The following is a 115343-nucleotide window of genomic DNA, read 5'->3' on the forward strand; positions in this document are numbered from 1 at the left end:
CAATTCATCTTCAATAGAATTATCGAAACCGATAACATCTGTGTAATAATCGTGGTCTAAATATTGTCGATTAATTTGAAGTAAGTATTCGTCATCACAGAAAATATAGTTTAAATCTTCTATTGTCTTCCCTTCATTCTTCATACTCTCTACGATCCAATCTATCCAAGTTTGAGCATCTTTTAGCTCAAAATCTGTTTCGTAAAATAATTCTATCATTGTTCTAAAACCAGTAACCTAAACTTAAATTAAATAATCCTTTTTTTGTGTAAGGCGAATAACTCCAAATAAAATTTAAAGGTCCTAATGGACTATCGTAGCCATAAGTAACGCCATACCCAAGATATTTATAATCTGTTAAACTTAATTGCTCAAATCTATCTGAGATATTTGCTATATTCATAAATAAACTTGTGTAATGATTTTTCAAAATTCGAGCTTGAATATGAGATCCAAACATTAATTGATTATCACCAACCGCAGAACCAAAAGGAAGCCCATAAAACTTTGTATAATTGAAAAAATCTTGTTCAACATAACCTCCTAAAAAAAATTTTTGAGGCATCGTAACATTATCATTGAAAAAGGTTCCAAAGTTAGCAGTAAATCTGTAACTTAGGAAATTATTTAACGGAAAATTTGCCTCTAAACTTGATTCTAACAAATAGTTGTTTTCAAATCCAGTTACATTAGAATCAAATAAATACTTGAAACTTCCATCAAATTTTAAGCCACTTCGAGCAAAATTAGCATTGTTTCGATTATCTGCTTTGATATATCCATATGCTTTCCAATAATAACCTTCAGTTTTTGCTGGGAAATCTTCGTTATAAGCAATAAAATTATTTGTAAATACTTTTGTGTATTGATGTTCGAGCCCAATACCAATTGCATATTTTTCTTTGATTGTAGACTGAATGTATAGTTGATTAATATATTCTCTGAAATTGTAGTTTACTTTTTTATAAATATTATCTTGTCCCAAGAAGTTTCTAAGATCGATTTCTTTATCAAAATAATGAGAATAAGAATTGAAACCAATACTTGGTAAATATCCGTTATCTATGAAAAAATTAATGTTATATCTTGCATAATCTCCTACAATAATATCAGTAGAAAGAATAGAGTTTTTAACGAATAAATTTTTTGAAGTGAAGTTTAGGAGCAATCCAGTTTTAAATAGATCATCATAATGTAATCCAAAACGAATTGATTGTTGCGTTTTGTTTTCCTGAACTTTCAATGTTAAAAGGTTTTTATCATTATCTATTTCTGATATTTTATAGGTAATATTATTAAAGTTTCCTGAAGCATATAATTTAGAAATTCCTAATTTTAAATCATCATATTTTATTATTTCTGGGGTACGAATACCTAATTTTCCTTCGATATAATTCTTATTAAAATTCTTTAATCCTTCTATTTCAATTTCTTTTACCAAGACATAATCATCAAGTTTTATTTCATTTCTACTTTTGTCATAAGCATTTTGTTTTTTTGCAATTTCTTTTAATTGATCAAAAACTTTTTCAGAAGCTATAAATCCTCGTTTGTATATAGAATCAACTTCATCAAAGCTGGTAACAGCATATTCTTTTAATTCAGGTTTTATCAATAAATCAACTAATTTTTTTTGCTCATCTGTTTTTTTTACAATGCTCATTGTCATAATTTGACTCAAAATATCAATTGCAGAGTTTAGATTTTCTCGCTTTTGTAATCCATCACCTAACTCAACACCAATAATAATATCAGCTCCCATATCTTTCACTTCTTTTACTGGAAAATTGTTGACAACGCCGCCATCAACATATATTTTACCATCAATTGTGACAGGATCTAACATGGTTGGATAAGCACCTGAAGCCAAAATAACGCGAGGTAAAAATCCCGAACGAAAGACTTTTTCTTCTCCAGTTTCGAGATCGGTTCCGATACAAACAAAAGGCGTCGGAAGTTTATTAAAATCATCAATATTATGAACAGGACGCAATAAATAAGTCAATAAATCAAGTGGGCCTTGACCTTTTGAAATCGCATTAGGAATCGTTAATTTGAACTTATCAAAAGGTAATTCTAAGATATATTTTTCTTTGTATGCTTTCTCGAAAAAAGGAATTTCTGCACGATCTTTATTTTGTATAATCAATGAAGAAATATCCAATTGATGCATAATTTTCTCTAGCTCGTCAGGCGTATATCCAGCCGCATATAATCCGCCAATAATAGCGCCCATACTTGTGCCTCCAATATAATCAATTTTGATTCCTGCTTCTTCGATCTTCTTTAAAGCGCCAACGTGTGCATAACCTTTTGCACCGCCACCACTCAATACAACACCCACTTTTAGACGCATTGAATCGTTCTTCGTTTCTTGTGCAAAAGAAATGGTCGAAATAATGAAAATGAAAGCAAAAAGACTGCGCATAATTGATCTAAATTGAGGAATAAAGATAAAGATTTTAATGCTTAGTTGTTTTTTAATTTTTGACTTTTGATGGAATAATAAAGTATTAAAAGAACTATTATTGAAATTAAAAAGATGAAACTTACCATAGTTTCTGTTTCAAAAGTTGAGGAAATAAATGTAAGAACTTATATCATTCCTAAAAAGAATATTGGAATTAATGAGAAAAACAGAAAGATATACAAAAGGAATTTCATACAATTAGGCTACAAAAAAAGAGCTACTTTTCAGTAACTCTTTTTTTCAAATTCTTTATCTATCCTACACAACATGAGATATGATTATTGTTACAGCCAATAATAGCATCTGCATATTCCATATCACTTTTTAAATGCAATTTCCATCTAATGAAATTATTGTCAACACAATTAATATAGCTATTGTAACAATGACCACAAGCAGAAGCAAAAGGTGCTGCAATAAAAATTGTGAATATTAATAAGAATTTTTTCATAAATTTCTATTTATTGATTAGTTAATTCGTTATATTTTTTTAATCTTTCGTTTGTTCTTTTTTCTAAATTCAATTCTTTTGTAGCTTCGTTCACCAAAAATTCTTGCTTTTCTTTATCAGTTAAAAACTCAGGATATTTTGCGTAAAAATTTTTAGCTGCTTTTTTGTTCTCTTCATACGCCTTACCAGAAAATAAAGATTTGTTTGTTTTTTCTTGTATATCTTTATCAAAAGATTCTACACTTGAAAAATTGATATTTTCCTTTTTTTCTCCTCTTTGCATTTTATTTTTAGCTTCTTCTGTTTTTGCTACAACATATTTTGTATTAATATCAGAGTTTTGGTCAAAGCCATCGACTACAGTTTTCATTAATTCTTTGTATTCTTTAGAGCTTTTTACTTGTTCGTAATATTCTTCTTGAGAGGAAGCTTTGTCATCACTACAGTTAAATAATAAAGTAGCTGTAAATAAAATCAGTAATGTTTTCTTTAAGTTTTTCATAAGCATAATTTGAAATTTCATTAAAATAATAATAAAAAAACATCTAAAAGGTTTTAATCGATTGTAAATGAGTAAATGATAAAAAAAAGAGCTACTTTTCAGTAACTCTTTCAATATATTATTCTTTGTAATAAACGCGTTTTATACGTTGGGAAACCGAAGTCAAGACTTCATAAGGGATTGTTCCTAACCATTCGGTAACATCGGCTAAAGTTGGCGAATGCCCAAAAATAGTCACTTCGTCACCTTCTTTACATGGAATATCGGTAACATCAACCATCATCATATCCATACAAATGGTTCCGGTAATTGTAGCCAAATGTTCATTGATACCCACTTTTCCTTTTCCGTAACCAAGCGAACGACGAATTCCGTCTGCATAACCTACAGGTAAAGTTGCAATTTTGGTATGACGTTCCGCTGTAAAACGACGACCATAACTTACAGTTTCGCCTTTTTCAATCTCTGAAATTTGAGAAATTACAGTTTTGAAACGCACAACAGGTTTCAAATATTTCTCCATAAAATCGGTATATTCAGAGTAGCCATACATCCCGATTCCTAAACGAACCATGTCATATTGATGCTCTCCATACGCCACAATTCCAGGAGAATTTAACGCATGTTTGATTGGTTTTATCTTTAAAGCTGTTGTAATAGCTTCATAACTACTGTCAAAACGATTCAATTGATGTCTCGCATAATCTTCCTCTTCTGGCATATCAGCAGTTGCTAAATGTGTGAAAATAGATCGAACATAAACATGCGAATTATCTTTTAGAATTGCAATTAACTCTTCGAAGTCATCTTCGTGAAAACCAAGACGATTCATTCCTGTTTCCATTTTTAAGTGAATTGGATAAGGCGAAGAAATCTGTTTTTCTTGTAATTTCTGAATAAATAGTTTCAAGACGCGCAAACTATAGATCTCTGGCTCCAATTGATAATCGATGAGTGTTGAATAACTACTTTGTTCAGGATTCATGACGATAATAGGAATTGTAATTCCAGCTTCGCGCAATTCTTTTCCTTCATCTGCAATTGCAACTCCTAAGAAATCGACACCGTTATTTTGTAAGGTATTTGCCACTTCAAAACTTCCTGTTCCATAACTATTCGCTTTCACCATACACATCAATTTTGTAGTAGGTTTTAACAATGAACGGTATACATTTATATTCTCGATAAGGTGTTGTAAATTAATTTCGAGAACAGAATCGTTGGAACGTGTTTCTAATTCATTCGAAATTTTTTCTAATTTGAAAGGACGAGCACCTTTTAATAAAATAGCTTCGTTGTCGACATGTTGATGTTTGAATTGTTCTAAGAATTCTTCAGTCGAATTGAACGAACGAACATATGATTCAAATAAATGTTTGAACTGAGAAATTTTTTCTCCGATTAAAACGATTTCATCAAAATGATAAGGGTTGACTAAATCGGCTGCTTGTTGATATAAATCTTCGTCAGATAAGTTACTTTGTAAAATATCCGTCAACACCAACGATTTTTTGTCGCGCGGTTGTTGATTTAACACATTTAAACCAATTTTTAATGAATTTAGATCAGAATTGAAGGTATCATTAATTAAAATTGAATGATTAATCGCTTCTTTAATTTCCAAACGCATTTCGATTGGTAGAAGTTGATTAAATTCGTTTTTAAGTTGCTTGTAATCAATATTTAAACTAATTAAAGTCGTTAAGCAAATTAAACTATTTTTAATCGAAGCATCATCGATAAAAGGAATTGAATAGGTGAATTCTTCTTGATTATGTAAAATAGAAATTTGTGTATTGGTCTGATTACTTTGTATTTGCTTGATCTGTACGGAGGCAGAATTAGAGTAACCGTACGTGTATTTATCAATTTTTGCTAAATGTGGATTTTCTAGAATAGCTTGATGAACTTTTTCATTCTCGATATTGAAAACTAATTTATCAACATGAGAAAATAGTTTCAGTTTTTCCTGAATCAATTCATCTTGATTTTCGAAATTTTCTAAATGCGCTTCTCCTATTTTTGTCAACACACCAATTGTTGGTTGAATAATTTCTTCGAGATTTTGCATTTCATTTGGCATCGAAATTCCAGCTTCGAAAATACCCAAATCGTTTTTCTCTTCCATTTGCAATATAGAAAGTGCTGCTCCGAATTGAGAATTGTAACTTTTTGGACTACGAACAATCGAGAATTTTTTCCATAACAATTGATTCAACCATTCCTTTACGATTGTTTTTCCATTGGAACCGGTAATTCCTATTACAGGAAAATGAAATTGTTTACGATGAATTTTTGCCCAATTTTGTAAAGCAAGTAGAGGATTTTCGACCTCTATAAAATTTGCATTAGGAAAATTAATCAATGCTTTTTCCACGACAAAATTTCGAATTCCTCTCTGATAAGCATCTTGCAAATACAAGTGTCCATCTTTTTGGTTTCCTTGAAAAGCAAAGAAAATTCCGTGAGCTGGATTGACAATCATACGAGAATCAAAAAAAATTTGATCAATGATTTCATTCCCATTTCCAATCAAAGTACCATTAATGATACTCGAAATTTGATTTAGATTATACGTTTTCAACTTTTTGTTTGTTATATTCTTCCCAAAAAGCAGCTCGGCTTAATGGTTCGTATTCAGATGTCTCGCCTAATTCTACAAGACGATCACTATCTATTTTTCTATGTGAATAGTTTGCCAAATTTCCTGTACGAACACAAATGGCATGAACTTTTGTTATATATTCTGCAGTAGCTAATAAATTAGGCATTGGACCAAAAGGGCGACCTTTAAAATCCATATCTAGACCAGCAACAATAACCCGTTTTCCTTGATTTGCTAGCTCATTTGCAACATCTACAATTCCTTCATCAAAAAATTGTGCTTCATCAATTCCTACAACATCGCAATCATCAGCTAATAATAAAATTGCCGAAGAATATTCGACAGGTGTCGATGTAATTGAATTCTGGTTGTGCGAAACGACTTCTCGATCTGCATAACGTGTATCTATTGTAGGTTTGAAAATTTCGACACGTTGTTTGGCAAATTCCGCTCGTTTTAGGCGTCGGATTAGTTCTTCGGTTTTACCAGAAAACATTGAGCCACAGATGACTTCTATCCATCCACTTTTTTTGTTATGATTAAAGGTATTTTCGAGGAACATAGTTCAGATAATTTAGTTTAAAATGTGAAAACAAATTTACGGAATAAATTAGTTGAATGAAGTAAAAAATTAAATGAAGATAGAGATATAAGAAAAAAGGTCAAGTAACAATATTGTTACTTGACCTAAATAAGTATTAATGATTAAGAATTAGGTAAGTTATTTTTTAATAATTGTTTTTTCGTGGATTGTACCCAAATCATCAACAAATTTGAATTAATTATCTATCCTAATGAGGCTTTTATTTTTTGGACGAAGAACAAAAAATACACCTTTATAGAATTTTACAGGAAATCTTTCATAATATAGAAAAACATGCCGATGCTCAATGTTACAATAACTGCGACAAAACATGAAATGATGTTTAGTTTAATTATAGAAGATGATGGAAAAGGATTTGAAGAAAAAGAGACAAAACAAGGGATAGGAATTGTAAACATTAATGAGCGAATAGAACTTATTGGAGGGACTTTTACAATAGATTCAGTGTTAGGAAATGGAACAACAATAATTATAGAGTTAGATGGAGAAAAAGATAAGAACAGGATTGATTGACGATCATCAACTTTTTTTAGATGGTTTAAAAAGGCTAATAGAGCAAGAGAATGATTTCAAAATAGTTTATTCAACAACAAAAGCGATTAATCTACTCGATAAACTAAATGATCTTTTTATTGACATTTTGATTGTTGATATTTCTATGCCCGATGTAAATGGATTGGGATTAATACATAAAATTAAGAACCATAGGTTTATAGGGAAAATAATTGTTCTTAGTTCTTATGCGAATAATATAGATAAGTCATGTGTAGATGCTGTATTGTTGAAGGAAGTTGCTAAAAATGAGTTATTTGATACAATAAGATCCGTGCATTATGAAACATATAAAAAGAAAGATCGTTTGTTGGACTCTAGCATTATTTATTTTTTTTTTTGAGTAAAAGAGAAAAAGAAATTGTTAATCTAATTGCAGTAAGTTTTACAGTAAACGAAATAGCACATAAAACAATTTTGAGTAAACATACTATAGATACTCATAAGAAAAATATATTTTTAAAACTTGAAGTTTTAAATAATGCAGAACTCACAAAGAAAGCAATGATGTTAGAAATTATTCAATTATAATTTATACAATAAAATTTATAAGAAAATCAATTCTTTTTCGTTGTAGAGTAAAAAAATATTTAATTGTAATTAATGGGTATGAAAAAAAAATTATTAAGCATTCTGTTTATTTCTTTATTTTTAACATTATCATCTTGTGGAGATAAAAAAGGAGGAAGGAATGACTTGTCTGAAAAAGAGAAAACCGAAAATGGAGATTCAAAAGGATTAGTTATTATTTTAGAAGGAGTATTTCCTACGAATGATATGTATCAACTTTTCTATAGTAATAGCAATACATTTTCTGAAGATAAATCAGTTCGTGTTCCTATATATGGGCAAACAGTTATGCAATCAGTTGTTATTGAATTACCAGAAGGTGTAAAACCTCAAAATTTAAGACTTGATTATGGAGCAAATGTTGAACAAACAGGAATCTCCATTAAAAATGTTGAATTTTTATATAATGATAATAAGTTTAACATTAGTCATGAAGATTTTTATGGAAAATATTTTAGAGATGGACAAGGAACATCTTTCAATCCTATTAAATTAACAATAGAATTGAGACCTAATGCTGATGGTAATTTTGATCCATATGCATTGAGTACGGATGAGTTAAAGAAAAGTTTGAATAAAATTTATAACAAATCAAAAGAAGAAAAATAGAACACTTCTTCTACTTTAATTAATGAAATGCAACAAAAGAGATATGTAAAAATTTACTTTTTTCAAGAGTTTTTAGATACAATATTATTGATTTTTTTCTTTTTCATTTTTTTGAAATTGCAATATCAATATTTTTGGACAGAAGACTATCCTTTAGAAAAGATACCTACTTATTTTGAGTTATTTAAAGCTCATTATAAGGCATTATTATTGTTTGTTGTTATATGGTTTTTGATTGCCAATAATGTTTCTTTGTATAAGGTATATAGAAGATTAAAATTTGTAGACATTATAAAAAAATTAATTTATCAAATTTTATTTTTTTCTATTGTCGTATTTGCGATATCTGGCTTGAAATCATCTGATTTATTTTCACCGCAATTAGGAATTACTTATATTTTATTACTTTTTTTGGTGGGTTTACTCACTCGTCTTTCAATTTTTATTTATTATCGAAATCTACATTTAAAAGGTCAAGATTTAACAAATATTTTGATTATTGATGAGAATGATAACACGAATAAATTTATCAATTTATTAAAGGAACGAAAGGATTTAGGTATATCTCTGTTTGATAAAATTGGAAAAGAGGAGATTGATTTTACGAAAGGATTATTAAAAATACAAGGCATAGATTTCCGACAGTTTATCTCGGAAAATAAAATTAATAAGATTTTTATTTCACAAAAAGGAGAGATAAGCAAGGATTTAATTTATGAAATTGTAAGTCTATCAGAAACGAATCTTATTAATGTGTCATATATTCCTGATTCAATTTATAATGGAATTACAGAACTAAAAGTAGTATACATCGATACTTTACCCATATTTGAAGTAAAAAGATTTCCTTTAGATTTGAAATTTAATCAGTTAATTAAGAATTTGTTTGATGTTATTTTTGCTTCTTTGGTTTGTGTTTTTTTATTAAGTTGGTTGTTTCCGATTATTGCTTTGCTAATTTATATTGATTCGAAAGGCGCAATCTTATTTGTTCAAAAAAGAAATGGATTGAATGGGGTTGAATTTGATTGTTATAAATTCAGAACAATGATGGATTCTAAATATAACTCTATAAAAGCTACAGAAAGAAATGATCCTCGTGTAACTCGTATTGGAAAGTTTTTGCGTAAAACAAGTTTAGACGAATTACCTCAATTTATCAATGTATTGAAAGGAGAAATGTCTATTGTAGGTCCTCGACCACATATGATTTCTCAAGATCATTATTACAGAGATATCATTAATCGTTATAACATTCGACATTACGTAAAACCAGGCATTACAGGGTTATCTCAAGTTAAAGGCTATAGAGGTGCTATAGATTCTGATGAAGATATGGAAAAACGTATTAGAACAGATGTATATTACGTTCGGAATTGGTCTTATTTACTTGATATACAAATTGTGTATCAAACGATAATGTTAGTAGTGAGAGGTGATGAAAATGCTATATAAATAAAAGAACATCTTGTTATTGGATGTTCTTTTTATTTTGTAAAGTATTATGAAAAATACAGTACAATAGTATAAAAAATACGATTCCTCGTTGACGATGAAACAAAGATTCGGTAAACATTATAGAGGTTGTGAGAATGGTAAAAAACAAAAATATAAAATCACGATTTTTAATCGCTTTTACCCAATTAAAAATAACCATTAAGCTTAATAATATAAATCCAATTATGCCCAATTCTGAAAAAGATTGAATGTATTGGTTATGGAAGTTTAAAGTCCCATAATAATCTATTAATTTATTCATCTTTTGTTTTTCAATTATCTTATCTTGAGATGCAGAAGCTCCATAACCTGTCCAAAAAATATGATCTTCGTTTAAAAACTCTTTAAAAAGTCGGATTTGATACAATCTGAAAGCTGTTCCATTAAAATAATATTGTGGTCCAAAAGAATCTTGTTCCCAAGCATTTTCAATAGAAACATTAATAATACCATTTTCTAATTTCACATTTTCGGTCGTATTTTGGATTTCTAAATCAAAACGTTCTTTTATTTTTGAGCCTAAAGGAATCATTAAGATAAAAAACACAGCTAAAATAAGTAGGATGTTTTTCTTTTTTAAGATTGATTTATTATAGCAGAAACTGACTATTATTCCTAAAATTGTAATTATAATAACATTTTTTGACGATAATAAGATAAGAAATGCAAAAAGTAGAAATACAGCTAAAAAGTCATACCATTGCTTATTTTTTTTTATAAATAGATTAATAAACGCAAATGAAATAAACAACGAAATGTAAATAGCATTTACCTCTAATGTAACTAAATCGTGATAGAAAAAATAGTGAGATTCACCAGTTTTGATAAATCTATATAAAGCTCTTAGAAGATAAAAAATAGTTGCGATAGTCATTAAATAACTATAGTTATTAAAAATAGCTTGTCTTTTTTCAATCTTGAGTTTTGGTAAAAACGAAAATAAGATTGGTAAAGCTAAAAAGAATAATCCTTTTGAAAGATATTTACTCGTTTCCTTCGCTTCTATTGTCCAACTTAAAGATCCTACGCAAAGGAAATAATATACTACAGGTATAAGTAATGCATAAGAAAACTTGAAATGGAGCTGTTTATAATTTAGTATAACGGCCAATACCAATAATCCAAAAGCAATATTGATAAAAGCAAATGGTAGAGGAAGTGATGCTAATAATAATGTTATCGATAAACCTATTAATTTTTGATTGGACTGTATTAATTTGTTCATTTCTATTATTTAATTGTAAATGTTTTATCGCTCATTTGAGTAAAAGTTTTATCATCTTTTGTTAATCTTATACCTATTTTATAGTCACCTTTAGGTAAATCATCTATATAGAAGTTTACAATAAAACCGCTATAATTTGCATTTTTAAGATTTCTATTTAAACTTACAACATCATCTCTTTTGTATGGATTAGTATTTATTTTATAGAATGTTTTGTCTTTTAAAAGGATAATTTCTTTTTTAACATTTTCATTGTCAATAGATTCATTTGCGGACCATCCAAAGATCATGACAATATTTTTCTTTATTTCAATTTTATCTATACTTAAGAAAAAAGGGTCTGTTGATAAATTAACTTGCGTAAGCTTAGGATTTTCTATTGCATTATTCCCGATTGTAATCAATTGATCTGTCTCAACATATTTTTTTAAACCAGTAGCTGTTTTAATTAATATTCCATAATTAACAGATATTCCTTTAGACAAATTTTTTGTTAGAATAATAGATTCAAAACCAGCATTTTCTAGATTTTTATTATTATACTTTAGACCGATATCATTTCTTAAGTAATTATCAGTTTTTGAAATATAAAAGTCATTTTTATCCCTCAAAACGATATATATAGAATCTTTCATGTTGTTGTTAGATTGTTTGTCTACAACCCATCCTTTTAAATTAATGAAATTTGTATTAGGTTCTAAGTATTCAAAATAATAATCAATATCATCTTTAACAGGAACAAAAGTTTCTTTTGTTTTTATAAATGTATTAGGTTTTAATTTAGTTAATGCTTTATCAAGTCTATTTTTATCCTCAATAGATTGAGAAATATTGATATGTTTATTTGCAGGATAAATAACAAAATAATTATCTATTATTACAATTTTTACACTTTTTGAAAGTATTGGAATAATAAAGTTTTTAAGATTCTCCTCACTTGTGATATAAACTGAGTTAGGTTCTAATTTATTATTATATAAATTTGAGATTACTTTATTTTTAAATTCGGTTTCACCTTCTGTATTTGTTCTTGCAACATAGGCATTGGTTATAGTTTTGTTATTTTTAGCTGCAAGATATCCAAAGTCTTGATAATCGTAATGATTTAGAGTTTTCCATTCATAAATAGGAAAAGGAATGATATGGTCAAATTCTTTGAAAACTTGAGTCCATTTTTCTTCTGTTAATGGAGGCTGATATCCACCATTTTTTAAGTTTCTAAAAGTAAATAATGTTTTTGTATCGTATAGTTGTATACATAATAAAATAGAAAATGTAACAATCTTTACTACATTGTTGATTTTAGATTTTGCAAATATGATTAATATGCTTAGAAATACAGTATAATATAATAACCAAATAAATCTTGAAGTAGCTCTAAAAATATTTCCTAATTTTATAAAAATATCAGGAATTGGATATGTAAAAATTTCTTTATCATTATAGGTAATATTATTCGTTATTCCGAATAAAGTTAGAGGGATTAGCCATAATAGAAAAAGATAAAAACTCTTTTTATTGTTTTCATTAATTTTACTTATACTAATTCTGTATACAAGTAAGATTATAGAAAAAGGAATTAAAATTAACATGCCTAAGCCTAAGTAGGAGTATCCTTCATACTGTGCAGGATTGACTTGTTTTAGCTGAGGTAAAAATGTAGAGAAACCATCTGGATTAAAGAATGAATTAAAATTCCAACTATATAAGCCATATCCATTATTTACTTCAGAATTTGAATTTCCAATTAACCCTACAATATACCAATTAATAATTAGTAAGGTGAATGTTATTAATGTTGTTATTAAAGCCTTTTTAATTGAAATTGATTTATATACGAAGAAATTTTTGAAAGGAAGGATAATTGCAAATCCAGCAACAATGAATGTTAAATATGGATGAATTAATCCACTCAAAAGAATTAAAATACTCTGTTTAAAGGATAATGAGAAAGCTTCTTTATTAGAATGAGGCTCTTTTATATACAAATATATTGAAGCTAATATCAACCATTGAGCACATAAAGCAGGGTGTAAACCTCTATAGATAAGTACGGGATTTGTTATTACAAATAGAACTAAAATAAAATTAAGAACAATATTTATGTTTAAATACTTGAAAATCTTATAAGCAAAAACCCCATTAAGTATAAAGCAACTTAATAACCATATTCCAAAGTACTGAAAGTCATTTCCTAAAACAGGAGAAAATAATTTAAAAATTAATGCTAATAAAGGTATAGAATCTGTTAATCCTACGTTAGTTCCCATAGGATAATACCAATCGCTAATTGTACCTAAAGGAAAAGTCCAATTACTATTTCTATAAAAAGCCCAACCAAGATAGTGCTGCCCCCAATCATGTCTCGCATTCAATAACCATCCAACATTACTAGGTAATAATGTATGAAAACCATAAGTAAAAATGTAAACAATAAGGGATAATATAATGATTAATATATAAGGATAATAAGTTTTATTAGTCATAATTAATTATATTTTGTATAAAGTAGATAAAGTTCTTTGAAAATGATAAAAGCGTGATTTAGTTTTAATTTAGAGCCTTCTACATCTTTCCAATCTTCTATAGAATATTCATTTCCATAAATAAGTAAATTTTTATTTTTCAATCGAATAAATACTTCCGCATCAAACAACCATGAAGTATAGAATTTTTGCTCAAAAACTTCTTGTATCATTGTTTTAGAAAATATTTTGGCACCACATTGTGTATCATAAATTCCTAAATGATGTTTTAAATTAAGTAATGTTAAAATAATTCTACCTATAAAATGTCTATAAGTTTTTCTTAGTATTCGAGAGTTTAAAGTTTTTATTCTTGAAGCAAAAATAAACTCGTAAGAAGAATTCTTTAAAGCTTCTATCATTTCAATCATTTTATATGCTGGTGTCGAAAAATCAGCATCAAAATAGCCAATGTAATCATATATTTCTTTTTGACTTATAAATTGAATAGCTTTATAAATAGTATTGGCTTTGCCTTGATTTTGGTCAAAATCAATCACAAAACAATGATCATTTTTATTTGCTATATCATTTATTATAAAAGATGTTTTATCTAAACTTCCATCATTTGCCAAATATATCGTAATAGAAGGATGTTGAAGCAAATGCTTTATATTATCTTCATTTAATCTTTCTTCTTCATTATAGCAAGGAATTATTATAGCAATTTTAGGCATGAATCAGTTGAATTTTTCTATATTTAAATTATCAATAATTTGATGCAAAAGTGGTTATCTTCTTTTTAAGAAATAGATTTCAATAAATCATAATATTTTTCATTAATAATATTCCAGCTAAACTCATTTTCTATAGCTGTTGTGTTTTGATTAATTTTTTCTAATTCATTTTCTTTATCTAAAGTGTCATAAAGTTGTTTTACTTCATTACTAGTAGCAAAGTAAAATGCATTTTCTCTTAGAACACCTTTGTTAAATTCATTATTATTAGCACAAATTAAACAGTTAGATGCCATTGCTTCTAATAAAGAAGGGTTTGTACCACCTACAGAATGCCCATGAAAATATAAACGAGAATAATAACGAATATTGTTTAATTCCTCGAAATTATAGATACCTCCTGTAAAAATAATGTTAGAGAAAGCTTTATATTTTTCCTTTAAGAACTCTCCGTAAGGTGTTTCATGTTTTCCAATTACCAAAAAAGGTTCTTTTTTTGTAGAGGTTGTCACTCCATCCAAAATCATTTCTAAGTTATTCTCTGGTTCAAATCGAGCAATTAGTAAACTATACTTATTTTTTTCGATTTTATATTTATCTAAAATAGATTCATTTGGATTTGTAAATACATCAGCACCATAAGCAATATAAGTAGAATTTTTGTTGTATTTATTTTTCAGATAGACTTGTATGCCTAAAGAATCTGCAATCAAATGATCAGAATGTATCGCACCTAATTTTTCGGCATATTTTAAGAAGTATTGTACTTTTTTTGAGTATTTGCTACGTTTCCATTCTAGGCCATCCATGTTTGTAATGATTTTAGCTTTTTTGGGCATTAACCACCACCAAATTGTGCTACTTGTGTAACCTAATTGTAAGATAATATCAAAATTGCGTTTACGTGCGTCTAAAATACAATTTAAGTCGTAGAGAAATTGTCCAACGGTTCCCATTTTATCTTCCGGGTCTTTACAATGAACTAATTTAACTCCGTTAAAAGTTTTTTCTTTGTACGGATGTAATGAAGAATTGTAAACATAAACATCTTCTCCTTTATTGGCTAAATAAACTGCAAAAAATTCTGCAAATTGTTCAAAACCTCCATGATAATTTGGAATACCTCGAGTCCCTAGAATGGCTATTTTCATGATAAATTTAGTGCTAATTGATATGCCTTTAAGGTTGATTCAGCTGTTTTTTCCCAAACATATTTTTGTAAGATTTTATTTTTTAATTTTGGATTTATTGGATTATTATAAGCTTGATCAATAGCTTTTTTTATACTATCAACATTATCTGGTTCACAATAATAGGCCATGTTTTCAAAATACTCTTCAGTGTCCCCTTTTTTAGTAATAACAATATTACAATCCATTATTCCCGCTTCTAGCGATGATAATCCAGGAGTTTCCATCCAACTAATCAAACAATGTACTTTTGCAAGCTTGTATAATTTAGCCAAGTCTTTATGAGGAACAGCACCTAAAAAATGAACATTATTTCCAGCTTCTTTATGAACTTGTTCTACAAATTCTTTTTGATTTTTTGATTCATTTCCTACTAAAACAAGTGTATAAGAGCTGTTTTTAACGGCTCTTACCAAGTTTAGCGTTGATTTTCTTCCTTCGATTCTTGCTGCACATAAAATACAATTTTCAAATTGTAAAAATTTATCTTGATCGTCAATCTGAATATTATGATTAAATACTTTTGTATCTACAGCATTTGGAATATTAAAATAATTATAATCTTTTAACTTAAACTCTCTTGCGATACGAGCCATTTCCAAATCAGAATTTGGAAGTAATACGTCTACATTATCTACAATTTCTTTCATTAAATTGTAATGTCCTTTTCTCACCATATTCCAAACACCAGCATGTAATCTTTTTTCATGATAATGTCTTACAATGGTTTTGATATAACTAATTTGGTAAGGAGAAAGAATGTTTGCTATTTTTTGAAACATACCTCCTCTAGCTTTTCTTTCGTATTCGGTATAAAGTCCATAAATAGTGGATAATACAATTTTCTTATTTTGCCTTTGAGCATTTTTAAATTGTAAATAAATATCTTGAGGTTCCATTAAATTAAATAGATGAACAAGATCATAATTTGATAAATCTGGTTCGAAATCTAGAGATATGTCTACTGAAACACCTAAATTTTCTAAGTACTCCTTTGTTTTTTGCATTTGAACCAAATCTCCTCCAGGAGCAGAATATAAATTAGTTCTACTTTGAAATAAAACTTTCATTTAAATTAAATTTTTGTTTTTAGAAATCAATTCATAATAGGCTATTAACCCTCCTATAAATAGAGACTTATTATCTAATTTGAGATATAATCCTAAGAATACTAACGATGAAATAAATAAAAATATTCCAGAACTATTTAATAGTAATTTCATATTGTTTAAATAGTTTGATGATGATTTTCTTTTCATAGTAGCTAAATAAACAATACTTGAAATATATATTATGAGTCCTATAATACCTGTTTTTAAAAATATTGTTGTGAAGCCATTGTGTAAAATAGGAGAATGTCGTACTTGATATCCATCATTAGTCCATATTGAAACTCCATAATTTACAGTAGCTCCGAGTCCTTTTCCTAACCATAATCCCCAATTATCTTTGCCTTTAACTTGTTGGATTGTTATTTTAGTTTCATAAGATCTAAAGTTATCATGAAAACGGGGTGAATTATCATTTACTACATAAGGATCATAAATTTCTTTAGGAGCATTTTTTATCTTATATAAGAAGTTTTCAAATCCTGTTGCAGAACGAGAAGGATTCATATCATAGATAATTTTATAACTTATAGATCCAATGATAAAAATTATTGTAAGTATAATAAGTTTAAGCTTATTTAACTGAAATAAACCAAGCATTCCACAGAAAACAATAACAAATTGAATCATGTTTGTCCTAGCTAAATACAAACAAAGAGAAAAACCAATAATAGAGGTCAGTATAAATCTCTTTTTTAAGGAAAAGTTTAATTGAAATTTTTTATGAAATATTAATATTAATAATGCAAAAGTTTCAAAGTCAGAAAAAAAACCACCATGGTCTCTAATTTCAAATACATATCTTATTCTGTAAACTAAAAAAGCATTAGCTAATATGAGGAGGTGAATTACAGCGATAATTAATGCGGTATATATAACTGTATTAAAAAAATTATTTTCTTTAGACCTGAAACATTGATAACCAATCAGAAGTCCTACAATAGGTTTGATAAAATAAGAAAAATCTCTAATAATATCATATAAATTGTAATCATAATAAAATGATCTTAATAATCCTAAGAAAACTATTAGAGCAAAGAATGAGCATAGTACTATAATAGATTTCGAATAATATCTTTTTATTGTAATAGCTAAAATTATTAACCAAACAGATAAACTTATCTCATAATTATTGATATATGAAAATGCAACAGCAATTAAGAATAGTAATTGGTAAGGCCACTCTTTATTTAATGTAACTTTCATATAACTTTGTTGTATTTTTTTCTAATAATTATTAAGTATAGTATGACAACGATTATTTCTATAATTATCATTGAAATAAAAGAACCTACTAAACCGATTTGATAAACTAACAGGCTTAATAGAATAACAGATAAACTACAAGAAAAGTATATTATTCTAGTATAAAAAGAAGATAAGTTTAAAGCGAACATAAGTTGTCTTAGAGATTGAGAAATAACTAGTAAAATAGGAACTATTATTGCAAACTTTAAAATAAAAGTTAACTCTTGTTTATCTGTTGCTGTTACGTGAAAAAAATCTAAAATATAATTACTAAACACGAAAACTAATGAACAACCAATAAAAATAATAACAAGATTGGCAGAGTGATACAACTTCCATGTTTTTAAACCGTTCTTCAGATTGTTTTCAATATCATAACATACTGTTGGATAACTGAAATTGAAAAACATAAAAATAAATGTCCTGAAGATACTAAAAATCTGTTCGATTACACGATATATTCCTGCTGTCGAATTTCCCGTGAAGTATCCAACTATTAAAATAGGAAAATATTGATAAATAGATAAGCAGAATTCTGATAAGCAAATATTAAAGTCATTTTTTATAATATTGATTCCTCGATAAATATTTCTAATACTAAATTTTAGGTTGAATTTATAATTAATATACAGAAAAGAAAAAAAATAAACTAGAACACCACTTATACCAAGAAAAAAATTTGCCCATATATAATCTTCTCTGTTTTTAATAAAGAGAAAAATACACGAAATATAAATCACTTTAGAAAGTATATTTAAGATAGCAATCAATTTAAATTGTTCTAACCCTTGTAACAACCAATTTGGATTGAGTAATTGAGACAATATAATAGGAAGACTTAAAACCAATAATTTTTTTTCTTTAATTGTTGGAAATAATAGAATAATAATAAAGAATAAACATAATAATAAGATACAGATTATTGTTTTATAGGTATAAATATCACTTACTTTTTGTGAAAGAAAGGATAAATTCTTTTTATTGATTACAATTTCTTTAGTTCCATTTAAGTAAGAGCTATAGTCAACAATACAATTTAAAATAAGGCAAATAGAGAATGCAATTCCTATTTTTCCTAAACCATCTTCTTGACAAATTTTTATCAAATATGGCATAACAATAAGAGGACTCAGTAGATTGATTGATTGTCCTAATCCATAAACAAAGAAATTAGTTATTTTTGAAGGAATTTTCACCCTTAAGACTATTTAAATTTTCTTATCAACGATATTATAATAAATAATCCAATTAATAAAGCAGGAAAAATAAGATGGTATTTTCCTTTTAATCCAGAATGATCTTCTATGTTTTCAGAATAGTTTACAGGAGTTACAATGTACTTCAAATTAAATTGATGAACTTTTAACTGATGATTCTCTTTCACTAATTTCAATTTTTCATTAACCAGTTCTGTTAATTGAGAATCATTGTTTAATGAAATCGTTGTATTAGTTGAAGGAGAACCTGCCTTTTTTAGAATAGCATCAATTTGAAGGATAGTAGAATCATTAATAACTATTTTATCCTTTAAGTTTTGAAGAATTTCTACTCGGTAAACTTCATAAAAATTACTGCTATTTATATATTTAACAATTTGATCTAGTACCTTTTTATCTGTTTTTTTCTTAGATGTTATTGTGATTAAATGTTTTGAAAAATATTTACTTGTTGATAAATCTTCTGACACCTTTTTAGCATCACTATTCTCTGATAAGGTTTTGAAAATATCATAATATTTATCTTCTTCATTCAAAAATTTATATAGATCAGGAATTGGCTTAATGCTAACACTAGAAATTTCCATACTTTTATCAATACCTATTTTATTAAAAAAAGCTGTATCTTTTTGTTGAATATTTGCATTTAATTGAGCGATTTTTTCATTCAAATAATCAACTGTATCAAAATTGGGAGTTACAATGATATTACTACGGTATTGAAGATTCATTTTATTATAAAAAAAACCTCCAATAGCACCTATTACGAATAGACCTATTAATATGAGAATATTTTTTTTGATGAATTTTATACTTAATGGAATAATTTTTAATGAATTATTAAATCCCTTTTTTATAGAATTTGAAACATGTAACAAATCAATTTCATTGTTATTGTCTTGTTGATTAGAATTATTATTCATTTTATTTATAATATTTTGTAAAAGTATAATACAAAGGTTAAACGAGAAATGAGCGACTCTATTGTTTATTTCATAAAAAAACCTCTTATAAATTTATAAGAGGCTTTTTTATTTTTTCGAAAATATATTTTTATACAGTAAAAGACAAATTATCTTTCGTATTTCTTTTCGTTTTCTGTTCCAAAGCTAGCGATTTTTACTAACCACCAAGCCATTAATCCTATACCAACGATTGTAAATAACCATGCGAAAATAACTCCTATTGGAGACAATAAATTTTCGAAAGTCCATTTAAATAAATCACCAATCGCAAAAAATAAATCAGTTATAATTCCCATATCCTAGTTTATTGCTTAATTTGCATCAAAGTTAATAAAATGTTGGTTAATCTACTTGACAAAAGGATTTTTTTTATACAGATATTTATCATTACGCTGTTTACGCTACTTGGTGTAACGAATTTTAACAGTATTGATCTGAGTAATTTAGAAAAATTAGGAATAATTCTATCACTTTTAACAATTTCTTTTGTTGGATATACAGATTACAGTAATGATTTAATCAGTACTTCATCTTATCCAACTTTTGTTTATATTTTATGGATCATGCCTTTTATTGCAGGATTATCAGATTATCGAATTGCAGGAAGTTTATTGCTTGTGACTTATGTTACAGCACAATTGCTTTATTTTGAATCTGAAAAAAATGATACATATAATGCATTTGATATAGGAGTCTTTATGAGTTTTGCAATTTTGTTGAGTCCTCCGCTTATTTTCTTAGGAATAGTTGTGTTTGCCTATTTTTTAACTTTAAGAGTTGTAGAACCTAAAATTCCAATTCTTGGCTTCTTAGGATTTATTCTTCCAATTCTAATCATAGCGCAAGTAAGTTTTCTACTTGATTATTACTTTATGTTCGATTTTTATAAAGAGCAATTGATGCTAACGATAGTGAATTTCGAATGGAAACAATTGTTTTTAATTCCAATTGCAATCATACTAGTTTATTCAATCGTTAATCATTTCAAGAATATAAATAAATTGACAGCGCAAAAGAAACGGATCTTTTTGTTGATGCATTTTATGTTTATTGCAATTTTGACCACTTACATTCTTTATGGAGGAAACAATGATGCTTATCTAGCCTTTTTAGGTTTTAGCATTATGCTGATGTTAACAAGATATTTTAATGAAAGCAAACCCAAAATAGAATGGTTAAAAGAGGCATTTCTTTGGGTTTTTATGATTTGCTTACTAATTTATAATTTTTATGATAGAATCCCTCGATTCTTCTCTTTGATCACGGAGGTAAGTTTTTAATTCGAATTCTTTTCCATCAAAAACACCATATGTAAAATAGTTAATCCAATCACCAAGATTGATATGACGGGCTTTACCTATCGCAATTTCCATCGGTAAATGTCGATGTCCATACACAAGATAATCATAGTATTTTCGATGCAATTGTTTGCGACTATACATGATTAACCATTCGTTGTCAACGCCCAAGAAATTAACATCTTCGTCGCCTGAAATCATTTTATTTTTTCGGGATGCTGTAATTCCCAACCACATTGCTAAATCGGGATGAAGTAGATAAAAAAGAAATTGACAAACTTTGTTGGTAAAGACCTTTTTCATTCGTTTGTAGCCTTTATCGCCAGGTCCTTTTCCATCACCATGTACAATAAAAAAATCTTTTCCATTGATGATAAAATCTTGTTTGTCTCGAAAAACAATTGCATTGATTTGTTCTTCCAAATAATCTTTCATCCATAAATCATGATTGCCAACAAAGAAATAAATTGGAATTCCACGATCAGAAATTTCGGCTAATTTTCCTAAAACACGTACAAATCCTTTCGGAACAACGTGTTTATATTCGAACCAAAAATCGAATAAATCGCCAATCAAAAATAAAACACCACAATCGTCTTTTATTTCGTCAAGCCATTTTACAAATAATTTTTCGCGCACCAAACTATCTTTTTCATTCGGAGCACCAAAATGATGATCCGAAGAAAAATAGGCTTTTTTATCAGTTTCTAACTGAATGTTTATTGGTTGTCCTCCGCTAACCATTCTGCATAAGAATTTTCAGTTTCGTGTAATTTCAAAGCAACCAAATCGATATTTATTGGTAAAAGTGGCTTGATTTTATCCACAATCCACAAAATCATATTTTCAGCAGATGGCTGATAATCAGTAAAAACAACATTATGTCCTTCAGCTAACAATTTCTCTCCCAACGTTTTGTGAGGTGAATTTTCGTTCAATAAAATTGCGTGATCAAAAAGATTAACAATTTCTTTGTTTACAATTTTTTTCAAATCTCCAAAATCCATCACCATTCCAAGTTTCACATCGTTTGTATCTTCAGAAGGTGTTCCTTTCACAGTTACAAATAATTTGTACGAATGTCCATGTATATTTTTACACTTTCCGTCATAACCATGCAAAGCATGTGCAGTTTCGAACGTAAAAGCTTTTGTAAGTCGAATGATTTTCATTAAATTTAGTACTAAACTTTAATTTACAAAGGTAATGGAAATCAAAACAATCGTAAATTCTTTGGTTGATTTATTTTTTCCGATGCGTTGTTTGGATTGTCAAGACGTCATTCAACCTTCGCAATTTCTGTGTGTTTCGTGCTCAACAAAACTCATTTTTACGCATTTTAATTTTGATCAAAATAATCGCGCTTATGATAAATTGAGAAATTTTTGTGAGGTCGAAAATGTATTTTCTTTGTTAGAGTTTAAACATCATAACACGACGCAAGCCATTTTGCATGAAATGAAATATAGAAATCGTCCAGAAATTGGAATTGATTTAGCACAATTAATTAAGTTTGATTTAAGTGATTATGATGGGATTATTCCGATTCCTTTGCATCCAAAAAGATTGAAAACAAGAGGATTCAATCAAGTAGAAGATTTTGCTCGAATGTTGGCTGAAATTAATCAGATAAATTATTTTTCGAACGGATTAACTAGAATTAAATACAATTCTTCTCAAGTAAATGAAGATAAAAAACATCGATTAGAAAATTTGAAAGATGCGTTTGAAATCAATCCAAATCTTAAGTCTGGACATTATATTTTAATTGATGATGTGTTAACAACTGGAGCAACGATTGCATCAGCAATTAAAAAGTTTAATCTTTCAGAAAATTTTAAGATAAGTGTAATTACCATTGCTTGTGCTTAATAACAAGCTTTTTCTTAACTTGCGCTCATGAATAAGACAACACGTTTTTCGCTTTTGATGTTAACCATTTTGATGGTTATTTCTTGTGCAAGACAAGGTTCACCAACTGGAGGGCCTAAAGATGAAACTCCACCAGTTTTTCTAAAAGCTGATCCAGATACATTGACAACGAATGTAGATGTCAATTTGCAAGAAGCTATAATTAATTTTGATGAATATATTCTTTTGAAAGATTATAGTAAAAATGTAGTTGTTTCACCATCTTTTCAGATTCCACCAATTGTTACGCCTCAAGCTTTAGCGAAGAAAAATATTTCAATCAAATTTCAAGAAGCATTGTTACCCAATACAACGTATAGTTTTAATTTTGGTGAGGCTATTCAAGATTTAAATGAAGGTAACAAACTATCGAACTTTCAATATGTTTTTTCAACAGGAAGTTTTATTGATTCGTTGAAAGTTATAGGACGAGTGAATGCATCGTATGATTTTAAATTGCCAGAGAAGATATTGGTTGGGCTATATAAAATAGATAGCGCTTATAAGGATAGTATAATCTTACAAAAAAAACCATATTACATCACAAGAGCTAATGATAAAGGAGAATATCAATTAAATTATTTAGCTTCTGGTAAATATAAATTGATAGCTTTTGAAGATAAAGTAGAAAATGTAATGTATGATTATGGGAAGGAACGTTTGGCTTTTCATAACGAACCAATTGAGTTGAATGGGAATCAACAAATCAACTTGAATTTATTTAATCAAAAAACAGCTTATCGTAAACCTGAAGCAAGTTTTAAACAAGAAGGTTTAATTGTTTTTAAAACAACAGGAGCAACTGATGATGTGACGATAACGCCAGTTGGAAAAGAATTTAAAACAGCTTATATTCAGAAGTTTCCAAAACAAGATTCGATTAATTTTTGGTTCAATCCAAAAGTAGATACAATTGTAGGAAGAAGTGCAAAATTAAATTTCAAGGTTCAACATAAAGATCAAATTGATGAAGTAAGTGCATTATATTCAAAATCGAATACGGAACGAAAATTAGAATTTAAAGCATTAAATGATCAAAAATTAGCACCAAATAAAGATTTTAAAATTCAGGCAAATGCACCATTAAAATCTTTGGATGTTTCTAAAATTCATGTATTTAAGGATACAATTTCAATTCCTTTTAAAGTTTCAATTGATACAGTTAATGCACAGAATTTGAATTTTGCTTTTGAGAAAAATTTAGACGAAAAATTTGAAGTTAATATCTATCCAAATGCATTGATAGATGTGTTAGGAGAGAAGAATGATACGCTTGCTTATCCAATAAAAATGGGAACGCGTGGCGATTTTGGACATTTGAAATTAACTCTTCAGAATACTCCAAGTAAACCATTTATATTACAATTTTTAAAGACTGATAAAGACTTTACAGTAATTGAAGAATTATATAATCCAGCAAATAAAAACTATTTCGAGTTCAATTTTATTGAACCAGGAGAATATTTGTTCCGTTTATTGGTTGATGAAAACGAAAATGGTAAATGGGATACAGGAGATTATTTATCAGGTAAACAACCTGAGCCAATTTATTTGTATCCAGAGCCAATCAAAATTAGAGCGATGTGGGATGCGACCGAAACATGGGTTTTAGGTGAAGCAAATCAACCCGTTTCTTTACCAAATGATGACAAAGATTCGGACAAAAATAGAATACGTCGAGGAGAATTGAAAGAAGGCGAGGAGCACCAAAATCCGCGAACAACAAATAAAAAATCAGAGGAATAGTTCTCTGATTTTTTTATTATTAACTTTCTGGTGCCAAATATATAAAAGGTGAAAGAGGAATGTTTCTTAAAATAGAATAAACCAGAAGGAAGATTAGAAAATTTCGTGCAAAACTTGTTGGAAGATGGAGATTGCCCGACATTGTTTTGCCTAAAAAAATATTTCCGATGATAGAATAATACAATTGCGCGCAAATGTAAAGTGCGAAAGGTAAGAGTAAATTGTAACGTAAAGATTGCAAAATATGTCCATGGGCAAGTAGAGAAAAAGCACGTTGTCCACCGCAACCAGGACACCATAAGCCAGTTACTTCATGAAATATACATTTGATAGAAAAAGGATTTTGGTTATTGTAATAACTATAAAAATACACAACTACCAAAAGTGGTAAAAGCGTAGCAAATCCATAAACCAAAATCCGTTTCATCATATTATTTAATCGTCAATACTTCCACCTCCAGTATTATCTAGAATGCTTTGGTATTGATCCATATAAGCGTCTATTCCTCCAGTCACAAGAGTAACAATGTTAATAATAACTCCTAAAATTCCTAATCCTAAAGCAATATAAGCTAAAATTTTAGTGTTCTTAGCAGCTTGTTCAGCACCTGCATAGTCTCCGATAGCGTATTTTGTATTAACTTGATTAGAGAATACAATTGCAACAATACCGACAATTAATCCAATACAACAAGGAGAACAAAGGCCTAAGATAGTTCCAATAATTGCTAAAACCAGATTGTTTTCGGGTTTTGGTTTAATATCTTCAAAAGAAGATTGTTGTGATTGATTTAAATCTTGATTAGATTGGTTAGAATAATCCATAAAAATGTTTTTTTAGTTTCGAATAAAAATAGAAAAAATGTTTAAATAAATTTAATAAAACGTAATATCTATTGAAATAACATACGATACAAATCTTCAACTTTAGAGATTCGAACAATTCGAATTCCAAAATCGGTGTCTTTTATTTTATTGTATTTTGAAACAAAAATTGCATCAAAACCTAGTTTTTCGGCTTCTGTAATGCGTTGTTCAACACGATTCACAGCTCTTATTTCTCCACTTAAACCAACTTCTCCCGCAAAACAACAATTATCTGGAACGGCAGAATCTTCGCTTGATGAAAGAATTGCCGCAATAACAGCTAAATCAATTGCAGGATCATCCACTCTAATACCTCCTGTAATATTCAAGAAAACATCTTTCATATTCAATCGAAAACCAGCGCGTTTTTCTAAGACAGCCAACAACATATTCAATCGTTTTGCGTCAAAACCAGTTGCTGTTCGTTGTGGAGTTCCATAAACAGCAGTAGAAACTAAAGCTTGAATTTCAATTAACATTGGACGAACCCCTTCTAAAGTTGCTGCAATTGCATTTCCGCTTAGTAATTCATCTTTTTTGGTAATTAACACTTCGGATGGATTTGTAACTTCACGCAAACCAGCTCCTTGCATTTCATAAATTCCGATTTCTGCAGTCGATCCAAAACGGTTTTTATTTGCACGTAAAATTCGGTAGATATGGTTGCGATCGCCTTCAAATTGCAATACAACATCTACCATATGTTCCAAAATTTTTGGTCCAGCAATTACACCTTCTTTCGTAATATGACCAATCAAAATAATCGGTGTATTGGTTTCTTTTGCGTATTGAATTAGTTCGAAAGTTGTTTCTCGAATCTGAGAAATACTTCCTGGAGATGATTCTACATAAGTGGTTTGAAGTGTTTGTACAGAATCGACAACAATTAATTGAGGTTGAATTTCTTTTGCGTGAGCAAATATTTTCTGTGTATTGGTTTCTGGTAAAATAAAACATTGATCTGATTCAATTCCAATTCGTTCAGCACGAAGCTTTACTTGTGAAACAGATTCTTCTCCAGAAACATATAAAATTTTAATTGTGTCTAACTTTAAGGCAACTTGCAACATCAATGTCGATTTTCCAACACCAGGTTCTCCACCAACCAAAATCACGGATCCAGGAACAATTCCTCCTCCTAAAACTCTGTCTAATTCTTGGTTTTTTGTTGAAATTCTAATTTCTCCTAATGGGTTTATTTCTCGGATATTCAGTGCAAAAGTTTTCTCTTTTTTGTCTGACTTATCTTTCCAAGATTTTTTTTCGTCGCCTTTGTTTACAATTTCTTCAACAATGGTATTCCATTCGCCACAACTTTTGCATTGTCCCATCCATTGAGCGGTTTGCGTGCCACAGTTTTGGCAGAAATATGTAGTTTTTGTTTTAGCCATAGGTTCAAATTTAGACAAAAATAATGTTTTATCGCGACAAGATATGGAGTTGTAAGTGTGAAATTTTTTAATACAATAACTAAAAAACGTTAATGATGATTTATTTTTTTAACAAATTATCAACTTTATCTAAAGTTGAGTTAAAAATTGATTTCCAATCATTTTCTCGATTATTTTTAATCACGTTTTAAAATGCCAATGAAAAGAATTTTACTTGTTAGCTTTTTTTATATTTTTTGTATTTCTGTCTATGCACAATCGACCTTAATTTCTGGTAAAATTATTGTAGATAATGCAGAAGAAATTATTGATTTGGAAGGTGTTTTGATTGAAAATTTAACAACCAAAGCTAGAACCAAAGCGAATAATCTTGGTTTATTTTCGATAAATGTAAATTTGAATGATGAATTATATATAAAACATTTAGGTATTCAGGATAGAACATTGAAGGTTTCAGAAACAATGATCACGAAAGGTTTTGTAACGATTCATGTGAATGTTGAAGTAGTTGAACTATCAGAAATGTATATTCAGAGCTTGAATAAAGACGCGCTCAAAAATTTAGGAAAAGAAAAATCATATCAAGAAAAATTGAATGATGAAATGGGCGTTGTTTCTCCTAAATTTAAAGCTGAATTGAATCTTAAACATGAAGAAGAAAAAGTGAATAGAACGATAAAACAGGTTGGAGGAGTAAACCTAATAGGATTATTTGATTTGTTTAAAAGTCCAAAAAAGCGAATGAAAAATTCAGTTTCAATAAAAGTCGTGAAAGAAGATCAATTGTTGGTATTACATAAGTTTTTCACAACCTATTATTTTGTAAATGATTTAAAAATTCCGGAAGGAAAAATAAATGAGTTTTTAGATTATTGTTATTCGAATTTTAATTTTCCTAAATTGTTAAACGATAATAATTTTGATGAAATTCTTTTTGTAATAGAAGAACAAGCACCGATTTATCTTTCAAAAATAAAAACAAATGAATAAAATTATTTATATTCTATTTTTTAGTTTGTCAAGTGTTTTTACATTTTCTCAAACAAATTTGATAACTGGAAAAGTTGTAATTGATGATGGAGTCATTGGACAAGATGCAGTTGATCATATTTTGGTTACAAATGAAATGACAAATGCTAAAACATTTACGAATGATAGAGGAATGTTTTCTATCCGAGCATCCATTGGAGATGAATTAGTTTTTACACATGATTTTTATAAAGAAAGGATAATTAAAATAACTTCTGATATTCTTACTAAAGGATTAATTATTGTTCATCTAAATATAGAAACAATTGAGCTGGCTGAAGCAAGAATTAATACATTGAACAAAGATTGGAAGAAGAATATAAAAGTTGAAAAAAACTCTGTAACAAAGCTCTATGAAGGATTAGGATTAAATCCAAATATGCAATATCATAAAGTTAATCCAAACGCATCCTCTATGTTAAATAGTAATGGATTGTTGGACCCGACACAATGGATTTCTGTAATAACTGGTCAGAAGAAAAAAGCAAAACAGCAAGATCAATATTTTAAAAGAGTTGATAAAATAAAAGATGTTGAAAATTATTTTACTCAAAATTACTTCATCGAAAGTTTAAATATTCCTGAAAATAAGGTCACGGATTATGTAACGTATTGTTATGCTAATTTTGAGTTAGAAAAATTGGTAAAGGAAAATAGATATGATAAAATTACCGAAATCTTAGAGGAACAAGCTCCTAAATATTTGGAAATGATAAAGAAATGAAATTATTTCGTCGAATTTCGTCGAATTCGTGCGATTTTGTAAATAGCAATTAGTCCAAAACTAATCATCGATATAACTTGAGCTATATAAAGAATTAAACCAAAATAATCTCCAATTGCTCGTCCTTCGTGTTGATCTCCGCCTTTCGCTAAATAAACTGCCGAAAATGCAATCGACATGATATAAGGATAAGCCAAACCGCCTGAAACAGGCAAAATCATTCCCAAAGATCCCGCAATTAATAGAAATAAACCTTCTGGTATTCCAAAATTTTTGGTGTCTGGAAAAGCAAAAAAAACAAGATAAGTCATTAGGAAATAACAAATCCAAAGCGCGAAAGAATAAAAGATGAATAAACCTCTTTTTTCTAATTTAGAGATTGATTTTATCCCTTCCCAAAGTCCAAATAAAAAGGTTTTGATCTTTTCGAAAAACTTTAATTGACTAATTTTTTTCCAGAAAATAGCAATTAATCCAATTCCTAAAACTAGAATTCCAATTGCGATGTAATATTTTAAGAACGAAGGTTCTGATGTTGGTTGATGTGCTTTTTCTTTATTTCCTAGTTCAACAAATTTGATGAATGTTTCGTAATTGAAAATAAGTGTTAAACCGAAAAATAATCCCAAAAATAAAACGTCAATTACACGTTCTAAAACTACTGTTCCGAAAGATTTCTCAAACGGCACTTTTTCCATTTTATAGAAACTTGTAGCACGAGCCACTTCACCACTTCGAGGAATGGTTAAATTCATAAAATATGCAAATGCAATAGCCCAAAAACCAGATGAGGTTTGTGTGTCATAGCCCATCGGCTTTAGAAGTAGATTCCAACGAGCGGCACGAATCCAATAAGTGAGAATACTAATTGCCATAGATGCAAAAATCCAAAAATAATTAGTTTGTTTTAAAACTTTTGCAACTCGTTCGAAATCAATCTGCCTCATTGTTATTACGATAAAAAATACGGCCAACAATGAAGCAATGATTAAGAAGAGCGATTGTTTGATCTTACTCTTCATATATATTGAAAATTAATTTCTTAATCTAAACGATTGTTCTCGTTAGGGAAAACAATTGTTGGTTCGTAGGTTTTGGCTTCCTCAAAATCCATCATTGCATATGTAATAATGATTACGGTATCACCTACTTGTACTTTACGCGCAGCTGGTCCATTCAAACAAATTTCACCACTTCCACGTTTACCTTTAATAATATAAGTTTCAAATCGTTCTCCGTTTTCTTGAACCACGATTTGTACTTTTTGACCAACTACCATATTTGCAGCATCTATCAAATCTTCATCGATTGTAATACTTCCGATGTAGTTTAATTTTGCGTCTGTTACCTTAACTCTATGTATCTTAGAGTGAAAAACTTCTATCATCATAATTTTGCAAAGTTACACTGAACTTATAAATTTCAAAACCCGTTCCAATATTTTTCAATTGGTTTGAAGGATTTGTTATATTTTATTAAAACTGAATATTATCTATTAAACGTACATCGCCTGCATAAGCAACGACAAATCCACGAATATGTTTGGCATCAGAAAAATGTTCGATAGACAACAATGTCTCTTCATCTGTGATTTCAAAATACTCTAATTCAAAAGGTGAGTTTTTGAATTCTTTTTCGACAAAAGCCTTTACAGAAGCAACATCTTTTCCTTCGTTTTTAAGCATTACAGCTTGTGATAAAATCGAAAAAATTTGAGGTGCATCAGAAGCTTGTTGAACTGATAAACGTGCATTTCTTGAACTAAATGCTAAACCAGAATCTGCACGATGAATTGGCATTGGAATAATTTCGACATCTAAATTCTCTTGTTTTACCATTTCCTGAATGATACGAATTTGTTGAAAATCTTTTTCTCCAAAATAAGCTTTTGTTGGATGAACTGCTTTGAATAATTTGCAAACGATAGTTGCTACACCATCAAAATGACCTGGACGAGAAGATCCTTCCATTACTTTGTCTATCGTGCTAAAGTCGTAATGTTTTGCACCTTCATTTGCTTCATATAAATCCTCAACAGTAGGCATATAGACAAAATCACAGCCATTTTTCATTAACAATTCTTTATCATTTTCCTCTGTTCGAGGATATTTTGCCAAATCTTCTGGATTATTAAATTGTGTCGGATTGACAAAAATGCTGACGATTGTGTAATCGTTTTGAGCTTTAGAAGCTTTTACCAAAGACATGTGTCCTTCATGTAAAGCGCCCATTGTTGGGATAAAGCCAATGGTTTTGTTTTGGTTTTTTAACTCGACGATCGCGGGAGTTAATTTTTCCTTTTCGTTAAATATAACCATAACATTGATTTGTTAAAAAAAAACTAATATCTGGCAAAGCTACTATAAGCAAATAATATATCAACATTTTTTTGTAAATTTGTACCTTATTATTCATTAGGAAAAGAGAGTAGAAATTATGGAAGGAAAGCGCATATTGTATGTAACAACAGAAATGGTACCTTACTTTCCTGAAAATCCGATGTCTTCGCAAGCATTAGATTTGCCAAAAATCATGCAAAGTAGTGGCGCAGATGTAAGAATCTTTATGCCAAGATTTGGAGCAATTAACGAAAGAAGACACCAATTACATGAAGTAATACGACTTTCAGGTATGAACATGATTATTAATGATTTGGATCAGCCTTTAATCATTAAAGTAGCATCTGTACCAGGAGAAAGATTACAAGTGTATTTTATAGATAACGAGGAATATTTTAAACGTAAAGAAGTTTATGGAGAAGATAATGGATTATTTTCTGATAACGATGAGCGTTCTATTTTCTTCGCAAAAGGAGTTTTAGAGACAGTAAAAAAATTAAATTGGAAACCAGATGTTGTTCACGTAATGGGTTGGATGTCTAGTTTAGTACCATTGTATCTAAAAAAATATTATTCTGACGATCCTTTCTTTCAAGATGCAAAAGTTGTTGTTTCTCTATTTGACAACGGATTTGAAGGAGAATTAGATAACGAATTAGTTAAAAAATTAGCTTTTGATAAAGTAGAAGCTGATGTAAAACAATATTTAGAAAAACCTACACACTTAGGAATGATACAATCTTCTTTACAATACGCAGATGCGGTAGCTAAAGGAGAGGAAATGATTCCAGAAGATGTGAAAAACTATATCAACCAACAAAATATTCCTTTATTAGACTATTGCTCAAAAGAGCAAGCAAAAGAAGTTTATAATAACTTTTATATTGAGGAAGTAATGAACTCTAATTAAAATCTGTTTAGATTAATGAAAAATTTTTTGAATGTCCTTTCTGTATCTGTTGCAATGATGGTTGGAATGGGAACAATGGTTTCTTGTGAAGAAGAAACTTTAGGATTAGATAATAATGTGATCGGTGGTGAAGCAGAAGGTGATGTGAAATCATTAGACGTTATTGCATTTAATTCCACATTTGATACACTTCGTACAGATAGATTTGTACTTCAAAATGGAGCTTTTGGTATCTACAGTGAGCCAATTTTTGGTTCTACATTGTCTAAATTTTATACACAAATTAGACCTTCATCTATAGGTAATAAAGATTTTGGTGAAGAGACTAAAGTAGATTCTGTTAATTTATATGTTCCAATATATTACGATTCATCAGTCAAATTTACTGAAGAGAATAGGGATACAATTAATCTTTCTAAGCCTGGAGAAAAGCCTGTTGAGAAAGACAGAATAGAAATCATTACTAAGTATAAAGTAGACTCTTTATATGGAAATAAGGATATGAAGATGACATTGAAAATTAGAGATATTAATACAATTCTATATAAAGACTCTAAATATTTTTCAAAATTATATAGTTCAGAATCTGCTATTTCTACTAATTCAGAACCTATTGGCTCTGCAATAATAGGAAATACTGTAGAATCTAAAATTGTTAAAGAGTTAGGGGAAACAAGTAATATTTATGAGAGCCCTATTGGTTATAAAGTCTCTTTAGATAAAAAGTATTTTGAAGAAAAAATTATAAAGAATGCCAAAACAGGATTACTTTCTGATTATGCAACGTTTATTCGTGAGAATATAAAAGGTCTTGAGTTTTCTGTCGAAGAATCTAATGGATTTATTGTCAATTTTAATCCAAATAAAATTGACTTGAAAATGTATTATTCTTATAAAAATCCTAAAAAGAAGGAAGATACAGATAAAGATTATAAAGAACGTTTATCTGATGTCTATGGATTTGATCTTACAAATCAATGGAATTCTGGTACTGCAAATAATGCAAATGTGATTGCCTCTCAAATTATAAATAATATAACTGGTTCTACTTATTCAAGTGTCAAATCAGATTCTATCAATGGTGATGCAAGATTGTATCTAAGTGGAATGAGTGGTAATTATGCACAGTTAAAAATTAATCAATCACAATTAGATAATTTAAAATCTGAGATGACAAAAAATAATATTGTGATTCTTGGAGCTAAGTTAAAATTTTATATAGATGATTCTTATGGTTTTGTAAAACCTCCTTATCTAGTAGCTTGGAACAATTATAAAAAAGATAATAAAGTTGTTGATGAGTTATATGCAGATGTTTTAGAATTTTATAATTCATATCCAACTTCTGTACATTTTAATCCTATTGTTAAAGGAAAAACAGATTTTTATACAATTGATATTACTAAACATCTTAAAAGTATGTTAGAAAAAGGTAATGAATTTAAGGATCAAACGATGTATATTACAATGGGGAATTTCATTACATCTGTTTCTGATGCAACAACTATTAATAGTACAAATCCGTATCAAAATAATAGAGCGTATAACCCATACAGAGTTGTATTACATGGAAATAAAACAGAAGATGTAACTAAGAAATTGAAACTATTAGTATATTATTCTAAAAAATAAGAATTAAACTTAAAATACTATTATAACGTTATGTGTGGAATTGTAGGATATATTGGACATCGCGAAGCGTACCCAATTATAATTAATGGACTAAAAAGACTAGAATATCGTGGATATGATAGTGCTGGATTGGTTCTTTCTACTGGTACTGATTTTGAATTAGTAAAAACGAAAGGAAAAGTATCTGATTTAGAAGATAAATCAGCAAATTTAGATAAAACACCTCATTTAGGAATTGGACATACTCGTTGGGCTACACATGGAGTTCCGAATGATGTAAATTCACATCCTCATATGTCTAATAACGGACGTTTGGTTTTGGTTCATAATGGAATTATAGAAAATTATGAAGCAATAAAACAACTGTTAATAGAAAAAGGATATGTTTTTCATAGTGATACAGATACAGAAGTTTTAGTGAACTTTATTCAATTGTTTCAAGAAGAACAAAACTTAAATTTAACAGATGCAGTTCGTTTAGCTTTAAATGAAGTTGTAGGAGCTTATGCGATTGCAGTTTTAGATAAAGAACAATCAAATACTATTGTTGTAGGACGTTTAGGTTCTCCATTAGCAATAGGTATTGGAGAAAACGAATTTTTTGTAGCTTCTGATGCTTCTCCTTTTATCGAGTTTACTAAAGATGCTGTTTATTTAGAAGATGGTGATATGGCAACAATTACTTTGGATAAAGAAGTTGATGTACGTACAATCAAAAATAATGAGACTGTTTCTTTAGATATTCAAGAATTACAATTAAATATCGAAGCAATAGAAAAAAGTGGTTACGAGCATTTCATGTTAAAAGAAATTAACGAACAGCCTCGTTCTATTCGCGATACAATGCGTGGACGTTTATTGGTGGATGAAGGAGTAATTAAAATGGCTGGTATTTGGGACCATCATGAAAAATTCTTGAACGCTAAGCGTATCATTATTGTTGCATGCGGAACATCTTACCATGCAGGTTTAGTAGCAGAATATATGATTGAAGATTTTGCACGTATTCCTGTAGAAGTAGAATATGCTTCAGAGTTTCGTTACCGAAATCCAATCATCAATAAACATGATGTTGTAATTGCGATTTCTCAATCAGGTGAAACTGCAGATACTTTAGCAGCACTTAAATTAGCAAAAGAAGCAGGAGCATTTATTTTCGGAATTAATAATGTTGTAGGTTCTTCTATTGCACGTATAACAGATGCAGGAGCTTATACTCATGCAGGTCCAGAGATTGGAGTTGCGTCTACAAAAGCATTTACTGCTCAGTTAACAGTTTTAGCACTAATTGCCTTAAAATTAGGAAAGCATAATGGTGAATTATCAACAGAAAAATTCAACTTATTAACTCGCGAATTAGAGCGTATTCCTGAACTAGTTCAGCAAATTTTAGATAACTGTGAAGGAGTTATTGACCAAATAGCTGATAAATACAAAGACAATAGAAATGCAATTTATTTAGGACGTGGGTACAATTATCCGTCAGCTTTGGAAGGTGCATTAAAATTGAAAGAGATTTCTTATATCCATGCAGAAGGATATCCTGCAGCAGAAATGAAGCACGGACCAATTGCCTTATTAGATGAGAATATGCCAGTTATTGTAATTGCAACGAAAAAAGGATATTACGAAAAAGTAGTTTCTAATATTCAAGAAATTAAATCTCGTAGTGCAAAAGTAATTGCTATAGTGAACGAAGGTGACGAGCAAGTAACTGCTATGGCAGATGATTTTGTAGTAATTCCTGAAACTGCAGAAGAGTTCTCTCCAATCTTAACAGCTATTCCATTACAACTATTATCGTATTGGATTGCGGTTAAATTAGGTAAAAATGTAGATCAGCCTCGTAACTTGGCAAAATCAGTTACAGTTGAATAAAAAATCTTATTAAGATAAATTAGAGGGGATGATGTTCTAAAATCATCCCTTTTTCGTTTCATTAAGTTTAAATTAATTATTAATTTCACAAGAAAATATCATCATGTTTACAGGAATCGTTGAAGGAGTTGGGAAGCTTATAAAAACAGAGAAAGATCAATCTAATTTACATTTATGGATTGAAGCTGATTTTTGTGATGAACTAAAAATTGACCAAAGTGTAGCGCATAATGGAGTTTGTTTAACGGTTGTTGACTTTAAAGATGAACTTTATAAAGTTACAGCTATAGAGGAAACGCTACAAAAAACAAATTTTAACACATTAAAAGAAGGAGATTTAATCAATTTAGAACGATGTTTGCAGTTTAATGGTCGTATAGATGGACATATTGTTCAAGGACATGTTGATCAAACAGGTAAAATTGTTTCAATTGAAAACCAAAATGGAAGCTTTTTTGTTACAGTGGAATATGATGAAGCTTCATCGGGAAATGTAACAGTAGAAAAAGGTTCAATTTGCCTTAATGGAATTAGCTTAACAGTTGTTGATAGTAAAGTCGGACAGTTTTCGGTTGCAATTATTCCTTATACTTGGGAGTTTACAAATCTTAATCAAGTGAAAGTTGGTGATACAATGAATTTAGAATTTGATATCTTAGGAAAATACGTCAAAAGATTATTTCAAAAATAAAAATGATTAGAAAAAAAAATAACCTATCGCTACCTGTTCGTATTATCATTTATATGGTAACGATTTTGTTATTTACAGCAGGAGCAATTTTGCTGATTACAGCCAATCATTTTAATGAGCAAACGAAACAATATCATGAAGATATCCTCAAACGAAAAGTTAGAGCGGTAGAATCTGCAATAGATTATGAAATGGATAATTATCCTGGAATTGCAACCAAAGATAATATTCATACAATTTTAGAAGATGGTTTTCTTAGAATTGGAGATATTAATAAAACAGATATTGTAATCTACGATTTACGAGGAAATAAAATATTAACAACACAGCCAGTTTCAACAACTTATAATGTTTTACCTCAAAAAATATTAGATAAACTTAAAAATTCGAATGATTTTATCATAACGAATAAGGATACAAATAACGAAAATGATATTTATTCGTCTTATAGTAATATCAAAAATTATTACAACGAAAATATTGCAATTCTTTGTTTACCTTATCAATCTAATCAAGACTTTTTACAACAAGACATGTTTACCTTAATTGGTAGTTATGGTTTAGCGTTTGGAGTAATTCTTCTATTTGGAACATTAGCAGTATATTTTGTCACTAAACGGACATTGAATAAACTTTGGTCGTTTGCAGACCGTATTCGCGAAACAGAAGTTATCGTAAATAATATGCCAATTCGTTACGATGGAAATGACGAAATAAAGGTTTTGGTTGATTCTTATAATGATATGTTGTATCGATTAAGAGAACAATCAGATTTATTAGCTAAGCAAGAGCGTGAAGAAGCATGGCGAGATTTTGCGAGACAAGTTGCACATGAAGTGAAGAATCCATTGACACCAATGCGTTTGATGATTCAGAATTATATGCGAAAATTTGATCCAAATGATCCTGATCTCGAAGAAAAAACAATGCGAACTGGGAATATTTTGTTACAACAAATTGATACAATTTCTGCAATTGCAGAGGCTTTTTCAGATTTTGCAAAAATGCCTTCCCGTAAAGATGAAAAAATTGACATAGTTGATGTTATAAAAAATACACTTTATGTATTTCCAATGGAGTTTATTGAGTTTAATTATTCTCCAAATATCATCATGATGCGTTTTGATAAACAATATTTGAACAGAATTATTACCAATATTACAAAGAATGCATTTCAATCAATTCCACAATCTCGTACAGCTAAAGTAAAGGTTGAGGTTTCTTTAATAGAAGGTTTTTTACATATTACAATTCAAGATAACGGAGATGGGATTCCTGTGGAATCTCAAGATTCTATTTTTGTGCCAAAGTTTACAACAAAAAATAGCGGAATGGGAATCGGTTTACCAATGGTGAAAAAAATTATTGACGATTATGATGGAACAATTCGATTCGAAACAGAAGTTTCAGTTGGAACAACATTCTATATTTTGATTCCTTATAATGAGTAGAAAACCTTTTCGATTCAAACAATTCGAAATTTTTCAAGATAAAACCGCAATGAAAGTTGGCACAGATGGTGTTTTACTTGGAGCTTGGGCTGATTTAAAAAGTGGAAATACTATTTTAGATATTGGTACAGGAACTGGATTAATTTCGTTGATGTTAGCGCAGCGTTTTCCTCTTTCTATGATTGATGCAATAGAAATTGATAACGATGCTTTTTTACAAGCAACAGAAAATTTCAGTAATGCAACTTTTTCAGATCGATTAACCATTTTTAATTTATCGCTTCAAGATTATTCAATTGATAAAAAATATGATTTGATTGTCAGTAATCCTCCTTTTTTTGCGGTGAATGATACGGTCGATTTTGATGCGCGTAAACAAGCACGTCAACAAGAGACGTTGACTTTTGGAGAATTAATAAAAAAAACTTCCGAATTACTACAAAAAGACGGTTTAGCGAGTTTTATTATTCCCTATGATCAAATGGGTGATTTTTGTATAATAGCTTCACAAAATGCTTTAAAACTATCTCGAGTTGTCTATATCAAAGGAAATTCGGCAACAGTAACGAAACGTGTTTTGTTAGAATTTGGTTTTGATGAAAAAGAAGTAGAAGAAAAAGAATTAATAATTGAAGTCGATCGTCATCAATACACAGAAAATTATATTAATTTAACGAAAGATTTTTACTTAAAAATGTAAGATTTCTGAAGTTTAAAACATAAAAAAAACCGAGCAATTTGCTCGGTTTTGTATTTATTTCTGATTTTCAAAATGAACTAAAACTCAATTTTAATCTCAGTTTTAATCTTAAATTGTTGGTCCACCAGCTAATAAATCAGCAGTAGCAAACTCTTCAAATTTCTTGAAGTTCGCTTTGAATTTATCTGCTAATTCTTTCGCATTTGCTTCGTATGCTGCTGTAGAATCAAAAGAAGTTGCTGGACTTAATTTCTCTGAAGCAACACCCTCGATTGCAACAGGAACTTCAAATCCGAAATAAGGATCTTTTTTGAATTCTGCGTTGTTTAAATCTCCGTTTAAAGCTGCATTGATAACCGCACGTGTATCTTTTAAAGACATACGCTCTTTTTTACCATTCCAACCTGTGTTGATTAACCAAACATTTACACCAGTTTTCTCAACTTTATCGCTCAACATTTCAGCATATTTAGTTGGGTGTAACGGCATAAATGGCGCACCAAAACATGTAGAGAATGTAGTTTGAGGCTCTGTAACACCAGCTTCTGTACCAGCAACTTTAGATGTGTATCCTGAGATAAATAAGTAAGCTGCTTGATCTGGGTTTAATTTAGCAATTGGAGGGAAAACTCCGTACGCATCAAACGATAAGAAGAAAATATTTTTAGGATTTTTTCCTACAGATGGAACTGCAATATTTTCGATATAATCAATAGGATAAGAAACACGTGTGTTTTCTGTGATAGATGTATCTGTAAAATCAACTTCGTTAGTTCCAGGAATTAATTTACAGTTTTCTAATAACGCACCATCTTTAATCGCAGCAAAAATTTCTGGTTCACCTTCTGGAGATAAGTTAATTACTTTTGCATAACAACCACCTTCAAAATTAAAAACTGTGTTATCTTCTGTCCATCCGTGTTCGTCATCACCAATCAAACGTCTATTTTTATCTGCTGATAAAGTTGTTTTTCCTGTTCCAGATAAACCAAAGAACATTGCTGTATCTCCGTTTTCACCTGAGTTTGCAGAACAGTGCATTGGTAAAGTATTTCTAAATACTGGCATAATGAAGTTTAAAGCAGAGAAAATACCTTTTTTCATTTCTCCTGTATAACCAGTTCCTCCGTTTAAAACAATTTTACGTTTAAAGTTTAAGATAGAGAAATTGTGTTGTCTTGTTCCATCTTCTTCTGCATCAGCAACAAAAGTAGGAGCATTAATGATAGTCCATTCAGCATCTCCAAAGTTATTTAATTCGTTTTCTGTTGGACGAATAAACATGTTGTAAATAAATAAATTTGCAGCAGGAGTTTCTGTAATTGCTCTAATTTTTGTTTTGTAAGAATCATCAGCACAAGCAAAAGCATCACGTACATAAACTTCACGATTGCTTAAGTGAGCGATAACTTTATCATATAAAGCATCAAATTTATCAGAATCGAAAGGAATATTAATATTTCCATCCCACCATACATTATCTGTAGTAATATCGTCTTTTACAATAAAACGATCTTTAGGTGAACGTCCTGTAAATTCTCCTGTTAGCATATTTACTGCTCCTGAAGAAGTGATTTCTCCTTGACCTAATTCTACCATTTTAGCGGTAAGTTCTTCAGGAGATAACTGATAGTTAATTTTGGAATTTTTTATTCCATAAGATGCCAATTCTATGCTCATTTTTGTGATTTTATAGTAATTTTAAAATATTAAAGGTAAAAACTTTGCGCAAAGTTACAATAAAAAAAAGCGTGAAAAATTTGACTTATGTCATTCACTTAAACGTTTTCGTGAAATTTTATTCGTCTTATATTTGTAAGTTCTTATGCGTGCATATAAAAAAAAGCTTGTATTTAATATAAGTTTTATATTTTTGCAGTAGTTTACAACAATTAAAATTAGAAAATTATGTCTGACATTACATCAAGAGTGAAAGCAATTATCGTAGATAAATTAGGAGTTGACGAAAGCGAAGTTACGCTAGAAGCAAGTTTCACTAACGATTTAGGAGCTGATTCATTAGACACAGTAGAATTAATCATGGAATTCGAAAAAGAATTTGATATCCAAATTCCAGACGATCAAGCAGAGAAAATTTCTACTGTAGGTCAAGCTGTAACATACATCGAAGACTTAAACAAGTAATAGTTCCTATTTTATGGAATTAAAAAGAGTAGTAGTAACAGGTTTAGGCGCGCTAACACCAATCGGAAATACATACCAAGAATATTGGAATGGATTAGTGAATGGTGTAAGTGGCGCTGCGCCTATTACGCTTTTTGACGCAACTCTTTTTAAGACACAATTTGCTTGTGAGATCAAAAACTTCAATATCGAAGATCATTTTGATCGTAAAGAGGCAAGAAAAATTGACCGTTGTGCCCAATTGGGAATTATTGCAGCTAGAGAAGCAATAAAACACAGTGGAATCTTAGAAGATGCAAATGTAAACAAAGAGCGTATCGGCGTTATATGGGGATCTGGTATTGGTGGAATTAAAACTTTTGAAGAAGAAGTTTCTAATTATGCTACAGGAAATGGAACACCTCGTTTCAATCCTTTCTTTATCCCTAAGATGATTGCAGATATCACGCCTGGTCATATTTCAATGGAATTTGGTCTTATGGGACCTAATTATACAACTGTTTCGGCATGTGCCTCTTCTACAAACGCAATTATTGATGCTTACATGTTATTAAGACTTGGAAAAGCTGATGCAATTGTTGCAGGAGGGTCAGAAGCTGCGATTACAGCTGCAAGTATTGGAGGTTTCAATGCATTACATGCATTATCTACACGAAATGATGATCCACAAACTGCTTCTCGTCCATTCGACAAAGACCGCGATGGTTTCGTTATGGGAGAAGGAGCTGGAAGTATTATTTTAGAAGAATACGAACATGCAATTGCACGTGGAGCTACAATTTATGCTGAATTAGTAGGAACAGGAATGACAGCAGATGCTCACCATATTACAGCACCACATCCAGAAGGATTAGGAGCATTAAATGTGATGAGAGAAGCTTTATTAGATGCAAATATCAACGTAGAAGATGTAGATCATATCAATATGCACGGTACATCGACTGGATTAGGAGATATTGCAGAATCTAAAGCAATTCAAAAATTATTTGGAGAACATGCTTATAATATTCAAATCAATTCAACAAAATCTATGACTGGTCACTTATTAGGTGGTGCAGGGATTATTGAAGCGATTTCGGCTATTGGAGCAATCAATAACAGTATCGTTCCACCAACAATTAATCATTTTACGGATGATGAAAATCTTGATCCTAAAATTGATTATACATTTAACAAAGCAAAAGAGAAAAATGTAGATTATGCATTGAGTAATACTTTTGGTTTTGGTGGTCACAATGCTTGTGTGATATTTAAGAAGTATAAGTAATGTCTTTCTTAAAAAAATTATTTTCTTTTAAAAATCATCGTGATGATTCAAATTCATCTGATCCTTTTTTGAAATTTTTGAAATCGATCTTGGGTTATACTCCTCAGAATGTTGAGGTTTTTAAAGAAGCATTTACCCACAGATCAGCTCAGAAAAAAGACGAAAATGGAAACAGTATAAATTTTGAAAGATTAGAGTTTTTAGGAGATGCATTACTTGGTGCTTCTGCAGCAGTGCATTTATACTATAAAGCACCAGATCAACAAGAAGGTTATTTAACAAAGATGCGTTCTAAAATTGTTTCTCGTAAACAATTAAATGCAGTTTCTAAACAACTTGGCTTGTTAGACTATTTGGATCCAATGAACAATCACAATAATTTAGGTGAAGATGTAAATGGAGATATGCTAGAAGCTTTGGTTGGTGCAATTTATGTAGATGGAGGAATAGATGCTGTCCAAAAGTTTATTCAGATCAAAATTATTGACCCTTATGCGGATTTAGAACGTTTAGAACATACCATTACAAGTCATAAATCATTGATTTTGGAGTGGAGTCAAAAAACGAGAAATACAATAAGATTCAATACTTTTGAAGAACAAAATGCTGAGGATCTTCAGGTTTTTGTATCAGTTATTCGTCTCAATGATAAAGTTGTCTCGAAAGGAAGAGGAACTTCAAAAAAGAAAGCAGAAGAGAGCGCAGCAAAACGCGCTTATTATTCGCTACAAAAGAAAATAGAAAAAGTTTAGTAAAATGGCAGAATTACTCTTATATGATGATTGGATAGATTTTCATCTAATAGGTGTAAATTCAAGTTTTGATACTTCAACACAGTTTATTTTTCACCTAAACTCTACTTTTGATACGCGATTTCAGCGTATTCACGATTTAGATATTTTGTTAGAGAATCATACCTACTATTTTGAGACTTATGAATGGTTAGATGAAGCAAACAAAATAGATTATCATATCATTAAAAATACACCAAATCAATCTGATTTTAAAAAAAATGAAGTAGATTTATCAAATCTTTTCAAAGAGAGTATTATACTTGTTCCGAATTATAAGGACTGTAATTATATTGTGAAAATCTCAGGATGGGAAGATGATATTGAATATCTTCAACTTCCATTCTTCGAAAAAGATTTTATAAAAGTGATCAAAAAAATAGATGTCGATTTGATTAGTAATGCAGATCAATTGGTTTTCTAACAAAATATTGTGCATAAAATAAGGGAAAAAAATTATGATTTACGATAGAAATTATCTTAAAAAGACAAAAATTGTCGCGACTCTAGGTCCGGCAACAGAAAGTCCAGAGATTATATTAGAAATGATGAAAAAAGGAACAGATGTGTTCCGAATAAACTTTTCACATGCTGACTATGCTGATGTGAAAAGTAAAATTGAAATGATTCATCAGCTAAATAATGATAATGGATACAATACAGCAATTTTAGCAGATTTACAAGGGCCTAAGTTGCGTATTGGAAAAATGGAGCACGAAGATTTCATCATCAATTCAGGTGAAATTTTAACATTTACAAATGAAGATGTTGTAGGAACAAAAGAAAAAGTTTTTATGACATACAAAAAGTTTGCTCAGGATGTAAAAGTAGGAGAGAATATTTTAATTGATGATGGAAAATTAATTTTTAAAGTTATTGAAACAAATGGAACTGATACTGTTAAAGCAGAAACAATTCAAGGAGGTCCATTACGTTCAAAAAAAGGAGTTAATTTACCAAATACAAATATTTCTTTACCTGCCCTAACAGAGAAAGATAAAGAAGATGCTAAATTTGCGATTGAAAATCGTGTTGATTGGTTTGCGTTATCTTTTGTTCGTTCAGGACAAGATGTAAAAGATTTATCTGATTTTATAAAAGAAAATGGAACATTGAAAATTCCAATTATTTCTAAAATAGAAAAACCAGAAGCATTAGAAAATATCGATGAAATTTTAGAATATTCTGATGGATTAATGGTTGCTCGTGGAGACTTAGGTGTAGAAGTGCCTTTTGAAATAGTACCAAAAGCTCAGAAACAATTAATTGATAAAGCTAAATTAGCACGTAAACCAGTTATTGTTGCAACACAGATGATGGAAACAATGATTTCGAGTTTAACTCCGACTCGCGCAGAAGTTTCGGATGTTGCCAATGCAGTTTTTGACGGAGCTGATGCAGTAATGTTGTCAGGAGAAACATCTGTTGGTCAATATCCAATTCAAGTGATTGAAAAAATGACGAAGATTCTTCAAACTGTTGAAGATGATGAACACGTTCATGTGCCAGAACATAAACCAAAGATTAAAAACGAACGTTTTGTAACAGATATGGTTTGTTATAATGCTGCAAAGATGGCTGAGGATACTGGTGCTAAAGCAATTGCTACTTTAACATATTCAGGTTACACAGCTTTTCAAATATCATCACACCGTCCAAATTCGTTTATTTTAGTATTTAATCCTAGTGTACGAATAAATCGAATGTTGAATCTATTATGGGGAGTAAAAGCAATTAATTATGATCCACGTGATACTTCTACAGATCAGACAGTAACGGAGGTAAATATTTTAGCTAAAAATGCAGGTTATGTAGAATATGGTGATTATATAATCAACCTTAATGCAATGCCAGCATTTGAAAAAGGAATTACGAATACGTTACGTATTTCGATGATTTAAAATTCAAAAACAATATTTTCAATAAAAAAACCTCTCAATTTCTGAGAGGTTTTTTATTGAATTAAAATGGAATTTATTAATAACGATAAGCTTTTAAAGATTTATTTCTATAATAAATAAAGCCTGTACCAGTCGCAACTATAAGTAAAAGATAAGCAGATTCATTTATTGGTGTACTATTTGGATCATCAGGATCATCAACAGTTCCAATATCGTTTGATCCAGCTTGATTAGAGAAAAATGAGATTTCATTTTCATCATTTGCATAACCAAATGATGAAAATATTAGACTAAATAATATTATTAGTTTTTTCATTAGAATACAGTTTTTATTGTTAGTGTTTTAGAGTCGGTAGTTGAGACTTTGATCAATAAGATTTGATTATTCTTTTTTAATTCTGATAAAACAACTTGTTTCGAAGAAGTATTTTTTTCAAGAACTTTTCTTCCTGAAATATCATAAACTTCAATAAAATTAATTTCTTTCGGAGATTTTAATGTAATTGCTCCATTATCGATAAATAATTGAACGTTTTGTTTATTTAATTCGTTAGTTGTCAGCGTTTTGTTTGTGTAAATAATTTCAAAACGATCATTATAAATACCTGATTGAGAATCGAATGTGTAGTAATCTTTCGTTAAATCAATAATTTGATTAAGAGTTTTATCTTTTAAGAAAATAGATTGATTGTCTAGGTTCTCGGTATTATTCAGTTTTATAGTATATGTTGCATTTTCTTTTGCTTCAAAACCTAATTTAACACTGTCATCAGTTTTAAATGGAGCACGACCTTGTATAACATATTTTTCAGTAGAACCATCTATAATCGAGTATAAAGTAGATCCATTAAACATTCTATTTATTTTTCCATCAATTTGATTATCAAAACCATTCGTTGCATTAGCCATGTAACTAATTAAAATTTGGTTTTTAGCAATTGTATTTTCGAATAAATTTAATCTGATACGTTTTATAGCTTCTTCATTTTTATGAAAAATTGCTTGATCGTTCCATCCTGTAAAATTATTGTGTAAGAATAGACTATTTGCGGTATTCATTTCTACGAAAAAACCTTGACCAATTGCAATATTTCCATTAGGAATTTTCCCTCCAGCAGCAGCTTGTACACCTCCAGCTAAAGTATAAGAAGCATAATTGTTACTTGCATATCCATTTGCAGTTAAAGGAGACTCTTGCGTCCAAAAATATAATGCATTAATACTTGGGTTATTGTTTAATATATTATCAGCAATTATTGGAGCAGGATAAGGATTACCAATCAGATTGTATCCGAAGTTATTCTTTGTAACATTAACATTGAAAACACCTGAGTTTAATTCTCCAATGAATTTACCAACATATGTTTTACCTGGTTTAGTTGTAGGGAAATCAGTACCTACACGAATATGGTATCCAACACCAGGTTCGAAATTATATGTAGCAGGATTTTTTAGATCGGAATTTGGATATAATTCATCATACACAAACAAACTAGCAAACTTGTTTGTTGTTTCGTTATATTTATAAAATCTCTTTAATAATGTATTTGGAGAGAAATCTTTAAGATTTTGATTTTTGACTGGCGATGACCATAAAGCAGCATCATTAAATATCATAGGAGAACTTTCCTGGATAATTGTAAATTCTCCAATCGTTGATGTATTATTTCCCCGTTGCAATAATCCACTGTTGTTTCCTGTTACAATAAATTTATCTGCTGATAATTTATTTTCTATGATAGGAGAAATAATAGTAGAGTAGTTGTTAAGTTTTACAGAGCCGCTTTCTAAAGTGAATTTATTAGTAATAATTTTTTCAGTAGAATTTAGAATTAAGTCTCCACGAACAATAGCTTCTTTCGTTTCTGTAGGTTCTCCTGTAGACCAAGTAGTACCATTCCAAATAGTAGAAGAAGCTTCTTTTACAATGATAGTAAAATCTTCTACTTGGCCAGCTACTCGAGAGTCACAAGCTCCGTAAGTTATATGTTGATATCCATTGTATATATTAGATAAATCACCAACAACTCTCATTCTAAGTGGTGTGTTTTTTAGAGCTGTCGTAGGAATGTTAATATTTGTGGAAATGTCAATAATATTGTTTGCTAAATCATGGTTGGAAAGAGCAACTTCGTTTGCTTCGAAAATACCATTACCGTTATAATCAATATAAACAAAAACTTTTCTTATGTTAGGATTGGCTCTTGTTGTTATATTTAATTGATAGTTTTGTCCTTCTGTAACCTCTGTAATATAAGCTGTATTTATATTATTGCTTTTACTATAATCATTGTATACCTTATAGTTGATACCTTTTTTTGATAAAGTATTAAATTCTACTTTATCAAAATTTAAATGACCTATATTTCCTTGTACTTGACAAGATTCAATAGGAATATTATTAATAGTTGTAGGTTCAACTAAAGCAAGTGATGTAAGAAACGAAGATCTAAAGAAATAGATAGCATCTAACGCTCTGTCTCCTTGTCCAGGAGTAAAACGATCAAGGTTTCTGCCGTAATTCATCATGTTAACCAATGTATGGTCAAATGGAGTATTAGAACAGTCGTTAATGGTTTGGTAAATTGTGGGATATGTTTTGTATTGATTAAAAGAGTTATTTGGGTTTCCAAAAAATAAACCGCTTCTTATGTTTTGAGTATCTTCTATCTCATCATTTGTTAAGCTACCGCAATTTACTCCATTTCCATCTCCACCATTAAAAGGATGTGCGACATTAAATGCATGCATCATTTCATGTGCAAAAGTTGTATCTATATTGTTGATTGCTACATGGTAAAGCATTACAGATAAATCTAAACCTCCACCAGGGTAATATGCAAAACCTGCTGTATAAGCACCTGTTGTATTTGATGGATTTACTCCATCAATCATATTTGTAATGTAGATATTGTAATACGAATTAGAATCCCAATTATAAGTATCATTTAAATATTGGTTCGTTAGTCCTTTTCCATTAACGCCATAATTAACATAAGTAGAGTTGTTAGATAAATCATGATTAATAATACCATTTGTAGTTGTGTTGGCTGGGCTTCTTTTTGCTAGAACTAAGCGAATAGGTAATGTTGTTCCACCTTCATCTGGGCCTTTTATATCTTGTGCAGTACCGTCAAAGATAGCATTTGCTCTCGCGATCCAATTATGAATTTGAGAGTCTGTAGGAGTGTATTTACCTGTTCCATCATTTAAAACATGTATAACAATAGGAATTTCAATTATTTGATTTGCCTTAAGTTCTTTTCGTCCATTTAGTTCTGTTTTTTTGAGAACTCTAAATTCTTCTTGTTTTGTCTCATATATTTTCTTTAAATCAGGATTTTGTTTAAACATATCTTCTCTGATTTCATCTGCACTACATGTCCATATTTTTGACTGTTGCGCATTGACATAATTACTCGATATGAGTAAAAAGGAGAATAACTTAAAGTAAAGTAAATTTCTTTTCATTGGAATTAATTTTAATATTGATACAAAGGTTTTAAATTTTTAAAATAGAATTTTCATTCATATAGGGTAGTTGTTTTATTGTTTAAGGGTAGTTTTTTTTAGAAGAGGGTAGTTTTTCGAGTAGTTTTTCGATTGCCTTATCTGTTTATTTCTAAATAGACATTGATGTTTTTTTAAAATATATTTAAATATTTCCCTTTTTTATAAAGACTAATATAGTGGTTTTAAAATAGATGAAGGTAAAGAAATAAAACAAATAAATCAAAAGTAAATAAATTTAATCTAAAAAGGATTTTGTAACTTTGCTAGTTCGCAATTAGAAGAATTTATGTGTATTTATAATGTGATATTGTCTGGAGGAGTAGGAAGTAGACTTTGGCCACTTTCAAGAAAAAGTCATCCAAAACAGTATTTACCTTTATTTAATGAACAATCATTGTTTGAATTAACGATTCAACGTAATCGCCCGATTGCGGATAAATTAATGGTTATTGGAAACAAGGATAATGATCATTTAAGCCAAGAAGTTTTAGACAAGCTTGATGTTGAATGTACTAAAATCATAGAGGCAGTTCCTCGTAATACAGCTGCTGCAATAGCTTTTGCAGCGTTAGCAGTTGAAGAGGATGATATTTTAATTGTAACACCTTCTGATCATCTAATAGAAGATATGGAAGCTTATCAAGAAGCTATGAATAAAGCAATAGATTTAGCTGAAAAAGATCATATAGTTACATTTGGGGTACATGCAACTCGACCTGAAACTGGATATGGATATATTGAACATAGAGGAGATAATGTGTTATCTTTCCGTGAAAAACCAAATCATATTACAGCGCAAGATTTTATAGAGCAGGGAAATTTTTTATGGAATAGCGGAATGTTCTGTTTCAAAGCTAAAGTTTTGTTGAAAGAATTGAAAAAATTTGAGAAAGAGATTTACGAAACCTCAAAAATAGCTTGGAAAGAAAATATAAATGGAGGATTGGATGAAGAGCTTTCAATGAATATTCCATCTAATAGTATTGATTATGCAGTAATGGAACGAAGCAAAAAAATAAAAGTTGTTCCAGCAAAATTTGTATGGAATGATTTAGGATCATTCGAGTCACTTTATGACTATTTTGTGTTAAATGGACATTATGTAGATCGAAATGGAAACATGGTAATAGGAACAGAAGTTTATACATCTTTTGTAGGGGTGCAGAATACCATTTTTGTAAATACTCCAACAGCAAATTTAATTCTTCAAAAAGAATATTCACAAGAAGTTAAGAATGTTTATACACATTTAGAAAAAAGAAATTCAGAATTAATATAACATTAAAAAGCGCTCTCTAAAGCGCTTTTTTTAATGGTTAATTCCTTAAACATAATCCAATATTATTCCTTAAATTTGTGGCTCCAACAATATTATAAATGACGATAGGAATTACTTTCGGAATATTTGATTTGCTCCATGCAGGTCATGTAATGATGCTTGAAGAAGCCAAAAGACAATGCGATTATCTAATCGTAGGACTTAATACAGATCCTACATCTGTAGATCCTTCTAAAAATTGTCCTACTCAATCAATTGTAGAACGATACATTCAACTAGAAGGATGTCGATATGTTGATGAAATTATACCTTACGAAACAGAACAAGACTTGTTTGATATGTTAAGTGCTTTACCAATTAAAATAAGAATTATTGGAGAAGAATATAGAAATATAGACTTTACAGGAAAACAATATTGTTTAGATAATAATATTCAGATTTACTACAATAAACGTTCGCATCGCTTTTCAAGTTCAGGATTGAGAAAAGTTGTAGCAACTTCCGAAAAGGATAAATAATGAAAACAATACTTATAACTGGTGTAGCGGGTTTTATAGGTTATCATTTAGCTGAAAAATTAATTAACAAAAATATTCAAGTTATTGGAATTGATAATGTTAATGATTATTACGATGTTCAGTTAAAATATGATCGATTAAAAGAATTAGGAATTGATCAAGAGTTTGCTACAAATTTTAGTCAAAAAATAATTTCTTCAAAATATGAAGAAAAGATGATTTTCTATCGAATGAATTTAGAAGATCGTCAAGCGTTAGAGAATTTATTCAACAGCTATAAATTTGATGTAGTAATTAACTTGGCAGCACAAGCTGGAGTCCGATATAGTATAGAAAATCCTGATGCTTATGGTCAAAGTAACTTGATTGGATTTTTAAATATATTAGAATGTTGCCGTCATCAAAATGTTAAAAAAATGCTTTATGCAAGCAGCTCAAGCATATACGGGAATTCTTCTGATGTTCCATTTTCTACTACACAGAATGTAGATCATCCAATTAGTTTATATGCTGCTACAAAAAAAGCAAACGAGTTAATGGCTCACGCATATAGTCACTTATATAATATTCAAACAATAGGATTGCGTTTCTTTACAGTTTATGGACCATGGGGACGTCCAGATATGGCAATGTTTTTGTTTACGAATGCAATCTTAAATCATCAGCCTTTAAAAGTGTTTAATCATGGTGATTTATCAAGAGATTTTACATATATCGATGATATTATTCAAGGAATTGATAAGGTTCTTGAAAATGATGATTTAAATGAAAAATATCAACTATATAATATAGGAAATAGTAAGCCAGTTCAACTAATGGATTTTATTACAGAAATAGAAAATTCAACAGGAGAAAAAGCAATTTTAGAAATGTATCCAATGCAGGCAGGAGATGTGAATCAAACTTGGGCAGATGTAAGTGATTTAAAAGAAAAGTTTGATTATAATCCAAGCATTCCAGTTGAAGAAGGTGTTTCTAATTTTGTGAAATGGTATAAAAAATATTATCATAAATAATGAAAGTAACAGAAACAAAATTAAAAGGATGTTTTATTTTAGAACCAACAGTTTTCGAAGATTCAAGAGGTTATTTTTTTGAATCATACAATGAAAATAAGTTGGAAGAAATTCTAGGTTATAAACCTACTTTTGTTCAAGATAATCAATCTCGTTCTTCATATGGCGTAGTTCGCGGATTACACATGCAAACAGGAGAATATGCTCAGGCAAAATTAGTCCGAGTAATAGAAGGAAGTGTAATTGATGTAGCTGTTGATGTTCGTCCAAATTCTGAAACATATGGAGAATCTGTAGCGATTGAACTATCTGTAGATAATAAAAAGCAACTATTTATACCAAGAGGTTTTTTGCACGGTTTTTCGGTTATTTCAGAGAAAGCTACATTTTTTTATAAATGTGATAATAACTATAACAAAGCCTCTGAGGATGGAGTAAATCCTTTAGATGATGAATTAAATATAGATTGGCAAATAGCAATTAATCAGATGATTATATCTGAGAAAGATCAAGAAGCTCAATCGTTTTCTACATTCAAAAATAAATAATCAACTTTTAAACCATAAAAATGAAAGGAATAATATTGGCAGGGGGCTCTGGAACACGTTTACATCCATTAACATTAGCTGTTAGTAAACAATTAATGCCAGTGTATGATAAACCAATGATTTATTATCCATTGTCGACATTAATGTTAGCAGGAATCAATGAGATTCTAATTATATCTACACCTCACGATTTACCTCATTTCGAAAAATTGTTAGGAGATGGTTCTCAAATTGGATGTAAATTTTTTTACAAAGAACAACCAAGTCCTGATGGGCTAGCACAAGCTTTTATTTTAGGAGAAGATTTTATAGGGAATGATAAAGTCGCTTTGATTTTAGGAGATAATATTTTTTATGCTTCTGGAATGTCTAAATTATTACAAGATTCTTCAGATCCAAATGGTGGCGTAGTTTTTGCTTATCAAGTGAGCGATCCAGAAAGATATGGAGTGGTAGAATTTAATGAAGAGAATCAAGTAGTCTCGATTGAAGAAAAACCAATAAAACCAAAGTCTAATTATGCCGTTCCAGGATTGTATTTTTATGATAATGATGTGGTTGAAATAGCAAAAAATATACAACCTTCTTCTCGTGGAGAATTAGAAATCACAGATGTAAATGCAGAGTATCTAAAAAGAGGAAAATTAAAAGTTGGAGTATTCAACAGAGGAACAGCTTGGTTGGATACAGGAACAATAAATTCGTTGATGCAAGCAGGTCAATTTGTTCAAGTGATAGAAGAACGTCAAGGAATGAAAATTGGAGCAATCGAAGAGGTTGCTTATCGAATGGGATATATTAATAAAGAACAATTAATCAAAATTGCAGAGCCCTTGAAAAAAAGTGGCTACGGCGAATATTTGATGAAAATTATAAAATAAAACAAAATTGTAATGAAGCACATATTAATCACAGGAGGTGCAGGGTTCATCGGGTCTAATTTAACAGAATACTTTTTAGGAAAAGATTATAAAGTAACTTGTTTAGATAACTTTGCAACAGGGCATCGTCATAATGTAGAACCTTTTTTTACAAATCAAAATTATAAATTAATAGAAGGTGATATACGTGATTTAGAAACATGCCACAAGGCAGTAAAAGATGTAGATTATGTGTTGCATCAAGCAGCTTTAGGATCAGTGCCTCGTTCTATTAATGATCCAATAACTTCTAATGAGGTGAACGTTTCAGGTTTTTTGAATATGTTAGTTGCTGCTCGTGATGCGGGTGTTAAACGTTTTGTTTATGCAGCCTCTTCATCAACGTATGGAGATTCAGAAAATTTACCGAAAGTAGAAGACATTATTGGAAAACCACTTTCTCCTTATGCAATTACAAAATATGTGAATGAGTTATATGCAGATATATTCAGCAAAACTTATAACTTATCATGTATAGGATTGCGTTATTTTAACGTATTTGGTCGTCGTCAAGATCCGAATGGAGCATATGCAGCTGTTATACCGTTGTTTGTAAAACAATTTATGAACCACGAATCTCCAAAGATAAACGGAACAGGAGATTACTCTCGCGATTTTACTTACATTGATAATGTCATTCAAATGAATGAACGTGCAATGTTAACAGAAAATGAAGAGGCAACAAATACAGTTTATAATACAGCAGTAGGAGATAGAACTACTTTGAATGATTTAGTGAAATATTTACGTGAATATTTAAGCGAATACGATGCTGATATTGCAAATGTAGAAGCAATTCATGGACCAAATCGTATTGGAGATATTCCTCATTCGCTAGCATCTATAGAAAAAGCGAAAACATTATTAGGTTACGAACCTACTCATACGATTGATAAAGGCTTAAAGGAAGCTGTAAAATGGTATTGGGATAATTTGAAATAAAAGAAAAGTAACAAAAATAAAAACTCAATGAGTAAACAACATAAAATAGCGATTATAGGGTTAGGGTATGTAGGATTGCCTTTAGCACGTTTATTTGCAACTAAGTATCCTGTAGTAGGATTTGATATTAATCAAAAACGAATTGAAGAATTAAATCAAGGGACGGATCATACATTGGAAGTTGAAGATGAGGTTTTACAATCAGTTTTGATGAAAGAAAATCCTTTTAAAACTAATTCGAATGGATTGTATTGTTCAAATAATTTGGATGATATTAAAGATGCAAATATTTATGTTGTAACAGTACCAACACCTGTTGATAAACACAATCGTCCTGATTTAACTCCATTATATAAATCTTCTGAAACAGTTGGAAAAGTTTTATCAAAAGGAGATATCGTAATTTATGAATCAACGGTTTATCCAGGAGTTACGGAAGAAGAATGTATTCCTGTTTTAGAAAAAATTTCTGGACTTAAGTTTAATGAAGATTTCTTTGCAGGCTATTCACCAGAACGTATCAATCCAGGAGATAAAGAACATACAGTAGAGAAAATTCTTAAGGTGACTTCAGGTTCTACACCGGAAATTGGAGTAATTGTAAATGATATTTACAAGTCAGTGATTGTTGCAGGAACGCATTTAGCTCCAACAATTAAAGTTGCGGAAGCCGCTAAAGTAATAGAGAATTCGCAAAGAGATATCAATATTGCTTTTGTTAATGAGTTAGCAAAAATTTTCAATTTATTAGATATTGATACACATGCAGTTTTAGAAGCAGCAGGTACAAAATGGAATTTCTTACCATTTAAACCAGGTTTAGTTGGAGGTCACTGTATTGGTGTAGATCCATATTATTTAGCACAAAAAGCACAAGAAAAAGGATATCATCCAGAAATTATTTTAGCTGGTAGACGTTTGAATGACTCGATGGGGCAATATGTAGCTTCTCAAGTTGTAAAAACAATGATTAAAAAAGATATCAAAGTAAATGGAGCTAAAGTATTGAACTTAGGTATAACATTTAAAGAAAACTGCCCAGATGTTCGTAATACAAAAGCAGTTGATGTTATCGAAGCATTACAAGATTATTCTTTAAATGTAACAACTTTCGATCCTTGGGCAAACCCTGCAGAAGTAACATATGAATATGGAATGTCAATAGTTAATGAATTGTCAGATGAAAAATATGATGCTATTATTTTAACAGTCGCTCATAAAGAATTTACAAATTTAGATTTAACACAATACTTAAAAGATGGTGGTGTTATCTATGATGTAAAAGGAATTTTAGTAGAATGCGATAATAGATTGTAAAGAATGAAAACAAAACATTTAATTATATTTGGAACAAGACCCGAGGCTATAAAAATGGCTCCGTTGGTAAAAGAGTTTCAAAAACATAAAGAATTTGAGACTAGAGTTTGTGTTACGGCTCAACATAGGGAGATGCTTGATCAAGTGTTAGATTTTTTTGAAATAATACCTGATTATGATTTAAATTTGATGAAACCAAATCAAAATTTATTTACTCTAACAGCTGATATTATTACTGAATTAAAACCTGTATTAGAGGATTTTAAACCAGATTATGTTTATGTTCATGGAGACACCTCTACATCTTCTATAGCTGGCTTAGCAGCATTTTATGCAGGAGCTAAGGTTTGTCATGTTGAAGCTGGTTTAAGAACTCATAATAAATGGTCTCCTTTTCCAGAAGAAATGAATAGACAATTAACAGGAAGGTTAGCTGACTATCATTTTGCACCAACGAAACAATCTTATGACAATCTTATAAAAGAAAATATTAATAATAGCCAAATTATAATAACAGGAAATACAGTTATTGATGCATTATTAGATAGTTCAGAAAGGGTAAAAACAATTAATAATAATGAAATTGATTATTTAAAAACGATTGTTGATTCTTCAAAGAAACTTATTCTTGTTACTGGACATCGTAGAGAAAACCATGGAGAAGGATTTATAAATATTTGTGAAGCTTTAAAGGAAATTGCATTAACACATTCTGATGTTCAAATAATTTATCCAGTACATTTAAATCCTAATGTACAAAAACCTGTACATGAAATTTTATCTAATATCGATAATATCAAGTTGATTGATCCTTTAGCTTATCCAGCATTTGTTTGGCTAATGTCACAATCTTATATGATAATTACTGATTCTGGTGGTGTACAAGAAGAAGCTCCTTCATTAGGAAAACCAGTTTTAGTAATGCGCGACACAACTGAAAGACCAGAAGCTGTAGATGCAGGGACAGTAATATTGGTAGGAACAGATAAATCTAGAATTATAAAAGAGGCAAATAATTTGTTGTCTGATGAAACTCGTTATAAATCAATGAGTGAACTACATAATCCATATGGAGATGGAAAAGCTTGTGAAAGAATAGCAGAGTTTATAAAGAAAATAAATAAATAATGAATATATCTTCTGTTTTAAAAAAGAAGATGTTTAAAGAAACGTTGATCTATTCTATAGGTAGCTTTGGATCAAAAATTCTCTCTTTTTTACTAATACCTTTTTATACGTATTTCTTATCTAAGAAAGATTTAGGAGAATATGATTTACTAATAACAACAATAAGTCTATTTGTTCCTTTGGTTTCATTGCAAATCTCAGATTCTGCATATAGATGGCTTATAGATAAAGAGAAAATAAGTAATGAAGAAAAAGGAAAAATAATTACAAATAGTTTACTTGCTTTAAGCACAGGCTATATATTATTTTTCATAGTCTTTTTAGTCTACACATCTATTAACGATTTTCAATACCATTTTTATTTTATTGTATTAATATTTTTAAACTGCCTTTTACCTTTATTACAAAATATTCTTAGAGGATTAGGAGAAACAAAAAAGTTTGCTTTAAATGGTTTAATTACAACGTTTTTAGTTGTATTGTTTAATTTTATTTTTATCTATTTTCTAAATCTAAATGTAGAAGGAATATTCTTAGCTAATATCGTTGCTTATGTTATAGCTTGTACAATGATATTAACGGAAATTAATTTAGTAAAACACTTTAAATTAATTTTTTGGGATAAGAAATTAATTAAATCTATGATAAGTTACTCACTTCCATTAATACCTAATTTAATGGGTTGGTGGGCAATATCTTCAGCGAGCAAGTTTATCATTTTACATTATTTGGGAGCAGAAAGCAATGGTTTATACGCTGTAGCAAGTCGTTTTCCTGTTTTATTATTGGTAATCAATTCTGTATTATTAATGCCTCTACAAGATCGTGTACTAAAAGAAAAAGATAACCTAACATTCAACAAGCTACTTAATAAATTTATAATTTTTGAATTAGTATTAGCCATTTTATTAGGAATACTTTCTCCTTTAATAACTAAAATCTTAGTAGCTGAAGAATATTTTAGTACTTGGGAGTATATGCCTTATTTGTACTTAGGAGTTGCATATAATGCTATAGCTAGTTTTTTAGGTTTAAAATATCAAAAAGATAAAAATACTTTGAAAATTACGATGACAACTCTTATTGGAGCAATCGTATCAGTTGTATTAAGTATTTTACTAATTACTAAGATAGGATTACAAGGAGTATCAATTGCATTTTTAGTAGGATTTATGATTATGGTACTTACTAGATATTATGATATTTTTAGAAGAGAAATTTCTATTGTATTTCTTACTCTAATAATTCTTGCTCCAATTCCTATCTATTTATTAACATCTTTAATTTCTAAAATTATTGAACATTTGGTTTAAAATAGATGTTTCTAATTTATAATACGAATAACAAAAAAAATTTAATATGAATATATCAATAAAAGGAGCTTATGGAGATAGTAATTATGGTGATGATTTATTGATGATTGTACTTGAAGATTATTTTATAAACAAATTACCAAATTATAACCTGAATTTTGTAGGAGCAAATAATCAATATGTAGAAAAATTATTGCAAAAATCTACATATAACTTCCAACAAAAAGATGATGTATTAATTTATGGAGGAGGTACTCAATTTTTTTCCTTTATTGAAAAGTCAACATTACAAACAAAATTTAAAAATAATATAAAAAAGAATCCACTAATTGTAATTAATAAGATTCTTAAAAAAATCGCTCCTTCAAAAGAAGAGATACTAGAACCTGAAAAAGCTTTTATAGGATTTGGTCTAGGTCCTTTTAATAATAATGTTCAAGCGATAAACTATGCAAAGCAACAACTACAACAATCATTTTTTATAGGAGTAAGAGACCAAGTGTCTTACAATTACTGTAATGAGTGGGGAATTAATGCTCTATTAGGAGCAGATATTGTGTTTTCATCATATTTTAAGCAACATATATCGGAAGTTAAAGGAGAGCCTATAAAAAATAAAATAGGAATTATTGTAAGAGATTGGGACTGGAAAAACAGTAATGTAAATTACCAAGAAAAAATTTTAGAATTTATAAATAATAACAAAGAGATAGATGTCACTTTTATTGTTTTTGCAAAAGACAAAGATCCAGATTGGTTAAAAAAAATAAAAAATCATAAACATCTTATTTGGGAACCAGAAAGAATGTCTATTCAATCTTTTTTGAACGAATTGAACACATTTGAGGCATTCATAACTGCTCGATATCATGGTGCTATTATTGCAGGTTTAATGAATAAAAAAGTGATATGTATAGAAATTGAACCTAAATTAAGAATCTTAACAGAACAAATTCCTTCTTTTTCTTTATGGAATAATCATTTTGATTTGAATGAATTAAAAGAGATTTTAGAAAGTGAGTTAAAGCAGAACCATGAAGAATTTATTTTAAATTTGAGGGAAAAAGCTGATAGAATGTTGGAAGATTTTACACTAATATTTAAACAAAAATTTGATGGAAAATAAAGAAATAGTAATTGTTCATAAAACTTGTGTTTCAGATTACCCACCTTTATTAGCATTTATTAAATATTTAAATAGATCTGGATATAAAATACATTTAATTCTTGGTTTTGAAAAAGGAAATTTAATAGATGAATTAAATAACTTGTGTGAAAACGTACATTTAACTAATATAAAACCAAGTAAAAATAAAATTCTGTATTGGTATAAAATAAGAACTACTTTTTGGAAAATTATATATAAAAATAATTATCAGAATAGTTTGTTATGGTTACCTGCAGCAGATACTACATTAGCTCTTGGGAAAAGATTGTTGAAATATGAATTTGTACTAAATTTATATGAATTATTTGACTATGCTCCAAGATATATCAAAGGACTGAAAAAATATGCTGAAAAAGCAAAGTTGGTAATATGTTCAAATCAAGATAGAGCTAATATTCTTAGAGTATGGTGGAATCTTAAATCTACTCCTCAAGTTATTTTAAACAAATCTTATTCAGATAGAACAGAAAGAAATTTACCTTTAACTGAAGATTTGGAAGAATTAATAGCTCCTATTCGTAATAAAAAGAAGATAATCTATCAAGGAATTATAATTCCAGAAAGAGAATTAGAAGATGTTTGTAAATTTGTGAATAATTCAGATAATTTTGCTCTTATTATTATGGGAAAGGAAACTCCTTATTTAAAAAAGCTGCAAGAGATCTGTCCATCAATAATTCATATACCATTTGTTAGTCCTCCATATCATTTGCATATAACCAGTCATGCAGATATAGGTATACTTAGTTATGATCATTCTTCATTAAACAATATTTTTTGTGCGCCTAATAAGTTATGGGAATTTTCAAGCTTCTCTTTACCAATGTTAGGAAATGATATCCCTGGTTTAATTAATACCATAGATATGAATAAGATGGGAGTATGTGTAGATTTTCAAGAAGCTGATCAAATATCTAAGGGGTTAAATGAAATATTAATTAGGTATGATGAGTTTGCATCTAATGCTAAAAAATATTATAATAATTATAATTACGACTCTGAATTAAATGCTATTTTAAATAAAATTTAAACTGATGCAAAGTATTATTGATGCTTTTAATACAAAATTTACATTAATCTATCTAGGTTTATCATTTATCACTTTTGTTCTTATTTGTGAGTATATCATAAAAAATAAAAGCTCAAACAAAATTCAAAATGTCTTTTTAATTTTATTTGCATTTATTTTTATAATTCTAATAGGAACAAGAGATAAGATTGTTGGAGCTGATTCTGAACGAACGTTGATATTCTTTACAGGAGCTCGTGTCATAAAATCCTTAAGTGAATTAAAAGATATAGGTATTTATATCGTATCTATGTTGGCACGTAGTATAAGTGATAATTACAAAACGTTCTTTACTTTCAATGCAATTCTATATATAATACCTATTATTATAGGAATCTTTAACTTAACTAAGAAAAACAGATTAGTATTTTTCTTTATTATTGTTAGTATGTTTTTCTTCAAAACTATGGGAATTAATACAACCAGACAAGGGATTGCCTTTTCATTCTTTTTCCTAGCACTAACAATGTTTAGTAAAAAGAAATGGCTATCAATATTATTTTTTATAGTAGCGTTTTTTAATCATGCTTCGATTATAATACCAATTGCTTTTTATCTACTTTCGACAAAAATTAAAAATGTTAATCTAGTAATAGGTATTTATATAATAGCTACAGTACTATCATTATTAAATTTTAATTTAAACTCTTTTTTAGGGAAAATTCCTATTATAAATATCCTAGTAGAAGAAAGGATGGATCTATATTACAAACAAGAGTATCAGCTTGTGTATCAAACAGGATTTAGGATTAATTTTTTTACTTTTAATACTATATTTGCAATAATAGGATATATAACACTGAATAATCTAAAAAAGAAGATTGAACACTACGATGAATACAAAAGATACTATGTATGTTTTATGTTAGCATCATCGTTCTTCTTTTTAATGTTCTCAGCAGCTTTTAGCGATAGATTTGGATTTTTATCATGGATATTTATCCCGTTCCTTTTATTGCCATATACACAAACAAATAAAAAAATAGGCTATCTAAATATGTTTGGCATATTTTTTATATGTATTGCATTATTTCTAATATTTAATTTAAAGTAAATGATTATTACTGTATTTACTCCTTCTTATAATAGAGAAAAATTTTTACCAAAACTATATTCATCTTTATTGAGACAAACATTTAAAGATTTTGAATGGGTTATTGTTGATGATGGAAGTTCAGATAACACAACTGAATTGGTGAATAGATGGAAGGAAGAAGGTTTTATTAAAATCAAATATTTCAAAAAAAATAATGGGGGAAAACATAGAGCGATTAATAAAGGATTAGAGTTAGCGAGTGGAGAACTTTTCTTTATAGTTGATAGTGATGATTATTTGACAGATAATGCACTAGAAATTGTTTGTAAATATTATGAACCTATTAAGAATAATGATAATATTATTGGAGTAACAGGGTTTAGAGCATATTCTGATGGAAGTTTCATTGGAGGGCGAAGATTTCCTAATGAAATTACTGATTCTAATCTAATAGAGAGAAGAACTAAATATGGGGTGACTGCTGACTTAGCTCATGTGATTAAAACACACATATTTAGAAAATTCTTATTTCCAGATATTTCTGGTGAAAATTTCGTTGCAGAATCAATTGTTTGGAACAGAATGAGTATTGATTATAAGATGAGATACTTTAATGAAGCAATTTATATAGGAGAATATTTAGAAGAAGGGCTGTCTAGTAATAGTATTAGAAATAGAATAAAAAATAATAAATATGCGTCTTTACTTTACTCTGAATTAGTAAATAATCCAAATGTTGTTTTTAAATTAAAAGTAAAATCTATTATTAATTATTGGAGATTTGCTCTATGTAATGATAAGTCCATTTTTGAGAATTTGAAATTTGTAAAAAACTATTTTTTGGCGATTCTATTATTTCCAATAGGATATGTATACTATTTAAAAGATAAAAAATATAATGATGTCAAAATTAATAGATAATGGAAAGTAATTCAGGTAGAAATAAATTTAAAAAAATAAAGCACATAATATCTTTAATTAGTATGTTTTTTGGGCTCTTTGGAAAAGGGTTTAATAAATTTTTATTAAAATTTTTGAGAAATACAAATGGAAATATAGGATTGTTACTAAGGTATGTAGTATTAAAAAATTTATGTAAAAGTTTAGGAGATAACGTATCTATACAGCCAGGAGTATTTATCTTTAATCCAGATAAAATTTCGATAGGGAATAATGTTAGTATTCATCCTATGTGTTATATAGAAGGAGCTGGTGAAATAGAAATAGGAAATGATGTTTCTATAGCACATGCTTCGACATTAATTTCAACTAATCATCAATGGAATGATTTAGAAAAACCTATAAAGTACAATAAAGAAACATTCGGAAAAATTGTAATTAATGATGATGTTTGGATTGGTTGTGGAGTTAGAGTACTTTCCGATGTTACAATTGGCAGTAGATCAATTATAGCAGCAGGTGCGGTAGTTAATAGAAATGTAGAAAATAATTCAATATATGGAGGAGTTCCAGCAAAAAAAATTAAAGAGATCTAATTTAATATTGATAATGTGTCTTTTTATTCCCGTTCTAGGATACAGTCAATTACAAAAGAAAGGATTGAAAACTCCTTTTGAGTCTCCTGTAGCATTTTCAACATTTAATTCAGAGGGATTTTATAAAATAGAAGAATTCTTACCAAAGGGATATGTTAAAAATGCATCTGTAGATTATACATCTTATATTCAAAACTGTTTGGATAATAATAAAAAAATTATACTTCCAGATTTTCCTGTTTTGATAACAGGAATTTACCCACCATCTAATAGTATAATTTATTTTCAGAAAAACTCTAAGCTTGTTTTGGAACCAACTTCTAAAGAAACATATCATATCATTGGTTTACATGGTGTTGAAAATGTGAAAATTTATAATGCGAATTTATATGGAGATAGAGATCAGCATAAAGGGACTAAAGGAGAATGGGGTTTTGGAATAGACATTAGAAAATCGTCAAATATTATTATTGAAAATAGTCATATTGAGAATACTTGGGGCGATGGAATAAATATTACAGAATCTTCTATAGGATTAGTCATAAATAAAAAATCAAACATTAATACAAATAATATAAGTATTAACAATATATATATAAATAATGTTAGAAGAAATGGGATTTCTATAACAGGAGGAACAAATGTATCTGTAACAAATGCTAATATCAATAACGTTTATGGAACAATGCCTCAATCTGGTATAGATATAGAAGGTTATGGAAATTCAACTTTAAAAAATATTTTATTAAATAATATTAATATAAACAATGCTCATATAGGAATAGATTTTCATTTGGCAGCTTTTTCTAAAAAAGATAACGAAAAATCAGTTGATGTAACTATTAATAAATTAAAAGTATATAATTCTAATTATGGTGTCTACATAGCAGGATTTAAAGATCAAAAGAACAGTTGGAAGATAACAGGGAGTTTTTCATTATCAAACTTTGAGACAAATAATGTTACAAAACCATTTGGTAAAGTAAAAACTTTCAACAAATATCCTAAAGTGACTATCAGTAATTATAATTTCATAAAACAAGGTAAATCATTTAGAAATAATGAAAAACTATTATTAGAAAATGTTCAAGATATTTCAGGACTAAAATATTAAAATGTCAAAAATAATAAGAATCACAACCATTCCACTTTCTCTTAAAGTATTATTACGAGGACAGCTAAAATTTATGTCCAATCATTTTGAAGTAATTGGAATCTCTTCCAGTGACGAAGAGTTGGAAGAAGTGAAAAATGATGAAGGAATAGCGGTGATACCAATTGAAATGTCTCGTAAAATAACACCTGTTCAAGACATTAAATCTTTAATAAAAACATATAAATATTTAAAAAAAGAACAACCGCAAATTGTACACACGCATACCCCAAAAGCAGGTATTGTTGGAATGTTAGCTGCAAAATTGGCAGGAGTACCCATTCGTCTGCATACAGTTGCAGGTTTGCCTTTAATGGAAGCAGTAGGAGTTAAAAGAAAAGTATTAGATTTTGTTGAAAAGTTAACCTATTCATCAGCAACCAAAGTTTATCCTAACTCAAAAGGATTGTATGATTTTATTTTACAAAATAGTTATACATCAGCTGATAAATTAAAAGTTATTGGAGAAGGTTCTTCAAATGGAATTGATACTTCTTTTTTTTCTAGACAACAAATTTCAGAAGAAAAACAAGCTCAATTGAAAATAAAATTACAGATTCAGCCTACTGATTTTGTCTTTGTTTTTGTAGGGCGTTTAGTAGGAGACAAAGGAATCAATGAGTTGATAAAAGCGTTCTCTAAACTAAATAAACAAAATGTAAAACTTTTGTTGGTAGGACCTTTAGAAAGTGAACTTGATCCTTTGCAGGACGAAACACTTAAAGAAATAGAGATCAATCCAGCTATTCTAACAGTTGGTTTCCAAAAAGATGTTCGTCCATATTTTGCTATTTCTCATGCACTTGTATTTCCTAGTTATCGCGAAGGATTTCCCAATGTAGTTATGCAAGCAGGAGCAATGGAATTGCCAAGTATCGTTTCTGATATTAATGGATGCAATGAAATTATAATTGAAGGTAGAAATGGAACAATCATACCAGTTAAAAGTTCAGACGTTATATTAATAGCTATGCAAAAAATGATTGATGATAAAGATTTTTATCATGAATTAAAGAAAAATGCGAGGCCAATGATTCAGGCACGTTATGAACAATCAGTAGTTTGGAATGCACTTTTAGCTGAGTATAATCAATTAATTAGTAAGCTACCAAATAAATAAATTTAATATCATGTATCAAAATTATATTAAGCGCTTTTTCGATTTCATTATTGCTTTAACAGGGTTAATCATTCTTTCTCCAATATTTATATTTGTGATGATTGGATTATATTTTGCAAATCAAGGAAAGCCTTTTTTCTTTCAGGCTCGTCCAGGATTGAATGAAAAAATTTTTAAAATCATCAAGTTTAAAACGATGAATGATAAAAAAGATAAAGATGGGAACTTATTACCAGATGCAGATCGTTTAACACCAATTGGAGCATTTGTTCGTAAAACTTCGTTGGATGAAATTCCTCAATTAATTAATGTTCTAAAAGGAGATATGTCGTTAATAGGACCACGTCCTTTATTACCACAATATTTACCTTTGTATAACGAAACTCAAAAAAGAAGGCATCATGTACGTCCAGGGATTACAGGTTGGGCACAAGTAAATGGTAGAAATGCCATTTCTTGGACAAAGAAATTTGAATTGGATGTTTGGTATGTCGATCATATTTCATTTAAAACTGATTTGAATGTGTTTTTAACAACGTTTAAAAAAGTATTTAAATCTGAAGGAATTTCAGCCGATGGGCATGTAACAATAGAACCTTTTAACGGAAATAATTAAGACATGTATTTATACGGAGCAAGCGGACATGGAAAAGTAATTGTAGAAATTGCAGAAGAAAATAATATTAATATTGAAGGATTTCTTGACGAAGATTTATCTAAGAACCAATTATTGAACTATCCAATAATAAATGAACTGCCAGATAAAAATATTGAAGTAGTTATCTCAATAGGTAATAACCAAGTGCGAAAAAAAATTGCAGAAGAAAATACTCAATTTTCTTACCTTATTTTAATTCATCCAAAAGCTGTAATTTCTAAAAGAGCTACAATAAAAGAAGGAACAGTAATAATGACTGGCGTTTCTATTAATTCCGAAGTAAAGATTGGAAAACACTGTATAATCAATACAAATGCTTCCATAGATCATGATTGTATTATCGACGATTTTGCACATATTTCCCCAAATGTAGCATTAGCGGGTAATGTTGAGGTAGGAGAAGGAACACATGTAGGAATAGGAGCTTGCGTTATACAAGGTGTTAGAATTGGCAAATGGTGTACAATCGGTGCAGGAGCTGTCATTATAAAGGATATTCCAGATTATGCAGTTGCAGTAGGAAATCCTGCTAAGATTTTAAAATATAATAACATATAAAAAACAAAAAGAGTAATTTACAATTACTCTTTTTGTTTTTTTAATAGTCAATAAACTTTGTGTAAAAGATATTTAAGTTTTTTTGACTTAGCAATAAGATGAGATTCATTTAGATAAAATTAATTCTAATTATATTCTTAAAGGATTTTTAATTAACATTAAAAACAGAATTTGTTAAAGATATCTTAAATTTTAATTAACCTCTTATTGTGTGCTGTATAATAATTTTGGGCTTCAAATAAACATACATGAAACTCAATTTATTTCAATTATCAGCAGTAGTCTTCACAATAGGAGCTTCAACAGTTGCCTATGGACAAGGTGATTTGGCGGGAATATCCGGTAAAATTACCGATAGTGAGGGTTTTGACTTATCACAAGTAACAGTTATCGTAAAAAACGAATCGACAGGTTTTACAACTTCCACTAAAACAAATGAAAAAGGAGAATATAATTTAAAACAATTACCCTTGGGATCTCCTTATACGATTACATTTATTTCGGATGAACATGGCGAAGAAATTTTAAAAGGATATAGTTTAAATCAAGGAGATTTAATTTGGGTGCCTTTTAAATTTTCTAGTGGAAACACAACAGATTTAAAAGAAGTAATTGTTAGTGGACAAACATTAAAGAGTTCAATAAAACAAGTAGGAGCTTCAACTTCAGTTTCGGCAAAAGATTTGCAAACATTACCTGTAAACGGACGTAACTTTACTTCGTTAATAGACCTATCTCCTTTAAGTAATGGTTCGAGTATTGGAGGACAATTAGCATCTTCAGTAGATTATACGATAGACGGAATGTCTAATAGAGGAACAATAGCTGGAGGTTCTACCTCATCATCTTATTCAATATCAATGGAAGCTATCCGAGAATTTAAAGTAGTAACCAATGAATATGATGTTACGAATGGGCGTGCTGGAGGTGGAACTATTAGTACAGTTACTAAGTCAGGAACTAATAAATTAGAAGGAAGTGCCTTTCTTTATGGACGTGCCGATTGGCTATCGAGTCCATACGACATTCGTGGAAACAAAAGAGACAACGAATTCTCTACATATCAATATGGATTTTCTTTAGGTGGACCAATAAAGAAAGATAAAGCTCATTTCTTTGTTGCTTGGGATAGACAGGTAGATAAACGCCCTTTATTTATTGCGAATATTAATAACCCAAGTGATGAAGCTCTGTATAACGTAACGCAATCAACACTAGATCAATTTTTATCTATTGCACGAGAAAAATATGGTGTATCTAATAATCCTCAATTTGGGTCATTTGATAAAAATAAAGATACAAATGCTGCATTTTTACGCATTGATTGGCAATTAAATGCTCGAAACTTATTGACATTACGTAACAATTTTGTTCATGAAAAAGATAAACTTTCTGAAGGAGATAATACATCAATTAACATGTATGAATCTTATATTGATAGAAAAAAAACAGATAATAGTTTGATGTTATCGTTAAGAACTGATTTTAATAATGATATTACAAACGAATTAAAAGTTCAACACTTTGTTGAGCATCAGAATATTATTCCATCAAGTGAATTGCCTAGTCAATCTATTCCACGTGCAATTGTGGAAAGTATAGGATCTCAAATAGGAGAAAAAACACAATATACGAATATACAATTAGGAGGTCAACGATTTTCACCTGAATGGTTCAAAGGGAATGTTATACAATTGGTTGATAATGTATATATTAATAAAAATAATATTAAATATACTCTAGGAGGAGATTTTTCTTACTATCATATGAAAAATGTATATGGAAGTGAAATGAATGGTCGATTCTATTTTACAGGAATGGATAATTTCAAAAATATGACTCCATATCGTTATGCGCGAGAAATTCGACTAACAGATGATCCATCTACAACGATTAATCAATTAACATCTGCTGTTTATGGACAATTAGAGACAGAAATTCTTCCTGGTTTAGATTTAATGGCTGGAATTCGTTTTGAGAATATGCAATATCTGAATGCAGCGAATTACAATGAGGTTGCGGATAAAAAATTAGGAGTAAGAACAGATAATAAAATTAATACATGGCAACTTCAACCACGTTTCCAATTAACATGGGATATTAGTCAGAATAGAAAAGATTTTGTGAAATTTGGAGGAGGTATTTTTGGCTCTTCATTAAATCCATACTCAATGATTAACAACATGTTGTTTGATGGAACAAAAGTAGCAGCAGTAGATATAGTAGGAGATTTAGTTCCTACTCCAGATTTTATTGATTATAGACAAAATCCAAATCATGCTCCAGGAAGAGATCTTTTCGATAATCCTGCGATAGAGAAACTAATCACGATTAATGCAAATAGTAAAGATGCTAAAGTGCCTACTGTTTACAAATTAAACGCATCTTATAATCACTTTTTTAGTGATCGATTGAGAGTTGGAATTAGTGCTTATGCCAACTGGGCAAGAAATAATTATATGTATGTTGATCGAAATATGGTAGACGAACCTTATTTCAGAATAAAAGAAGAAGCTAATCGAGGAGTTTATGTACCTGCGTCAACAATTAACCCTACAAATGGAGCTGCCAATTGGGTTAATGGACGTAAAACAAATGAATTAGGTCGTGTTTTAGAACTAATTAGTGATGGTAAAAAAGATCAATATGCAATTGTGTTAGATGGAACATATCGTTATTTTAAAGATGGGCAAATTTCTGTTTCATATACATGGAATGATTCAAAAGATAATACCTCTTATAATGGAAATGTAGCTAACACAGCAACTCTAAGTTTAATGGTTGCGGAAGATCCAAGAAATTTAAGTAAAATGAATTATTCAGATACACATTTTCGTCACAAGTTAGTTGTTTATGGACAATCTCCAACTTTTTGGGGAATGACTGCAGGTATTCGTTTTAGTGGAATTGGGGGAACACGTTATTCATTGGCTGTTAATGGTAATATGAATGGAGATTTCGTAAATTCAAATGATTTGGCATATATCTATGATCCTAACTCTATTTCAACTCCTGAATATTTAAGAAAAGGAATTCAAGCTATTCTAGATAATCCTGAAATTGAAAAACATACGAAAGATTATATTCGCAAAAGTTTTGGAAAAATTGCAGAGCGAAATGGTGGAATTAATGGTTTTTCAGGAACATTTGATTTAAGATTAGCTAAAAAGATAAAAATTGTAGATAAGCATCGTTTTGAAGTTGCAGTAGATGTTTTTAATGTAGCTAATTTAATGAACAAAGAATGGGGAGTAGGACCTAGAATAGGAAAACAAAATATTTATTCTATTAAGAGTTTTGATACAGCAAATGAGCGTTTTGTTTACAATGTGAATACTAATACAGGTAAAACTAGTTATGTATTCAATCCTTATCAAATACAAATAGGATTTAGATATAGTTTTTAATATTTCAATTCACATGAGAAAAATATATTTATGGTTTGCGTTATTAGCTACAGTTACTGTGGCTAATGCGCAATTAAATACAGTTGATATAAAAAGTTTTGAAGACTTGAAGTCTTATTTCAAACAAGACGAATCAAAACAAATCATTATCTCAGGACATAGAGGAGGTATGATGCCTGGTTATCCAGAAAATAGCATCGAAGCTTTTGAAAAAACATTGTCTATTATACCTTCTTTTTTTGAGATTGATCCACAATTGACTAAAGATTCGGTTTTAATTCTTATGCACGATGATACATTCAATCGTACAACAAATTTTCAAGGAAAGGTAAAAGATTACACATATACTCAAATAAAGAATGCAAGATTAAAAGACCGAGAAGGAAATTTAACAAATTTTAAAATTCCAACACTTAAAGAAGCTTTAGATTGGAGTCAAGGAAAAACTATTTTTCAGTTAGATAATAAAGGTGTTCCGTATGCAACTTATGTTAAATTTTTAAAAGAAAATCCTTATCCAAATGTGGTTTTGGGATTGAGAAAAGATGAAGAAGTTGCTTATTATGCCAAACATTTAGATCATGTATTATTTATGAAGCCTTTTCATACAATGAATGATGTCAAGAGTTTTGAAAAGTTGAATGTTCCATTCAATAGAATGATTGCTTGGATTGGAGGAGAAGTTAAGCAGGAGCAAAAGGAAATGATTACTTATCTTAGAAGTAAAGGTGTTATGATAATGATTGCCATTGCACCAACAACAGATAAGTTGAAAACAGATTTGGAGCGAGCAAGAGGATATATTCAGCATCTCATTACTCGTCCTGATATTATAGAAACAGATTATCCTTCTCAATTCATTAATAGATAGTTGAAAAAACAAAATAAAATCAACATAATTTATCTATTCCTATCTTTTTCATACTTAAAAACATTAAATGGGTCTAGTTTTTATTAAAATTAGACTCATTTTGTTAGTACTATTTGTTTTATTTTAGAACTTAATGTAGAAAAATGTAATAGTATTACTTTTATTGAATAAATATAATTAAATGAAAATTAAATATTTATAATTTTCACCACTGGCTTTAAATAATAAATATTTATATAACCACCAACATTAGACATGTTTTTTTTAGAACTTTTAATGTGTTTATAATTGATTGAAAAAAAGCTAAACATTTGATAATCTTTATTATATGGAATATATTTGTTCAGCCATTTAGTTGTAAAGACTAATAATATTATATATAGAGGTTAATCTTACTTCTATAAAACCTAATCAATCAACCTAACCTTCTTTAATCTAAACCAATGTATTAAGCTTATTAAAATAAGCTTAATACATATTTTCTTAATGTTGTGTATTGTTTAAAACAATTTCTCTAAGAAAATCCATCTCTTTTTCAATTCTTAAAATACGATCTTCGTATAATGATATAAAAACAGCAAGATCAGAAGAGCTAGTGTGCTTAAAATCATGATGGTTGATTTTACTGTTTTTATCGTAATTTATTAAATCTCCAATTTCGATTTCAAGAATTTTAGATATAATTTTTAATTTTTCCCAATCTAATTTGGTTTCACAATTTTCAATTTTACTGTAGGCGCGTTGAGATAAGTTCATTTCTTGAGCCATATATTCTTGTGAGTAACCTTTAGATTCTCTTATTTTTCGAATACTTTTTGTTAATATGTCGCTCATGTTTAATTATTTATGTTAAATATAATTTTTTTCTTAAAATAATTTGCTAACAACCTTAAAATAAAATTGAAGGATATAAGGAATGTTATTTTAGTGTAGACTCACGATGTTTATAATATAACATAAATCACAGTCAATTCTAATGCCATAAATCATAGCTTTTATAATGCAGAACTAGAAGTTCTAATTAAAGATATATAAGAACTATTTAGGTGATAAAAATATAAAAAATAACAGATTAAGTTTTAACAAGGTTCTAAATTAGAACTTTCATGGTGAATTTAATTGATTTAAATACAGTGTATTATGTGTTTTTTGAAAGTTATTTAGAAGAGAAATTCTTAATTTTATAAGAATTACAAACTACTCCAAAAGATGAAGATTTTTATATTTTTAATAGGGATAATTACTGTTCCTAATATTACGTGCGCTCAAGTTGGAATTGGCACATCTACTCCACAAGGAATTCTACATGTTGATCCTAAAGAAAATTCTGACGGGACTCTTCTTACAACAAATGATGATGTTATAATTTCTACAGACGGTAAAATAGGAATTGGAACTACAAATCCTACTGAAAAATTACATGTTGAAGGTAAATCATTTACTACAGGAAATAGTAAGGTTGGGAATCAATTAAATGTTAAAGGTAAAACATTGATTAAAGGTAAAATGGCCATTGGTGGTACACATATGCCTACTTCAACAGTACATGTTGCAACAACTGCTAACGAAAATACTATAAGAATAGAAGATACTACTTTTAGTAGTGGTAAATATTTAACTTCCGATAAAGATGGAAATGCTTTTTGGGAAGGTATTGCTCCAGCTACTGAAGTTGTGGGATATGATGTTCCTCTATATAGTTCAGCTAAAAGAATTAGTACAAATGCACCTAGTCATTGGACGAGTTCAGATTTAGTTTATGTTAATATAACAGATGAGCCACTTAATCTTACAGAAGGGATTTGGCTTATTATAGCACGTTATGGTGTACGAATGAATAATTCAACGAATCATAAGAACTATAAACTAGAAGATATGATTTGGACAAAATTAGAACAGAGTTTTAATGGAGGTGCTACATGGACAGAAGTTATTACAGAAGGAATGATTGGTGAAATTGGAGATAAAGGAACAGGAACAACTGCTAGTAATAGAATGCATAGTGCAATTCCACAAGTAACACATATTTTAAATGTAGAAAATACAGCACAAATAAGAGTACAAGCAGGAGTTATTTGCGGTAATAATAGTTATTATATACAAACAGTTCCTGAAAATGATACAAATACTTATATGTCAGGGTTTAAACCTGTTTTTGTTGCAGTTAGATTAAACAATAAATCTTTAGGTAATGATTTATAATATTTATGAAAGTATGAGAAAAAATATACTTATAATAATCTTATTAATAACAGTTTGTGTTAATGGACAAGTCGGTATTGGTACAGAAAATCCCCAAGGTTATTTACATATAGACGCTAAGCAGAATACAAATGGGACATCAAATATTAGCGACGATTTTATAATTAATTCGACAACAGGTAATGTTGGTTTAGGAATTAAACCTTCAACAACAGATAAGTTATTAATAAACGGAAGCAGTAATATTACAGGAGATGCTAATAAAAATGAAACTGAAATTATAGAACAAAATGCTGTTACCAAGAAATTAGGAATTAACGATGTTGTGAATCCAACACATCGTATACATATAAAAACGAATAAAGAAAAGCTTTTTCGTTTGTCAGATGGTTCGGAAAAAACAGGATCTCTGTTAACTACTGATACAAACGGAAATGTATATTGGGAACCTATGAAACCGTTAGCATCTATTATTGAAGGAAGTTTAGCTTCTGGTCGTGTAGTTCCTTCAGGAGATGATGGAATTAGTAGTACTAATATAACGGATAAAAATTTGATACTTACTCCTGGAAAATGGATGGTGTTTGCGAGAGCAGTAACAGTAGGTAATTTAGAAGGTTTTTCTATGTATATTGAATTAAGAGAAGATGATGGATCAGTTCAAGGAAAAAAAATAACGAGAAGAGGGGCTTATGCTGAAAAAAACACTCCCTATACCTCGGTAATTCCTTTGACTTTTATAATAGATGTTAAAGCAGATACTCCGACAAAAATATATAAAATACATCTTGCATCTTCTAGATCAGGAACAACTACTAATGCAAATGCATTTGCAGGAAAAATGTATTTTTATGCATTAAGAATAGACAGAGATAATACTACTAAAATACCTTAAAAGAAAGAGAATAATGAAAAAAGTAATGATATTATTTGGTATGTTTTATTCTATAAATGTATTTTCTCAAATTGGAATAAATATTAAAAAACCTCAAGCTCCTTTACATGTTGATGTTAAGGGAGATACAAATGGATTAGCAAATACAATAGATGATGTGGTTATAGATGCTAACGGTAATTTTGGAATAGGAACAATTATCCCTACAAACCGATTAGAAGTACACGGGAATTCTGTTGTAACAAGTGATGATCTTGTAAATGGTAATTTGGATGCAAAAACAATTTCGGCTCAAGGAGGAATTAGAATCGGAAAAGACAATGTAACCAATGTACAAAGTAGTTTAGAAATTTATGGTAATGGGTTTGGAACAGGATTAAGGCTAGAAAACGAACCACAAATAAATGATACTAATTTAAGATATGTACCAGTAATGACTCAGAAAAGTAATGATGGTGTCTTAGCTTGGGAAAATTTACCAATGGTAACTACCACAATAGAAGGAATGGTTAATAAAGCAATAATCAAAGAAAATTGGACAGATGTAACACCTACTATTACTTTAGATGAGCCTGGTTATTGGATTATATTTATTTCGTTCACAGTGCATACAGGGTATGTTGGACCAAGTAATGAAAATAGATCAAATATTTTTTTACAGTTAGTAAATGCTACAACAGGAATTGAAATAACACGAGGGGCTTCTCCTACAGAGAGTATGGGTCTAAGAGTTGGTTCACCACAATTTATGCATGTTTTAAAAGTTGATAATCCAATAACTGTTAAAGCTAGAGCAAAATGTAATTTTAATATAAATATTGAGGATGGTCAATGGGGAGATCCCAAATTTTATGCAATTAAAATTAATTAAAAATTGTCTGGCTATACTTATAAAAATCTCTTTAAAATTGAAGAGATTTTTTATTTTCACAAATTATCTTTTTCTATATAATAAAAGGAAAACCTAATTATATTTAACTCTTTTTATCCTAAATTTGTACAACAAAAACAACTATAAAATGGCAGATAAAATATGGTTATCATCTCCACATATGGGAGGTAATGAGTTAAAATATATACACGAAGCATTTGATGCTAATTGGGTAGCACCATTAGGACCAAATGTAAATGGTTTTGAAACAGATTTAGAAAAATATTTAAATACTGATGTTAAAGTTGCTGCTCTTTCAGCAGGAACAGCTGCACTTCATCTAGCTTTAATTGAATGTGGGGTTTCGCATGGAGACGAAGTTATTTGTCAATCAATGACGTTTTCTGCAACAGCAAATCCAATTGCTTATCAAGGAGCATTACCAGTTTTTGTAGATTCTGAAAAAGATACTTGGAATATTTGTCCAATAGCTTTGGAAGAAGCAATTAAAGATCGTATTGCAAAAGGAAAAACACCAAAAGCTATTTTGGCAGTTCATTTATATGGAATGCCTTACAAGGTAGAAGAGGTTACAGCTGTTGCTGAAAAATATAATATTCCAGTTATCGAAGATGCTGCGGAAGCATTAGGATCTACATTTAAAGGAAAGAAATGTGGAACATTTGGTCGTTTTGGAGCATTATCATTTAATGGAAATAAAATTATTACAACTTCTGGAGGAGGAGCTTTAGTTTGCCATACACAAGAAGATAAAGATAAAGCTGTCTTTTTAGCAACACAAGCTCGAGATAACGCACCACATTATCAACATTCTCATATTGGATATAATTATCGTATGAGTAATATAACTGCTGGTATTGGTCGTGGACAAATGGAAGTTTTATCAAATAGAGTAGAAGCTCGTCGTGCAATGAACAAGTTCTATCAAGATCTATTTGCTAATATAGACGGAGTAACAGTATTCAAAGAACCTACAGCTGATTATTTTTCAAACCATTGGTTGTCTGCAATTTTAATTGATCCAAAAGTAGCAGGAAAAACACGCGAAGATTTACGTTTAGCATTCTTAGAAGATGATATAGAATCTCGTCCATTATGGAAACCTATGCATTTACAGCCTATTTTTGCTGATTCGCCTTATTATGGAGGAAAAGTAGCTGAAGATTTATTTGAAAATGGATTGTGCTTACCTTCTGGTTCTAATTTAACTGATGTAGAACGAAAAAGAATCGCTGATAAAGTGAATCAAGTTTTTGGAAAATAAATTTCTTATATATAGATTAAAATCCTTTCAAATAATTGAAAGGATTTTTTTATAATAATTGTAATATCAAGTATTAATTGATAATGAAAGAATTTGTATAATCTTTACATAAAATAAAAAACTATATAACAGTATGAAAAAGCTAACCTTCTGTGTGATAATCTTATCATTGCTAATCACTTGTCAGCATAAAACGGAAGAAATAGTAACAAAAACAACTCCGAGAATAGTATTTCAAGAGGTACAAGAAATTTTTAAAGATAAAACTAACGAACTTTTTATTTATAAGAATAATACATTTGAATGGATTGAAACAGAAAATAATACCTTGAAAACAATCAAAGGAAACGTTAATTATGAACGAGGTTTCGAAGATGATCAAGATGCAACGGTATATATATTAAACTTTGATAAACCTTCTGAAGAACAATATTTTGTGAGATTTTCAAAAAATGATACAGTTATTTTTCCATTGGATACAAATAGAAATAAAAAGAATGCTCCAATACTTTACAGGAATAAATAAATCTTTTTGGAAAGAGTTTTTGTTGAATATAGATAAAAGTCTCTGAATAGTTTGATATAAGGCTATTATCTGTTAAATTTGTAATCAAATTGATCAGAAATTATGATTGACCAAATCAAACAATATATTGAAGAAGTAAAAAACTTCCATTCAACAAATGCTGCTGAAATTGAAGAATTCAGAATTAAATTTTTAGGAAAAAAAGGAATTTTAACTGATTTGTTTACACAATTCAAATCAGTTCCAAATGAACAAAAGAAAGAGTTTGGTCAAGTTGTAAATGAATTAAAAACATTAGCAACTGAAAAATCTACTGTTCTTAAAAATGAAATTTCAAATGATGGAAAAACAGACACTTCTTTAGATTTAACACGTCCAGGAGAGCCTTTTACATTAGGTTCTCGCCATCCAATTAATGTTACAAAGAATCGTATTGTTGAGATTTTTAATCGTATTGGATTCAGCGTTTCTGAAGGACCAGAAATCGAAGATGATTGGCATAATTTTACTGCACTTAATTTACCAGCTCATCACCCAGCTCGTGATATGCAAGATACTTTTTTTATTGAAAAAGATCCAGATATCGTATTACGTACACATACATCTTCAGTTCAGATCCGTCACATGGAAAAAAATCAACCTCCAATGCGTTTCTTATCTCCAGGTCGAGTTTACCGTAATGAAGCAATTTCATCTCGTTCGCATATGATGTTCCACCAAATCGAAGGTTTATATATTGATAAAGGTGTTTCTTTTGCTGATTTGAAACAAACTTTAAGTTATTTTACAACAGAATTGTTTGGTAAGTCTGAAATTCGTTTACGCCCTTCATTTTTCCCTTTTACAGAACCTTCTGCTGAAGTTGATGTATATTGGGGATTAGAAACTGAAACTGATTATCGTATGACGAAAGGAACAGGTTGGTTAGAAATTATGGGATGTGGAATGGTAGATCCTAATGTTTTACGTAATGTAGACATAGATCCTGAGAAATATACAGGTTATGCATTTGGAATGGGAATAGAGCGAATCGCTTTGTTGTTATATCAGATTGGAGATATCCGTTTGTACACAGAAAATGATAAACGTTTCTTAGAACAATTTAAATCAGAATTATTCTAATTTTCAAAAAATATAAAGATTAAAAGGAGCTCAAATCGAGTTCCTTTTTTTATTTACTACCTTTATGTAAACAAATGTTATTCATGAAAATAATCAATTCAAAACAGATAAAAGAATGGGATCAATTAACGATTAAACATCAAAATATATCCTCTTGGGATTTGATGGAGCGAGCTGTATTGAAATTGACTGAAAATATAGTGAATGATATTCCATCTAAAGCACCAATTATTATTTTTTGTGGAAAAGGAAATAATGGAGGAGATGGATTAGGAGTTGCAAGAGAATTGGAAAAATTAGGCTATAAAACATTGATTTATATTTTGAAATCAGAGAATTATAGCGAAGATAATTTAAAGAATCAACAACTTTTGAGTTCTAATGAGTTACATTTTTTTAATTTGAATGAAGAATTACAACTTCCTGAAAATTCAGTTATTATCGATGCTATTTTCGGAATTGGAATTAATCAACCTTTGGACGATGATTGGAATTCAATTTTCAATCAAATAGAAAAGTCAAATCCGACGCAAATTATCTCGATAGATTTGCCTTCTGGTTTTATTGCTGATTTACCGATGCAAAAATATTTTCCGTGTTGTAAATCAAATAAAACATATACTTTTCAGGTTCCTAAATTAGGTTTATTATTTCCTGAAAATCAGATTTACACCGATGAATTTATTTTGTTAGATATTGGATTAGAGCAAAATGTAAGTAATGAATTTGAGACTGATTATTATTTTATTCAGAAAAATGACATTCAGAAATTTCTTAAAAAAATAAGTAAATTTTCGCACAAAGGTACATTTGGTCATACGTTGATAATTGGCGGAAGTTTAGGAAAAATAGGTTCAATTGTTTTAACTGCAAAAGCAGCTTTGAAGACGGGTAGTGGTTTGGTAACGACTTATACTCCTCAATGTGGATTAAATATTTTGCAAACAAATTTGATAGAATCAATGAGTTTGGTTGATGATTCAGAAAAACAAATTGAATATTTTCCTGAGATAAAAATTTATCAAGGAGTTGCCGTTGGAATGGGAATGGGGCAACATCCAACTACAGATGCAAATTTTATCAATTGGATTAAGAATCAAAAGCAGCCTTTGGTGATTGATGCTGATGCATTAAATTGTTTAGCTAAACAGAAAGATTGCTTTACGTTGATTCCACAAGATTCAGTTTTAACGCCGCATCCAAAAGAGTTGCAACGTTTAATTGGAGAATGGGAAAATGATTTTGAGAAATTAGAAAAAGTTAAAAAACTTGCTGTTTTTCATCAATTGACATTTATTATAAAAGGTTTTTATACTGCAGTTATTACATCCGATGGTAAAACTTATTTCAATTCGACGGGAAATTGGGGAATGGCAACTGCTGGATCTGGAGATACGTTGAGTGGAATTATTGCGTCGCTAATTGGACAAGGTTATAATTCCTCAGAAGCTTCAATTTTAGGCGTTTATTTGCATGGATTGGCTGGAGATTTTGCTGTAAAGAAAATTCATCCACATAGTTTAATTGCGTCAAATATTAGTGATTTTATTAGTGAAGCTTATTTTTATTTGGATTCGAATTTTTGAAAAAATAAAAAAACGGAACTCAATTTGGATTCCGTTTTTTGTTGAATATATTTTCTAACTTGGTTTTGTCAATTTGTTGATTATTGACTTCTACGAAATAATCTTGTTGCCAATTTTGAGTTTTTTCCGCTTGTTTATTTTCAGGTTTTACCCAATTCGGATAAACTCTAAAGCCTCTTTTTCCTTCTTTTTTAATTGAGGTTAAAATATTCTTTTCAATTAAAATTACTTTAGAAAAAATATAAAAACCTAGTTTAGAATCTTCTTCTGTAGTAATAATGTAATAATTAAATACATCATTTTCGTCGAAAGGTTCGGTTTGTTTAACTGAATTTCGTTTCCATAACGTTACAAATTGACCAACTTTTTTAGGTGTAATTTTAGCTTTTCTAAATTTGAATGATAATTCTTTCACTTCGAAATTATAACCTATATATTCATCACATTCTAAATCTTTTTCTAGCTTAGAAATGGATAAATTCATTGGTTTTAGAACAAAGTTTTCAAACTGTTGAATAATTTCAATCATTTATTTTAATTGTTGATAAAAGTACAATTCATGTGTTGGAAATAAATTTGGATAGAAAATCTTTCCTAAATCATTCAAAATAATATCTGGGCGAAGAATTCCTTGCTCAAAATAATCATTCGATCCTTTTGCATTCATACGTTTATTGTAAGCGTACACATTTCCTTTTTTGAACGCATCAAACCACGCATAATTTGGATAAGAAGCTTTCATTTCTGCTAAAGAATTTACGTTTGTTACATTGATCCAATAATTTGCAGATTTTCCAGCTGTATAAACTTCTTCAAACGTTAAACTCAAACTATTTTCACCTGTTTTATTCTTGAAAATATAATTTCCTTTTGCATCGTCAATCAATTTTGCTTGCAACAAATCATTTGTAGGAACGTACCAAATATCGCCATACATTGTATTCACAATTGTTGAAACGTTGCCTTCGGCTTTAGTTTGAATGATATTTTTGATCGAATCGTAATTATTTTTAACCGTTTCTACACGTTTTTCAGCTTCTGTATCTTTTCCGAATAATTTTCCGAAAACCTTCAAATATTCAACTTGTCCCAATGGATTTTGCTCTTTGTATTCATCTAAATACAATACTTTTATCCCATTTTGTTCCAATTGTTGATGAAATTTTGCCAAAACAGGATTTGAACTTGCAATAATCAATTGAGGTTTATTTTTTAAGATAATTTCTGTGAATAATTCGTTCGAATTTCCAACTTTTAAGATCGATTTATTCGCGATTCCTTCGGCTATTTTAGGATTATAAATGAAATCGGCATCGCAAACTCCTTTGATTAAGTCAAGACTTCCTAATTGATCTAAAAATGTAACAGCAGATGAAGTTTCTACCATAACAGTTTTGATTGGCAAGTCTTTTTTATCAAATGAAATCGTATTTCCAGATGATTTTATCGTGATTGTTTCGTTGTTTTCTTCGATAGAAATATTTTTTGCAAACTGAAAAGTTGTGTTTTCCTGCTCGGTTTTAACAGCTTCTTTCGACTGTTTACAGCTACTAATGGCAAGAAGAATGAATGAACTTAGAATTATTTTTTTTATCATTTGGATTGAATTTAGAGGAAGCAAGTTAAGAATTCTGCCAAAATCATAAAAAAATATTTTTGTAAACAATTGATACGTTGTAAATTAAATTATTGTTAAAAAAAATATCAAAAAAACTTAGGTTTTTACGATAAAAGTGCTGTATATTTGCATTCGAAAATAAAGGGAAATACTTTCAATTATTTCAAATGGCCGAGTGGCGCAACTGAATAGCGCACTTGATTACGGCTCAAGAGGTTACAGGTTTGAATCCTGTCTCGGTCACAAAAATGCTCAGCGTCAATCGTTGAGCTTTTTTTATGAATGTTAAATTCTATTGTTATCAATAAAAAAGTCCATCTACAAATTGTAAATGGACTTTTTGGATTTTTATTATTTCTTTCTGAAGTAAACTTCAACTGGAACTCCTTCAAAATTGAATTCCTTTCTCAATTGATTTTCGATAAATCGTTTGTAAGGATCTCTAATATATTGCGGCAAGTTACAGAAAAACGCAAATTGAGGCGTTTTTGTAGGTAATTGCGTTACATATTTGATTTTGATGTATTTTCCTTTTACTGCAGGTGGAGGTGTAATCTCGATAATCGGTAACAAGGTCTCGTTTAACTTACTTGTTTTGATACGACGACTACGGTTCTCGTAAACTTCGATAAAAGTATCTACAGCTTTCAAGACACGTTGTTTTGTTAAAGCTGAAATAAACAACACAGGAACATCTGTAAATGGTGCAATACGTCTAAGAATAGCGTCTTTGTATTCTTTCATTGTATTGGTTTCTTTTTCTAATAAATCCCATTTGTTGATTAAGATGACAACACCTTTTCGGTTACGTTCTGCTAAATAAAGAATATTCAAATCCTGTGCTTCAATACCACGTTCAGCATCAATTACCAAGACGCAAACGTCACATTCTTCGATTGCACGAACCGAACGCATCACAGAATAAAATTCTAAATCTTCGCTAACTTTTCCTTTTTTGCGCATTCCAGCAGTGTCTACCAAAACAAATTCGTGTCCAAATTTATTGTACAATGTTTCGATAGAATCGCGTGTTGTTCCTGCGATATCCGTTACAATATTACGTTCTTCACCTAATAATGCATTGATTAATGTAGATTTTCCAGCATTTGGACGACCTACGATTGTAATTTTAGGTAAACCTTCGAATGGATCAATGTGTTCTTCTTCTGTAAAACAATCTACTACATCATCCAATAATTCACCTGTTCCACTTCCGCTCATTGCAGCGATTGTGTACATTTTTTCGAATCCTAAGTTATAAAACTCATAAGAATCGTCTAAATTTTTGTTGGTATCGACCTTATTCACAACTAAGAATGTAGGCTTCTTAGTGCGTCTTAAAAGGTTGCCAACTTCCTTATCCATATCCGTTAAACCAACTTGATTGTCTACCATGAACAAAATTACATTTGCTTCATCAATAGCTAATTCAACTTGCTTGCGGATCTCTTCTTCAAAGGTATCATCTGAACCAACGACATACCCTCCGGTATCGATTACGGTAAACTCTTTTCCATTCCAATCAGATTTTCCATAGTGACGATCACGTGTAACACCAGAAGTGTCATCAACGATAGCTTGTCTTTTTTGGATCATTCTGTTGAAGAACGTAGATTTACCAACGTTTGGTCTTCCTACAATTGCAACTATATTTGACATTTTGCAAAGGTATAATTTTTAGAATTATTTTTTACATTAATTTTTTGATTGAGAAAGTATTGTAAATAAAAAAGGTTAGACAAACTCTAACCTTACTCAATTTTTATTTTACAACTTTAAGAAGTTCTTTTTCAGCAACCACTTTTCTAAGTCCAGAACTTGAGAAACGGTGATCTCTTGAATTGTAATACAATTCAATTCCTTTTTCTTCACAATATTTACGTCCAGTGAAGTTTTTATCTTGGTATTCAACACCCAAAATACGAACGTCAATTTTGAAGGATCTCAAAACATCTTCCAAATCTTCTTCAGTTGCATAAGGCACAATTTCGTCAACAAATTTGCAACCTTTTAACTGAATATAACGTTCTACAACAGTTTGCGTGGGTTTGTTTTTTTCTGGTCTATCTAATGTTGGATCAGTTTGTAAACCTACAATCAAATAATCGCAATGTTGTTTTGCGTCTTCTAGCATTTTGATATGACCTGCATGAAGCAAATCGAATGCACTAAATGTAATTCCGATTTTCATAGTTATTAGTTTAGTATTTTATAGTTAGTTTTTAGTCTTCACTTGATCGGTTATAATCATCTTCTAAACGTATGATGTCTTCCTCTCCAAAATATGAGCCATATTGTACTTCTATGAAAATTAATGTTTCATCTCCAATATTTTGAATACGATGTTTTGCTTTCAGGGGGATGATAACCACCTCACCAGCATTATACTCGTATTCTATATCATCAAGTGTGACCAAAGCTTTACCTTGTACAATAGTCCATACTTCAGCACGATGATTATGATATTGGTAAGACAGGCGTCCTCCTACATTTACTTCAATTCTTTTTACTTTATATATGTTAGTATCTTCTAAAACGTAGTAAGATCCCCATGGTCTATTTCCTATTTCCATCTAATATGCAATTTACTGAAAATTTGTTTACCTTATTAATAAATATTCAATTAATAAATTGTTATAATTCATAAAAAAAACCTCAAACATATGCTTGAGGTTTTAAAATGTGGTGCCTCCAGGAATCGAACCAGGGACACAAGGATTTTCAGTCCTTTGCTCTACCAACTGAGCTAAGGCACCGCTCATTTTGGATTGCAAATATAAGGAGCTTTATTTATAAATTCCAAAATAAATTTAAAATATTTTTTATTATTTTTTTAAACAATTGATTTTTATTAAATTATTTTTATAAAAAAATTCAAACATCTCAAAAAATGGAATGGTTTACATCACTTTTAAAAGTTTGGTATTTTATTAAAGAATGGTATTGGATTCCTCTCGCAATTCTCTATATTATGGTTATTGTGACGATTTTGATAGAAAATAGAAATCCAACTAAAACAATTGCATGGATATTAGTGATTGTTTTTTTACCTTTTATTGGAATTATACTTTATTTTTTCTTTGGACAAAAGTTTAAAAAAGATGAATTTTTTAAACGAATAGATAAAAATCATCAAAAAATCATTAATGAAAAATGGAGTGAATTGGATGAATTAGTTCAAGATGATTTAAATAAAGTAGAACAAAAAATAGGTTCTCTTTCGCAGGTTTATCGTTATTTAAATAATGCAAGAATAGCTTATCCATCTACCAATAATAAAGTAAAACTATTAATAAATGGAGAAGAAAAATTTCCAGATTTTTTAGAGGCATTAAGAGAAGCGGAAGATCATATACATCTCGAATATTATATTTTCGATGAAGATAAAATAGGAAATGAAATTATTTCAATTCTTGAAGAAAAGGCAAAAAATGGAGTAGAAGTACGTGTAACGGTAGATGACTTTGGCTCTCCAAAGCTCAATAAACATCAAAAAAGATTTGAAGCTTCAGGAATTGAATTTCAAACTTTTCTTCCTGTTCGATTTTCTTCTTTAGCAAACTCAAATTATCGTAATCACAGAAAAATTCTAATTGTTGATGGAAAAAGAGCATTTGTTGGAGGAATTAATATTAGTGATAAATACATCAATCTAAATGGGAAAAAAAGTGCTGATAATAAAGTTTATTGGAGAGATACTGCAGTAATGATAGAAGGAGAAGCTATAAATAGTTTGCAATTACATTTTTATTTGAACTGGATGATGACTGAAGGAAAGAAATTTAGCATATCCAATCCAAAATATTTTTATACGTTAGAAACGAGAGGTTTTGAAAATGAATCTACTGTTAGTTTTGGACTCTCTTCACCTGGAAGCGACGTTCATTCAGCGATGGAAGCAATGGTTTTGGCAATTACTTTAGCAAAAAAGAAAGTACAATTATGCACACCATATTTTATTCCAAGCGATGAGTTTAAAACAGCAATGATGATTGCTGTATCTGCTGGTATTGAAGTGGAATTAATTATTCCAAAAAAAGGAGATTCAATAATTGTTCAACAAGCATCCTTATCTTTTCTAAAACCTTTGATGAAAAGAGGAGTTAAAGTGTATTTGTATGAAAAGGGATTTATTCATGCGAAAACCATTACAATTGATGATCAATTAGCTTTTATAGGAACGGTAAACTTAGATTATCGTAGTTTTATGATTAATTTTGAAATTACATCTGTTATTGAAAACGATGTGTTATTGAAACAAATGAATGCACAGTTTGAAATTGATCGAAATAATTCGGAGCAATTAACTATTGAAAAATGGGAAAATAGACCTTGGTATAACCGTGCGTTTGCATCGATTTGTAGATTATTAGCACCGATATTGTAAATATTTATTATATTTAAATTTCAAATCAAGGTAATATGAAAAAGCTATCTTTGTTATCAATTGGAAAAATTGCTATAGGTGCAGTTCTTGCATATGGTTTTCTAAATTTTATAGATCAACCAGATGTTATGATTGAATCTTTTAAAACTGGATTTTTAGAAGGAATCTTAGGGAAATAAAAAACAAAACCTCCACTTCAATTATAGTGGAGGTTTTTTATTTTATTGATTTTTGAAATCTTCGATTTCTTTTCTGATTTGTTCGTATCTACTTCTTAAATCATCTGATATATTATTTGGCAAATCTTTAATTTTCTTTAATTGAAATGAAATAAAGATAGCAAATAGTCCAGAAGAAATAACTGCTAAACCAAGCCAAGCAACAGCTGTTAAACCAGCTAATTGTGGAGATGATAATAAAATTAATGAAATAATTAATCCAATAATAGCTAAAAATAAAGAAACACCCCAATCTTTAACTCCGTAATTTTTTAAGTCAAAAGCATAACTAATACCAGAAATGGAACGGAATAAGATTAAGAAACCAACATAATAAGCAAATACTTCTAAACTTAAGATTGGATTCACAACTAACATAAAACCAACAATAGTTGTTATGATTCCATATGCTAACGTCCAACCCCAACTGTCAATTTCATCTTTATTCGAGATTGAAAAAACGATTTCTGAAATCCCTGAAAATAAAAATGAAACAGCAAAAAAGACTGAAAGCGCAACATATGAAGCCGTTGGAAATGCAAAACAGTAAATCCCTAATCCAATAAATAATAATCCAATGATAAGTAAAATCCACCAATATTTGATAGAATTTTTGATTGATTTATAAAAAGTTCTAGCCATTTTGAAAAAAAAATTTATAATTATTCCTATAAATTTAAGGAATATTATAAAAAAAAGCATGGTTTATTGATTAATTTATATTAAAATAAAATTTTAGAGATTTCAAGATTTATCTCATAACAAAATAAAATTGAAATAGACTTAACTTTGATGTTCGCTTAAAATTTACGAATAATGAAGTATGGAATAGAGGCGGCTTCTATCTACGTTCCGCATATATATTTACCAATAAAAGATTTGGCTACTAAACGCAGTATTGATCCTGATAAACTTGAAATTGGTTTAGGGTTAAAGAAAATGGCTGTTTTAGATGCTCATGAAGATACAGCAACAATTGCAGCGAATGCTTTGTTGAAATTAATTACAGATTTTAACATTAATCCAAATGAAATAGGACGGATTTATTTAGGAACAGAAAGTGCTTTGGATGGTGCGAAACCAACAGCGACTTACGCGGTTCAATTGGTAGAATCTGTTTTAGCAAATCAATTTGGAGAACGACCTTTTAAGCATACAGATGTTGTTGATATGACGTTTGCATGTGTTGGAGGAGTAGATGCAATGCATAATTCTATTGATTATGTACGTGTAAATCCAGAAAAAAAGGCGATTGTAATTGCGGCAGATTATGCAAAATATGGCTTAGAATCGACGGGAGAATATACGCAAGGTGCTGGTGCAGTGGCGATGTTAATTTCGAATCAACCAGATTTGATTGCGTTTGATAACAATTGGGGAATTGGAATGGAATCTGTTTTTGATTTCTTCAAGCCTCATCAATCAACTTCTGATACAGCGATTTTGAATGCTTTAGGAACTACAAAATCTGAAATTGAAATCTTTTCTGATGAACCAGTTTTCGAAGGTCAATATTCTAACGAATGTTACAAAAATAGAGTAAGAGAAGCTTATTTTAACTTTAAAGAAAAAACTAGTGTTGAAGGAAAATTATACGAAAATTGGCGATACATTGCGTTTCACTTGCCTTATGCATTTCAGGGAAAAAGAATGTTTTCTGATGTTTTTGCATTAGAAAATGGTCAAGATAATTCAAATGATAATTTGAAAATTGTTTCAAAATCGGATGAATATAAAGCGTTAATCAAAGAAAAAGTAGAACCAACTCAACGTGCTTCTTCTGAGATCGGAAATATGTACACAGCTTCTGTTTTCACGGCATTTTTATCGGCTTTACAAGTAAGTGCTGATAATGATGAAGAATTGAATAGACAAACAGTTGGATTTATTGCGTATGGTTCTGGATCTAAATCGAAAGTTTTTCAAGGACAAATTGGTGAAGGTTGGAAAAATGTGATGAATAAAATGGATTTGTTCAATTATTTGAATCAAAGAGAAGCGATTTCTTTTGAACAATACCAAGATCTACACAATAAAAATCTGAAAACATCTATTAATGATTCGAAAGGTTTTGCCTTAGCTCGCATTGAAACTGAAATTCCAGATTTGAAAGGAGCGAGATATTATACTTACAAAGGATAAAAACATAAAAAAAATCGCTCAAATGAGCGATTTTTTTATACTATTTTCTGCTTCCATTTCCCTCGTTTAAAGAGAATAAATGCTAAAATTGCAATAAACGTTTCCGAAACAGGAATTGCTATAAAAACGCCTTCTTCTTTTAGGTTGAAATGATACGTTAACACATATGCTAATGGAATTTGGAATAACCAAAATCCAACAAAATTGATAATCGTTGGCGTCATTGTATCGCCCGCGCCGTTAAAAGCATTCATCATTACCATTCCAATTCCGTATAATAAGAAACCAGTTGCAAGAATGTACATTCCTTCTTTTGCAACAATTTTGATATGTTCTTCCGTTGTAAAAATTGATACTAAATAATTGCTTAATCCATAGAAAATAACACTTACAATCAACATGTAAATGATGTTGAATTTCATGGTCATTAAAACTGATTTTTCAGCTTTTTCGGGATCTTTATTTCCTAAGTTTTGACCAACTAAAGTTGCTGCAGCATTACTCAATCCCCAAGCAGGTAACATAAAAAACATCATCAATCGTAAAGCTGTTTGATAACCCGATGATGCAATTTCTCCACCACTTTGAGCTACAATTCGTGCAAGAATAATCCAACTACAACTTGCAATAATGTATTGTACAATCGCAGGAACAGCAATTTTTACAATATTTATAATTAGTTTAGATTTTGGAAGAAAATAGCTCCATTTAATTTGAATTAATGAATCTTTTTTCGTTAAACAATACAATTGATAAACCACACCACCACTTCTTCCGATTGCGGTAGCTAAAGCAGCTCCTTCTAATCCCATTTCAGGAAAAATAAACCATCCACGAACGAGAATTGGACACAAAATAATATTAATTCCATTAGCTAACCATAGACTTTTCATCGCAATTGCTGCATTTCCAGCTCCACGAAAAATTCCGTTAATCAAGAATAACAAAACAATGCTGAGACAGCTTATCATCATTATTTTTGTGAAATTCTTACCGTATTCAGCAGCTTGTTCGGTTGAGCCCATCCAAATCAATAAGTCTTTGGCGAATATAAATCCGAAAATACTCAACAAAATTGTAATTATTATCGATAATAAAATTGCTTGCGAAGCACTTTCCGAAGCTTTTTCGGGTTTCTTTTCACCAATTCTCCGTGCAATAATTGCAGTTGCAGCCATACTTATTCCGATAGAAATCGAATAAACAATTGTTAATAAAGATTCTGTAAGACCAACGGTTTGTATGGCGAAAGCGCTTTCTTTTAAATGTCCTACAAAATATAAATCGACCAATGCAAATACAGATTCCATTACCATTTCGAACATCATCGGAATAGCTAATAGAAATACTGATTTCTTGATTGGTATCGCGGTTAAATCTAAGTTTTCGCTTGAAAAAGATTGTTTAATCAATGAAAAAATAGACCCAATTTTGGCTGTTAAAGATTTTTCTACAGTCATTTTTTAGGTTTTACAAATTAAAAATACTTGATAAATTTTCTAAATAAAAATGAATTAAACGTTAAGTTGCCGCGAAGTTTTAAGTATTCATTTCAATTAAAATCTGAGAGGATTTTGTGCAAATTTAAATCATTTTTTTCAATACCAATTTATCTTTTTGATTTTATTATCTTTACCAAAACAGCTATTAAAAAAGAAATGAAAAAAACTGCTTTTATTTTATTTAACGTTGCCCTTATGGTAGGAGTGAATGCACAGAGTTACAAGAAAAAGTATCCAGATACGAAGAAAATTGATCATGTTGATACGTATTTTGGAGAGAATGTACAAGATCCATATCGTTGGTTGGAAGACGATTTGTCTGAGGATACTAAGAAATGGGTGATCGAACAAAATAAAGCAACTTATGCTTATTTGAATGAAATTCCGTTACGTACACAATTGAAAAAATCGTTGACGGATATCTGGAATTACGAGAAAATTTCGACACCATTCAAAGAAGGAGATTATACGTATTACTACAAAAATGATGGTTTACAACAACACTCAGTTTTGTACCGTAAATTAGGTGAAAATGGAACAGAAGAAGTTTTTTTAGATCCGAATAAATTCTCAAAAGATGGTTCTGTTTCTTTAGCAGATGTTAGTTTTTCTAAAGATGGAAGCTTAGTAGCATATTCTATTTCAGAAGGTGGATCGGATTGGAGAAAAGTAATTGTTCTTAACGCAAAAGATAAAAAACAAGTTGGAGAAACATTGATTGATGTTAAATTCTCTGGAACAGCTTGGAAAGGAAACGACGGTTTCTATTATTCTTCTTATGATAAACCAAAAGGATCTGAATTATCAGAAAAAACAGATCAACACAAATTATATTATCATAAATTAGGAACAGCTCAGAAAACAGATCAATTAATTTTTGGAGGAACTGAAACACCTCGCCGTTATGTTGGTGCTTATTTGACGGATGATGAGCGTTTTTTAATTATTACAGCAGCGAATACAACAACAGGAAATGAGTTGTATTATCAAGATTTGTCTCAAGCAAATAGCCCAATCAAAACGATTGTGAATAATTTTGAAACAAATACTTCTGTGATTGATAATGATGGAGAGACTTTCTATATTTTTACGAATAACAAAGCTCCAAATAACAAAGTAGTTAAAGCAACTATTTCTGATTTGAGCGAAGCTGCTTGGAAAACGGTTATCCCAGAAACTGAAAATGTATTATCTGTTTCTACAGGAGGAGGTTATTTATTTGCTAAATACTTAAAAGATGCAATTTCGGTTGTGGAGCAATACAAATATGATGGATCAAAAGTTCGTCAAATTACATTGCCTGGAGTTGGTTCTGCATCAGGATTTGGTGGAAAAAAATCGGAGAAAGAAATCTATTTCGGATTTTCAAATTATATCACACCTTCTACAAGTTACAAATACAATGTAGAAACGGGTTCTTCAGATGTTTACATTAAACCAAATGTAAAATTTAATTCAGATGATTACATTTCTGAACAAGTTTTTTATACGTCAAAAGATGGAACAAAAGTTCCGATGATTATTACGTACAAAAAAGGATTGAAAAAAAATGGTAAAAATCCTACAATCGTTTATGGATACGGAGGATTCAATATTAGTTTAACACCAGGATTTAGCCCAGCAACTGCTGCTTGGATTGAAAATGGTGGAGTTTACGCTGTTCCAAACCTACGTGGAGGTGGAGAATATGGTAAAAAATGGCACGATGGAGGTCGTCAATTCAATAAATTAAATGTTTTTAATGATTTCATTGCTGCTGCAGAATATTTACAAAAGAATAACTATACTTCACCAGATTTTACTGCATTATCAGGAGGATCTAACGGAGGATTATTAGTTGGAGCAACAGAAACAATTAATCCAAAAGTAGCAAAAGTAGCATTGCCTGCGGTTGGAGTTTTAGACATGTTACGTTATCATACGTTTACTGCAGGAGCAGGTTGGGGTTATGATTATGGAACAGCTGATGATAGCAAAGAAATGTTCGAGTATTTGAAAGGTTATTCGCCAGTTCACAATGTTAAAGAAGGAACATGCTATCCTGCGACATTAGTAACGACAGGTGATCATGATGATCGAGTAGTTCCTGCCCATTCGTACAAGTTTGCTGCAAATTTACAAGCGAAGCAAGCGTGTAATAATCCAGTTTTAATCAGAATCGAAACAAAAGCTGGTCACGGAGCTGGTCGTTCTACAGAAGTTGTAATCAATGAAACAGCTGATAAATACGCATTTACTTTATGGAACATGGGGATCAAAAAATTAAAGTAAAAAAATATCTAGAATTGAATCTATAATAGATGAAATCATAGTTATAAATTAAATATTAAAACAAAGCTTCTTTCTTTTTGATAGAAGCTTTGTTTTTTTTGAATAGTATGATTATGATGGAAAATTATCCAATCATTAATGAAAAAAGTGTGTTGTCTGTATTAAGATATTGATAGCTAAAATGATGATTTTCTAATCTAAATATTAAACCATCTAAATCTTCTTTTTTGTCTAATTCAATACCAACAACTGCTGGCCCTGTCTCTTTGTTATTTTTTTGCGTGTATTGAAAATATGTGATATCATCATTTTTACCCAAAACTTCATTCACTAATTCTTTTAAAGCACCAGCACGTTGAGGAAAATTGATAATGAAATAATGTTTTAAACCTTCATATTGCAAACATCGTTCTTTAATTTCTTCCATTCTAGTAATGTCATTGTTGCTTCCACTAAGTAGACAAACTACATTTTTTCCTTTTATATCTTCCTTGAAAAAATCTAAAGCCGAAATGCTTAAAGCGCCTGCAGGTTCTACTACGATTGCATCTTCATTATATAAACGCAAAATACTAGAACAAACTTTTCCCTCTGGAACTGCACAAATTGTTTCTAAACCTTCTGCGCAAATTTTATACGTTTTATCGCCTGCTTTTTTTACAGCTGCTCCGTCTACAAAAGGATCAATTTTAGTTAATTCAACCGATTTATTTTGTTTGATAGCTTCTGCCATGCTTGCTGCACCAGCTGGTTCTACACCAATAATTTTAGTGTTTGGACTAAGTTTTTTGATTACAGAAATAACGCCAGATGCTAAACCTCCTCCACCAATTGGAACGAAAATATAATCGATTGGTTGATCACATTGATTCAAAATTTCTAATGCAACAGTTCCTTGTCCTGCGATAACTTTATCATCATCAAAAGGATGAATAAAAGTAATGTTTCCTTCTTGCGATAATTGATGCGCAAAAGTCGAAGCATCATCAAATGTATCACCATGTAAAATAATTTCGATTTGATCTTTACCAAACCATTTTACTTGTTTTATTTTTTGTTGAGGCGTTGTCGTTGGCATCACAATTTTTCCTTTGATGTTTAATTGTTGACACGAGTACGCAACACCTTGTGCGTGATTTCCTGCACTTGCGCAGATTACACCATTATTTTTTTCTTGTTCTGATAACTGAACGATTTTATTATAAGCACCACGCAATTTATACGAACGAACAACTTGTAAATCTTCTCGTTTCAAATAGATATTTGCCTCAAATTGACGACTTAAATTTTCATTTAAAGTGAAAGGAGTTTTTTTGACAACTCCTTTTAAATTCACTTGTGCTAAGTTTATTTCGTCAAGTGAAACACCTAAGGTCTCAGTTTTCTTACTTCTAAGCCTGTTTGCCATAATTCACTATTTCTAAGTTCTGTTAATTCTTCCTCTAATTTTTCACGATAATTGGGTTGACTATTTGCTTTAATTGTAATCGCAGCTTCGTTACCTGTTGCAACGCTTTCGTATAAATCTTCTAAAACAGGTTTATTTGCTTCTTTAAATTTCCCTTTCCAATCTAAAGCCCCGCGTTGTGCGGTTGTAGAACAGTTTGCAAACATCCAATCCATTCCATTTTCAGCAACTAAAGGCATTAGACTTTGTGTTAACTCTTCAACTGTTTCGTTGAAAGCTTCACTTGGTGTATGCCCTTTTGAACGTAAAACTTCGTATTGTGCTTCAAAAATTCCGGCAATAGCGCCCATTAATACGCCACGTTCACCTGTTAAATCACTGTAAACTTCTTTTTGGAAAGTTGTTTCGAATAAATATCCAGATCCAATTCCAATACCAATTGCTAATGCTTTTTCTTTTGCTCGACCAGATGCATCTTGGAAAATGGCATAACTAGAATTTAATCCTTTTCCTTCTAAGAATAAGCGACGTAAAGATGTTCCAGATCCTTTTGGAGCAGCTAAGAATACATCAACTTCTTTTGGAGGAACAATTCCTGTTTGCTTGTGAAATGTTGCGCCAAATCCGTGCGAAAAGTATAATGATTTTCCTTCTGTTAAATGTGGCTTTATTTGTTCCCAAGCAGCAATTTGTCCCGCGTCGGAAAGTAAATTCATTAAGATTGTTCCTTTTTCTGCTGCTGCTTCGATCTCAAAAAGTGTTTCACCTTCAATAAATCCATCTCTAACAGCATTGTCCCAAGATTTACTTTTTTTTCTTTGCCCAACGATTACATTAAATCCATTGTCCTTTAAGTTCAATGCTTGTCCAGGACCTTGAATTCCGTATCCTAAAACAGCTATTGTTTCGTTTGCTAAAACTTCTTTTGCTTTATCTAATGGAAACTCTTCCCTAGTAATTACTTCTTCTTGAGTTCCTCCGAAATTAATAATTGCCATAATATTATTTTTTAGTTGTTTGTGTTTATTTTTTTGATTTCAATAATGCGATAAAATTGTAAAGCTAATTTTGCTTTTGTTAAATGTGTTGGATGATATGTGATTTCGACATCCGCCAAATTATTTTGTTGTTGTGTAACTTCTAAATGATTAATGTTGATACGGTTTCGAGTGAAAACAGTAATAACTCGTTCCAATGCTCCAACCTGATTTTCTACTGTAAGATGTATTGTTTCCATAATATTTTGATTTAATAAAGACGTATTTCACTTACTGAGTTTCCTGCAGTAATCATAGGGAATACATATTCTTCACGTTTAACCTGTATATTTAATAAATAGCTTTCTTCTGATGTTAATAATCGTTCTAATGCGCCTTCTAATTCTGCTGTTTCACTTACATTTTCAGCTTTAACTTCAAATGCTTCCGAAACTTTCGCAAAATCTGGATTCGTCATTTCTACGAAAGAGTAGCGTTTGTCGAAAAACATACTTTGCCATTGACGTACCATTCCTAAGAAATGATTGTTTAAAACAATTATTTTTACTGGAATTTTATATTGAGCAATTGTTGCCATTTCTTGAATTGTCATTTGAAAACATCCGTCTCCAATTACTGCAATAACTTCTCTTTTGGGTCGACCTAATTTAGCACCCATTGCAGCAGGTAAAGCAAATCCCATCGTTCCTAAACCACCAGAAGTGTAATAACTATTTGGATGATTATAGTTGTAGTATCTCGCCGCCATCATTTGGTGTTGACCAACATCTGCAACAATTAATGCTTCACCTTTTGTTTTTTCTGAAAGTTGATGCATAACTTGTGGCATCGTTAAGCTATTTTCTTTTGGTAAAATCGCTTCGTTACGCACATGAAAATTTTCTTCTTCATCTAATTTTTTGAATTCTTCTAACCATTCTGGATTAGATTTTGTTTGAAGTAGTGGCAATAATTTTTGCAAAACTTTTTTAGCATCTCCTAATAAAGCAATCTCTGCATCAATAACTTTATTGACTTCAGAAGGGTCAATTTCGATGTGAATAATCTTTGCTTGTTTTGCATATGTATTTATGTTTCCAGTTACACGATCGTCAAAACGCATTCCTACAGCTAAGATTACATCCGCTTCGTTTGTCAATTTGTTCGGAGCATAATTTCCATGCATTCCAACCATACCTGCAAAAAGAGAATGATTAGAGAGGAAATTACTCAAACCATGTAAAGTACAAGCTGTAGGAATATTTTGTTTTTCCGCTAACTCTAAAACTTCACCTTCTGCTTTTGCAATTCCAACTCCATTTCCTACTAATAGCAAAGGCTGTTTTGCATTGTTCAATAAGTCGGCAGCTCTTTGTAGTTCAATTTTGAGAGAATTATTTTCTGGCATATAAACAGTTTTTTCTAACTCTTTAAAACATGGATAATGAAAATCTTGTGTTCTAGTTTTTATTTGAGCATCTTTTGTAATCTCAATGACAACAGGACCTGGTTTTCCTGTTTTTGCAACATAAAAAGCTTTGGCGATGATTTCTGGAATCTCATTTTCATCAACAATTTGATAATTCCACTTTGTAACAGATTTTGTCACACTCATCACATTTGACTCTTGGAAAGCATCTGTACCTAAAAGTGTAGATGGAACTTGGCCTACAATACAAACCATGGGAACACTGTCCATAAAAGCATCTGCTAAACCTGTTACCAAATTTGTTGCGCCAGGACCAGAAGTTGCAAATACAACACTTGTTTTTCTTGTTGCTCTTGCATAACCTTCGGCTGCATGAGTAGCACCTTGTTCGTGACGAACTAAGATATGATTGATTGTATCTGAATAATCATACAAGGCATCATAAATAGGCATAATTGCACCGCCTGGATAACCAAAAATGTATTCAACTTTCTCATTTATTAAACTTTCTAATACAGCATAAGCTCCTGTATTTTTTTTGTAGTTATTGGTCAGTAAGGCATCCTTCTGAAGCGTTTCCGACTTGCTTTGCGTATTTGTATAAGACTCCATTTTTTACTTTTAATGCGGGTTGTTTCCAATTATTTTTTCGATTTTCTAATGTTTTTTCATCAACCAAAAGATTTAATTGATTTTTGTTGATATCAATTTCGATGAGGTCATTATTTTCGACTAATGCGATTGGACCTCCTTCAAAAGCTTCTGGTGTAATGTGACCGACGACAAATCCATGCGTTCCACCACTAAATCGACCATCTGTAATCAAAGCAACTTTGTTTCCTAGTCCAGCTCCGATAATAGCAGAGGTTGGTTTCAACATTTCTGGCATTCCAGGTCCTCCTTTTGGACCTTCGTTTCGGATAACGATGACGCTTCCAGCTTTAATTTGTAAATCTTCTATCGCTTTTAAAACTTCAACTTCGCTATTAAAAACTTGTGCTTTTCCTTTGAAATAGAATCCTTCTTTCCCAGATATTTTTGATACTGATCCTTTAGGAGCAAGGTTTCCGTAAAGCATTTGTAAATGTCCCGTTTCTTTTATAGGGTTTGATAATGGACGAATAATATTTTGTTTAGAAAAATCTAAATCAGGAACTGCTACTAAATTTTCTGCTAATGTTTTTCCTGTAACAGTTAAACAATTTCCGTCGATTAAACCTTCTTTTAACATGTATTTTAATACAGCAGGAACTCCACCAACTTTACTCAAATGTTCCATTAAGTATTTTCCACTGGGTTTTAAGTCTGCTATAACAGGAGTTTTATCGTTTGTTACTTGAATATCGTCTAATGATAATTTGATATTCATTGTCGCAGCAATTGCTAATAAGTGTAAAACAGCGTTTGTGCTTCCGCCTAAAACAACGATTGTTTTAATCGCATTTTCTAAAGATATTTTCGTAATGATATCACTTGGTTTAATATCTTTCTCTAATAAAATTCTTAGATAATGAGCAGCATTTGCACATTCTTTTTTCTTTTCTTGACTAAGAGCAGGGTAAGAAGATGAATAAGGAAGACTCATTCCCATTGCCTCGATTGCTGCTGCCATTGTGTTAGCTGTATACATTCCGCCGCAAGCTCCTGGACCTGGACAAGCATTTTGGATGATACCACAAAAGTCTTTGTCATTAAGATTTCCATTTAATTTTTTTCCTAATGCTTCGAATGCAGAAACAATGTTTAATTCTTCTTCCTTGTAGTGTCCCGGAGCAATTGTGCCGCCGTAAATCATAATTGATGGACGATTCAAACGTCCCATTGCCATAATTGATCCAGGCATGTTTTTATCACAACCAGGAATTGTGATAACACCATCATAAAAGTGAGCTGCACAAACAGCTTCGATAGAATCTGCTATGATTTCTCTACTCACCAAAGAATATCGCATTCCAGAAGTTCCATTAGTAATTCCATCGCTAATTCCGATTGTGTTGAATTTTAATCCAGTTAGGTTTTCGGCTTTCATTCCGTCTTGAACCAATTGCGCAAACTGATTCAGGTGCATATTGCAAGTATTTCCATCGTACCCCATACTTGCAATTCCAATTAGTGGTTTTTCTAGGTCTTCGTTAGTTAGGCCAATTCCATGTAACATTGCTTGTGACGCGGGTAAAGTGTCATCTTGCGTTACGGTTCGGCTGTGTTTGTTTAATGTTTTGTTGTTGTTCATCACTGTTTATTTGATATTTTGTTTGTATTAAAACATAAAAAAAGCCACCTTGAATAAAGGTGGCTCATATAAATTCGTTCAAAAAATTCGTCATAAAACCACCTTTCCTAATCGTAAGACTAAGATTAAAATAATGATGATAATAATGACGAAATTGTTTTGCATAATATTGTTTAATTAATTTTTCTCCATAAAAAAAGCCACTTCATTAAGAAGTGGCTTTAATTGTTATTTTTTACGTACACAACTAATTACCACTCTTTGGAGAAAGAATGACTAAAATAATTAAGTTAATAATGTTGTGAACTAATTTCATTTTCTATTTTTGATAAATCAAAGCTAGAATTATTTTTTTAAACGAGTCTGTATTTTTTCTAAAAAATTTTCTAAAAAATACTATTTATTTGAAATTCATATTTATGTGTTTCATTTTTTGAAGATTGTTTAAAAATATGCTTATTTAATTTTATATTTGCAAAACTTTGGAACAGAAAACTATCCACAACGTTTTTAGCTTATACGATTCTTCAGATTTCGTACAGAAGCTTATTGTCAATTTTAAAAATAATCCACAACATAAAGTCAATATCAAAGGTTTTTTAGGTTCAGGATTGAGCATTTTAACTGGTCATTTATATGATCGTGTTGCGTGTCCAACGATTCTAATTTTTGATGACAAAGAAGAAGCTGCTTATGTACTGAATGATTTAGAGACTTTGTTTGATAAAGAACAAATTCTATTCTTTCCATCTTCTTACAAACGACCTTACGAAATTGAGGAAGTAAATAACGCGAATGTTGTCGTTAGAACTGAGGTGTTAAATGCATTGTCGCATTCCAAACGCCCAAAAATCGTGGTGACGTATGCAGAAGCCTTGTCAGAAAAAGTAGTGACAAAAAAAGCATTGACAACGAATACTTTAAAAGTAAAAGTTGGAAATGATTTAGGAATTGATTTCTTGACAGAGGTTTTATCTTCTTATAACTTTCATCGCGTTGATTTTGTTTCTGAGCCAGGCGAATTCTCGATTCGAGGAGGGATTATTGATGTATTTTCGTTTTCTAATGAGCATCCTTATCGTATATCATTGTTTGGTGACGAGGTTGAAACAATCAGAACATTTGATATAGAGAATCAATTGTCAATTGCTACAACAAAAGAAATTACAATTATTCCGAATCTTGAAAGTAAATCAATTAATGAAAAACGTGAGAGTTTCTTAGAATATATTTCGAAAGATAGTTTAGTTATAGCGAAAAATATTTCTGTTTTAGCCAAACAAATTACTAAAAATTTTGAACAAGCTGAAACTGCTTTTGCTGAATTAAAAGGAGAAATTAAACAAGCTGAACCGAATCAATTATTTTTGAATGAGAATGGTTTTCTTCAACAAATTTCATCTTTTGGTGTGATTGAATGTTCAATGAAATCTTATTTTGAGACGGTTGAAGAAATTGAATCACCATTCAAACCTCAACCAAGTTTTAATAAACAATTCGAGTTATTAATTGATGATTTGAACGAGCATAAAATAGAAGGTTTTAAAAATGCATTGATTTGTTCAAATGAAAATCAAATAAAACGTTTTGAAGAAATTTTTGATGATATCGGAAAAGAAGTTTCGTATATCCCAGTTTTGGGTTCTATTTATCAAGGTTTCATTGATGAAGAAATCAAATTAGCTTGTTACACAGATCATCAGATTTTTGGACGTTATCATAAATTCAATCTTCGAAATTCATTTTCCAAAAAAGAAGCGATTACTTTGAAGGAAATCAATTCGTTGCAAGTTGGTGATTTTGTGACGCATATTGATTATGGAATTGGAAAATTTGCAGGTCTTGTAATTTTGAATAATAATAATATAAGGCAAGAATCCATTAAATTGATTTATCAAAATAATGATATTCTGTACGTTAATATTCATTCGTTACATAAAATTGCAAAGTTTAGAGGAAAAGACGGTCAAGAACCAAAAATATCAAAACTTGGTTCACCAGCTTGGAAAAATTTAAAGAATAAGACCAAGGCGAAAGTAAAAGAAATTGCTTTCGATTTGATTAAATTATATGCGAAACGTCGAGCTAGAAAAGGCTTTGCGTATTCGCCTGATACATATTTGCAAAATGAGTTGGAAGCGTCTTTTATTTATGAAGATACTCCAGATCAGTACAAAGCGACGCAAGATGTAAAAGCGGATATGGAATCTGAACGCCCAATGGATCGTTTGGTTTGTGGAGATGTTGGTTTCGGGAAAACGGAGGTTGCGATTCGTGCGGCGATGAAAGCAGCTGTCGATGGAAAACAAGTTGCTGTTTTGGTTCCCACTACGATTTTGGCTTTTCAACATTTCAAAACATTCTCTGAGCGTTTACGAGATTTGCCTGTGAAAGTTGCTTATCTCAATCGTTTTGTAACTGGTGTGAAGAAAAAAGCAGTTCTAGATGGCTTAAAGTCAGGTCAAGTTGATATTGTGATTGGGACGCATCAATTGGTTAATCCAAAAATTGAATACAAAGACTTGGGATTATTAATTGTGGATGAAGAGCACAAATTTGGTGTTGGTGTAAAAGACAAATTGAAAACGCTTCGTGAAAATATTGATACATTAACGTTAACTGCAACGCCAATTCCGCGTACACTTCAGTTTTCGTTGATGGCTGCTCGAGATTTATCGGTAATCAAAACTCCTCCGCCCAATAGACAACCTGTCGATACGCAATTGGTTGGTTTCAATGAAGAGATTTTCCGAGATGCTATTATGTACGAAATGCAACGTGGTGGACAAGTTTATATCATTCACAATCGTGTTCAATCGTTGAAAGATATTGCTGGAATGGTTCAACGATTAGTTCCTGACGCAAAAGTGGCGATTGGTCATGGACAAATGGATGGAAAAGAATTGGAAGCCGTTTTACTCGATTTTATTGATGGACGATACGATGTTTTTGTTTCGACAACGATTATTGAATCTGGTTTAGATGTACCGAATGCGAATACAATTTTAATCAATGATGCACAGAATTTTGGTTTGGCAGATTTACATCAAATGCGTGGACGTGTTGGTCGTAGTAACCGCAAGGCATTTTGTTATTTAGTTGCGCCACCACTTTCAGTTTTAACGGATGAAGCACGTAAACGTTTGCAAGCAATTGAGCAGTTTTCTGATTTGGGCTCTGGATTTAATATTGCGATGAAAGATTTGGAAATTCGTGGAGCTGGAAACCTTTTGGGAGCAGAACAAACAGGGTTTATGATGGATATTGGTTTCGAAACGTATCAAAAAATCTTGAATGAAGCGATAGAAGAATTGAAAGAAACAGATTTCAAAGATTTGTTTGAAGATCAAAAGTCGGGTGAAGTAAAATCGTATGTTTCAGATGTGCAAATTGATTCTGATTTACAAATTATGTTCCCAGATGAATACATTGAAAGTTCAGAAGAACGATTATTGTTGTACAAAGAATTGGCTGACATAGAAAATGAAACAGATTTACTAGTATTTAAGAATAATTTGATTGATCGTTTTGGGAAATTACCAGCCGAAGCTGAAAATTTATTAGAATCAATTCAATTGAAATGGGTTAGTAAAAAATTAGGCTTTGAACGTTTAGTCATGAAGAATGGCGTTCTTTTGGCTTATTTTATTAATAAACCGCAAAGCGAATTTTATCAGTCAGATGAATTTAGATTAATTTTAAATTACATTCAAAATAACCCTAAAAACATCAGTTTTAAGGAAAAATCACCCAAAAAAGGAGAAGATTATCCTACTTTACTATTACGATTTGAACATATTAAAACTGTGCATGAAGCATTAGAAAATCTACTAAATTTATTAATTCATTAACTTTTTTAATTAATAATTAGTAATCTAATAAAATACATAAGGAGAATTGACTATGTTGTTAGTTCTCTTTTTTTATAAATAAACAAATTGTTCTTAATGTGATAAATTTAAATTTATTTTATTATATTGAGTCTTGCAACTCGCTGAATTAGAATTTAAATAAATAATCTAATATTTTATTATTAATTTTATCGATAAAAATTTAGTTGGAAAAATAGTAATGTGATTATGGAAACAGCATCTAGTTATATTCCTATTCTGATTCTTTTTATTGTCGCTTTTGCATTTGTTGTAGGTACAATTGTGGCAACCCATTTATTAGGGCCATCACGTAAAACGGATGAAAAGTTAGAGAATTTTGAATCGGGAATTGAAAAAGTAGGAAACGCAAGACAGCCATTTGCAATTAAGTATTTCTTAGTTGCGATTTTATTCGTGTTATTCGACGTAGAGGTGATCTTCTTTTACCCATATGCAGCGAATTTCAAAGAATTAGGTTGGGAAGGTTTTGCAGCAGTTACAACATTTGTTGGATTATTCTTTGTAATGTACCTATATGTACGCAAAAAAGGTGCTCTTAATTGGGAAAAATAGAGCGATTAAATATCTTAAAATAAAAGTATAATGATTCATAATAAAAGACCAGTAACGCACAATACCAATGTGAAGATCGTAGAGTCTCCAGGTGGTTTTGAAGGCGAAGGTTTTATGGCGATGCAATTATCAAAAGTAGTTGGATTAGCACGTAAAAACTCTATTTGGCCTTTGCCGTTTGCGACAAGTTGTTGCGGAATAGAATTTATGGCGACAATGGGTTCGACGTACGATTTAGCACGTTTTGGATCTGAACGTTTGGCTTTTACGCCTCGTCAGTGCGATTTGTTGATGGTAATGGGTACAATATCTAAAAAAATGGCACCAGTTCTGAAGCAAGTTTATATCCAAATGGCAGAACCTCGTTGGGTGATTGCTGTTGGTGCTTGTGCAAGTTCAGGAGGTATTTTTGATACATATTCCGTTTTACAAGGAATTGATGAAGTGATTCCGGTTGACGTTTATGTACCAGGTTGTCCGCCTCGTCCAGAAGCAATTATCGATGGTGTAATGCGTATTCAAGAATTGGTAGAGTCAGAAAGTGTTCGTCGTAGAAGTAGCGAAGAATATCAACAACTTTTAGCAAGTTATGGAATTAAATAAGTTGAAATAATGGACAATTCATTTATAAAAGACCGTTTGGTTCAGAAGTTTCAAGAAAATATATACGGATACGAAGAGCATTTCGGAGTATTGACACTATTCGCGAACAAAGATTTTAATCTAAAGATTTTACAATATTTATATGATGATGAGCAATTGTCTTTTAAATTTTTGAAAGATTTAACAGCTATTCATTATCCAAATAATGTTGGAGAAGAATTGGTTGTAACGTATTTAGTTTATAATCTATACGAAGGAGTTGAAGTTCGATTAAAATTTGCTTTACCAATCGAGAAACCTTCGATTTTTACAGCAACTAAATTATTCGAAACGGCTAATTGGTTAGAACGTGAAGCGTATGATTTCTATGGAGTTGATTTTGTAGGACATCCAAATTTAATTCGTGTCATGAATGTTCCAGAAATGGATTATCATCCATTACGAAAAGAGTTCCCATTAGAGGATCAAACGCGTAAAGACAAAGACGACGATATGTTTGGTCGTGGTGGTGATTTTAATTATGGAGGTTTTAATGTAAAAGCAAATTAACCATGGGAAAAGAGAAAACTAAAAAATTAAAGCATCTTGATCTTCCAGATGGTTCGTTAGAAAAAAGCACAATTACCTTAAACCTAGGGCCTACGCATCCTGCAACACATGGGGTATTTCAAAATATTTTAGAGATTGATGGTGAAATAATCAAATCTGCGGTTCCTACAGTTGGGTATATTCACCGTGCCTTCGAGAAAATTGCTGAACGCAAACCTTTGTACCAAATTACACCTTTAACAGACCGTCTAAACTATTGTTCGGCGCCGTTAAATAACTTAGGTTGGCACATGACAGTTGAGAAATTCGTTGGAATTGAAGTTCCAAAACGTGTTTCTTATTTGCGTGTTATCATTATGGAATTGGCTCGTTTAGCAGATCATATCGTATGTAATTCGATTATGGGTGTTGATACAGGAGCATTTACAGGATTCCTTTATATGATGAAATATCGTGAGTTGATTTATGAGATTTACGAAGAAATTTGTGGTTCTCGTTTAACAACAAATATTGGTCGTATCGGTGGTTTCGAACGTGATTTTTCTGAGGTCGCTTGGACAAAAATCCATCGTTTCGTGAGAGAGTTTCCAGATGTCTTAACAGAGTTTGAAAACTTATTTTTACGTAACCGAATTTTTATGGATCGTACACAAGGAGTTGGAGGAATTTCGGCTGAGCGTGCATTAAATTATGGTTTCACAGGACCAAATTTACGTGCAGCAGGTGTAGATTATGATGTTCGTGTAGCGAAACCATATTCTCGTTACGAAGAATTCGAATTCGATATTCCAGTTGGTACAACGGGAGATTGCTACGATAGATTCTTAGTTCGTGGTCAAGAAATGTGGCAAAGTTTAAGCATCATTAAACAAGCAATTGCAAAGATTGATGCATTAGAAGGAGAAGAAGCTACACAATATCATGCTGATGCTCCAGACTTCTATTTACCACTAAAGAAAGATGTTTACACAAAAATGGAAGCGTTAATCTATCACTTCAAAATTATTATGGGAGAGGTAGATATGCCAAAAGGAGAAATTTATAATTCAATCGAAGCTGCAAATGGTGAGTTGGGTTATTATTTCGTTTCTGATGGTGGACGTTCGCCATACCGTTTACATTTCCGTAGACCTTGTTTCATTTATTATCAAGCTTATCCAGAATTGATCGAAGGATCAATGATTTCAGATGCCATTATTACAATGAGTAGTTTGAATTTGATCGCTGGTGAATTAGATGCTTAATAAAAATTATTAAAAATGGCAATTCAATTTTCAGAAGAGACACAACAAAAAGTAGATAAAATCATTGCACGTTATCCAGAGGATAAAAAACAAAGTGCATTGATTCCTTTGCTTCATGTGGCACAAGCTGAGTTCGGTGGTTGGTTAGACACACCTCATTTAGATTATGTTGCAGAAGTATTGAATATTTTACCAGTAGAAGTTTACGAAGTAGCTTCATTTTATTCGATGTTTAACTTAAATCCTGTAGGGAAATTTGTGTTAGAAGTTTGTCAAACAGGACCTTGTATGTTAAGAGGTTCAGACAAAATTATCGAGCACATCAAAACAAAATTAAATATCGAAGCTGGAGGAACTTCGGCAGATGGTTTATTTACATTAAAACCTGCCGAATGTTTAGGAGCATGTGGTTATGCGCCAATGTTACAGTTAGGAAAAACGTATCGTGAAAATTTAACGATCGAGAAAGTAGACGAATTAATCGAGGAATTGAAAAAATTAGCATAATGGGACAAAAATTACTGTTAAAAAATATTGATGTTCCAGGTATTCGTCATTACCAAGCTTACCGCGAAAACGGAGGTTATGCAAATGCTGAGAAAGCATTTAAAATGACAACTGATGAAATCTTAGAAGAAGTAAAAACTTCTGGTTTAAGGGGTCGTGGTGGAGCAGGTTTCCCAACTGGAATGAAATGGAGCTTTTTGGCAAAGCCAGAAGATGTTCCAAGACACTTAGTGGTAAATGCAGACGAATCTGAACCAGGAACGTTCAAAGACCGTTTCTTGATGGAATATATTCCTCATTTATTAATTGAAGGAGTTCTTATTTCATCATTCTGTTTAGGTTCTAATACATCATTTATTTATATCCGTGGAGAATATGCGTGGGTTGCAGAAATCTTAGAAGAAGCAATCGACGAAGCTAAAGCTGCAGGTTGGTTAGGTAAAAACATTCAAGGAACTGGTTTCGATTGCGAAATTTATGTTCAACGTGGAGGTGGAGCTTATATCTGTGGTGAGGAAACGGCATTGTTAGAATCGTTAGAAGGTAAACGTGGAAATCCACGTCTAAAACCACCTTTCCCAGCTGTCAAAGGTTTATGGGGAAGACCAACGGTTGTAAATAATGTGGAAACAATTGCTGCAATTGTTCCAATTATTGAGATTGGAGGAGAAGCATATTCTAAAATTGGAGTTGGACGTTCTACAGGAACAAAATTAATTTCAGCTTGTGGTAATATTAATAAACCAGGCGTTTATGAAATTGATATGACCATTACGGTTGAAGAATTTATTTATTCAGATGAATATTGTGGAGGAATTCCAAACGGAAAACGCCTTAAAGCATGTATTCCTGGAGGAAGTTCTGTGCCAATTGTTCCAGCAAATTTATTGTTAAAAACTGCCGAAGGTAAACCTCGTTATATGAATTACGAAAGTTTATCAGAAGGAGGTTTCCAAACAGGAACAATGATGGGTTCTGGAGGATTTATCGTGTTAGATGAAGATCAAGACGTTGTTTATCATACTTATACATTAGCTCGTTTCTATCGTCACGAATCGTGTGGACAATGTTCACCTTGTCGCGAAGGAACAGGTTGGATGGAGAAAATCTTGAAACGAATCGATGAAGGAAAAGGAAAAATGTCTGATATCGAATTGTTATGGGATGTGCAACGTAAAATCGAAGGAAATACAATTTGTCCATTAGGAGATGCAGCGGCTTGGCCAGTTGCAGCGGCAATTCGTCACTTCCGTGATGAGTTCGAATGGCATATTAATAATCCAGAAGAATGTTTGACGCGTAATTTTGGTTTAGCACATTATGCTGATCCAATCGAAATTAAAGAAACCGCAAATTAATACGAAGATGGCAGAAGAAACACCATTATTTAAAGTTACCATCGATAACGAAACGATTGAAGTACCTGCGGGAACAACGATCCTTCAAGCCGCTCGTATGATTGGTAAAGAAGTAGCGCCTCCAGCGATGTGTTACTACGGTAAATTAGAAAATACAGGAGGAAACTGTAGAACGTGTTTGGTAGAAGTATCAAAAGGTAGTGAAGCAGATCCTCGTCCAATGCCAAAATTGGTTCCGTCTTGTCGTACAACAGTTATGGACGGAATGGTTGTAGGCAATAAAACGTCTGAACGTACAGTTGAGGCTCGTAAAGGGATTGTTGAATTATTATTAATCAATCACCCTTTAGATTGTCCAGTGTGTGATCAGGCAGGAGAATGTAAATTACAAGATTTAAGTTACGAACACGGAGCAGAAGCAACGCGTTACGAATTTGATCGTCGTACATTCCCAAAAGAAGATTTAGGTCCAAATATTCAGTTGAACATGAACCGATGCATTTTGTGTTATCGTTGTGTAAAAACTGCGGATCAAATCACAGGTTGTCGTGAGCATGGGGTAATGAATCGTGGAGATCACGCTGAAATTTCAACGCATATCAACAAAAGTTTAGATAACGAATTCATCGGAAATATTATTGATGTTTGCCCAGTAGGTGCATTAACGGATAAAACATTCCGTTTCAAAAACCGTGTTTGGTTCTTGAAACCAGTTGATGCGCATCGCGATTGCCCGACTTGTTCTGGTAAAGCACAAGTGTGGTTCCGTGGAAATGAAGTTTTCCGTGTAACAGCTCGCAAAGATGAATTTAACGAAGTAAAAGATTGGATTTGTAACACTTGTCGTTTTGATAAAAAAGATATCAACGATTGGACGTTAGAAAAACCATCAGAAATTTCTAAAGACTCTGTTGTTCGTCAAGGTCATTACTTTGAGAACAAAGTGGAGCCAAAAGAAACACTTCCGAAAGTTATCAAACGCGATCCAAAAATTTTATTAGATATTCACTCGGTTTCAGAAGTAAATGAACCAAATCGTGATTTATCTAAAATTGATGGACCGGCAACAAGTAAAGATTTTAAAGATTAATCATTCGTAAATAAAATTAACAAAATGACAGAAGAATTTATTGCTGATGCATTAGAAAAGTTAGCTTTAGTAGGCGTAATGATTGGTTTTGCATTAGTTGTTGCCATGTACTCTACTTGGGCTGAGCGTAAAGTTGCAGCATTCTTACAAGATCGTATCGGACCAAACCGTGCAGGTATTTTTGGTTTATTACAACCACTTGCCGATGGTTTAAAATTATTCTCGAAAGAGGAAATTACACCAAAAGATTCGAATAAATTTTTATTCATCTTAGGTCCATCTTTGGCAATGATTGTAGCTTGTATGACAGGTGCAGTTATTCCATGGTCGACGGCTTTTGAGATTGGAGATCGTGTAGTTGTTCCTCAAATTGCAGATGTTAACATCGGGTTTTTATACATTTTAGGTGTATTAAGTTTAGGTGTTTATGGAATTATGATTGGTGCTTGGGCATCAAACAACAAATACTCTTTAATGGGTGGTTTGCGTGCAGCTTCACAGATTATTTCGTACGAATTACCAATGGGAATCGTGTTAATCACAATTTTGATGATGACAGGTTCTTTAAAATTGAGTGATATTGTACATTATCAACAAGAGCATGCGTGGTTTATCTTATTACAACCATTAGGATTTATTATTTTCTTGGTGTGTTCGTTCGCAGAAACTAACCGTACTCCGTTCGATTTACCAGAAGCAGAAAATGAATTAATTGGAGGTTATCATTCAGAATATTCTTCTATGAAGATGGGATTCTTCTTATTTGCAGAATACATCAACATGTTTATCAGTTCTGTGGTAATTTCTACCTTATATTTTGGTGGATACGATATCCCATTTGTAGACGATGCAACATTAGTAAACTCTATCGGAGTGAATGGAACGGCAATTCTTAATTTCCTTTCATTATTCGGTAAAGCTTGTTTCTTCATCTTCTTCTATATGTGGGTGCGTTGGACGATTCCTCGTTTCAGATATGACCAATTAATGGATTTAGGTTGGAAAAAATTATTGCCTTTAGCATTAATCAATATGTTAATAACAGGCTTAGTGATTTTATTATTAAACAAGTAGAATCATCAAAATCATTAAAAGTATGAAACCAATTACAAATAGAGTAAAACAAGTAGAACGTAAACCCCTTACTTTTTGGGAAAGTATCTATTTGATTTCTATCGCAAAAGGGTTGATGATTACATTGAAGCACTTCTTTTCGAAGAAAGCAACAATTAGTTATCCAGAAAAACAAAGACCGTTTAGTCCTGTATTTAGAGGATTACACGTTTTGAATAGAGACGAAGAAGATCGCGAAAATTGTACGGCTTGTGGACTTTGTGCTTTGGCTTGTCCAGCAGAAGCGATTACAATGGAAGCAGCAGAAAGACTTCCTGGTGAAGAAAATCTTTACCGCGAAGAAAAATATGCAGCGAAATATGAAATTAACATGTTACGTTGTATTTTCTGTGGATTCTGTGAAGAAGCTTGTCCAAAAGATGCTGTTTATTTATCACAAACAGTTCCTCCAGCAAGTTTCAAACGTCAAAACTTTATTTATTCGAAAGAAGATTTATTAATCCCGAAAAAAGCTACAAATTAATGGAATTACCTATCATTTTATTCTATGTTTTGTCGAGCTTAACGGTGTTAAGTGCGCTACTAATGGTGTTCAGTAAAAATCCTGTACATTCCATTTTATATTTAATCGTAACATTCTTCTGCATCAGCGGACATTATGTATTGCTAAACGCGCAGTTTTTGGCAATTGTAAACGTCATTGTCTATGCCGGAGCAATTATGGTATTGTTCTTATTCGTGGTGATGTTGATGAACTTGAATAGTGAAAAGAAATCATTTGGTCGACCAGCAAAAATATTAGCAGCGAGTTTAATCTCTTTGTTATTTGTTGCCTTGACAATTGGTATTTTCTCACAAAATCAAGCTTCAGCAAATACAGCTGTAGAAATGGGAACAGGTGATTTAGGATTGATTCACAACTTAGGATCATTGTTGTATTCAGAATATGTTTTACCATTCGAGTTGAGTAGTATTTTGTTTATTTCTGCAATGATTGGAGCGGTGATGTTATCGAAAAAGGACGAAGAATTATTGGATTAAATATAAAAAGTAAAAGATGTTACCAATCAGTTATTATATTACTTTATCATTAATCCTATTCGGAATAGGAATGGCTGGCGTAATGATTCGTCGTAACGCAATTGTCATTTTTATGTGTATAGAATTGATGTTAAATTCTGTGAATTTGTTGTTAGTAGCGTTCTCAAAAATGCACTATCACGCAAATCCAGCATTAGAAAAAGGAACAGATGCACAACTTTTAGTATTCTTTATTATGGTTGTAGCCGCGGCTGAGGTTGCTGTAGGATTATCAGTGATAATTTTATTGTTCCGCAAAGTATACTCGGTAGATATTAATGTGTTAAATCGTTTAAAAGGTTAAGAATGGAGCAGTATATATGGTTAATTCCTTTGATTCCATTCATCGGATTTTTGATTAACGGTTTAGGACGAAATGTACTTTCTAAAAGCTTAGTGACTTTCATTGGAAGTGGAGCAGTTTTGGCAAGTTTCATTTTATCAATCATGGTTTTTATGTCAGTTCCATCAGGAGCAGATGCACAACCATTAATTTTTAAGGCATTTGATATTATCAATATTCCAACTTTACAAGTTCCGTTTGCATTTCAAATTGATGCATTAACGAGTTTGTTCTTGTTAATTATTACAGGAGTTGGATTTTTAATTCACGTGTATAGCTCGGCTTACATGAGCGAAGACAAAGGATTTGCAAAATTCTTTTCTTACCTAAATTTATTCATCTTCTTCATGTTGATTCTTGTTATGGGAAACAATTTTGTAATGATGTTTATTGGATGGGAAGGGGTAGGATTATGTTCATTCTTGTTAATTGGTTTTTGGTTTACAAATCCAGAATATATCAAAGCAGCAAAGAAAGCTTTCATCATGAACCGTATCGGAGATGTTGGATTCTTATTGGCGATGTTTTGGATTTTTAAAGAATTTGGAACGTTAGAATATGTAAAAGTATTCAGCCAATTAGCAATTGATCCATCTGCATTTACAGGTTTTGTATTAACAGGAATCACATTATTGTTATTCTTAGCAGCTACAGGAAAATCGGCTCAATTACCATTATTTACATGGTTACCAGACGCAATGGCAGGACCAACGCCAGTTTCAGCACTTATTCACGCTGCAACAATGGTAACGGCAGGTATTTTTATGATTACACGTTGCAACGAATTATTTTCGGCAGCACCAATCACATTACAAGTTATTCAGTACGTAGGAATTGCAACAGCTTTTGTAACAGCAACTATTGCAATGCGTCAAAACGATATCAAAAAAGTATTGGCTTATTCTACAGTTTCTCAATTAGGATTAATGTTCGCAGCAATTGGTTCTGGAGCGTATATCGCAGCAGTTTTCCACGTAATGACGCACGCATTTTTCAAAGCATTATTATTCTTAGGAGCAGGTTCTGTTATTCACGGAATGCACCACGAGCAAGATATGCGCAAAATGGGAGGTTTGAAAAAATACATGAAAATTACACATATCACTTTCTTGATTGGATGTTTGGCAATCGCTGGTATTCCAGGTTTATCAGGTTTCTTCTCGAAAGACGAAATGTTATTAGGAATGTTTGTTTCTAATCCAGTTGTTTACGGAATCGGGTTTATTGTTTCTGTGATGACAGCATTTTATATGTTCCGTTTATATGCAATGACTTTCTTAGGAGATTTAAGAGATAAAGATGCTCATCCGCACGAAAGTCCCGCAGCAATGACAATTCCATTAATCATCTTAGCAGTTCTTTCTGTATTCGCAGGTTATGTAGGAATTCCAGCATTGTTTATGCAAGACGGACACAAACTTCAGACTTTCTCAAGTGGAGTTGTATCAATCGGAGAAGCTCATCACGTTTCTCACGCAACAGAATGGATGATGATGGGAGCTTTATTACTTTGTGTGCTTGGTGCAATTTATTATGCCATTAGGAAATACACAAACCATGTAGATGGTGAAGCAACTGGAATTGCAAAATTCTTTGAAGACAAATGGTACATCGACGAATTATACGACAATGCAATTGTAAAACCATTGTTCGAATTAGGTGATGTCTTGAAAAAATATGTAGAAAAAGCAGGAATTGCAGCTTTTGTTTTAGGAGTTGGAACTGTTTCTGGTCGCGCATCAAAAAATGTACGTCAGCTACAAAACGGAAATGTAGGATTCTATATTATGCTAATGGTTGTAGGAATCGTAGCAGGTATCGCAATCTTTTTTATGGGGTATTTAATTTCAAAATAGGTTAGTAATGCTTTTATCTTTATTTATCATTTTACCATTAATAGTAGGAGTTTTTATGCTATTAATGCAAGGTCAAAAACCACAAAGATGGTTAGGAGCATTCGTTGGTGGAGCGTTGTTGGCGTTGTACTTGTTTATCACTTGCAAAGGTGGAAACAACGAGTTAACGTTTCAAACACAATGGTTCAATTTCAACAGCGTTAAAACTTATTTCGCGTTAAATGCTCAAGGTTTGGGAGGATTAATGATTTTATTAACTAACCTTACTTACTTAGCTCTTTTTGTTTATTTATCAACAACAAAACAAAAATATAGCAATACATTCTACGGATTATTGCTAATAACTTTAGCAGGATTAAATGGAGTTTTCTTAGCAGAAGATTTAATTTTATTCTATTTTTTCTGGGAAGTTGTTTTAATTCCAGTTTATTTCTTAATCGGATTATTCGGAATTGGAAAAGACAAAATTCGCGCAAATATGACATTCTTCTTATACACGATTTTAGGATCGATGTTTATGTTAGGAGGAATTATTTACATCGGATTTTTCTTACAACCAGCATCATTTTTATTAACAGATGTTGTACAAGTTACAGGACCGCATTATTCAACAAATACAGCGTTGGCATTGTTATTCTTAATTGCTTTTGTGATTAAAATTCCAATCTTTCCATTTCATACATGGCAACCAACTATTTACAAAACATCTCCAACTCCATTAACGGTTGTACTTTCAGCTTTGATGGCGAAAATGGGATTATTTGCAGTTGTTACTTGGTATTTAGGAATGTTCCCAACGATTTCTGAATTGTTCAAATACATTACCTACATCGCAATTTTCGGATTAGTTTACGCTTCGTTAATCGCTTTGAGTGCAAAAAATGTAAAGAAAATTATTGCATATAGCTCGATTGCTCACTTAGCTTTAATCTTTGTTTCAATATTTTCAGAATTAGCAAATGGTGTAACAGGAGCTTATTTTCAAATGTTTTCACATGGTTTAGTTGTTTTAGGATTATGGTTATGTGTAGATATTATGGAAAGAAAATATGATTTGACAGATATCAAATCGATTGGTGGTTTAGCGAAAGTTGATCCAACATTATCTATCTTATTCATGATATTCGGTTTGGCAAACGTAGCATTACCATTGACAAGTTCATTCATCGGAGAGTTTATGATGCTTTCAGCATTGTTTACGCACAATCCAGTTTTATGTGTTGTAGCTTGTTTAGGTGTTATTTTATCTGCCGTTTATACGTTGAGATTATCAAGCGCATTATTGTTTGGAGAAGTGAAAAACATCAAACAAAAAGATGCTCAAAAAGGAGGTTTTGGACCAATTGCAGTTTTATCGGTAATCGCAATCATCGTGATTATTTTAGGAGTTTATCCAACACCAATTTTTAATTTATTAGCACATTAATCATTTTTGAATAAATAGATATGAATACGATTATTTTATCAGCACTTTCAGGTATTATTTTGATGTTTAGTGGATTCTACATCAAAAATAATCGTGCCTTAAATATACTTTCTGTTGTTCTGTTTTTCGGAATGATTGTAGGAGGAATTTTCGATTTGAAAGGTTGCTCAATGTTCGCAGGAAAATTCGATAACATGATTGGACAATCGCTTTACGGCGTTTCGTTCTTTATCGCATTGGCAGGATTGGCAATTTTTTACTTATTGTTGAACAAAGATTCGTTTGGAAAAGTAGGAAAACATGTGGCAGAATATTATGCCTTAATTTTCTTCTCGTTTACAGGAATCGCAGTTTTAGCACAATTCCACAACTTAGTAATTATGTTCTTAGGAATCGAATTAATGTCAATTCCAATGTACATTATTGCAGGAACAAACAAAGAAAGTCTTAGAAGTACAGAAGCTTCTGTAAAATATTTCTTGATGGGAGCTTTCTCAACAGGAATTTTGATGTTAGGTGTAACATTTTTGTATGGCGCAACAGGAACTTTTATGGTTGATCAATTGGTGAACTATAACAAAGATTTCGAAACAATTTATTACGCAGGATGGTGTTTGATCATTTTCGCATTTTGTTTCAAAGTTTCTGCAGCACCTTTCCATGCATGGACACCAGACGTTTACGACGGTACACCAACTGTGTTTACATCGTTTATGTCGACAATCATCAAAGGAGGATCATTTTTAGGATTTATTTTAGTCTTAAAATCATTCCCAACAAATGTAGAATATACCGAATATTACCGTTTATTATTTGCGTCAATTATCATTTTGACGTTATTTATCGGAAACTTCGGAGCAGTTTCTCAAAAATCTGTCAAACGTTTGATGGCTTATTCATCAATCGCGCAAGCAGGTTTCATGTTATTTGTTTTGTTCAATATCAATTCAGCTTCTAAAGAGGCTTTGATGTTCTATACGATTGCTTATTCAGTTGCGAATTTCATTATTTTCTATACGATTGATCAATTCAAAAATCCAAAATTTGATAGTTTTATTGGTTTAGGAAAAGCAAATCCAGTTTTAGCTGCAGCGATGACAATTTCATTGATTTCGTTAGCAGGTATTCCATTAACAGGAGGTTTCTTCGCGAAATTTATGGCGTTGAGTATTGGAGGAACAAACGATAAAAACCTATTTTTGATTGTAATTGCATTGGTTATGGCAGTTTTGAGTATGTATTATTACTTCAAAATCATCAACTACATGTATTTCAAAAAAGGGAAAAACAAATTAAAAACACAAGACGGATTAACGAATTTCCTTTTAATCATCGGAATGGTTATCTTAATTGTGATGGGAATTTTTCCAGGAATATTATCTTCATTTTTGCAAACGCCAATGTGGTAATTGCAGAATGATTATTATATAGTTTTTTATTATTTATTATTTAAAAAGCTCGTGTCAATCAATTTGATACGAGCTTTTTTAGTATATTAACATTCTAAATGTTCAACTAATTTTATGAAGTTAATTTTATCGATTATAGTATTTTGCTTGCATTCAATATTATTCTCTCAACAAATTGAAGAAATAAATCGAATATTGAAAATTGATTCATTAAAATTGCATGAAAATGAAATTAGAATTTATAAAAAATACGCTACATCGACAGGTTTAGAAATGTTTCGTCTTTATAATGTTAAAGATGATTATTGGAAGTCAGAATTGTATCAAACAAAAGCAGGAACAATTGATAATGTAACTAAAATTAGAATTGTAAAAGAGAAATTTAACTCTTTGAGTAATCTTGAATTAATTTCGTTTAAAATTTTAGATACAGATATTTTATACTTGCCAGATTTTGATAAAATAAGCTATAAGCTATAAGCTAAAAAATAAATCAAATCAATATTCTATAGAAGAAGGAAATGTTGTAAACACAAAAAAGAAAACATCGATTCTTGATGGAGTAAGTTATTACATTTTGATTAATAGTAACAAGAAGAAAAATACGATTCATTATTATAATTCAGAGAACTATCTCGAATATTATCCAAATGTTGATGAATTAATATCGGTAAAAGAATTATTAGACTTGATAAGATTAGAGTTTGGTTGTCTAAAGTAATCAAAAGCTTGAAACAAGTCAGTTTTGTTTCAAGCTTTTTTGTATTAGATTTAATATGATCTTTTAATTACATGGAAAATTTGTTTTACATCCTCTATTGGATATAAGAAGGGTTTGAACTCAGGGTTTCTTGATGTTAGTACAATCATTCCGTCATCTGTAAGATCAGCAATATCTTTATGAAAAATACCTGTTTTAGTGATGATGATAAAACCATAAGTTGTTTTATGAAAACCATCTTTCCATAAATGACGTCCTACTTCTCTACCTAAAATATCTGCACCAGAAGGTGTATCATATCCTCCTTTGTTCCACATGCTATCTCCAATAGATTCAAAACCTAAATAATAGCCTCTTCCTATATGGTCTACTTTAAATGAAATTGTAGAAAAATCTTCTTTTAATTTTATTTCATCAAAACAACTTTCTATATAAGAAGCATAAGCTGGAAATGGAATTTTTAAAACTTCTATTCTAATTGTTTGATCAGGATAGATGTAAAATTTATTACCATGAGTGTTTGTAAATATTTCTGCATTTTGGTTTGTATCGAATAGCCTTACTTCTTCTGTTATATTATCTGTAACATCACTTTTTTCTATTTCTTTATTCTGATTAGTAAACATAGCTCCTTCTCCTGTTACTAACCAATTAGGATTGATATCTGAGTATGTGTTGAGTATTTGCTCTATTTTTGAAGCTCCTATATCTTTTACTTTATCTAGAAAACCATTTGAAAGACCAGTTTCAATATAAAATTTGTTTTTTGATATTTTTTTTAATTCTATGATTTTCAGTATTCTATCTATTATTGTATTCATAAATTTAGATTATCTACTATATTTATTTTGATTCATTAGATTATTTACTATAAATTTGCTTTATATATCAATCAAAAGTATGAAAAAATATCTAATTTATCTAAAAGTATTACTCTAAAAGTTTAATAATATAGAATATAATCTATTTTATAAGTAGTCATTAATTGAATAATTAACTGACCAGGAATCTTATTGATTATATTTTCTTTGTTTAATACAGTGTAATGTATTTATATATAGTGTTTTATGTGTGTTTGAAATTTAAAATAATATTAATGCAGTTAAATAATGAATTAACTCGATTTGGAAAAAAGAGACAGAGAGCAAAAGCTCAAAGAGCCTTAAAAAAAGCTCAGGAAATTGAAAAAAGACAATTAGAGAATGGTTACAAGTATGTTAGAGAAGGAAAAATCATTCGATTAAAGAGA

The 115343-nt window shown here is 30.5% G+C and carries 109 protein-coding genes and 2 tRNA genes (2 of these 111 cut by a window edge); 71 read left to right on the top strand and 40 right to left on the bottom strand.

The window, feature by feature from the left end; translation table 11 throughout:
• Both ybeY and E4J94_RS09330 read right to left on the bottom strand, forming a co-directional pair.
• Positions 1–219, bottom strand: the 5' portion of a protein-coding gene (ybeY, locus tag E4J94_RS09325; RefSeq protein ID WP_135835549.1) for an rRNA maturation RNase YbeY. 207 nt of this gene lie to the left of the window's left edge; only the first 219 of its 426 coding nucleotides appear in the window; the start codon lies at positions 217–219; its stop codon lies off the left edge, out of view.
• A 4-nt stretch (positions 220–223) separates the two neighbouring features.
• Positions 224–2428, bottom strand: a complete 2205-nt coding sequence (locus tag E4J94_RS09330; RefSeq protein WP_135835550.1) for a patatin-like phospholipase family protein — start codon at positions 2426–2428, stop codon at positions 224–226.
• A gap of 114 nt (positions 2429–2542) precedes the next feature.
• Here E4J94_RS09330 and E4J94_RS17595 point away from each other — a divergent pair, with 114 nt between their 5' ends.
• A complete protein-coding gene (locus E4J94_RS17595) occupies positions 2543–2701 on the top strand; it encodes a hypothetical protein (RefSeq protein WP_168801849.1) in 159 nt (52 codons plus the stop codon).
• A 230-nt stretch (positions 2702–2931) separates the two neighbouring features.
• Here E4J94_RS17595 and E4J94_RS09335 read toward each other — a convergent pair whose 3' ends face one another.
• The 3 genes from E4J94_RS09335 to E4J94_RS09345 all read right to left on the bottom strand — a co-directional run bounded on the left by E4J94_RS09335 (position 2932) and on the right by E4J94_RS09345 (position 6590).
• Complete coding sequence (locus tag E4J94_RS09335; protein ID WP_135835551.1) at positions 2932–3423, bottom strand: hypothetical protein; 492 nt, start codon at positions 3421–3423, stop codon at positions 2932–2934.
• 118 nt (positions 3424–3541) lie between these two features.
• Entirely contained in the window at positions 3542–6007 is a 2466-nt protein-coding gene (locus E4J94_RS09340) for a bifunctional UDP-N-acetylmuramoyl-tripeptide:D-alanyl-D-alanine ligase/alanine racemase (RefSeq protein ID WP_135835552.1), read from the bottom strand.
• Positions 5994–6590, bottom strand: coding sequence for a thymidine kinase (locus E4J94_RS09345; protein WP_135835553.1), 597 nt, complete (start codon positions 6588–6590; stop codon positions 5994–5996). The genes E4J94_RS09340 and E4J94_RS09345 overlap by 14 nt, the downstream gene beginning before the upstream one ends.
• Before the next feature lie 321 nt (positions 6591–6911).
• Here E4J94_RS09345 and E4J94_RS09350 point away from each other — a divergent pair, with 321 nt between their 5' ends.
• From E4J94_RS09350 to E4J94_RS09370, 5 genes are all read left to right on the top strand, one after another.
• Positions 6912–7145 (top strand): sensor histidine kinase, encoded by a 234-nt coding sequence (locus tag E4J94_RS09350; protein ID WP_168801850.1) that lies wholly within the window; start codon positions 6912–6914, stop codon positions 7143–7145.
• Positions 7114–7527 (top strand): response regulator, encoded by a 414-nt coding sequence (locus E4J94_RS09355; RefSeq protein WP_135835555.1) that lies wholly within the window; start codon positions 7114–7116, stop codon positions 7525–7527. Before E4J94_RS09350 ends, E4J94_RS09355 begins: the two co-directional genes overlap by 32 nt.
• Positions 7524–7715 (top strand): response regulator transcription factor, encoded by a 192-nt coding sequence (locus E4J94_RS09360; protein WP_135835556.1) that lies wholly within the window; start codon positions 7524–7526, stop codon positions 7713–7715. Before E4J94_RS09355 ends, E4J94_RS09360 begins: the two co-directional genes overlap by 4 nt.
• A gap of 78 nt (positions 7716–7793) precedes the next feature.
• Positions 7794–8363 carry a hypothetical protein gene (locus tag E4J94_RS09365; RefSeq protein WP_135835557.1) on the top strand — a complete coding sequence of 190 codons (570 nt, stop codon included), beginning with the start codon at positions 7794–7796 and terminating at the stop codon, positions 8361–8363.
• Between the two features lie 27 nt (positions 8364–8390).
• Positions 8391–9818: an exopolysaccharide biosynthesis polyprenyl glycosylphosphotransferase gene (locus tag E4J94_RS09370; RefSeq protein ID WP_135835558.1), complete on the top strand. Its 1428-nt coding sequence runs from the start codon at positions 8391–8393 to the stop codon at positions 9816–9818.
• Positions 9819–9834: 16 nt separating this feature from the next.
• On the opposite strand, the gene E4J94_RS09375 is transcribed toward E4J94_RS09370, so the two are convergent.
• From E4J94_RS09375 to E4J94_RS09415, 9 genes are all read right to left on the bottom strand, one after another.
• A complete protein-coding gene (locus E4J94_RS09375; protein WP_135835559.1) occupies positions 9835–11085 on the bottom strand; it encodes an O-antigen ligase family protein in 1251 nt (416 codons plus the stop codon).
• Between the two features lie 5 nt (positions 11086–11090).
• Entirely contained in the window at positions 11091–13571 is a 2481-nt protein-coding gene (locus E4J94_RS09380; protein WP_135835560.1) for a DUF6311 domain-containing protein, read from the bottom strand.
• A gap of 2 nt (positions 13572–13573) precedes the next feature.
• Positions 13574–14287, bottom strand: coding sequence for a glycosyltransferase (locus tag E4J94_RS09385; protein WP_135835561.1), 714 nt, complete (start codon positions 14285–14287; stop codon positions 13574–13576).
• A 65-nt stretch (positions 14288–14352) separates the two neighbouring features.
• Complete coding sequence (locus E4J94_RS09390) at positions 14353–15438, bottom strand: DUF1972 domain-containing protein (protein WP_135835562.1); 1086 nt, start codon at positions 15436–15438, stop codon at positions 14353–14355.
• Positions 15435–16547, bottom strand: coding sequence for a glycosyltransferase (locus tag E4J94_RS09395; RefSeq protein ID WP_135835563.1), 1113 nt, complete (start codon positions 16545–16547; stop codon positions 15435–15437). The genes E4J94_RS09390 and E4J94_RS09395 overlap by 4 nt, the downstream gene beginning before the upstream one ends.
• On the bottom strand, positions 16548–17792 hold the full coding sequence (locus E4J94_RS09400) for a hypothetical protein (protein WP_135835564.1): 1245 nt from the start codon (positions 17790–17792) through the stop codon (positions 16548–16550).
• Positions 17789–19030: an oligosaccharide flippase family protein gene (locus E4J94_RS17970; protein ID WP_168801852.1), complete on the bottom strand. Its 1242-nt coding sequence runs from the start codon at positions 19028–19030 to the stop codon at positions 17789–17791. The genes E4J94_RS09400 and E4J94_RS17970 overlap by 4 nt, the downstream gene beginning before the upstream one ends.
• Before the next feature lie 8 nt (positions 19031–19038).
• Positions 19039–19974, bottom strand: coding sequence for a hypothetical protein (locus E4J94_RS09410; protein ID WP_135835565.1), 936 nt, complete (start codon positions 19972–19974; stop codon positions 19039–19041).
• Positions 19975–20123: 149 nt separating this feature from the next.
• Positions 20124–20312 (bottom strand): hypothetical protein, encoded by a 189-nt coding sequence (locus E4J94_RS09415; protein WP_135835566.1) that lies wholly within the window; start codon positions 20310–20312, stop codon positions 20124–20126.
• 39 nt (positions 20313–20351) lie between these two features.
• On the opposite strand from E4J94_RS09415, the gene E4J94_RS09420 reads away from it, so the two are divergent.
• Positions 20352–21296: a DUF6427 family protein gene (locus E4J94_RS09420; protein WP_135835567.1), complete on the top strand. Its 945-nt coding sequence runs from the start codon at positions 20352–20354 to the stop codon at positions 21294–21296.
• Here the strand turns inward: E4J94_RS09420 and E4J94_RS09425 are convergent.
• A complete protein-coding gene (locus E4J94_RS09425; RefSeq protein ID WP_135835568.1) occupies positions 21231–22058 on the bottom strand; it encodes a UDP-2,3-diacylglucosamine diphosphatase in 828 nt (275 codons plus the stop codon). The genes E4J94_RS09420 and E4J94_RS09425 overlap by 66 nt on opposite strands.
• Positions 22034–22486, bottom strand: coding sequence for a 6-carboxytetrahydropterin synthase QueD (gene queD / locus E4J94_RS09430; protein WP_185145638.1), 453 nt, complete (start codon positions 22484–22486; stop codon positions 22034–22036). The genes E4J94_RS09425 and queD overlap by 25 nt, the downstream gene beginning before the upstream one ends.
• Before the next feature lie 34 nt (positions 22487–22520).
• On the opposite strand from queD, the gene E4J94_RS09435 reads away from it, so the two are divergent.
• Together E4J94_RS09435 and E4J94_RS09440 are read left to right on the top strand one after the other, a co-directional pair.
• Positions 22521–23186, top strand: a complete 666-nt coding sequence (locus tag E4J94_RS09435; protein ID WP_135835569.1) for a ComF family protein — start codon at positions 22521–22523, stop codon at positions 23184–23186.
• 27 nt (positions 23187–23213) lie between these two features.
• A complete protein-coding gene (locus tag E4J94_RS09440) occupies positions 23214–24971 on the top strand; it encodes an Ig-like domain-containing protein (RefSeq protein ID WP_135835570.1) in 1758 nt (585 codons plus the stop codon).
• 19 nt (positions 24972–24990) lie between these two features.
• On the opposite strand, the gene E4J94_RS09445 is transcribed toward E4J94_RS09440, so the two are convergent.
• The 3 genes from E4J94_RS09445 to radA all read right to left on the bottom strand — a co-directional run bounded on the left by E4J94_RS09445 (position 24991) and on the right by radA (position 27229).
• Positions 24991–25401 (bottom strand): DUF2752 domain-containing protein, encoded by a 411-nt coding sequence (locus E4J94_RS09445; RefSeq protein WP_135835571.1) that lies wholly within the window; start codon positions 25399–25401, stop codon positions 24991–24993.
• A 5-nt stretch (positions 25402–25406) separates the two neighbouring features.
• Positions 25407–25796 carry a CD225/dispanin family protein gene (locus E4J94_RS09450; protein WP_135835572.1) on the bottom strand — a complete coding sequence of 130 codons (390 nt, stop codon included), beginning with the start codon at positions 25794–25796 and terminating at the stop codon, positions 25407–25409.
• Between the two features lie 68 nt (positions 25797–25864).
• Positions 25865–27229, bottom strand: a complete 1365-nt coding sequence (gene radA, locus E4J94_RS09455; RefSeq protein ID WP_135835573.1) for a DNA repair protein RadA — start codon at positions 27227–27229, stop codon at positions 25865–25867.
• A gap of 198 nt (positions 27230–27427) precedes the next feature.
• Here radA and E4J94_RS09460 point away from each other — a divergent pair, with 198 nt between their 5' ends.
• Entirely contained in the window at positions 27428–28219 is a 792-nt protein-coding gene (locus E4J94_RS09460; protein WP_135835574.1) for a hypothetical protein, read from the top strand.
• Positions 28212–28982, top strand: coding sequence for a hypothetical protein (locus tag E4J94_RS09465; protein WP_135835575.1), 771 nt, complete (start codon positions 28212–28214; stop codon positions 28980–28982). Before E4J94_RS09460 ends, E4J94_RS09465 begins: the two co-directional genes overlap by 8 nt.
• A 2-nt stretch (positions 28983–28984) precedes the next feature.
• Here the strand turns inward: E4J94_RS09465 and E4J94_RS09470 are convergent, their stop codons facing one another.
• From E4J94_RS09470 to panC, 3 genes are all read right to left on the bottom strand, one after another.
• The gene (locus E4J94_RS09470) at positions 28985–30004 is read right to left on the bottom strand and encodes a lysylphosphatidylglycerol synthase transmembrane domain-containing protein (protein WP_135835576.1); all 1020 of its coding nucleotides are present in this window, start codon (positions 30002–30004) and stop codon (positions 28985–28987) included.
• A 20-nt stretch (positions 30005–30024) separates the two neighbouring features.
• The gene (gene panD, locus E4J94_RS09475; RefSeq protein ID WP_135835577.1) at positions 30025–30372 is read right to left on the bottom strand and encodes an aspartate 1-decarboxylase; all 348 of its coding nucleotides are present in this window, start codon (positions 30370–30372) and stop codon (positions 30025–30027) included.
• Positions 30373–30457: 85 nt separating this feature from the next.
• Complete coding sequence (panC, locus tag E4J94_RS09480; protein ID WP_135835578.1) at positions 30458–31300, bottom strand: pantoate--beta-alanine ligase; 843 nt, start codon at positions 31298–31300, stop codon at positions 30458–30460.
• A 118-nt stretch (positions 31301–31418) separates the two neighbouring features.
• Between panC and E4J94_RS09485 the strand changes: the two genes are divergently transcribed.
• The 6 genes from E4J94_RS09485 (at position 31419) to E4J94_RS09510 (ending at position 38583) form a co-directional block, all read left to right on the top strand.
• Complete coding sequence (locus E4J94_RS09485; RefSeq protein ID WP_135835579.1) at positions 31419–32231, top strand: glycogen/starch synthase; 813 nt, start codon at positions 31419–31421, stop codon at positions 32229–32231.
• A gap of 15 nt (positions 32232–32246) precedes the next feature.
• Positions 32247–33863: a DUF4270 family protein gene (locus E4J94_RS09490; RefSeq protein WP_135835580.1), complete on the top strand. Its 1617-nt coding sequence runs from the start codon at positions 32247–32249 to the stop codon at positions 33861–33863.
• Between the two features lie 30 nt (positions 33864–33893).
• On the top strand, positions 33894–35741 hold the full coding sequence (gene glmS / locus E4J94_RS09495) for a glutamine--fructose-6-phosphate transaminase (isomerizing) (protein ID WP_135835581.1): 1848 nt from the start codon (positions 33894–33896) through the stop codon (positions 35739–35741).
• 103 nt (positions 35742–35844) lie between these two features.
• On the top strand, positions 35845–36432 hold the full coding sequence (locus tag E4J94_RS09500) for a riboflavin synthase (protein WP_135835582.1): 588 nt from the start codon (positions 35845–35847) through the stop codon (positions 36430–36432).
• A gap of 2 nt (positions 36433–36434) precedes the next feature.
• On the top strand, positions 36435–37883 hold the full coding sequence (locus E4J94_RS09505) for an ATP-binding protein (RefSeq protein ID WP_246034293.1): 1449 nt from the start codon (positions 36435–36437) through the stop codon (positions 37881–37883).
• Positions 37876–38583, top strand: a complete 708-nt coding sequence (locus E4J94_RS09510) for a tRNA1(Val) (adenine(37)-N6)-methyltransferase (RefSeq protein WP_185145639.1) — start codon at positions 37876–37878, stop codon at positions 38581–38583. The genes E4J94_RS09505 and E4J94_RS09510 overlap by 8 nt, the downstream gene beginning before the upstream one ends.
• A 108-nt stretch (positions 38584–38691) precedes the next feature.
• Here the strand turns inward: E4J94_RS09510 and pckA are convergent, their stop codons facing one another.
• Complete coding sequence (gene pckA, locus E4J94_RS09515) at positions 38692–40263, bottom strand: phosphoenolpyruvate carboxykinase (ATP) (RefSeq protein WP_135835584.1); 1572 nt, start codon at positions 40261–40263, stop codon at positions 38692–38694.
• A 228-nt stretch (positions 40264–40491) separates the two neighbouring features.
• Here pckA and E4J94_RS09520 point away from each other — a divergent pair, with 228 nt between their 5' ends.
• Genes E4J94_RS09520 through pyk form a run of 5 tightly spaced genes read left to right on the top strand, consistent with a single transcriptional unit; the run spans position 40492 to position 44687 of the window.
• The gene (locus E4J94_RS09520) at positions 40492–40728 is read left to right on the top strand and encodes an acyl carrier protein (protein WP_038336002.1); all 237 of its coding nucleotides are present in this window, start codon (positions 40492–40494) and stop codon (positions 40726–40728) included.
• Between the two features lie 13 nt (positions 40729–40741).
• Positions 40742–41995: a beta-ketoacyl-ACP synthase II gene (gene fabF / locus E4J94_RS09525; protein WP_135835585.1), complete on the top strand. Its 1254-nt coding sequence runs from the start codon at positions 40742–40744 to the stop codon at positions 41993–41995.
• Positions 41995–42747 carry a ribonuclease III gene (rnc, locus tag E4J94_RS09530; protein ID WP_135835586.1) on the top strand — a complete coding sequence of 251 codons (753 nt, stop codon included), beginning with the start codon at positions 41995–41997 and terminating at the stop codon, positions 42745–42747. The genes fabF and rnc overlap by 1 nt, the downstream gene beginning before the upstream one ends.
• 4 nt (positions 42748–42751) lie before the next feature.
• Positions 42752–43210, top strand: coding sequence for an IPExxxVDY family protein (locus E4J94_RS09535; RefSeq protein ID WP_135835587.1), 459 nt, complete (start codon positions 42752–42754; stop codon positions 43208–43210).
• A gap of 34 nt (positions 43211–43244) precedes the next feature.
• Positions 43245–44687 carry a pyruvate kinase gene (pyk, locus tag E4J94_RS09540; RefSeq protein ID WP_135835588.1) on the top strand — a complete coding sequence of 481 codons (1443 nt, stop codon included), beginning with the start codon at positions 43245–43247 and terminating at the stop codon, positions 44685–44687.
• Positions 44688–44763: 76 nt separating this feature from the next.
• Here pyk and E4J94_RS09545 read toward each other — a convergent pair whose 3' ends face one another.
• Positions 44764–45003, bottom strand: coding sequence for a hypothetical protein (locus tag E4J94_RS09545; protein ID WP_135835589.1), 240 nt, complete (start codon positions 45001–45003; stop codon positions 44764–44766).
• Entirely contained in the window at positions 45003–48158 is a 3156-nt protein-coding gene (locus E4J94_RS09550) for a GEVED domain-containing protein (protein ID WP_135835590.1), read from the bottom strand. Before E4J94_RS09550 ends, E4J94_RS09545 begins: the two co-directional genes overlap by 1 nt.
• Before the next feature lie 328 nt (positions 48159–48486).
• Between E4J94_RS09550 and E4J94_RS09555 the strand changes: the two genes are divergently transcribed.
• From E4J94_RS09555 to E4J94_RS09650, 20 genes are all read left to right on the top strand, one after another.
• On the top strand, positions 48487–49479 hold the full coding sequence (locus tag E4J94_RS09555; protein WP_135835591.1) for a mannose-1-phosphate guanylyltransferase: 993 nt from the start codon (positions 48487–48489) through the stop codon (positions 49477–49479).
• Positions 49480–49577: 98 nt separating this feature from the next.
• Positions 49578–49997 carry an adenylyltransferase/cytidyltransferase family protein gene (locus E4J94_RS09560; protein WP_135835592.1) on the top strand — a complete coding sequence of 140 codons (420 nt, stop codon included), beginning with the start codon at positions 49578–49580 and terminating at the stop codon, positions 49995–49997.
• Positions 49997–51013, top strand: a complete 1017-nt coding sequence (locus E4J94_RS09565) for an NAD-dependent epimerase/dehydratase family protein (RefSeq protein WP_135835593.1) — start codon at positions 49997–49999, stop codon at positions 51011–51013. The genes E4J94_RS09560 and E4J94_RS09565 overlap by 1 nt, the downstream gene beginning before the upstream one ends.
• Complete coding sequence (gene rfbC / locus E4J94_RS09570) at positions 51013–51561, top strand: dTDP-4-dehydrorhamnose 3,5-epimerase (protein WP_135835594.1); 549 nt, start codon at positions 51013–51015, stop codon at positions 51559–51561. Before E4J94_RS09565 ends, rfbC begins: the two co-directional genes overlap by 1 nt.
• A 20-nt stretch (positions 51562–51581) precedes the next feature.
• On the top strand, positions 51582–52442 hold the full coding sequence (gene rfbA / locus E4J94_RS09575; RefSeq protein WP_135835595.1) for a glucose-1-phosphate thymidylyltransferase RfbA: 861 nt from the start codon (positions 51582–51584) through the stop codon (positions 52440–52442).
• 12 nt (positions 52443–52454) lie between these two features.
• Positions 52455–53423, top strand: coding sequence for an SDR family oxidoreductase (locus tag E4J94_RS09580; protein WP_135835596.1), 969 nt, complete (start codon positions 52455–52457; stop codon positions 53421–53423).
• A gap of 27 nt (positions 53424–53450) precedes the next feature.
• Positions 53451–54740, top strand: coding sequence for a nucleotide sugar dehydrogenase (locus tag E4J94_RS09585; RefSeq protein ID WP_135835597.1), 1290 nt, complete (start codon positions 53451–53453; stop codon positions 54738–54740).
• Between the two features lie 3 nt (positions 54741–54743).
• Positions 54744–55868, top strand: coding sequence for a non-hydrolyzing UDP-N-acetylglucosamine 2-epimerase (gene wecB / locus E4J94_RS09590; RefSeq protein ID WP_135835598.1), 1125 nt, complete (start codon positions 54744–54746; stop codon positions 55866–55868).
• Positions 55868–57181: a lipopolysaccharide biosynthesis protein gene (locus tag E4J94_RS09595; protein ID WP_135835599.1), complete on the top strand. Its 1314-nt coding sequence runs from the start codon at positions 55868–55870 to the stop codon at positions 57179–57181. The genes wecB and E4J94_RS09595 overlap by 1 nt, the downstream gene beginning before the upstream one ends.
• A gap of 46 nt (positions 57182–57227) precedes the next feature.
• On the top strand, positions 57228–58307 hold the full coding sequence (locus E4J94_RS09600) for a polysaccharide pyruvyl transferase family protein (RefSeq protein ID WP_135835600.1): 1080 nt from the start codon (positions 57228–57230) through the stop codon (positions 58305–58307).
• A complete protein-coding gene (locus E4J94_RS09605; RefSeq protein ID WP_135835601.1) occupies positions 58297–59379 on the top strand; it encodes a glycosyltransferase family 4 protein in 1083 nt (360 codons plus the stop codon). The genes E4J94_RS09600 and E4J94_RS09605 overlap by 11 nt, the downstream gene beginning before the upstream one ends.
• 4 nt (positions 59380–59383) lie before the next feature.
• Positions 59384–60472, top strand: coding sequence for an EpsG family protein (locus E4J94_RS09610; RefSeq protein WP_135835602.1), 1089 nt, complete (start codon positions 59384–59386; stop codon positions 60470–60472).
• Entirely contained in the window at positions 60473–61375 is a 903-nt protein-coding gene (locus tag E4J94_RS09615; protein WP_135835603.1) for a glycosyltransferase family 2 protein, read from the top strand.
• A 113-nt stretch (positions 61376–61488) separates the two neighbouring features.
• Positions 61489–61950, top strand: coding sequence for an acyltransferase (locus E4J94_RS09620; RefSeq protein WP_246034294.1), 462 nt, complete (start codon positions 61489–61491; stop codon positions 61948–61950).
• Positions 61951–62014: 64 nt separating this feature from the next.
• The gene (locus tag E4J94_RS09625; protein WP_168801853.1) at positions 62015–63064 is read left to right on the top strand and encodes a hypothetical protein; all 1050 of its coding nucleotides are present in this window, start codon (positions 62015–62017) and stop codon (positions 63062–63064) included.
• Between the two features lies 1 nt (position 63065).
• Entirely contained in the window at positions 63066–64223 is a 1158-nt protein-coding gene (locus tag E4J94_RS09630) for a glycosyltransferase family 4 protein (protein ID WP_185145640.1), read from the top strand.
• 10 nt (positions 64224–64233) lie between these two features.
• A complete protein-coding gene (locus E4J94_RS09635) occupies positions 64234–64839 on the top strand; it encodes a sugar transferase (protein ID WP_135835605.1) in 606 nt (201 codons plus the stop codon).
• 3 nt (positions 64840–64842) lie between these two features.
• Positions 64843–65439, top strand: a complete 597-nt coding sequence (locus E4J94_RS09640) for an acetyltransferase (protein ID WP_135835606.1) — start codon at positions 64843–64845, stop codon at positions 65437–65439.
• 248 nt (positions 65440–65687) lie between these two features.
• A complete protein-coding gene (locus tag E4J94_RS09645) occupies positions 65688–68846 on the top strand; it encodes a TonB-dependent receptor (protein ID WP_135835607.1) in 3159 nt (1052 codons plus the stop codon).
• Between the two features lie 13 nt (positions 68847–68859).
• Positions 68860–69717, top strand: a complete 858-nt coding sequence (locus E4J94_RS09650; RefSeq protein ID WP_135835608.1) for a glycerophosphodiester phosphodiesterase family protein — start codon at positions 68860–68862, stop codon at positions 69715–69717.
• A gap of 483 nt (positions 69718–70200) precedes the next feature.
• Here the strand turns inward: E4J94_RS09650 and E4J94_RS09655 are convergent, their stop codons facing one another.
• Complete coding sequence (locus E4J94_RS09655; protein WP_135835609.1) at positions 70201–70551, bottom strand: helix-turn-helix transcriptional regulator; 351 nt, start codon at positions 70549–70551, stop codon at positions 70201–70203.
• Between the two features lie 375 nt (positions 70552–70926).
• Here E4J94_RS09655 and E4J94_RS09660 point away from each other — a divergent pair, with 375 nt between their 5' ends.
• The 7 genes from E4J94_RS09660 (at position 70927) to E4J94_RS09690 (ending at position 78204) form a co-directional block, all read left to right on the top strand.
• A complete protein-coding gene (locus E4J94_RS09660; RefSeq protein WP_135835610.1) occupies positions 70927–71919 on the top strand; it encodes a hypothetical protein in 993 nt (330 codons plus the stop codon).
• Between the two features lie 13 nt (positions 71920–71932).
• Positions 71933–72814, top strand: a complete 882-nt coding sequence (locus E4J94_RS09665; RefSeq protein ID WP_135835611.1) for a hypothetical protein — start codon at positions 71933–71935, stop codon at positions 72812–72814.
• Positions 72815–72827: 13 nt separating this feature from the next.
• Positions 72828–73685 carry a hypothetical protein gene (locus E4J94_RS09670; protein WP_135835612.1) on the top strand — a complete coding sequence of 286 codons (858 nt, stop codon included), beginning with the start codon at positions 72828–72830 and terminating at the stop codon, positions 73683–73685.
• Between the two features lie 148 nt (positions 73686–73833).
• The gene (locus tag E4J94_RS09675) at positions 73834–74970 is read left to right on the top strand and encodes a DegT/DnrJ/EryC1/StrS family aminotransferase (RefSeq protein WP_135835613.1); all 1137 of its coding nucleotides are present in this window, start codon (positions 73834–73836) and stop codon (positions 74968–74970) included.
• A 133-nt stretch (positions 74971–75103) separates the two neighbouring features.
• Positions 75104–75496 carry a hypothetical protein gene (locus E4J94_RS09680; protein ID WP_135835614.1) on the top strand — a complete coding sequence of 131 codons (393 nt, stop codon included), beginning with the start codon at positions 75104–75106 and terminating at the stop codon, positions 75494–75496.
• 102 nt (positions 75497–75598) lie between these two features.
• On the top strand, positions 75599–76618 hold the full coding sequence (gene pheS, locus E4J94_RS09685; protein ID WP_135835615.1) for a phenylalanine--tRNA ligase subunit alpha: 1020 nt from the start codon (positions 75599–75601) through the stop codon (positions 76616–76618).
• Between the two features lie 83 nt (positions 76619–76701).
• A complete protein-coding gene (locus E4J94_RS09690) occupies positions 76702–78204 on the top strand; it encodes an NAD(P)H-hydrate dehydratase (RefSeq protein ID WP_135835616.1) in 1503 nt (500 codons plus the stop codon).
• A gap of 19 nt (positions 78205–78223) precedes the next feature.
• On the opposite strand, the gene E4J94_RS09695 is transcribed toward E4J94_RS09690, so the two are convergent.
• Together E4J94_RS09695 and E4J94_RS09700 are read right to left on the bottom strand one after the other, a co-directional pair.
• Positions 78224–78733: a MepB family protein gene (locus tag E4J94_RS09695; RefSeq protein ID WP_135835617.1), complete on the bottom strand. Its 510-nt coding sequence runs from the start codon at positions 78731–78733 to the stop codon at positions 78224–78226.
• Complete coding sequence (locus tag E4J94_RS09700) at positions 78734–79801, bottom strand: ABC transporter substrate-binding protein (RefSeq protein WP_135835618.1); 1068 nt, start codon at positions 79799–79801, stop codon at positions 78734–78736.
• 190 nt (positions 79802–79991) lie between these two features.
• On the opposite strand from E4J94_RS09700, the gene E4J94_RS09705 reads away from it, so the two are divergent.
• Positions 79992–80065, top strand: a tRNA-Arg gene (locus tag E4J94_RS09705).
• Positions 80066–80173: 108 nt separating this feature from the next.
• Here E4J94_RS09705 and der read toward each other — a convergent pair.
• From der to E4J94_RS09725, 4 genes are all read right to left on the bottom strand, one after another.
• Positions 80174–81481, bottom strand: coding sequence for a ribosome biogenesis GTPase Der (gene der / locus E4J94_RS09710; RefSeq protein WP_135835619.1), 1308 nt, complete (start codon positions 81479–81481; stop codon positions 80174–80176).
• 103 nt (positions 81482–81584) lie between these two features.
• On the bottom strand, positions 81585–82013 hold the full coding sequence (locus tag E4J94_RS09715) for an adenylyltransferase/cytidyltransferase family protein (RefSeq protein ID WP_135835620.1): 429 nt from the start codon (positions 82011–82013) through the stop codon (positions 81585–81587).
• 31 nt (positions 82014–82044) lie between these two features.
• Positions 82045–82395 carry a phosphomannose isomerase type II C-terminal cupin domain gene (locus tag E4J94_RS09720; RefSeq protein ID WP_135835621.1) on the bottom strand — a complete coding sequence of 117 codons (351 nt, stop codon included), beginning with the start codon at positions 82393–82395 and terminating at the stop codon, positions 82045–82047.
• A 110-nt stretch (positions 82396–82505) separates the two neighbouring features.
• Positions 82506–82578 (bottom strand) — tRNA-Phe (locus tag E4J94_RS09725).
• A 134-nt stretch (positions 82579–82712) separates the two neighbouring features.
• Between E4J94_RS09725 and cls the strand changes: the two genes are divergently transcribed.
• Positions 82713–84209, top strand: a complete 1497-nt coding sequence (gene cls / locus E4J94_RS09730; RefSeq protein ID WP_135835622.1) for a cardiolipin synthase — start codon at positions 82713–82715, stop codon at positions 84207–84209.
• 35 nt (positions 84210–84244) lie between these two features.
• On the top strand, positions 84245–84388 hold the full coding sequence (locus E4J94_RS17600; protein WP_168801854.1) for a hypothetical protein: 144 nt from the start codon (positions 84245–84247) through the stop codon (positions 84386–84388).
• Between the two features lie 42 nt (positions 84389–84430).
• Here E4J94_RS17600 and E4J94_RS09735 read toward each other — a convergent pair whose 3' ends face one another.
• Positions 84431–85069 (bottom strand): HdeD family acid-resistance protein, encoded by a 639-nt coding sequence (locus E4J94_RS09735; RefSeq protein WP_135835623.1) that lies wholly within the window; start codon positions 85067–85069, stop codon positions 84431–84433.
• A 174-nt stretch (positions 85070–85243) separates the two neighbouring features.
• Here E4J94_RS09735 and E4J94_RS09740 point away from each other — a divergent pair, with 174 nt between their 5' ends.
• On the top strand, positions 85244–86569 hold the full coding sequence (locus tag E4J94_RS09740) for a hydroxymethylglutaryl-CoA synthase family protein (RefSeq protein ID WP_135835624.1): 1326 nt from the start codon (positions 85244–85246) through the stop codon (positions 86567–86569).
• A gap of 35 nt (positions 86570–86604) precedes the next feature.
• On the opposite strand, the gene E4J94_RS09745 is transcribed toward E4J94_RS09740, so the two are convergent.
• Complete coding sequence (locus tag E4J94_RS09745) at positions 86605–88029, bottom strand: MATE family efflux transporter (RefSeq protein WP_135835625.1); 1425 nt, start codon at positions 88027–88029, stop codon at positions 86605–86607.
• A gap of 198 nt (positions 88030–88227) precedes the next feature.
• Between E4J94_RS09745 and E4J94_RS09750 the strand changes: the two genes are divergently transcribed.
• On the top strand, positions 88228–90342 hold the full coding sequence (locus E4J94_RS09750; protein ID WP_135835626.1) for a prolyl oligopeptidase family serine peptidase: 2115 nt from the start codon (positions 88228–88230) through the stop codon (positions 90340–90342).
• Between the two features lie 124 nt (positions 90343–90466).
• On the opposite strand, the gene ilvA is transcribed toward E4J94_RS09750, so the two are convergent.
• From ilvA to ilvD, 5 genes are read right to left on the bottom strand one after another with little or no spacing between them, the layout of a single operon-like run.
• Complete coding sequence (gene ilvA / locus E4J94_RS09755) at positions 90467–91750, bottom strand: threonine ammonia-lyase IlvA (RefSeq protein WP_135835627.1); 1284 nt, start codon at positions 91748–91750, stop codon at positions 90467–90469.
• On the bottom strand, positions 91711–92748 hold the full coding sequence (gene ilvC / locus E4J94_RS09760; RefSeq protein WP_135835628.1) for a ketol-acid reductoisomerase: 1038 nt from the start codon (positions 92746–92748) through the stop codon (positions 91711–91713). Before ilvC ends, ilvA begins: the two co-directional genes overlap by 40 nt.
• 11 nt (positions 92749–92759) lie before the next feature.
• Positions 92760–92987: an acetolactate synthase small subunit gene (locus E4J94_RS09765; protein WP_135835629.1), complete on the bottom strand. Its 228-nt coding sequence runs from the start codon at positions 92985–92987 to the stop codon at positions 92760–92762.
• 11 nt (positions 92988–92998) lie between these two features.
• The gene (ilvB, locus tag E4J94_RS09770) at positions 92999–94768 is read right to left on the bottom strand and encodes a biosynthetic-type acetolactate synthase large subunit (RefSeq protein ID WP_135835630.1); all 1770 of its coding nucleotides are present in this window, start codon (positions 94766–94768) and stop codon (positions 92999–93001) included.
• Positions 94701–96389, bottom strand: a complete 1689-nt coding sequence (gene ilvD, locus E4J94_RS09775; RefSeq protein WP_135835631.1) for a dihydroxy-acid dehydratase — start codon at positions 96387–96389, stop codon at positions 94701–94703. The genes ilvB and ilvD overlap by 68 nt, the downstream gene beginning before the upstream one ends.
• Positions 96390–96871: 482 nt before the next feature.
• Between ilvD and mfd the strand changes: the two genes are divergently transcribed.
• The 16 genes from mfd (at position 96872) to E4J94_RS09855 (ending at position 113853) form a co-directional block, all read left to right on the top strand.
• Positions 96872–100240, top strand: coding sequence for a transcription-repair coupling factor (gene mfd, locus E4J94_RS09780; RefSeq protein ID WP_135835632.1), 3369 nt, complete (start codon positions 96872–96874; stop codon positions 100238–100240).
• 228 nt (positions 100241–100468) lie between these two features.
• Positions 100469–100834 carry an NADH-quinone oxidoreductase subunit A gene (locus E4J94_RS09785; protein WP_135835633.1) on the top strand — a complete coding sequence of 122 codons (366 nt, stop codon included), beginning with the start codon at positions 100469–100471 and terminating at the stop codon, positions 100832–100834.
• A 30-nt stretch (positions 100835–100864) separates the two neighbouring features.
• Positions 100865–101437 carry an NADH-quinone oxidoreductase subunit B gene (locus E4J94_RS09790; RefSeq protein ID WP_038333376.1) on the top strand — a complete coding sequence of 191 codons (573 nt, stop codon included), beginning with the start codon at positions 100865–100867 and terminating at the stop codon, positions 101435–101437.
• 9 nt (positions 101438–101446) lie between these two features.
• Positions 101447–101986, top strand: a complete 540-nt coding sequence (locus tag E4J94_RS09795; RefSeq protein WP_135835634.1) for an NADH-quinone oxidoreductase subunit C — start codon at positions 101447–101449, stop codon at positions 101984–101986.
• Positions 101987–101988: 2 nt separating this feature from the next.
• Positions 101989–103230 (top strand): NADH-quinone oxidoreductase subunit D, encoded by a 1242-nt coding sequence (locus E4J94_RS09800; protein ID WP_135835635.1) that lies wholly within the window; start codon positions 101989–101991, stop codon positions 103228–103230.
• Positions 103231–103245: 15 nt separating this feature from the next.
• A complete protein-coding gene (locus tag E4J94_RS09805; RefSeq protein ID WP_038333366.1) occupies positions 103246–103737 on the top strand; it encodes an NADH-quinone oxidoreductase subunit NuoE family protein in 492 nt (163 codons plus the stop codon).
• Positions 103737–105095, top strand: a complete 1359-nt coding sequence (nuoF, locus tag E4J94_RS09810) for an NADH-quinone oxidoreductase subunit NuoF (RefSeq protein WP_135835636.1) — start codon at positions 103737–103739, stop codon at positions 105093–105095. Before E4J94_RS09805 ends, nuoF begins: the two co-directional genes overlap by 1 nt.
• Positions 105096–105102: 7 nt before the next feature.
• Positions 105103–106185, top strand: coding sequence for a 2Fe-2S iron-sulfur cluster-binding protein (locus E4J94_RS09815; RefSeq protein ID WP_038333449.1), 1083 nt, complete (start codon positions 105103–105105; stop codon positions 106183–106185).
• Positions 106186–106209: 24 nt separating this feature from the next.
• Positions 106210–107259 carry an NADH-quinone oxidoreductase subunit NuoH gene (gene nuoH / locus E4J94_RS09820; protein ID WP_038333358.1) on the top strand — a complete coding sequence of 350 codons (1050 nt, stop codon included), beginning with the start codon at positions 106210–106212 and terminating at the stop codon, positions 107257–107259.
• A 22-nt stretch (positions 107260–107281) separates the two neighbouring features.
• Complete coding sequence (gene nuoI / locus E4J94_RS09825) at positions 107282–107782, top strand: NADH-quinone oxidoreductase subunit NuoI (RefSeq protein WP_038333352.1); 501 nt, start codon at positions 107282–107284, stop codon at positions 107780–107782.
• Positions 107782–108300 carry an NADH-quinone oxidoreductase subunit J family protein gene (locus E4J94_RS09830; RefSeq protein WP_038333350.1) on the top strand — a complete coding sequence of 173 codons (519 nt, stop codon included), beginning with the start codon at positions 107782–107784 and terminating at the stop codon, positions 108298–108300. The genes nuoI and E4J94_RS09830 overlap by 1 nt, the downstream gene beginning before the upstream one ends.
• Positions 108301–108316: 16 nt before the next feature.
• The gene (gene nuoK / locus E4J94_RS09835; RefSeq protein ID WP_026357457.1) at positions 108317–108643 is read left to right on the top strand and encodes an NADH-quinone oxidoreductase subunit NuoK; all 327 of its coding nucleotides are present in this window, start codon (positions 108317–108319) and stop codon (positions 108641–108643) included.
• A gap of 2 nt (positions 108644–108645) precedes the next feature.
• Complete coding sequence (gene nuoL / locus E4J94_RS09840) at positions 108646–110538, top strand: NADH-quinone oxidoreductase subunit L (RefSeq protein WP_135835637.1); 1893 nt, start codon at positions 108646–108648, stop codon at positions 110536–110538.
• Between the two features lie 7 nt (positions 110539–110545).
• Entirely contained in the window at positions 110546–111964 is a 1419-nt protein-coding gene (locus tag E4J94_RS09845) for a complex I subunit 4 family protein (RefSeq protein WP_038333343.1), read from the top strand.
• Between the two features lie 20 nt (positions 111965–111984).
• Complete coding sequence (locus tag E4J94_RS09850; protein ID WP_135835638.1) at positions 111985–113373, top strand: NADH-quinone oxidoreductase subunit N; 1389 nt, start codon at positions 111985–111987, stop codon at positions 113371–113373.
• A 114-nt stretch (positions 113374–113487) separates the two neighbouring features.
• On the top strand, positions 113488–113853 hold the full coding sequence (locus E4J94_RS09855; protein WP_135835639.1) for a hypothetical protein: 366 nt from the start codon (positions 113488–113490) through the stop codon (positions 113851–113853).
• A gap of 291 nt (positions 113854–114144) precedes the next feature.
• On the opposite strand, the gene E4J94_RS09860 is transcribed toward E4J94_RS09855, so the two are convergent.
• The gene (locus tag E4J94_RS09860; RefSeq protein WP_135835640.1) at positions 114145–114915 is read right to left on the bottom strand and encodes an XRE family transcriptional regulator; all 771 of its coding nucleotides are present in this window, start codon (positions 114913–114915) and stop codon (positions 114145–114147) included.
• Positions 114916–115190: 275 nt separating this feature from the next.
• Here E4J94_RS09860 and E4J94_RS17605 point away from each other — a divergent pair, with 275 nt between their 5' ends.
• Positions 115191–115343: the 5' portion of a hypothetical protein gene (locus E4J94_RS17605; RefSeq protein ID WP_168801855.1), read on the top strand. 12 nt of this gene lie beyond the right edge of the window; 153 of the gene's 165 nt are visible here — the first part of the coding sequence; the start codon lies at positions 115191–115193; its stop codon lies off the right edge, out of view.

The sequence above is a fragment of the Empedobacter tilapiae genome (assembly GCF_004785645.1).
Taxonomy (GTDB): domain Bacteria; phylum Bacteroidota; class Bacteroidia; order Flavobacteriales; family Weeksellaceae; genus Empedobacter; species Empedobacter tilapiae.

Coding starts and splice junctions, on each gene's coding strand:
- E4J94_RS09330 (WP_135835550.1), bottom strand. CDS start 2,428: ATGCGCAGTCTTTTTGCTTTCATTTTCATTATTTCGACCATTTCTTTT.
- E4J94_RS17595 (WP_168801849.1), top strand. CDS start 2,543: ATGAAACTTACCATAGTTTCTGTTTCAAAAGTTGAGGAAATAAATGTA.
- E4J94_RS09335 (WP_135835551.1), bottom strand. CDS start 3,423: ATGAAAAACTTAAAGAAAACATTACTGATTTTATTTACAGCTACTTTA.
- E4J94_RS09345 (WP_135835553.1), bottom strand. CDS start 6,590: ATGTTCCTCGAAAATACCTTTAATCATAACAAAAAAAGTGGATGGATA.
- E4J94_RS09350 (WP_168801850.1), top strand. CDS start 6,912: ATGCTCAATGTTACAATAACTGCGACAAAACATGAAATGATGTTTAGT.
- E4J94_RS09355 (WP_135835555.1), top strand. CDS start 7,114: ATGGAGAAAAAGATAAGAACAGGATTGATTGACGATCATCAACTTTTT.
- E4J94_RS09365 (WP_135835557.1), top strand. CDS start 7,794: ATGAAAAAAAAATTATTAAGCATTCTGTTTATTTCTTTATTTTTAACA.
- E4J94_RS09370 (WP_135835558.1), top strand. CDS start 8,391: ATGCAACAAAAGAGATATGTAAAAATTTACTTTTTTCAAGAGTTTTTA.
- E4J94_RS09375 (WP_135835559.1), bottom strand. CDS start 11,085: ATGAACAAATTAATACAGTCCAATCAAAAATTAATAGGTTTATCGATA.
- E4J94_RS09380 (WP_135835560.1), bottom strand. CDS start 13,571: ATGACTAATAAAACTTATTATCCTTATATATTAATCATTATATTATCC.
- E4J94_RS09385 (WP_135835561.1), bottom strand. CDS start 14,287: ATGCCTAAAATTGCTATAATAATTCCTTGCTATAATGAAGAAGAAAGA.
- E4J94_RS09390 (WP_135835562.1), bottom strand. CDS start 15,438: ATGAAAATAGCCATTCTAGGGACTCGAGGTATTCCAAATTATCATGGA.
- E4J94_RS09395 (WP_135835563.1), bottom strand. CDS start 16,547: ATGAAAGTTTTATTTCAAAGTAGAACTAATTTATATTCTGCTCCTGGA.
- E4J94_RS09400 (WP_135835564.1), bottom strand. CDS start 17,792: ATGAAAGTTACATTAAATAAAGAGTGGCCTTACCAATTACTATTCTTA.
- E4J94_RS09410 (WP_135835565.1), bottom strand. CDS start 19,974: ATGAATAATAATTCTAATCAACAAGACAATAACAATGAAATTGATTTG.
- E4J94_RS09415 (WP_135835566.1), bottom strand. CDS start 20,312: ATGGGAATTATAACTGATTTATTTTTTGCGATTGGTGATTTATTTAAA.
- E4J94_RS09420 (WP_135835567.1), top strand. CDS start 20,352: ATGTTGGTTAATCTACTTGACAAAAGGATTTTTTTTATACAGATATTT.
- E4J94_RS09425 (WP_135835568.1), bottom strand. CDS start 22,058: ATGGTTAGCGGAGGACAACCAATAAACATTCAGTTAGAAACTGATAAA.
- queD (WP_185145638.1), bottom strand. CDS start 22,486: ATGAAAATCATTCGACTTACAAAAGCTTTTACGTTCGAAACTGCACAT.
- E4J94_RS09435 (WP_135835569.1), top strand. CDS start 22,521: ATGGAAATCAAAACAATCGTAAATTCTTTGGTTGATTTATTTTTTCCG.
- E4J94_RS09440 (WP_135835570.1), top strand. CDS start 23,214: ATGAATAAGACAACACGTTTTTCGCTTTTGATGTTAACCATTTTGATG.
- E4J94_RS09445 (WP_135835571.1), bottom strand. CDS start 25,401: ATGATGAAACGGATTTTGGTTTATGGATTTGCTACGCTTTTACCACTT.
- E4J94_RS09450 (WP_135835572.1), bottom strand. CDS start 25,796: ATGGATTATTCTAACCAATCTAATCAAGATTTAAATCAATCACAACAA.
- radA (WP_135835573.1), bottom strand. CDS start 27,229: ATGGCTAAAACAAAAACTACATATTTCTGCCAAAACTGTGGCACGCAA.
- E4J94_RS09460 (WP_135835574.1), top strand. CDS start 27,428: ATGAAAAGAATTTTACTTGTTAGCTTTTTTTATATTTTTTGTATTTCT.
- E4J94_RS09465 (WP_135835575.1), top strand. CDS start 28,212: ATGAATAAAATTATTTATATTCTATTTTTTAGTTTGTCAAGTGTTTTT.
- E4J94_RS09470 (WP_135835576.1), bottom strand. CDS start 30,004: ATGAAGAGTAAGATCAAACAATCGCTCTTCTTAATCATTGCTTCATTG.
- panD (WP_135835577.1), bottom strand. CDS start 30,372: ATGATGATAGAAGTTTTTCACTCTAAGATACATAGAGTTAAGGTAACA.
- panC (WP_135835578.1), bottom strand. CDS start 31,300: ATGGTTATATTTAACGAAAAGGAAAAATTAACTCCCGCGATCGTCGAG.
- E4J94_RS09485 (WP_135835579.1), top strand. CDS start 31,419: ATGGAAGGAAAGCGCATATTGTATGTAACAACAGAAATGGTACCTTAC.
- E4J94_RS09490 (WP_135835580.1), top strand. CDS start 32,247: ATGAAAAATTTTTTGAATGTCCTTTCTGTATCTGTTGCAATGATGGTT.
- glmS (WP_135835581.1), top strand. CDS start 33,894: ATGTGTGGAATTGTAGGATATATTGGACATCGCGAAGCGTACCCAATT.
- E4J94_RS09500 (WP_135835582.1), top strand. CDS start 35,845: ATGTTTACAGGAATCGTTGAAGGAGTTGGGAAGCTTATAAAAACAGAG.
- E4J94_RS09505 (WP_246034293.1), top strand. CDS start 36,435: ATGATTAGAAAAAAAAATAACCTATCGCTACCTGTTCGTATTATCATT.
- E4J94_RS09510 (WP_185145639.1), top strand. CDS start 37,876: ATGAGTAGAAAACCTTTTCGATTCAAACAATTCGAAATTTTTCAAGAT.
- pckA (WP_135835584.1), bottom strand. CDS start 40,263: ATGAGCATAGAATTGGCATCTTATGGAATAAAAAATTCCAAAATTAAC.
- E4J94_RS09520 (WP_038336002.1), top strand. CDS start 40,492: ATGTCTGACATTACATCAAGAGTGAAAGCAATTATCGTAGATAAATTA.
- fabF (WP_135835585.1), top strand. CDS start 40,742: ATGGAATTAAAAAGAGTAGTAGTAACAGGTTTAGGCGCGCTAACACCA.
- rnc (WP_135835586.1), top strand. CDS start 41,995: ATGTCTTTCTTAAAAAAATTATTTTCTTTTAAAAATCATCGTGATGAT.
- E4J94_RS09535 (WP_135835587.1), top strand. CDS start 42,752: ATGGCAGAATTACTCTTATATGATGATTGGATAGATTTTCATCTAATA.
- pyk (WP_135835588.1), top strand. CDS start 43,245: ATGATTTACGATAGAAATTATCTTAAAAAGACAAAAATTGTCGCGACT.
- E4J94_RS09545 (WP_135835589.1), bottom strand. CDS start 45,003: ATGAAAAAACTAATAATATTATTTAGTCTAATATTTTCATCATTTGGT.
- E4J94_RS09550 (WP_135835590.1), bottom strand. CDS start 48,158: ATGAAAAGAAATTTACTTTACTTTAAGTTATTCTCCTTTTTACTCATA.
- E4J94_RS09555 (WP_135835591.1), top strand. CDS start 48,487: ATGTGTATTTATAATGTGATATTGTCTGGAGGAGTAGGAAGTAGACTT.
- E4J94_RS09560 (WP_135835592.1), top strand. CDS start 49,578: ATGACGATAGGAATTACTTTCGGAATATTTGATTTGCTCCATGCAGGT.
- E4J94_RS09565 (WP_135835593.1), top strand. CDS start 49,997: ATGAAAACAATACTTATAACTGGTGTAGCGGGTTTTATAGGTTATCAT.
- rfbC (WP_135835594.1), top strand. CDS start 51,013: ATGAAAGTAACAGAAACAAAATTAAAAGGATGTTTTATTTTAGAACCA.
- rfbA (WP_135835595.1), top strand. CDS start 51,582: ATGAAAGGAATAATATTGGCAGGGGGCTCTGGAACACGTTTACATCCA.
- E4J94_RS09580 (WP_135835596.1), top strand. CDS start 52,455: ATGAAGCACATATTAATCACAGGAGGTGCAGGGTTCATCGGGTCTAAT.
- E4J94_RS09585 (WP_135835597.1), top strand. CDS start 53,451: ATGAGTAAACAACATAAAATAGCGATTATAGGGTTAGGGTATGTAGGA.
- wecB (WP_135835598.1), top strand. CDS start 54,744: ATGAAAACAAAACATTTAATTATATTTGGAACAAGACCCGAGGCTATA.
- E4J94_RS09595 (WP_135835599.1), top strand. CDS start 55,868: ATGAATATATCTTCTGTTTTAAAAAAGAAGATGTTTAAAGAAACGTTG.
- E4J94_RS09600 (WP_135835600.1), top strand. CDS start 57,228: ATGAATATATCAATAAAAGGAGCTTATGGAGATAGTAATTATGGTGAT.
- E4J94_RS09605 (WP_135835601.1), top strand. CDS start 58,297: ATGGAAAATAAAGAAATAGTAATTGTTCATAAAACTTGTGTTTCAGAT.
- E4J94_RS09610 (WP_135835602.1), top strand. CDS start 59,384: ATGCAAAGTATTATTGATGCTTTTAATACAAAATTTACATTAATCTAT.
- E4J94_RS09615 (WP_135835603.1), top strand. CDS start 60,473: ATGATTATTACTGTATTTACTCCTTCTTATAATAGAGAAAAATTTTTA.
- E4J94_RS09630 (WP_185145640.1), top strand. CDS start 63,066: ATGTCAAAAATAATAAGAATCACAACCATTCCACTTTCTCTTAAAGTA.
- E4J94_RS09635 (WP_135835605.1), top strand. CDS start 64,234: ATGTATCAAAATTATATTAAGCGCTTTTTCGATTTCATTATTGCTTTA.
- E4J94_RS09640 (WP_135835606.1), top strand. CDS start 64,843: ATGTATTTATACGGAGCAAGCGGACATGGAAAAGTAATTGTAGAAATT.
- E4J94_RS09645 (WP_135835607.1), top strand. CDS start 65,688: ATGAAACTCAATTTATTTCAATTATCAGCAGTAGTCTTCACAATAGGA.
- E4J94_RS09650 (WP_135835608.1), top strand. CDS start 68,860: ATGAGAAAAATATATTTATGGTTTGCGTTATTAGCTACAGTTACTGTG.
- E4J94_RS09655 (WP_135835609.1), bottom strand. CDS start 70,551: ATGAGCGACATATTAACAAAAAGTATTCGAAAAATAAGAGAATCTAAA.
- E4J94_RS09660 (WP_135835610.1), top strand. CDS start 70,927: ATGAAGATTTTTATATTTTTAATAGGGATAATTACTGTTCCTAATATT.
- E4J94_RS09665 (WP_135835611.1), top strand. CDS start 71,933: ATGAGAAAAAATATACTTATAATAATCTTATTAATAACAGTTTGTGTT.
- E4J94_RS09670 (WP_135835612.1), top strand. CDS start 72,828: ATGAAAAAAGTAATGATATTATTTGGTATGTTTTATTCTATAAATGTA.
- E4J94_RS09675 (WP_135835613.1), top strand. CDS start 73,834: ATGGCAGATAAAATATGGTTATCATCTCCACATATGGGAGGTAATGAG.
- E4J94_RS09680 (WP_135835614.1), top strand. CDS start 75,104: ATGAAAAAGCTAACCTTCTGTGTGATAATCTTATCATTGCTAATCACT.
- pheS (WP_135835615.1), top strand. CDS start 75,599: ATGATTGACCAAATCAAACAATATATTGAAGAAGTAAAAAACTTCCAT.
- E4J94_RS09690 (WP_135835616.1), top strand. CDS start 76,702: ATGAAAATAATCAATTCAAAACAGATAAAAGAATGGGATCAATTAACG.
- E4J94_RS09695 (WP_135835617.1), bottom strand. CDS start 78,733: ATGATTGAAATTATTCAACAGTTTGAAAACTTTGTTCTAAAACCAATG.
- E4J94_RS09700 (WP_135835618.1), bottom strand. CDS start 79,801: ATGATAAAAAAAATAATTCTAAGTTCATTCATTCTTCTTGCCATTAGT.
- der (WP_135835619.1), bottom strand. CDS start 81,481: ATGTCAAATATAGTTGCAATTGTAGGAAGACCAAACGTTGGTAAATCT.
- E4J94_RS09715 (WP_135835620.1), bottom strand. CDS start 82,013: ATGAAAATCGGAATTACATTTAGTGCATTCGATTTGCTTCATGCAGGT.
- E4J94_RS09720 (WP_135835621.1), bottom strand. CDS start 82,395: ATGGAAATAGGAAATAGACCATGGGGATCTTACTACGTTTTAGAAGAT.
- cls (WP_135835622.1), top strand. CDS start 82,713: ATGGAATGGTTTACATCACTTTTAAAAGTTTGGTATTTTATTAAAGAA.
- E4J94_RS17600 (WP_168801854.1), top strand. CDS start 84,245: ATGAAAAAGCTATCTTTGTTATCAATTGGAAAAATTGCTATAGGTGCA.
- E4J94_RS09735 (WP_135835623.1), bottom strand. CDS start 85,069: ATGGCTAGAACTTTTTATAAATCAATCAAAAATTCTATCAAATATTGG.
- E4J94_RS09740 (WP_135835624.1), top strand. CDS start 85,244: ATGAAGTATGGAATAGAGGCGGCTTCTATCTACGTTCCGCATATATAT.
- E4J94_RS09745 (WP_135835625.1), bottom strand. CDS start 88,029: ATGACTGTAGAAAAATCTTTAACAGCCAAAATTGGGTCTATTTTTTCA.
- E4J94_RS09750 (WP_135835626.1), top strand. CDS start 88,228: ATGAAAAAAACTGCTTTTATTTTATTTAACGTTGCCCTTATGGTAGGA.
- ilvA (WP_135835627.1), bottom strand. CDS start 91,750: ATGGCAAACAGGCTTAGAAGTAAGAAAACTGAGACCTTAGGTGTTTCA.
- ilvC (WP_135835628.1), bottom strand. CDS start 92,748: ATGGCAATTATTAATTTCGGAGGAACTCAAGAAGAAGTAATTACTAGG.
- E4J94_RS09765 (WP_135835629.1), bottom strand. CDS start 92,987: ATGGAAACAATACATCTTACAGTAGAAAATCAGGTTGGAGCATTGGAA.
- ilvB (WP_135835630.1), bottom strand. CDS start 94,768: ATGGAGTCTTATACAAATACGCAAAGCAAGTCGGAAACGCTTCAGAAG.
- ilvD (WP_135835631.1), bottom strand. CDS start 96,389: ATGAACAACAACAAAACATTAAACAAACACAGCCGAACCGTAACGCAA.
- E4J94_RS09785 (WP_135835633.1), top strand. CDS start 100,469: ATGGAAACAGCATCTAGTTATATTCCTATTCTGATTCTTTTTATTGTC.
- E4J94_RS09790 (WP_038333376.1), top strand. CDS start 100,865: ATGATTCATAATAAAAGACCAGTAACGCACAATACCAATGTGAAGATC.
- E4J94_RS09795 (WP_135835634.1), top strand. CDS start 101,447: ATGGACAATTCATTTATAAAAGACCGTTTGGTTCAGAAGTTTCAAGAA.
- E4J94_RS09800 (WP_135835635.1), top strand. CDS start 101,989: ATGGGAAAAGAGAAAACTAAAAAATTAAAGCATCTTGATCTTCCAGAT.
- E4J94_RS09805 (WP_038333366.1), top strand. CDS start 103,246: ATGGCAATTCAATTTTCAGAAGAGACACAACAAAAAGTAGATAAAATC.
- nuoF (WP_135835636.1), top strand. CDS start 103,737: ATGGGACAAAAATTACTGTTAAAAAATATTGATGTTCCAGGTATTCGT.
- E4J94_RS09815 (WP_038333449.1), top strand. CDS start 105,103: ATGGCAGAAGAAACACCATTATTTAAAGTTACCATCGATAACGAAACG.
- nuoH (WP_038333358.1), top strand. CDS start 106,210: ATGACAGAAGAATTTATTGCTGATGCATTAGAAAAGTTAGCTTTAGTA.
- nuoI (WP_038333352.1), top strand. CDS start 107,282: ATGAAACCAATTACAAATAGAGTAAAACAAGTAGAACGTAAACCCCTT.
- E4J94_RS09830 (WP_038333350.1), top strand. CDS start 107,782: ATGGAATTACCTATCATTTTATTCTATGTTTTGTCGAGCTTAACGGTG.
- nuoK (WP_026357457.1), top strand. CDS start 108,317: ATGTTACCAATCAGTTATTATATTACTTTATCATTAATCCTATTCGGA.
- nuoL (WP_135835637.1), top strand. CDS start 108,646: ATGGAGCAGTATATATGGTTAATTCCTTTGATTCCATTCATCGGATTT.
- E4J94_RS09845 (WP_038333343.1), top strand. CDS start 110,546: ATGCTTTTATCTTTATTTATCATTTTACCATTAATAGTAGGAGTTTTT.
- E4J94_RS09850 (WP_135835638.1), top strand. CDS start 111,985: ATGAATACGATTATTTTATCAGCACTTTCAGGTATTATTTTGATGTTT.
- E4J94_RS09855 (WP_135835639.1), top strand. CDS start 113,488: ATGAAGTTAATTTTATCGATTATAGTATTTTGCTTGCATTCAATATTA.
- E4J94_RS09860 (WP_135835640.1), bottom strand. CDS start 114,915: ATGAATACAATAATAGATAGAATACTGAAAATCATAGAATTAAAAAAA.